Origin of the sequence: Sphingobium indicum B90A (assembly GCF_000264945.2) — a bacterium.
Classification (GTDB): Bacteria; Pseudomonadota; Alphaproteobacteria; order Sphingomonadales; family Sphingomonadaceae; genus Sphingobium; species Sphingobium indicum.
Genome location: NZ_CP013070.1, coordinates 332,631 through 443,765, shown reverse-complemented (window position 1 = coordinate 443,765; position 111,135 = coordinate 332,631). Strand labels below are relative to the sequence as shown.

The following is a 111,135-nucleotide window of genomic DNA, read 5'->3' as shown; positions in this document are numbered from 1 at the left end:
TCCGGGCAGTCCGGAAGGGCTGTATCACCGCGACACGCGGCATTTGTCGCATCTCTACCTCACCATCAACGACACCCGGCCGATCCTGCTGAGTTCTGGCCTTCGCGACGACAATGCGATGCTGACCTGCGACCTCACCAATCCCGACTTCGCGGGCGGGGATGGCCGCGTGGCGGTGGAGCATGACCTCATCCACCTGCGCCGCACCCGCTTCCTGTGGGAGGGCGCGGTCCATGAACGGATCACGATCCGCAATTTCGACACCGAAGTCCGCACCGTGGAGGTGAATATCAGCTTCGCCGCCGACTTCGCCGACCTGTTCGAGATACGCGGCATGACCCGGCTGCGCCGCGGCACCGTGCGGGAGCCTGCGATCGGTCCCCAGTCCGTGCGGCTGGGCTATGACGGGCGCGACGGCAAGCGGCGCGAAACGCTGCTGCGCTTCGATCCCGCGCCGCAGGTCCTGACGGAAAGCCGGGCGCGGTTCGAGGTGACCGTGCCGCCCGGCGACCGGCGCACGCTCTACCTGCTGATCTGCTGCCAGCCGCGCGACGACGAGCCGGCGGGGGACCTGTCCAAGCATTTCCTGAAGACCCTGCGCGAATCCATGCATGCGCTGAAGCAGGCGCGCACGCGGGGGGCGACCGTGCGGTCGTCCAACCAGCTTTTCAACGAAGTCGCCCGGCGGTCCGTGGCAGACATCACCATGTTGTCGACCGACACGGAATATGGCCCCTATCCCTATGCCGGCATTCCCTGGTTCAGCACCGTGTTCGGGCGCGACGCCATCATCACCGCGCTGGAGACGCTGTGGCTGGACCCGGCGATCAGCCGGGGCGTCCTGGGCTATCTGGCCGCGCACCAGGCGACCGAGTTCAACGCCGCCGCCGATGCCGAACCGGGCAAGATCCTGCACGAAGTGCGCCATGGCGAAATGGCGGAACTGGGGGAAGTCCCCTTCCGCCATTATTATGGCAGCATCGATTCGACGCCCCTGTTCGCGATGCTGGCCGGGGCCTATCTGGAACGAACCGGCGACAGCGGCTTCATCGCCTCCATCCTGCCCCATGTCGAAGCCGCGCTGAGCTGGATAGACGAGCATGGCGACCGCGACGGCGACGGCTTCGTCGAATATGGCCGGCTGACCGACCAGGGGCTGGTCAATCAGGGCTGGAAGGACAGCCATGATTCGGTCTTCCACGCCGATGGCGGAATAGCTCGCGGCCCGATCGCGCTGGCGGAGGTGCAGGCCTATGTCTATGGCGCCTGGCGGGCGGCGGAGGCGATCTTCACCACGCTGGGCGATCCGGACAAGGCCCGCGCCTACCGGACGCGGGCGGACGATCTGCGGGAGCGGTTCGACGCCGCCTTCTTCGACGCCGGGATCGGCACCTATGTGCTGGCGCTGGATGGGGAAAAAAGGCCGTGCCGCGTCCGATCCTCCAATGCGGGGCATGTGCTGTTCACCGGCCTCGCGAAAGAGGAGCGCGCGGACATGGTGGTGCACACGCTGATGGCCCCCGCCTCCTTTTCCGGCTGGGGCGTGCGGACCATCGCTTCCACGGAGGCGCGCTACAATCCGATGAGCTATCATAACGGCTCCATCTGGCCGCACGACAATGCGCTGATCGCGGGGGGATTCTCGCGCTACGGCTATCGCGCGCAGGCGGCGCAGATATTCGAGGGGCTGTTCGCGGCGGCGACCTATGTCGACCTGATGCGCCTGCCCGAACTGTTCTGCGGCTTTCCCCGGCGGCGGGCGCAGGGGCCGACCTTCTACCCCGTGGCATGCAGCCCGCAGGCCTGGTCGGCCGCCGCGCCCCTGTCGCTGATCCAGTCGAGCCTGGGCCTGGGCTTCGATGTCGGCGGGGCGGAAATTTCGCTGCGGGAACCCGCGCTGCCCCGTTTCATCGACCAGCTCACCCTCTATGGGCTGCGCGTGGGGGAAGCCTCCGTCGACATCGCCTTCGACCGGATGGGGGACAAGGTGGTGGTGAAGCCGCTCGACCGGAAGGGCCGGGCGCGGGTCGTGACCATTGCCTGAAAACTGGCGCTTGGCATTGCCGCAAATAGGCTTACATCCCGGCCCATTGGGCTGAAAGGATGGAAAGAGCATGGCAGGAACGGCGCTGATCACCGGAGCGACCGCAGGCATCGGCGCCGCATCGGCGCGGCGTTTCACGGCGGCGGGGTGGAAGGTGATCGTCACCGGGCGCCGCGCCGAACGGCTGGACGCGCTGGTGGCGGAACTAGGCGCGGACAAGGCGCATGCGGTCAGCTTCGACATGCGCGACGAGGCCGCCATCGACGCCGCACTGGCGGCCCTGCCCCCGGATTTCGCCGATGTCGACCTGCTGATCAACAATGCCGGGCTGGCGCTAGGCACCGCGCCGGCGCAGCAGGCCGACCTGGATCAATGGCGCCAGATGATCGACACCAACATCACCGGCCTCGTCACCATCACCCGCAAGCTGCTGCCCCGCCTGATCGAGCGCAAGGGGGCGATCATCAACCTGAGTTCGGTCGCGGCGACCTATCCCTATGCGGGCGGCAACGTCTATGGCGGGACCAAGGCGTTCGTCAGCCAGTTCTCGCTGGGCCTGCGGTCGGACCTGCACGGCACCGGCGTGCGCGTGACATCCATCGAGCCGGGCATGGTCGAAACCGAATTCACCCTGGTCCGCACCGGCAGCCAGGCCGCGTCGGACGCCCTGTACGGTTCCGCCAATCCCATGACGGCGGAGGATATTGCGGAAACCCTGTTCTGGGTCGCCAGCCGCCCGCCCCATCTCAACCTCAACCGCATCGAACTGATGCCGGTCAGCCAGTCCTTCGCCGGGTTCCAGGTGGCCCGGGAAAGTTAGGCCGTAAACTCCACCTCCGCCAGCACCAGCCCCTCCGCCGCCCCGGCAAAGACATCGACTTCCCGGACCCTGCCCTCATGGGCACGCGAGGCGCGAAGGGGCCGACCGCCACGCCCAGTCATTGATCCCGCGGCATTGCTCATACATTCTGCGCGGGCCGGCGGCGGCGAAGCCCCAGAGCAGGAGGATGGCGATGCGCGTGATGGTGCTCGTAAAGGCCACCGAAGACAGCGAACGGGGCTTTGACCCCACGCCGCAGACGATGGCGGCGATGGAGGCCATGGGCCGGTTCAACGACCAACTGGCGGAGGCCGGCATCCTGCTCGCCGCCGACGGCTTGACTCCCTCCTTCCAGGGCAAGCGGATCGCGTTCGATGGCCCAAACCGAACGGTGATCGACGGGCCTTTCGCGCAAACCCGCGAACTGGTCGCCGGCTTCTGGCTCTGGGAAGTCAAGGACATGGAAGAGGCCATCGCCTGGGCGAAGCGCTGCCCCAACCCCATGCCCGGCGCCAGCGAGATCGAAATCCGGCCACTCTACGACCTTGGCGATCTTTCCTGAACGAGCCGTCGGAAACCGCCAGGAACGACCAGAGCGGTTTCCAAGCGACGAGTCGGTCGCCGGCCAGGAAATCGCGATAAAACAAGGAAACCGGATGTTGGGACTGTTTAAATCTGACCCGCAAAATGCGAGATTCAACGGGATAATTGGTTTTGACAACCTTAGCTAAACCTCTGAAATTGACCGTCAGCGGGCGCCGCAACCTATTGTTTCCCTTTGGACGTGGCCCCAAGCGGAGAACATTGCGCGACCCCATCACCCGGGAATCATCATTATACCCGACACGTCCCGCGCCACCGCAACGCTCGATCTCCGCGAACTTGTCGCGATGAACGTCCTTGGGGTCAGGACTCGTTGATCAGAGCCAGAAGATGACGGTGGCTGGGAGGGCGATGGCGGAGAAGAACGCCGGGCATCGGCCTTAGCGGTGGCGACGCGACGCCAGTCCTTCAGCCGACCGAACATGATCTCGATGCGGCTACGCGTCTGTAGCGCGCTATTTGACGGGTTAGGGCCTTGGTTCCCGACCTGGAATGCAGGGTTCGATGCCCCTTCCCTGCAAGGCTCCCTGAACCAGCCGGCGCCACGGCCGCGGTCGCCAGCAGCAATGGGCCTTTGGCAGATCGTCCAGGAGAGCCGCAGCGCCGGTATAGTCGCTGAACTTCTCAGCGGTCATGAAGAAGCTCAAGGGGCGTCCGATTGCAACGGTGACAGCGTGAAGTTTTGTGTTGATGCCGCCTTTGGTGCGGCCGATCAGCCGCCCGGGTCCCCTTTTTAACCCGCAGGCTCGATGCCGTGCGGTGCACCCTCAAGTAAGTGCATTAATCATGACAGGCCTGGACTCCGCACTCGCAGAAGCCGGCCCTTCCATCATGCAGACAAACACACGCATCTCACCCCACCCTTTCCAGCGGTTGTACGACGTCTTGTATGGGCCAGAATCCTTCGGAGCATATTTATCGAACAATCGTAGATGAGATCGGTGGATTCTATTTCGAAGTGCGAAATCCTGGGATTTATAAGGGTTTGATCCCCTTTCCAGAAAGGCACGCGATGAACGGCTATCAGCATCTGGGTTTGGACGAGCGGCGGGACATTTATCGATTGGTGGCAACCGGACGGTCAGCGCGGCAAATTGCGGATGCGCTGCGGCGGCATCCGTCGACAATTTATCGCGAGCTCAAGCGCAACCGACACCTGGACGAGCATCCGATGTTTCGCGGCTATTTTCCGACTGTCGCACAGACGATGGCGCGCGGACGCCGCGTGCGTGGCGGGAAGATAGCTCGCCAGCCGGAACTGGCGGTTTATATCGCTGATCGCTTGTCCGCAGCCTGGTCGCCAGAGCAGATTGCGGGTTACCTTCGCCGTCATCGGGGTGTTCGCAAGGCGGTGTGCCACGAGACCATTTATCAGTATGTTTATGGCCCTGATGGACAGCAACAGAAGCTGTGGCGCCATCTATCTGTGGCTCGCCGTTCGCGCCGGCAACGTTATGGCCGGAAGCCGCGCGGTCTTCATATACCCGTGGCCAATACGATCGGCGCACGGCCGCAGGAAATCGCGGATCGCAGCAGTTTTGGGCATTGGGAAGGTGATCTCCTGATCTTCCGGAGAGAATATGGCAAAACCAACCTCACCTCGCTGGTCGAACGCTGCAGCCGGTTCACCTTCCTCGCGCGAAATCCGAGCCGCCATTCCGCCGGTGTCATGGCCGGCATCGATCGGCATTTGCGCGACGTGCCCCCTCCCCTCCGGCGCAGCATCACCTTTGATCGAGGCTCGGAATTTGCCGCCTTTGCGACACTGCGAAACAGGCTCGGCATCACCAGCTATTTCTGTCTTCCCTCAGCGCCCTGGCAGAAAGGCGGCGTGGAAAATTGCAATGGCCGAATACGGCGCTTCCTGCCCTCCAACACCGACATTGCGCTCCTGTCGGACAAAGAGATCCAGGCCGTCGCTGATCGCCTCAACAGCACACCCCGCAAGTGCCTGGGCTATCGCACCCCGCACGAGGTCCTGGGTGAGCAGATCGCCCTCCTCAAGGCCGGATAAATTTTGCCATCCGGGGTGGGGCTCGCCCCCACCCCGGATGAAATGCTACGCATCCCATGGATGTCGCGCTTCAAATCGAAACCGCCATCCGAGGTATACGACGGACGGTGGGCTGTCACGACGGGCCCCGTTCCACCAGTGCAGCGATCATTGCGACCAGCGTGTCCTCGGCCCGTTCCCGGAGCATGGGGTCGGTCGCGTTCAGGTCGTCGCGCACCCATTGCGGGGTGCGCCTGACGAGATCGCGCAAGGCGGCAGCGGTATGCTCAGGTTCAACTGTCGTCATCATCATCATTACCTCCACTCATCCGCGTCCGCATTGGGCTGGATGATCTTCTCGAGCGACAAAATCGCGGCGTCACTTGTTCCGCCCCCTCCCGCCTGAAGCCGACTAAAGAGCCTAGCTTTGATCTACCACATCGCATATATACGGTTGAAGAGCGTAATTTGATGTTTAATATATCATTCGAGGGTCAATGATCACCTCTCAGCAGATGCGGGCCGCGCGAGCATTGCTCGGAATCGACCAGCGCCAGCTCGCCGCTCTGGCGAGCGTGTCCCTGCCGACGATCCAGCGCATGGAAGCGTCCGATGGGCAGGTGCGAAGCGTCGTTGATACATTGGTGAAGGTGATCAGCGCCCTCGAAGCGGCAGGGATCGAGATCATCGGCGAGAATGCCCAGAGCAGCGGCGCAGGACGTGGCGTCCGCCTCAAGGAAACAGTGGCCGGGCGGCAACCCAGGCGCGTACCCTCTGTGCTGTTCGATCAGACGGCCGAAGACGATGGATCGTAACGCGCGACTTCTCGCCTTCACGCCAAAGCTGATTACGGTCCTGCGCGAGGGCTATTCGGCCGATCACACGCGGCGCGATTGCATTGCCGGGCTGACGGTCGCGATTGTCGCCCTTCCCCTTGCCATGGCGCTGGCGATCGCAAGTGGCGCTTCGCCTGACAAGGGACTTGTCACGGCTGTCATAGCCGGCTTCCTGATTTCTGCGCTCGGCGGCTCGCGGGTTCAGGTCGGCGGGCCGACAGGCGCCTTCGTCGTCGTCGTTTTCGGCGTCATTGCACAGCATGGCTATGACGGGCTGCTCCTGGCCACGCTAATGGCTGGGCTGATGCTGATCGTTGCTGGATATTCGGGCCTGGGCGGTCTCGTCCGCTTCATTCCCCAACCCGTAGTCATCGGCTTCACCGCAGGTATCGCCGTCATTATCGCGTCGAGCCAAGTGAAGGATTTTCTCGGCCTGAGGATAGACGGCGGAGTGCCTGCAGATTTCATCCCCAAATGGCAGGCGTATTTCTCTGCGCTGGGCAGCGTTCATATCCTGAGCGTCGCGATTGGCGCCGGGTCGCTGGCACTGATCATCGTACTTCGCAAATGGGCGCCACGGGCGCCAGGCTTCCTGATCGCGGTCATATTGACCGCAGCGATGGCCGCGCTTCTCCGACTGCCGGTGGAAACGATCGGATCGCGCTTTCCGAACCTGCCTACCGGGATTCCTGTCCCCTCGTTGCCAGACCTCTCTCTTGCCAAGCTTCAGGCAGTCGTCCCTTCCGCGTTCACGATTGCCTTTCTGGCGGGAATCGAGGCACTTCTGTCTGCGGTCGTGGCCGATGGAATGATCGGATCAAGGCATCGATCCAATCAGGAGCTTGTCGGCCAGGGCGTCGCTAACATCGCATCCGCATTGTTTGGTGGCTTGCCAGCGACGGGTGCCATCGCCCGCACAGCGACCAACATCAAGGCGGGCGCCATCACCCCCGTGGCCGGCATGATGCATGCGCTGTTCCTGTTGCTGTTCATCCTGTTCGCCTCGGATCTCATGGCATTTGTGCCGCTGGCAGCACTCGCTGCCATCCTGTTCGTGGTGGCGTGGGGCATGAGCGAACATCATCGCTTCATCCAGTTGCTCCGAATGCCCAATGGCGATCGCGGCCTGTTGCTGCTGACCTTCGGCCTCACTGTTCTGGTCGATCTCACCGTTGCGATTGGCGTCGGCGTGACGCTCGCTTCGCTGCTCTTCATGATGCGCATGAGCCGAACCGTGGAGATCGCGAACGACAGCGGCAATGGAACGCCGCCACCCGAAGAAAGGGAGGACATCCATCAGCGCGATGCGCTTCCGCCGGGTGTCGAGGTATTTCGTGTCGATGGACCGGTCTTCTTTGGCGTCGCGAATGAATTGCTCGATACGCTGCGGTGGGTCGGCCCCACGCCGAAGATCATCATTCTTCGGCTGCGGCAGGTGCCCCTGCTTGATGCGAGCGGCGTGACGGCGATCGAGGAAATCGTCCGGCAAGCGGCCTCTGCCGGGACGCAGATCATAGTTTCAGGCGTCCAGGCACAACCAATGGCGATGCTCAAACGGGTCTCGCTGGGACCGGCGGATCGGCGCGTAATCTTCAGCGATGATTTTCCCGATGCCCTCCGCCTCGCAAGGGCGATCATTCTCGCACCAACTTCCGCAGCCCAACGGCTCAACTAACCACCAGAACCATGGATTTGAAATGAGCGATACAAACGACGATTATGTGTATGACGAAGCTTCGGGCGAGTGGATCTCCGCGGCGGAGGCAGCTGCCAAGGACCATGCCTCAAACCGGATTGAAGTGCATGATTCCGCCGGCAACCTTCTGGCGGACGGCGACAGCGTCATCACGATCAAGGATCTGAAGGTAAAGGGCGCCGGACAAACGCTGCGCAAAGGCACTGTGATAAAGTCGATCAGGCTGACCGGCGACGCACAGGAAATCGACTGTCGCTACGAGGGCATCAAAGGCCTGGTTCTTCGAGCCGAGTTTGTACGCAAACACTGAACGGAGCGAGGTAGAGTTCGCATGTGGCACATCAATGGCGGCTTCTGGACCTATGAAGCACACCTCTGAATGGCCGTCATCCTGGCCGCTTGGCGACAGTCTGGTTCGGATTGGGGCTGCTGGGATAGCTGACGCTCGCAATCCGGCAGTTCCCGACCAACATGCGCCCTTCAGCGACAACATCGCGAACCGCCGCTTTGACCAAAACCTGTCCCGCAGACATGGACTTACCGGACAACTAGTCCTACCCGACGAGCGTCGCGGTCAGCCGCTGGAACCGTCGCTTGCAAGTGTTGTAATCCGTGCATTCACGAAGCGCGTTATCCATCCCGCAGAGCGCGGGCTATTCGTCATAAGCGGGTGCTTCTTCTGGCTGACGTTGCCGCCTGCGCGAATGACGTTGCGGTTAGCCTTGACTAAGCCGCAGCGAAGGACTGCCTTGGCTTGGACGGCAGGACGTTTGAACCGGCCTCCGGCGGCCATCAACGAGACCCAGTGAATTTTCTTTGGGCAATAAGGATGCCAGTCATGGGTCTACCACAGAATGAGCTGGAGCAGCGCTGATGATGACGATTGCCCGCGCGTTCACCGCGTGGATGCTCGTTCCCTGAGACAACGCATCGGAAGATTGTATTGCAAGCCAGTTATGAGCGGGGAGCCGCGTTATGATAGTCGATCTTCTTTCGGTAGGACCCCTAGACAATTTGGTCGCTCGAAAAGAAAATGGCCCCGTCGGAGCAAGCTCAACGACGAGGCCGAGGTTCAGGACCGCCCGAGGGGAACAGGCGGCAGATCCAATATTAGGTCGCGATCATGAATGCGCAATGACCCGGACAGCGACTGCGTCAGTAGGTGGACTGCGGTTTATCTGACTTGCGCACCAAGCGGTAGGCTCCAGCAGCGATCGCCGCCAGCAGCCCCAGCTTTGCGGCGGTCTTCAACGCACCAGATGCCACATAGCCAATGATCGCGCCCTTCACGCCGCTGTCACCGTCCCGCCGGTCGATCGCTGCCCCAACTGCTGTTCCGATCAGATTTCTCATGCGTCATCTCTCCAATTTGCCTGCGAGGAGCGCATGAACCATGCCAAGGTTCCTCCGCCCTGCCAGACCGCGCCGCTCTCCATAAGTGCGCCACGCTCGTCAGAATTGCCGCCACGCCCATCAGGAACGCGCCATCGATATTCATCATTGCCGACTCCTTTCTTGTGAGGCATGTTCCACATTTGTTCTCGTGTAGGAAAGGTGATTCTGCGATGGCAGAGCAGACCCCCAATCAGGCGCCACTTCGCAGCGCGGCCAAAGCGATCTACGACACCGTATATCCCTCGTCGGAATGGACGCCGGTGCCCTTCGATGAGGCTGAGCGCCTTCAAACCGTCCACTATCGCAACGCCATCGCCGCTGCCCGCTATTTTCAGCCGGTCGAGCAAGGCGCGCTGTTGTGATTCATGGCCCGCTATCGCGATGGGCTGAAGGTGGCGACTTGCATCTTCGAAGCCGCGGCCTGGCACTATTCGGTGAGGGTTGCCTGCCAATGCGGCAGCGAGGAATTTTTTGACGCTCACGGGCTTTGGTGGAAGTTTCAGCGGAAAGGCTGGAGCGATGACTTCCGGGACGCCAGGCGACGCTTCTACTGCAAGGCCTGTATGGAACGGCACGGCCGGAAGGTGCGTCCAGCTGTCATCGAAACAAGCAGGGAGACGCCGCGCTATTGCTTTCCACTGCCGGATGAGCGGGAATGGAAACGCGCGGTGAACCGCTTCAGAGGATAGGATCATGAGCTACAAAGCTGTCCCAGAAGAACTGTTCGACATTCCCGACAATCTGTCACCCGGGGAATATCGCCATGTCTGTGCGCAGGTGGCCCTTCAGGCGGTAACCTATGCCATGGGTTCGCGCGAAGTGAAGGAAGGCCATGCCTCCATCGCGATGCCGATGCTGGCTGAAGCGCTCGCCATGGGTATCGCCATGCTGATTACGGCTGACGACACCAAGCGAACCCCGCGCGATATTCGCCTGGCGGGTGAACATTTCGGCAAACTGATCGGCGGATTTGCCGCAATCTTGCACGATGGTGAGGACAGGACAGGCAGTCAGCTGCTGGATATGTTGGGCGTGATGCCGACGAAGCTCAATTAGGAGCGACCATGTGCAATCTTTATAAAGCCCGGAGCAGTGCCGAAGAGCTTGCCCGTCTGTTCGGCGCGCTTCCCGATCCGGCCGACCAGATCGCGGTCGAAAAGGATTATGTCGCTCCGGGCAAACCAGGTCACGTCGTGCGGGAACAGGAATCCCAACGCATTTTGTCGGCGATGAGTTGGGGCTTTCCATTCCAGGGACGGCCTGTCACCAACGTGCGTAACTATACCAGCCCGTTCTGGAAGTCTGCCTTGGCAAATCCCTCCCGGCGCTGTCTGGTGCCGGTCGCTGAGTTCCAGGAATGGTCGGTCGAGCCAATGCCTGACACAGGCAAGAAGAAGCCCTTCTGGTTTCGCGTGCCCAGCCAACCGGTTTTCGCCTTCGCTGGAATATGGCGACCCACGGAAAGCCTGCCGGTCTATTCCTTCTTGACCTGTGGCTATGATGGCGACGCTGCCACGCATGTTGTCGGCGCTATCCACCCCAAGGCCTGTCCTGTCATCCTTCACCCGGAAGACTATGACCGCTGGCTGCGCGCGGATCTTGACGATGCGCTATCGCTGGCGTGCGCATATCCTAGCCAGTTGATGGCCGTCGGTGACGTTTGATTTACGTAACGAAGCTAAGGCCCTAATCCCATCCAATGTCTAATGTTGTCAAATTCCGCCGCCGCAAAAAGGCGCCTCGTTCGCCTGTCATGCTGGCAAGCCTTGCCATCCTCGGCTTAGCCGGTGGGCTTGCCTCGCTCTCACTGCCCGATGGAGCGAAGGCCAGGGATGATGTCTCCCGCACCTTTGCCCTCTGCCATACCGGCGGCGGCACCAATTGCGTGGTGGATGGCGATACGATCTGGCTTGATGGGGAGAAGATCAGAGTTGCCGATATTGATGCGCCAGAAACGCACCCGCCACGCTGCCCAACAGAAGCAGAGTTAGGCGAGCGTGCGACGCGGCGGCTTCACCAATTGGTCAATGCCGGGCCATTCACTGTGGCCACGCTTGATCGCGATACCGATCGATATGGGAGAAAATTGCGGGTGTTGACACGGGGCGGTCAGTCACTCGGTGATGTGTTGGTTAGCGAGGGGCTAGCCCGAACATGGAGCGGCAGGCGGGAGCCCTGGTGCTGAACGTCAGCGAATTCAGCCGATGGGCATAATCGCCTGCCAGCTCAACCTTCATCTTTACGCTTAGGCGCTTATGACGACCTCAAGCCTGTGTTCGCCGCCAATCCGAAAGCCATCGTGTTTTCGGTCGGGGCAGCACCAAAATCATTAACGGGATGAACAATGATCGTGACACCGCTCTCACCAGCCGCCGCCGCTTTCCGCAACCGCGTTGAGGACGAAACTGCCTTTCTCACGACGTGCGAAGGGGGCGACCCTGGCTCGCCCGAGAATCGGTCAATCTGGTTGCTGGGAATCGAACCTGGCTGGTCCCTCGCCGACGAAGCCGCCGATACTGAGATGGAAGGTCAGCGAGCAGCAAAGTTGGAGGCCTACGCCGTCGAACTACAACTTGAATGGCCCTTCAATCGCAATGCTTTCAAGCTGCTCTGCGCGTTGGAAGGTGGGGATCCGGAGGATTTCCGCGCATTTGCGCAGCGCGCCCGTCCTTTCGAGCGCGGTTCGACCGGATGGTTCAAAGCAAATCTCTTCCCTGAACCTTGCAACAAGGTCGGGGAGTGGGACGCACATTCGGCTGCAAAGACCGGCTTCACCCGCAAGGATGACTACCGCGCGTGGCTGCGGGAAAATCGCTTCCGGGTGATGAAAAGTTGGATTGAACGCTGCCGACCCCGCTTGGTCATTGGCACTGGCCTGACCCACCTTGCAGATTTCCTTGAGATCACCGGTACAACCGGGACTCCGACAGTCCACACCATCACGGTGAACGGTCACGCGAAGAGATTACATGTTGCCACAAACGGGATGGTTCCCGTCGCCGTAATTCCTCACCTGAGCGGGGGACCCCACAGCCTGAACAGCAATGAAGCGATCAGACTGATTGCAGAGCAAATAAGAAGCGAAATCGGCGTTGAAAGTCCTGCTTAGGCATCACGCGGGTTCGATATGATCCACGGCGAGCAGATCGAACCCATCTCTTGTGCCGACCACTTTGACCCGCGTGCCCAGAAGATGCTTGTGCCGCTTCAGGATGTCCAACCGCCATTCTCCACCGTCCGGCACACGCAGGATGGGATAAAGACCATTCTCCAGCAAGATGCCGGCTAGCTCGTGACGGGTTGGCCGATGCATGAGCTTTGTGCTCCCGATACTCAGGTCAAGAATCGGATCGCAGCGTGATTTCTCGCTCAGAGAACCGCTGGACCGAATGTCGGCCTATTTTCGGAGGCCCACCACATGACCAAACGCCTTAATCTGGGCGTTTCGATCTGCGGAGTATGCCGCCCCCATTGAAAAAAGTCTCCGCTCGACTGTGAAAAGCGAAGCCAGTCTGAGGAAATGCTTGTCGCGTTCGCAAGGAAAGAAAGGGGCGTTCGTCAGAACACCCCTTCCTGTTCATGCGGTTACGCGATCAGTAACGCCAGGAAATACCCAGCGAGAGCTTGTTGTTGTCCACGCGGATGCCATTGGTGTCCAGATCGCGGTTGAGGCCAGCGCTGCCATAGTCCTCGATCAGATATTCAACTCGGATCGACGCCTGCGCGCCGACGCGTGTTTCCAGGCCCGCGCCGTAAACCAGCGCGTCCTGCATCGTCTTCGTGCCGTAGGTGTCAACGCCGTCAAAAACCGTGGTTTTGAATTTGGTCGACTGCCAGCCGCCGCGTGCATAAATAGCGGTGCTGTCGGCGATCATTGCACCGAGGCGAGCGCTCAGGCCGAACGATTCGCGGGCCTTGACCTTGCCGCTGATGCTGTCCGTGCCGTCATCGAGCTCAGCCGAGATGCTTGCGCCCGAGAAGTTGGCATTGGCTTCGACGCCGAAGAAGACGTTGTTCGACAGGGCATAGTCATAGCCGACATACACGCCGCCGCCGATGCCGTTGCCGCTCAGACCGTCGAGGTCGAGCGTGCCGATGCCGATGTCGGTGCCTTCGGCCTTCACTTCATACGCGTCGCGGCTGATCTGCGCGCCGATGAACGGACCGGAAAAGGTTTCTGCATGGGCGGAAGTAGCTCCGGCGACGATCGCCAGAAGCGTCAAAGAAATTTTCTTCATAGTTCCCCTGAATTGGTTCGCGTTGATCTTTCGTTTCGGTTGCGACCCGATGTGGCGGGTAGTCGAGCAAGCAAATTAGGTCAAGCTCACAGCGATAGTTTCGGCAAAACTGTTGTTTGATTACAACAGGTAAGCTTGCACGCGGCGTGCGAGACTCACAGGATGTGCACCCCCGAAATTCTAGATCGAAGGCGGCTCGCTGCTGGACACCGGCTGCGGAAAAGTGACCCGGCCGGATGGCCGGGTCAGGTAAAGGAAACTAATAGAAGTTCCCTTCGGGTCGCGCGGTCTTGCTGGCCGATTCAACCCGACTTGCCTATCCGGGTTTTTCCCGGTGCTGCTCACCGGATCGATCGGCAGCGGGTCGGTGCCGGGCGCAGCAGGTGTATGCGGCCGATGATCGCACCGGCTTGATACGCTCGATGGATAAGCAGGAATTTCCCTGCTTCGCGACCTTTATGAACTCGGCTAGGCTAGGCGTACCTCGTCTGGTGAGCGTCCGGCTTCCCATCTTCTGCGCACATGACGATATTCACTTTCGCTCTGAGTGATCGAGTGTCAGTCCGGCACCTAGTGCGACCAAGTCTCAGCTTTCCGTCAGGAAGACCTTATTATCGCACTGAATTGTGCCGGTAAGCGCCGACCCGGCGCCATCATCGTCACCAAGGGCATTATACCTGACTTCGACGGGGGCGACGCTATAAGTTCCCAAATCGCGCCAAGAGTCAGTTGGGCTCACCGAAAGCCCGACACCGGGCATTCCCGTCCCAACAGACATGCGATAGTAGCGAGGGCCTATCGCGTGGCCTTCTACATGGGTGAAGGCATTCAGCTGATCCGACATCCTAACCCAAGCCATGTCATCAGCCAAACCTACGATGATCTTGCCGCTTTGCTTTATGTGGCACTGGAATTTTCCTGAGAACCCCCGTTCCACTATATCCGCGAGATCATTTTCGCTGAGCGGCGAAAGCTTCAGTTGGGGTGCAGGCTTTGTGTCGCCAGACAAGTTCACATTAGGATGCCAAGGTTCTTGCCCATTGGAAGTGCAGAGCCGATAGCTTTCCTTGCGATTGTCTTCCCATCTCACGGAGAACTCTTTTGGGGATATAAATTCTACCTTGCCTATTTCAGTGCCCTTTGCTCCATCTTCTTTGATCTTCAAAAGATTGCCGCCAAAGGACCACGCGCCCGTTGCGCCTTCAGTCGTATACTTGCCGTCGGAACCGAAGATCAGGGGCGCACCACTCGCGCAAAACTCATCCTTAACAACCCAGCTGCCGACCATACTGGCAGGGTGTAAGCCAGCATTTGAGGTGTCCGCGCGCTGCGTCGCCACTTGACCTTCGCCCCCATCGTTAACAGAAACAGCTTCCTGCTTTGAAGTGCTTGAACCTGTCTCATAGAAAATAATGAGCCCGCCGATAGCGCCCAAACTTAGGATACCGACTGAAAACACGGCCGACTTGCGCAAAACTGTTCTCCCGAGAGTTTGAAATTAACATCAACGAGGATGGCGGAGGGAAGTAAGCTGCATTCTCCTGCTTGGCTCTACGACTACATCGGTATTCTTAGGCCGTTTTATTCGTAACAGGACGGCTTGGCAGTATGACCCGCCAGTAATCGGAGGCTGCGGGCAGCTCGTCGCCTGAAAGACCAGCCGAATAATGACCCGGCCGCGTGGCCGGGTCAGATCTGGAAACCAGACAGCTTCCTAGGGTCGAGGTTCGGGTGTCTTGCGTCCCTCTCTGCCTATCCCGCTATTTCCCGATGCTGCTTACAAAATATTGATGGACTGTGGCTCAGTAGTCTCCGGCGTAGCAGGTGCCTTGACCTTCACGGCAGAGAGCAGCGCAGGCAACTTCGTGGCAATGCCGCTCAGCCCCTTCGCCTGCAGCCCGACCAGTTCACCGGCAAGCTTCAGTTGGCCGACGCGCTTGAGCATAAGGGGATTGCTCCCGATGCTCTTCACCGCTTCGGGCGCCTGCTTGGCCAGCACGATGTTACGTGCCACACCGATCGCGAGGTTGCTCACAGCTAGGGTCAGCATCTTCCGCTCTTCGGCCGATCCTTTTTCGAAGCGGGCGCGGACCTCATCGGCCAGATGCTCATTGTCGGCAATGGCGCTCAGGTTCGAGGCGAAAGTCGTTTTAGTCGCGCCGATCTCCTTGATGTCCTGCATGCCGGTGATCGAGGCAATCTCGGCCTGTGCACCAGCCTTGTCCTTCTTGAGGCCCAGCGCATAGTTGAGAGCCACAGCAGAAATCATGACGTTCTTGGTTGAACGAACGGCGTTACCAAGGAAGGCTTCCGTATCGATGCTCTCGCCGCTGCTGCCACCGCCAAGGCCGAGGCCGAGGCCACTCTTCAGCTTGCCAAGGCCGCCAAACTGCGCCTGTGCAGCAATTGGCATTGCGCATATCAGCAGTGCAGCCGCTAGCTTCATGCTCATCTTGTTCATATCATTTCTCCTCATTCGTGATGAATTGATCTTCAGCCGGCGGCATGAGTGCCGCCGCCGCCTTGACGGCCAGCGGCAGGGCCACGGCGGCGAAATCCTGATCTAGACGGGCAGACGGCATCTCCGCCGGGCTGTCGGGAGCCATTGCAGTCGGCGTCATCTGCACCTGCATCCCGCCGCTGCCGACCTTCGTTGCACCACTGTGCAGCGTGTAGCCGACCACCAGGGGACGCTGACCCACGGCCGTCGCGCTCAGCGACAGAACCGGCGTGAAACAGTAGTCGTTCTTGTGCGGCTGGGCTGCTGCCAGCTTCTCCCATCCCTTGAAGGAAGGGGAGAAGGGTGCCAGTTCCATCGGCAGATCGGCGACAAAGGTCGGGGCAGCGAAGGTGCCGGTAAAAAGCGGCCCCGCACCGATCCGCCACAATGAGGGGCGAGCATCGCCGCGCCAGTCGATGCTCAAAGCCCCTCCGGGACCACGGCACTGCTCCACAGCGCGGCGCGTGCCGAGAACCTGTCCCGCCGTATCGGCCATAACCATGTCGCCTGTCTTGAAGCGAAGTGGCTCGAGGCCGATGTCGCTGGCAGCAAGCACCTGGCCCGCCATCACCCGATCGACGCGCAGTTGCCCGACGGGTATCCGCACATCCGCAGCAGGGCCAATCCGCCCAAGGCGACGGAGCACGACAACCTGCTGGCCAAGGCTGAGCGCACCGCCCGGATCGGTGATGCCAAAGCCCTCGCTGTTGTGATTGACCGGCAGCATTGCGGGTAATGGGCGCCAGGCGGACACGGCCTGGGCCGCCTTGATGAGTGCATTGCGGACCACGGTGTCGCGCCGCTGATCGGCAGAGAAGCGGATCCCGCGCGCAACCTGATCGACAATTTGGTCGGCCGCATGGAAGCTTTTGAGAACGCGGCCCGACGGATCGACGAGCTCCACAAAGGCATGCGCCTCATGCTGCTCGATCATCACGCCAGGAACATTGCTGGGGATGGAAGAAGGCGCGAGCGCCTCAACGCTGATCCGCGTGATATAATCTGGCAGGCTGCGGCTTTCTTCCGAAGTGGCCCCCGCATCGCCCATTGCACGAGTGCGAAGGTCCATCATCGAGGGATTTACCGGGACTGGCGCAAATCGCCCCGCTTTCCCCAAGGCGTCTTCAAAAACTTGGGTTAGATAAATGCGTGGGTAACCCGGCGGGATCGTTGCCACTACCGAGAGCAGGCTCGGCCGCGCCAGCATATCGACCGGTTGCGTAGCGGTGCGTGTCAGTTGCTGCCCGGTCCGGTATTGTGCGAGGACCGGCTTGACCACCGCATAATCAGGTCCAGCGTAGAGGACTTTTCCATCCTCTCCGATAACATCGCCAGTGCGCAGACCAGCAGCCCGCCCTTTGTCGATGATCCATTGATCATCAGCCGCCGCCAGCACGGTCGCGCTGATGGGATAAGGCTTCCAAGCAGCTGCGGCCTGTTCAACCAGCCTGACGAGCACGGCGTCGATATGGCTGGGCAAGTTTGCCGCCGCCTGCGCATCGACCTCCGCATCAGCATAGGTGGCCACCGCATCGTCTGAGATGCTTTGCGTCGCCAGCACTTCGCCCGTCGCTATGTTGCTGATGTCAAGCGTCAGGGTGATCGGCATGTGTGTTTCGACCGTTCCACCCTTAGGCACGCGCCAGATCGTCGCACGGCTGAGCCGGAGCGATGCTACTGCCGTCCCGGCAAGCCGCGCCCGTGCCGTGGCGTCTGCCGGAAGATGGGCACCAAAGCGATCCTCGACCGTCGGCATCCGCAAAGCGATGAGTTGCGTGAAGCGCTCCGCAATGGCAGCCTGGTTTCTCTTGATAGTTTCACACAGGGCCGGCGCGATCATGGCCGTATCGCTCTCCGCCGTCCGGTCCCCTACCCGTCCGCATGCGGATCCCTCCAGCCCGTAAAGCGCCGGAGAAGCCCAGAGATGGAGTGATGGCGACTGGGCAGCGGCCGGCGACAATCCCGCAGCCGCCGGAGCCAGAAGAAGTGCGCAACCAGACCAGCCCCGTGCGCGCGTCGAACGCTTCTGGCTCACTGGCCGCATCCCGACAAGCACAGCAGGACGGATCGTCCATTCACGGTCGACTGCATGCCTGCAAAGGCAGGGTTGAAGCGCAGCTTCTGAAACAGTGCCAGCTGGAGCGGTGTGGAACCGGCATAGCGGACCGTGAAGCGCATCTCATTGCCCTGTTGGGAAACGAAATTCTGTGCTTCCACGCCGTTGGTCGCCTGCAGTGCGTCCAGGATGTCGGCCTGCATTGCCATGTCGAGGCGACTCGCCCGCAGCACCAGCGCGTAGTCCATGCTCTGGCGGCTATCGATCCCTGCTGCTGCCGACGTCTCCGCCTTGTCACGCCAATAACTTTGCACCTGGGGACCGACTGTGTCGGCGACTTTGCGAACCAGCGTCTCGCTCAGCTTGGACTCGCAGTGGTCGAAGCCATCCCCGATTGCAGTGCCAGATGCTTTTCCAGAACCAATTATCTGACTGTCAGCCGTCGAGTAGGCGCTGGCTTCTAGCTCACCGCTACACTTGACTCCCCCGCTTGGGGCCGCGCCCAATTGGTTGACGGTGATGGTGCCCCCCATGAAGAAGGGCGCTTTATCCCGGCTGATTGATTGCAAAAACTGCTCATAATCTGGGCGCTGGCGCAGCGATTCAAAGGATGGAATAGCGCCCCCATAAAAGCGGGTGAGCGCGATATCGGCGCTTGCAACCGCCACGCCATAATTTGTTAGATGGCTGGTAAAGTCGGTTAGCGCCGCGCGCGAGCCGCTGGTTTGGGCCGGCCGCTGATAGACAACATGCGAACGAAACCGCTCATTGTCATGCACTTCGGCTTGCACGTTCGTCTTGTCGATAAAGGCGGCCGAATGACTGCTCGCGGACGCGCTGCTGTTGGAATAGCCGCTGGCGACATTGCTACGCGCGCGACCAGCCGCCGAGCCATAGCCGTTGCTCACTCCAATCGCGCTCGCTGCGGACCCGCGATAGGCTCCGGCACTGCGATCAGTTGACGCTGAGCGATCTTTTTCAGAAGCGGCAACAATGGATTTGTCGCTGAAGGAGCCACCGGTCTGCCGATCATATTCGACAGTCACCTCTGCGGGCTTACTAAAATCCCGGCCTGGCCCGGTCTTCGGATCAATCATCACCATGATCCGCTGCTGATTTCCAGACGCGCGGCGCGAGTTGCTATGGATGCCCTGATCGGCCAGCCGCTTTGCAAACCACGCGCCGTCAATGTCGGCGGTCAATTTCATGATGAAAATATTGCCTTCGCGTCGCGGCTCCCGCGTCACGATCATTTCGCTGCCAATCTGGCCACCGATAGAAGCAATCTGCTCCTGGTCCACTTCTGCAATGCGCTCTCTACCGATCGTTCGTAGCAACATCTCCGTGACAATCGCGCGACGCGCTTCGCTTTCCGCCACCGTGCGCACCGATTCGATGTCCTTGCCGATCGGCGCGCGGCCTTCGCCGCTGGCAATCTCCGCAAGTGCGGCAGGCGTGAAGAAGGCCAACCCGGCGCACGCGCCGAGCAGCAAACGCGAGATGTCGCGCATGGAATAATCCTTTCGAGAACGAGCTATGGTGTCAGGAGGGAATTGTCAGAGGTCGCCTTTGATGACCACGTCTCCAGCGCGGATGTAGTCGTCGGAAATCTCGACCTCGGGCTGTTCACGCTTCTTCACAACGGGTGAAGCCACTGGACGGGCCCGGGTGGTAAGCGTCGAAGGATTGGCGCGCTCTTCGATAGCGGCAAAACGGTCGTCATCGCGGATGGCGTCGAATGCTGGGTCGGCCAGTACCCGGTTGGGTTCAGCAAGCCCCGCGCTTACTGCGCGGTTTAGCGCATCAAGCGCAGCGCCTTCATTGTCGGAAAGCGCTTCGGCTCGCGCCAGCAACAGCCATGCCTCCGCATCGCCAGGCGAGGTTTCCGTTAATTCCTTTGCCCGGCGAGCGGCATCGCCAAAATTTCGGGCTACGATAGCCGAACGGATTGCCGATTTCGGATCAGCGGCTGCGTCAGCTTGGGTCGCGGCATTGTCATCAACTTTGGCGTTTTCGCTACAACCGCCCAGCATCATCACGGCGCCCAGACACAGCGCCGCCGTCTTGTTAAACAGCATCTACGGTTCACCCCCTGTATGACCGTCCCCCTGACGGTCAGCTAGCCTTAAGCCCTCATCATCCTCGATGTGCTATCCGGATTTTTCCCTGATAATTTAGGCGTATGTGGGACCACGAAGTAAATGTTACATTAATGGAATGATCCTCATCGCTTGAAGAACAAGGTCAAGTCCCGCAGCTCCTAGTCAGACCGACTAACTACGCCGCCCTTACACTCGGGGAATTTCCCTGCTTCACGAATTTCAACGAACTCGGCAAGGCAACCGCATGATGATGCCATTAGGCCAGACACAATATATGGGCGGGCGGGTGCCAATGGCACGAAAGCCGGCCGACCTTTTGCTATTGCTGGCTTATGGCTTCGGCTTCTGGTTTACGCTGGGGTTGGCGGCGTACTGGGGTGGAAAGGGCTTTTACTCAGTCTGGTTCCCCGCCGCGGGCCTCCGTCTAGCCTTGCTGTGGCATGCCGGGCCAAGGCTTACGCCAGCCATCGTGGCCGTGGAAATACTGGTCAATTTGGCAATGGACCGGTTCTCCATTACCTCCCCCGACTTGGCGATGACGCTATGGGGCATATTGCGGCCGGTCCTAGCCTATGGCGGCGTGGTAGCCCTCATTCGCTGGCTTTCCAGCGGCAGAAGAGCGGGCGTGATGGCCCCTCCGATGCCCTTCAGTCTTGCTGCCGTTGCGGCACCTGGGATCGCAGCGTTCAGCGCCTTGCCTGAAGCGCTCTTGCGGCCTGACAGGACGGCCGTTGAAAGTATTCAGGATGTCATGATCTCGCTCACGGCTTTTGCTGTCGGCGATCTGCTGGGCGTGCTGATCATCGCGCCGCCGCTCCTCTGGGTGGCAGAGACGATCAACCGTCGGCCAAAGGGCATGTTTGCGGCTCTCCGCGAATGCGTAATTCGCGCGAGCTCAACGCTGGAGGTTGCGCTCCTCCTGGCAGGCGGGATAGCCACGACCTGGCTGCTCAACCGAATTGGACTGGGGTCCCAGCCAATGCCTCTCATCCTGGCGGTGGCGTGGATAGGCTTGCGTTTTGGTCGATTCCCTGTCTGGATCGCATTGACAATCGTCAGCATCCTTATTCTGCCAGAGACAGCAGGCGCGTTCAGCACGACTGATCGGCTGAACCTACACCTTGACCTCGCCACCGTCGTGGTGGTCGGCTACCTTGCCGGCAGCTACTGCGATGCACAGAAGCAGGCACGCACGGACATCGAGCGGCGCGACCGGCTGCTCTTCCAGGCCGAGCGACTGAAGACCCTGCGTGCGATGTCGGTGGCAGTTATCCATGAGATCAGCCAGCCGCTATCGACCTTGGCGATCGAGGCGAAACATCTTCACGAAATCACGGACGGGGCCGATGACGAAATCATGCGGAGCGCTGCACTGGTGGATCGCAAGGCCGCGACATTATCCAACCTTGTGCGCCGCCTGCGACGGTTCGGCGGGGCGGCGGTGGACGAGCCGAGCGCGCTGCCGGTTTCGGCGCTGATCGAAAGCGTGGCCGCAATTGCAACTCCGGAAGCCAGAGATCAGGGTGCGTTGCTCAAGATCGGCCCGATCAATCCCGATCTTGTCGTGTTTGCGCAGGAGGTGGAACTGAGCCAGGCGCTGATGAACCTCCTGCGCAATGCCATCCACGCGGCGAATGACGGACAGGTCGAACTGACCGGCGAGAAGGAAGGAAAAAATGTGCGGATCATGGTCACGAACCGCGTTGGAACCAGCCATCGCGCCAAGGCAGGCATGGGGGTCGGCGCTCTGGTTGCGCAGGCCATAGTGGAAGCGCATGGCGGGCATTTGGAAAAGGCGAAGGTTCATGACGGCGTGGCCCACGCTTCAATCATCCTGCCGCTTGCCGGAGACGATGCATGAACGCAGACGATCCCAAGGTCTACGTGGTGGATGATGACGCCGATCTGGGCGCCACCGTGGCGCGGTTGCTCTGTCGGCATGGCTTTAGCGCGCAGTCTTTCCTGGACCCGGTCCGGCTTCTCGATATTTATGCACCGGCGCCTGCAGCCTGCATCGTCACCGACGTGATGATGGATGATCTCGACGGCTTCGGCTTTGCCGACCGGGTCCGAGTCATAGATCCGGCAGTCGCGATCATTTTCATGACGGCATGGCCGACGACCGCAAATGCCGTCGATTCGGTGCGTCGCCATGGAGGGATTGATTACCTTGAGAAGCCGCTTGATGAAGCGCGGCTGCTTGCCGCGGTCAGTGAAGGTGTGGATTGGTCGGTCCGGAAAAGACAGCAGCTCGCCCGCACCGCCACATTGTCTCCGCGCGAAAGAGAAGTGTTCGACCTGCTCGTGCAGGGTCATAGCAACAAGGTCATCGCTGCCATGCTGGAGCTCAGCCCTAAAACGGTTGAGGATCACCGGGCGTCGATCATGTCCAAGACGGGCGCCAACGGGTTGGCCCAACTGATCGCCCTCGCATCGCTGGACTGAGTTTTCATGGACCCAACCGCACGCTTCGGGTTTCGGCCGCGGACTTGAACGCCATTCTCATTAAAACGCCGCTGCTGGAAGACGAACTCATGCTATCCCTGAACCCAATTCTACAAAGCCGAACGGCAGCGTCATGACGACCGGAATCAAGGAAGACGATATCGCGCGCCTCGTCGGGACCTTTATTAACGGGTCCGACAAAGATCCAGTGCTGGGGCCGATCGTCAATGACCAAAATTGGCGTTCACCTGGCAAGCCTAGATGGCAGGTCCCGCCAGGACCTTCCGGCGGCATCCGACCAACTCACGTCATTCCGCAAACTGGCGGTGAACGCCCACTTTCGCCAAAACCCGCCATTGGCGGAAAAAATCGTCACGCAGTTCGAACTGCAGTCAGTCAGCCACCATTCGTTCCAAGGCTTCTGACAGGCCAGGAAGCTGGTCACTTCCAGTAAAACCCTGAACAGGCAGTGGTGCGATCCCAACGTCAAGGCCGATAAGTTCCGCGATCCCATAGATGGTGCGCAGGCTCCCATACGTCTCGAACAACTTCCACATCGGCGCGCACATTGCTTGCAATCTGGACGTCTCCTCAACATCACCAGCCATGGCCGCCCGCGTCAGGTGAACTGCCGGCTTCGGCAGTACGCCGGCCACGACACTGTGCCAGGCATCAGCGCCCGCCAGAAACGCCGGCGCTGCGCACCAGTCGCCACTGTAGCCGATCCTGAAGTTATCAGGTGCGCGTTCCCGAAGCTGGTCGATCTCCGTTGCATACCCTTCATTGTCCAGCGGCGGCATCTTCACAGCCGCGATCCCCGCAACATGGGAAAGCTCAACAATCAGATCATGGGAGAATTCGAAATTCGTCGTGCCCGGATTGTTGTAGATACAGAGAGGCAGCCCGGTCGATCCGGCAACCGCTTTGAAGTGATCGCTCACCTCTCGATCCGATAGCTTCGCGTAGGACATCGGCGCGAGCAGAAGACCATTGGCTCCGGCGCGCTCCGCCGCCGCCGCGAGTTCCCGCGCCCAGCTGGTGCGTAGGGCGCCGACACCGACGACAACTGGCACGCGTCCTCCAACAGCCTCAATGGCCGCGGCGACGGCTCGGTTCCGTTGGCCCCGGTCCAGATAGGCGTATGTGCCGGTGCTCCCGAGGACGCTGATAGAGTCCACGCCCGAAGTGACGAGGCGATCGACAAGGGCTGCGAGGGCATCCGTATTGACGATGCCATCTTCGTCCGCCGGTGTAGGCGGAAATGCGGACAGGCCTGAGAAGATTGTCATGAATGAAGGTCCATCTGACTAGCGGGAAAGCAACAGGCGCAGACCTGCACCTGCGAAGGTTAGCGCGAGCACTCCTTCAATCCATCGGCGGTTGCGGGCATAGCCATGCGCCATCGGCGCGGTGGAGAATAACACGGCATAGCCGAAGAAGATGAGCGTCCCGAGCAGCACGCAGCCGCCAAACGCAGCAGCAAGATGCGTTGTCGAGGGGTTCGGCCCCACCCCTAGGGACATGAGCGCCAACCACGATAGCACAGCCTTCGGGTTACCGATGTGCATGAGTGCCCCGCGACGGAACTGTGTCGACTTGCTCGTCGCGGCTACGGCTATCGCTGACACGCCCTGCCTGGCAGAAATCGCCGATCGCGCAGCGCGAACGGCAAGCCACAACAGGTACAGCCCACCCATCGCCTTCAGGATTATGAAGGCCTGACCGTACCGCAGGAGCAAGGCAGCGAGCCCGGATACCGCAATCAAGCCCCAGGCAAATGAGACTGTCACTACACCGGCAGCCATGGCCATAGCCGATCCTCGACCTTTCTCCATCGCGGCGGACATGATCGCCAGATTGCTCGGTCCGGGGCTTCCGGCCGCCAGAATATAGGCACCATAGACAAGGAAAAGATCGCTTCCCATCCTATGCCGTCGCGAAGAGCTTCGTGCCGACCACACCAACGATGACGAGCGAGATGAAGGCGATCTGCGCGGGGTTCAATCGTTCGCCGAACAGGACCACTCCCATGATCGCGACGCCGACTGCACCAAGTCCGGTCCAGATCGCATAAGCAGTGCCCGCCGGAAGAGTCCGCATTGCGATCGCGAGCAACCCCATATTGACGAAATTCAGGATGATCGGGACCGAAGCACCAGTCCATGTGCCGTTGGTTGCAGCCCACTTCATGCTCAGCGCCCACGCGATCTCAGTGATGACGGCTATCCCGAGGATGATCCACGCCATGAATTATCCTCGCGCTTCCGAATGAGGAGACGTTGGTCCATGGTCAGCGGCCTTCCAGGGAGCAGCGTAATGATGCTTCACCGAAACTTCGAACACAGCCAAAAGCTTCTTCCAAAAGATCAGGACGTGAGTACGACGCATATGGCCCGAGGTGAGCTGGGTCACAGAATGCTCCTTCCGATGAGAGATGCTGCCAGCGCCAGCATGACAACGCCGACGATGGCATCGAGAACCTTCCAGGCCGCAGATCGCGAGAAGATCGGCGTCAGGATGCGAGCGCCATATCCGAGTGCCGCGAACCAGCTGATGCTGGCACTCGCTGCGCCTGCTACAAAGATCGGGCGCAATTCGGTCGGCTGAGCGGAGCCAGCAGCGCCCATCAGCAGGACGGTGTCTAGATAGACGTGCGGGTTGAGAAATGTGAAAGCTGCCGTCGCGCCCAGCGCGCTGCCAAGGGTGATCCGCCCCTGCGCAGTGACAGACATCGCTTCCGGGGCCATCATTCGCTGAAAGGCCTTAACGCCGTACCAGGTCAGGAAGACGGCGCCGCCAATGGTCAGGGCAAGGGTCAGTTGTGGCATAGCGCCTAGCAGCGCACCAACGCCCCCGACGCCCGCAGCAATCAGTAACGCGTCAGCACACCCGCAGAACAGAACGACGGGGCCGACATGCTCGCGCTTGAGGCCTTGGCGCAGAACGAAAAGGTTCTGCGCTCCAATCGCCATGATCAGAGCCGCCGACATGGCGAAGCCGGTGAAGAAAGTGGGTAGGATGCTGTGCATGGGCGGCGTATGCCAACCTCATACGATTCAGTAAAACTTGTTCTTCTAACTCCGATGAAGCATAGCTAATCCATGCTTGATTATCCTGCTCTTGCTGCTGTTTCGGCCGTCGTGCGCGAAGGAACTTTTGAACGGGCGGCCGAAAGGCTTGGTGTGACGCCGTCCGCAGTGTCCCAACGTATCCGCACGCTTGAGGAACGACTGGGCAGTATCGTTATCGTGCGAGGGCAGCCGTGCCTGCCTACCGATCTTGGCCGGAAACTCTGCGCCCATTTCGATCAGGTGCAGCTTCTGGAAGCGGATCTAGCGCCCGTACTGTCGTTCATGGGGGATCAGTTGGACACTCCCGTCACGCTGAAAGTGGCGGTCAACTCCGACAGCATTGCCACATGGTTCCCCGAGGCGGCTGCGAAGTTCTCCCGTGAAACGGGTTATCTCTTGGAGTTCATCATCGAGGACGAGGCGCACACGGCGGACCGGCTTCGCTCCGGTGAAGTCATTGCCGCTGTCTCGGCAGACCCCGGCACCGTCCAGGGATGTAAAACGATCGAACTGGGCAGCCTGCAATATCTGGCTTGTTGCAGCCCGGAGTTCGCACAGCGCCACTTTCCGAACGGTGTTTCCGCAGAAGCCCTGCGCCGTGCTCCGTGCCTGCGCTTTGAGCGCAGGGACGGCTTGCAGGCGCGTTGGGTGAGAGAAACGCACGGCATCGAACTCGATGCGCCAATGCATTGGGTGCCATCGACCTTTGGCTTCCTGAATTTCGGACTCGCGGGCATGGCTTGGGGCATGCACCCGGCGATGATAGCGAAGCCTCGAATAGCAGACGGCCGGCTCATCGAACTGACACCAGCCACGCCCCTGAACGTAACATTGTACTGGACCGTCACACGATTACACGCATCCGCGCTTCGAACATTCACCGATGCCGTGCGCAGCACTGCGAAGGCGCGGTTGTTTCAGGCCTGATGAGATTGTCGCCCTGATTCAGATCATTGAAATCAAGCGGCGTATCGCTACGCGCAATCACGGGCGCGGCTGAACCCGGCGAGTTGATCCCGCTTTGTTGATCGGGAAACGTGGACGGCAGGATTTGTCGCATGCGGTCGTTCAGAAGTTGCTTCCGTACTGACCGTTTTGTCCCAAGCGCAGAGAGGATAGCCCCTCGCCGAGGCGAGGGGCCAATAGACTCAGATCTCAGTGTTCTCAGCAAGGGCAAGCGCGTCCTCCACGTCAATCCCGAGATAGCGCACCGTGTTCTCGATCTTGCTGTGACCGAGAAGGATCTGGACGGCGCGAAGGTTGCCGGTCGCCCTGTAGATGATCGACGCCTTCGTTCGGCGAAGTGAGTGCGTGCCATACTCGCTGCGCATCAGACCTACCCCAGTCACCCATTCATCCACGAGTCTGGCATACTGGCGGGTGCTCAGATGGTTGCTGTGATCAACTCGGCTAGGAAACACGTAATCGTCCACCGTTCCGCCTCGCCGATCGAGCCACGCCAACAGACTGGCACGAGCATCGGGGAGCAGCTCGAATTGAACGGGCCGACCTGTCTTCTGCTGCATGACGATTGCACGGGTTCGGATCTGCCCGCCACTAACCAGGTCGCCGATCTTCACCTGAACGAGGTCGCAGCCGCGCAGCTTACTGTCGATTGCGAGATCGAACAGCGCTCGATCTCGCAATCGGCGGCGCTGATTGAGGTAGAACCGGATTTCCCAAATTTGCTTTCGCTTCAGGGCACGCTTCGCGCCGACAGTTCTTCCCGCATTCCAGACCGGGCGCTTGACGGCGGTGGGTTCGGTTTCAAGCATTTCCATGATCATTCTCCGATGGCCAGAGTGGCCATCTGAAGAACGTTTCACGGTCAGCGAGAGATGGCGGGAGGCATCTGCGACCAAGAGTCGGTCGCTCAGCGCCGCCCTCGCGAACGTCCGCTCGCGGCGGAAACTGCCGTTCGGAGTGATCAAAGGGATGATCGGCAGAGTGCCGCATGCTGATAATGCTCGGGCTAGCCGCTGACCCCGAGAACCGCCATTATGGGCTGTCTGGTTGTCTCGCATGCCGCGTGCGAAGAGGCGGGACGATGCAGTCATTCTGCGGTAGTGTGTGCCAACTGATGATGGCTGGGGCCGAGGCAACGGGCGTGACCAGCATGACGGCGGAGCGGCTGAAGCCTTGGGGTCAAAACCGTTCGGTTTTGACCACCATCGAGCCAGCGGTTCGGATGATTTCGCCCGTCTCGTCGATACGAAAGGTGCCGTCAGGGAGGCGCATCACCGCCAGGCCGGCCTCCAAAATGAAATCGATTTCCTCGCCCTTCTCCATCTGTACGATGATGTGTTTCCGGCCATTCTCGCTAGCTGCAGGCAGCCGTCTCGTTACACGCCAGTGCATTGCCAAGTTCCTTGGCTTTACCTACTGCTGGAAGAGAAAGGAGCCCCGGCAGCTGGCTCGGGGCTCCCCTGTCCATCCTCGCGAGCTTCCCCGAACGAGGCGGACGATCATGCAACGCAGATGGGCGCCATCGGGTTTCCGGCAAACGCTCGCTACCGGGAAGCGGCGGGCACCTGCGCAAGTCGTCCGCACCGAACATTCGCTCAAGCGGCTTCGCGCTCGGCCTTGTGGCCCGAGCAGGCCGCCATCTGATCCTTCACCGCCAGCTTCAGCTTCTTGAGCCGGCCGATCAGGAAATGGCGCGGCAGAGGTCGCTTCTCTTCCTCTCGGATTTCAGCTTCGAGCCGCGAATGTTCGCGCTCGAGGTAGCGCAGATAATGGTCATTCATCGTCGAGTTCCTCATGTTCGATGATGGAGCCCAGCGGCAGCCGGGCCCTTGGTGTGTCAGTACTCCATTTCGGGCATTGCGGCCTTGGCGCCCTTGTCGTCCTTAGGTGCTTCGGCGACGAGCGCCTCGGTCGTGATCAAGAGCGAGGCTACCGAAGCGGCATCCTGGAGCGCGGTGCGAACCACCTTGGCGGGATCGATCACGCCGGAGCCAACCAGATCTTCATACTGGCCGGTGGCGGCGTTGAAGCCCCAATTGTAGTCCTCGCTCTCCAGGAGCTTGCCGACGATGAAGGCACCATCCTCACCGGCGTTGTCAGCGATCTGCCGTGCCGGCGCGCGAAGTGCGCGGCGGACAATATCGATGCCTGACTGCTGGTCGTCGTTCGCCGCCTTGAGGCCGCCAAGCGCCTTGAGCGCGCGCAGCAGCGGAATACCGCCTCCCGGCAGAATGCCTTCCTCGACCGCGGCGCGAGTGGCGTGGAGTGCGTCATCGACGCGATCCTTCTTCTCCTTCACCTCGACCTCGGTCGCGCCGCCGACGCGGATCACCGCGACACCGCCCGCGAGCTTGGCCACGCGTTCCTGCAGCTTCTCGCGATCGTAGTCGCTCGTCGTGGTCTCGATCTGTGCGCGGATCTGGGCGACGCGGGCATCGATGTCCGAGCGGGCTCCGGCACCATCGACGACGGTCGTATTGTCCTTGTCGATGATGACCTTCTTGGCTCGGCCGAGCATCCCGATCGTGACGTTATCGAGCTTGGTGCCGAGTTCCTCGCTGACGACGTTGCCAGCAGTTAGGATCGCGATGTCTTCCAGCATGGCCTTGCGGCGATCGCCGAAGCCCGGCGCTTTGACCGCTGCAACCTTGAGGCCGCCGCGCAGCTTATTGACGACCAGCGTCGCCAGCGCCTCGCCCTCCACGTCCTCGGCGATGATAAGGAGCGGCCGGCCCGACTGCACTACCTGCTCGAGCAGCGGGATCATTGCCTGCAAGTTCGACAGCTTCTTCTCGTGGATGAGAATGTAGGGATCGTCGAGCTCGACCTTGAGCTTCTCCGCGTTGGTCACGAAGTAAGGCGACAGATAGCCGCGATCGAACTGCATACCCTCGACGGTTTCAAGCTCTGTCGCGAGGCTCTTGGCCTCTTCGACCGTGATGACGCCCTCGTTGCCGACCTTCTCCATCGCCTCGGCGAGAATGCGGCCGACTTCCTCGTCGCCGTTCGCCGAGATGGTCGCGACCTGCGCGATCTCGCTGTTGGCGCTGACCTTCCGCGCATGGGCTTCGAGGTCCTTGACCACGGCGCCGACGGCGAGGTCGATGCCGCGTTTCAGGTCCATCGGGTTCATGCCTGCCGAGACGGCCTTTGTGCCTTCGCGCACGATCGCCTGGGCGAGCACGGTCGCGGTGGTGGTGCCGTCGCCGGCCTTGTCGTTCTGCTTCGACGCGACCTCGCGCAGCATCTGCGCGCCCATGTTCTCGAACTTGTCCTTGAGTTCGATTTCCTTGGCGACGGTGACGCCGTCCTTGGTGATGCGCGGCGCGCCGAACGATTTCTCGATGACCACGTTGCGGCCCTTGGGCCCCAGGGTCACTTTCACTGCGTTGGCCAGCGTATCCACGCCGCGCAGCATGCGATCACGCGCGTCGGACGCAAACTTCACTTCCTTGGCAGCCATTGCCTCGTCTCCTTTCTTCGATTTCCTTCCACGTGTCAGAGGATGCAGGTCGCTGTCAGGCGGCCTGGTTGAGCTGGGCCGCGGCCTCGATTACGCCGAGGATGTCGCTCTCCTTCATGATGAGCAAATCCTCGCCGTCGATTTTGACCTCGGTCCCCGACCATTTGCCGAAAAGCACGCGGTCGCCCGCCTTGACGGCGAGTTCAAAGAGCTTGCCGCTATCGTCGCGCAGGCCCGCGCCGACGGCGACCACTTCACCTTCCTGCGGCTTTTCCTTGGCGGTGTCGGGGATGATGATGCCGCCCGAGGTCTTCTCCTCGGCTTCGATGCGGCGGACGACCACACGGTCGTGCAAAGGGCGGAAATGCATGCATAACCTCCAGATGCAAAACTGAGATGTGATAGACCTGCCAATCCTTCGAACGACAGGTGACGCGGAATTAGGAAAGGTCATTTTTTGCGTCAAGATGGTGCGCGAAAAAATTTGGCACTCGTAAGCGCTGAGTGCCAAACCGCAGCATATCAAGTTGTTCTGAAGCGACTTTCCCTCTTGACGCGACTCGCCTGCGTTCCAAAATTCGCGACGTGGGCGCTGCGCCCACAGATGAGAAAGGAGCGACACCAAGGAAGGAGGCACAGCCATGTCGCAGCCGTTTTCCCGTTATCTTCATCCCTTCGACGTTGCACACAACCCGAGCCTGGAGCCGGAAGTGAAACGCGCCATCCTGGCGTCCTGGGCATCCGACCGTGTCGCGGTCCGTGACCAGCCCGCAATGCGCAAGCCGCCCGGTGCCAAGCGGGCGGTGCCGATCGATGACATCCTTGCCGCCATGCATGCGCTCGACAGGCCCGCGGAAGGTCCCAGCGCTTCGCCATGAGCCGGCGGGACTTCATCGTGCAGCTAGAGGGCCGTCGGCTGACGACGGCAGAGATCCACTACTACCGTCCCGATGCGCCCTCGCTGCTGCAGCTGTTCGTCTGGCAGGAGTACGATCTCGCGCCCGATTTCCCGGTGCTGTTCGAGTTCCTCGATCACTGGCGGCGCGAGATCGAGGCCGCGCTTCATTCTGTGTGCATTTCGCATGAGGGGATGATCCGCCCCACCGAGTGGCGCGCGGTCGATGGCGTGATCGATATCCGGTGACGCGCCATCTGCTCGAGCGGTGGCGCAAGCCGAAGCCGGACGATGTGCCGGTACGCCTGCCGTTTAGTGATATCATGAGTTCGCGATGCGCTTCTGTCGATCTCGCCCCCCGAGCTGCGAGCGCTGGGGTGGACCTTTGCCCAACGCAAATGGCTGCTCGATCACATGCTGGCCTGTGGCCGAGCCGCCGAAGGCATCGAGCCGAACAAACTGGCCACGAAGCAGATCGAGCTTCGCTTGCCCAATAAGGACCTTGTCCGCTTTGCAGCATTTCGCGGTCCGCGAACTGCCCAAGGGGGCGAGCAACGCGGCGGTTATCGACCGCGTGCTCACTGCCCTCGACGAGGCATGGCATCGACACGAGCGTCCCTCGCACGCTGCGAGCTCTGACAAGCAATCCTCGCCTACCTGAAGCGCGCCCCAAGCTATGCAGACCTGCGCTCATCCTCGCCGTTGGCGGCGGTACTGGCGCAAGGGAAATTGCCGCAGCACAGGGCATGCGGGCCTGTGGTCCAGCAGCAAAGCACGGGACCCAGGGCATCGGGGATAGCTGGACGGATTTGGCCTAGCGATGGCGCCGCCCGGCATTCGAAGATAAGACCCTGCCTTTGACAATATCGCTCGGCCGAGGCCCGGTCGGGAAAGCGCAGCTCGATCGTAGCGAGGGGATCGCCTCCGCCGGTCCAACCCATCAGCGGGTCGGCAACCGGGCCCCAGCGCGGCGCGAACCTGACCCGCCATCGATTTCGGCGGCGTCGGCCGCCGTTTGTGGCTAGGGTCAGCGGCTCGATAATCGCCTTGGCGCCGTGCGGGAACGAGGTCGCACCTGCGAGGGCAACCGCCTGGTTGTCGTTGGCCGAAGGCCCGGACTCGAAAGTCCGGGCCCGGCCGTCAGCGGGCGCCGCCATTTACGGGAATCCGGCGGATGTTCTGTGCCGCCGCCTCCGTCCTAGGCAACGTCACCGTGAGGACGCCGTTCTTGAAGGTAGCCGCGACCTTGTCGCGTTCGATGCCTCTGGGCAGGCCGATGCGGCGCTCGAAGCGGCCATAGCTGCGCTCCGAGTAGCCGCGATCCTTGTCCTCGACTTCGGACTTCTTTTCGCCGCGCAGGGTCAAGGCGCCGTCTTCGACGAAAATCTCCACGTCCTTCTCGTCCACACCCGGTAGTTCCGCCGTCACGCGAATTTCCTTGTCGGTCTCGCCGAGCTCAAGGTGGGGCCATCCCGACAAGCGGTCGAAATCGGCAAAGGCGGGCATGCCGAAGTTGCGAAAGACATCGTCGAAGAGACGGTTCACCTCGCGGTGGAGCGACTCCAACGGATGGGCGTCCCTTTCCCGTTCGGCGCTCACCGGAACGGGCAGCCGGTTTTCCTGCCGGCTCCAGGGAATGAGATCACGAATTGCCATGATGACATCTCCTTTTCTGGCTGGATGAAAGGCTGAACCTGCCGGACGCCGCATGCGAGGGGTATCGGCAGGCGGCGCCGGCAGGGTGATGGGCGCGGGGATCAGACCGGCTCGGCCGCCTTTTCCTTCGCTTCGCCCAGCAGCTTGCTGTCGGAAGTGGCGCCGCCGATCTCGATGCGGCGCGGCTTCATCGCTTCAGGCACCACGCGCTTCAACTCGATCGACAGGAGGCCGTGCTCGAAGTTCGCATGGCCTACTTCGATGAAGTCGGCGAGCTGGAAGCGCCGCTCGAAGGCCCGGGCGGCGATGCCGCGATGCAGATATTCGCCCTTGTCGGCGTCGTCAGCGCGCTTGCCGGTCACCGAGAGCAGGTTCTGATGCGCGACGATCTCGATATCCTCCGGCTTGAAGCCGGCGACCGCGACAGTGATGCGGAAATTATCGTCGTCGATCTTCTGGATGTCGAACGGCGGATAGCCATCTTCCTCGCGCGCACCCGCCTCGAGCAGGTTGAACAGCCGGTCGAAGCCGACCGTCGATCGGCGATAAGGGGTAAAGTCGAAGTTCGGTCTCATTTCCAAATCCTCCAAATGAAGCAATTTGGGCATGAGATGCGCCGGTATCGATGAGCCGGCGCCCTCGATGTCCAACCGGACCCGGTTTGGCGTCCGGTATCATTGAGCTAATTTTCGTGCTCCGGCTTTCAAGATGTTTCTGCCAAAAAATGAGCAGGGAGCGGACACTGCGCTGCCGAGGCGTCAGTAAGTGGGTAGGAACCTGATCTCGCTTCACAAATTTACCCGGCGATTAAGCCCGAGAAAGGAGGTTCAAAGCTATGGAATGGAAGTTAGTGCGCGAGGACAACGGCAGTATCGCGGTGAAGAACGGTGACCTCGATAGCGAATTTGCAGCGCTGACCTGGGCGCGGCATTGGCTCGAGAATAACGCCGATCACGACCGCTATCGGCTTCAGCCCGAGGCAGACGATAGGCCGATGTTAATGATCCGCACCGTTACCGGACAATGGTATGGGATGCTTATTGCCGCCGAAGCAGGCGCCACGTAGCTGGCTGCGCCTTGCGGCCACGTCATATCGGATGGTCTGGGAACGATTGGCTGCTGGTGCTTCAGAGCTAGCAGCTTCACGAGAGACAGCTGCAAGGATGATTCGCCCCTCACCCGCGATGAGGGCGCTGCTGACTGTTTGAGCGCCGCGAAGGTCTGCTCCATCGGGAACCCGCCGTTCACAGCCAGGATGACGAATGGCGGCTTCGTACCATGTTGCGGCGTTCTGATTCCGGCAGCGCGCGACCCAAAGCTGGTCGCCCACTCCGTCATCGGTGAACGTCTGGTCCTCGATCACACCGGACCCTCGGGCAACGCGAGAACGACTTCGTCGTTTTGAAACCATCCGGCTACGTTGCGCGCCTCGCGGCGCTCAGCGCATGGCAAGCCGAACACGATCCCCGCCACGAAGGGTTCAGTGCCGCCGTGATCGATGCAGTCGCGCGATTTTCCCGTAACGAGAGCGGGCATGCCTTTGGATTTGGGCCCGCGGATTTCCAGGAATTGATCCTGTTTATCGATGAACTGCCGTGGTGATCCTGACGCACCGCATGTGATGCTCGGTGCGACGGAGATGCTATCTAATCAACTATGAAAGTGAGCGTGGAGCAGATTCGCGAGCGGCATGAGGCTGTAGAGGCCAGGCGCCGCCACTATGAGTGGAAGTCGGAGCAGCCTGCCCGCTTGGCTCTCCATGAGGTCTGGCGTCACGCGTATCTCGCGCGGCCCTACCTACTCGGGGCGCCAGAGGACCGGGTGGCTGAGCGCTTCTGCAACATCTTTATGAACGCCATGGAGGTCAGTCCGCAAGGCCAGATCACGATGGTCGCGATGTCGGAGACTGACGAATACATGCAGGTCTTCACCCATATGCTCGAGGAATACGGGGCGAGACGAAATGGCATGCCGCCTGACGAGGTGATCGGCAGGGCGCGTGCGCCGCTGCTCAAATATTTCGAGAAGGGGACGCCGGTCGGTGTAACGCTCTTTGAAGGCTACTCGACCCCGACAGGGCCTATCCTCGTCAAATATGGCAAGCGCCAGTTCCTCGAACCGATGTTTAAACATGGCGAGATGAGGATCGCTAACGCGGGACTCTATAACGACGCAAACCTCCTCAGCGCTGTCCGCGACGACGAGACCAGCCGGACGTTCTTCATTCCCACTTGGCGGGAGCGGATGGAGAATCGGACGTATTTAGATTTCCAAGGGCACCGCTTGGAGTTCAACGACGACGACATCGTCCTGCCCCTCGTGTTCGATGACTATTTTCTCGTCAGCCTTTGCGAACACATCCACTATCGGATGCCAACGGACTTTGAGGCCGACGCGGCGATCGTGATCCACGATCCCATTCGATTCAAGCAACGGCTGATCTCTACTTTCCTCGCATCGAACCCGGACTACGAGCCGATGGAAGGCAGCGTGATCTATTACGATCCGTACCGAGATTATTCGAAGTTCAGGGTGCCCGAAATGGCGAAGCACTTCGGGTACGCCTACCAAAAGGAGGCACGGATTGTCTTCCGGCCAAAGCGCAGGCCGTCGGCTCCGTTGAAGCCCGTCTTTCTCTCGATTGGGCCAATGTTGGACTATGCCGACATGCTCACGCTTTGACCGTCGCCATGAGTCACCCTCGGTCGCGGCCGGCTAGGCTGATTGGTTGATCCAGAGTTGCTAGAGTTCGTCGAACATTGCGAGCAGATGAGCATGCCGGACCCGCTCAAGGACGGTGTCAAAAGTCTCGAAGGGTTCGCCCGCTGGAATATGGCGCTCGATCTGCAGGAACTGCGCACGAGCAGCGGGCCGTGAATCCGAGTTCAGATGCACCGCGTTCGCGAGTTGCTCAGCGCTTGCGCAGCCCTTGCGGACCACGCCGCTCAAAGTCTGCAAGACAATCGGCATGACAGGCTCTTTTCCAGCCGCCACGGCTCTTGCCGCGAGTATGCGTGCCGGCAGGCCGGCGACGAAGGCCAAGTCCGGAACAAGGCGAACCGCGAAGTGCCGCGCGGTCTCGCAGGTCTTGATAAGATGCTCCTTGGTTCCGATCGCCCGTTCGAGTTCGCAGAGCGGCTTTCCCGCCATCCATGCGGTCAGCAGCGGCCTGATCTGCGGCAAGGCGACCTTCGCCTTGGCGGCATTGCCGGCGATCGCACGATAGTCCTTCCCAAACAGCCCTTCGATGTCGTTGGGCCTGATCAGGTGCATCAACCAGGTCGGGTTGGCCTCGATCCACTCAAACAACCTATTCATGCAGTCCGTGCTGTCACCGTCAAACGCCCCCGCCTCGATCAGCGCGGCCAGGCTGGCGACGACCTCATAGGGTAGCCCCGCGGAGGCAGCCACTCGCTCGAGCCAGTTCAGGTCCTGCTTCGGCGCCAGCTCGTCACGGCGCGCAAGCGCTGCGACGATGCGGCTTTCAATCCACTCGGCCTTGCCTTCCTGGCGCTTGCGGTACGCGGCGAAGGATCGACGGATCATGGCCTTGGCGGGTTCGTCGGGCGCATCCGACTCGCCGACTGGCAGTCGGGCAAGGAAATAGTCCTCATTGCCTTCGTGCGCATGCATGTGGATGCGATCCAGCAGGCCGGTTATCGGGTCATCGATCTGCAAGCACTGGTCCGACTGCGAGAAGATGCTCTGGAGCGACATCCAGTGGCGATGGATCGTATTGTCAACATCATCGATGTTTATGATCTTGCTCGGCACCACCAGCACAAAGCCCTGGCCGCCTTCGCCCGCACGCCCGGCCCGGCCGGCGGCATTGAGCAGTTCGTGCGCGTCCAGCTGCTTGAACTTGTCGTCCGACACGTCCCAGCGGCTGTCGCCGGCGATCAGGACCACGTCACTCGGCAGGTTCATGCCCTGCGCCAGGGTCGAAGTTGCGAACAGGGCGTCGACACCGTCACGCCGCTTGAATAACGACTCGTGCAGCATGCGCTCGGGCTTAAGCAGCTGGCCGTGATGGCTGGTGGCGCTCCCATCAACCTGGCCGGAAGCGTCTAGCTTGAGATAGCAGTGCTGCGGCCCGCCCATCTCTTCCTCGACCAGCTTGCGCCAACCTTGCTCCTCCTCGGTGAGCACGACGCGACGCTTGGGCAGCAGGCTACGAAAATGCCGGACGGTGGATTCGGCGGCGATCGTACTCTGGACGAAGGTCAGGGTCTTGAGGCCGTCCTCGGCTGCTGCCGCGGCGATCGTACCCGCGACGATGTTGCCGTTCGGCGTCATATACCAGTCGCCGGATTTTTCTGACACGCCGGTCGCGAACGGCACCGCCTCGTCAAGCAGCGCCATCAGCGCATAGTCGTCGCGCTTGCGGGTCGCCCAGGTCTGCCGCAGGCAGAAAAAGGCAAAGGGCGCCGCATCGAGGCGGCTTGCGAGAGGCTTGGGCACGCCCTTAGTGGTCGCGGTGAGCTGTTCCGTGGCGAGCAGTTCGTTGAGCTCGGTGATGCGCGCGGCTTCATAGGCCACGCAGCCGCGGGCCTGGCGGGTCGGCTTCCAAGCGAGGTCGAGCGGGAGGCAAGGGCGGCCGGTGAGCTCGGCCACCCAGCCGGCCATCTCTTCGGCGTTCTGCATCATCGCAGATACGAGCAACAGGTCGGCACCGGGCGCATAGCTAGTGAGATTTAGGATACACAGCATTGCGTCGATCGCCCGCCGGCTGCGGTCGGATTCGCGAGGATGAATGAGGTGGCACTCGTCGAACACAACGAGCGCGACCTGCGCGAATGCTTCCGGCTGTATCGACTGCAGCACGAGACAGCGCTCGGGCGTGGTGACGATTATCTCCGGAAGCTCGAGGACGTCGGAGAAGGTGATCTCGTCGTCGAGATCGCCGAGAACGGTATAGTCCTTAAACGCATTGCCAAGCGTGAAGGCGGTCTGGTCGACCAACGCCAGTGTCGGCGCGAGCACAACGACCTGTCCGCCGCCAAGCAGCGCCGCAGCGATCTTAAGTTCTGCCAGCGTCGACTTGCCTCCCCCGGTTGGGAAGCTGACCGCCGCCGAAACGCCTTTCGCGAGATAGCCCTTCTCCAGCGCCTCGCGGTGATTTCGCCAGAGATAGGGGCGCTTGCGCGCGGCCCGGCGAATGACCTGCCACCACGCGCTTGGGTCGATGCCATTCGGCGCAGGAACCCGGCAAAGTGCTGCTTCGGCCAGATCGCCCGACACCGCCAGCAGCAGCTTGGCGATGTGGAGCGGACCGGGAAAGGAACTGAAGACCTCGGGACCATCCTCTTCGAACACACCTTCAATCGGGGTGACGGAAAGGTCGCGCACCTGGGCGAAAATGCGGCGCGATTCCGGGATCGCATCCGCCGCGACGCCCTCGTGTGGTGGAACGAGCAGCTCACGCGCGAGCTGGATGACGCCCGCGTGCAGCCGGCGAAGAAGCGCTTCCACTGCGATACCGCTGGCGGTTGTATCAGATGGAGGATCGTAGAATTCGAAATTGTCTTCGTCGACCTCGCTGGTGATCACTTCGCGCAGACGGCCATTAGCCAAGTCGGCGATCGCGGCGACCAGTCGACCTTCGGCGCTCAGGTCGCCGTCCGGACGCTTGAGCCGCTTGGCCATCTCGGCAGCGTCGCTCTGCGAGTCCGCGATCAAGAACAGCAGCGTCGCGCAGATGTCATGATCGGCATGGATAGCGTTAATGCTGGAAAAACACGGCTCGCCTTCGGCTACGACGGTCTCGGCCATGAGGCACAGCTGGTGTGCGGTGCCGGCCACGAATGCGGCCGAGGCGCGGTCGGCACGCTCCGGCGCAGTTGCGACGAGCAGCTCCTGCGCCGCCGCCAGACGGCGCATCTCCGAAAGCAGCTCAATAAAGGCTTCGCCGCGCTGCTCGACCGTTGTGGCACCTCGCAGCCGGACTCGCGCTGCGACGATTTCGGCGAAGGCATTGGTGAAGCGTTGGGGCAGCTCGGAAAAGTCGAGGTCGCCAAGTGGCGGTGCGCCTCTGATAAGGTCGATCGTGACAGGATCAAACATCGTCCCGCCATGCCTCGATTTGCTTGATCGCCTTAGCCGAAAAAGCCTTCATCCAGTCGCGCAGCTTCGGGATCGCAATGGTTTCCGCTTGGCGGCGACTCGCGAGCCCAGGCGCAACCTCGTCAAACCCCTTAAACAGTGCAGCTCGCGCGTCGTCATTGTCATGAGCTATGTCGGCTGTGACCGCGACACGAAAATGCCGGGCTTCCTCCCAGGCTATCCGTTCCACCGCACCGTCAATATCGAGTTCGGGAAATCGTTGCTGGTGGGCTTCGAGTAGGCCGCCAGCCTCCGGGATCAGTTCGTTCATGCGCAGTCCGCTTTCCAGATCTCGGATGCCTTTCCACACATCTCCAGCGATCGTGCTGCGCGGGTTCTCCGTCGCCTTGTCCTCGAAAATCACCACCGCTGAGACGGTCTGGCCGGACTCATCGAGTTTCAACTGGAAGCCATCAAAGCCCTTGTGCGCATGAATCATATGCGGCGCGCGGATCACCGCTCCGGCATCGGCACGGTGCGCCGCGATCCATGAGATCGCCTGGAAAACCCAGCCATCGCGATGATACGGGGGCTTATCCTTCGGCACGGTCAGCAGTTTGATCGCACCGGCCGCCGTGTCCGCGCGGGTGACAGGCGGCCGTTTGTCGATACCGGTCAGGATCGCTGCTACATGTCGCGTCTGCCCAAGCGCCAAGCGCGCGACCTTGCTGGCAAGATCGTCCTCGTCGGAAACGGTCCACCGCGAGCCATGACAAAGAGTTCCATGCGATATCGGTATCAGCGTGAGAGGCATCGCGCCTCTGAAGACCCTAACCCGTCCATGGCCCCCTCCAAAGTGATGCCGAACACGGCCTTCGGAGAGATATACAGATCGGCGGCTCCAATGAGAACATATCTAAGCTCAAGCCGATCAAGTTGGATGCAATTGATCGCTAGAAGTGCGGGTTACACTCGGGGGCAGGTCGGTGCGGATGTCTGGTTTTGGCGAATGACCTGTCGTTGGCCTTGTGGCGGCGGAATGACTGGTAAGTCCCAGCCCCGGTCATAAGCGGACTGACCGCCCACGGGCGCGCTAAATTCCCAGTTGAACGGCCTAGATTTGGCGCGGTGCAGTCAGGCTGCTGATCGGCTCCAGCTGGCCGGAAGCGGATTGTCAGCTTCCGGGTAGCAGTTAGGCTTCGCGGACGAGGCTCGCGCGCCCTTGTATCGGGCTCGTGCTGTCACGGGCAAGCGCCATCACCACGCTTCGCCAAGTGAAGCAGAAGCATCCTAGCGGCCGCGCTCATAGTCTGTGAGGCGCCGACCAATAGCCTCCAGGAACATCACACGGGGGTTGCTTCCCTGCTCACAGGCTTCGACGAGCGCGGCGATGTCATCCGTCAGGTCGGTGCCGCCCCTGTCGTCTATCGCCAGCGGTGCACCATCGCGCTGAAATTCGCCATCCGCCAGACGGATCAGTGCCACATCATCGATGGGATCGACCTCGCGGCGCAAGATGCGGAGCTTCTCGCCAACAGATATCTCGATAGCGACATCGACATAGGCTGGCGGCAAGCCGAGCAGGACGGACACATCCTCCAGCGTGAAGCCGATCCGGACGGGATCATCGTCAGCATCTACGAGCGGCTTCGCTATGACGAGCGCGTGTACGGCGAGCCGCTGTTCTGGTTGCAGCAGACAAGCGCCCGCTCCGCGCAGTGGACGCCGCGATCGCGAGCGCGGAGGGCGCTCGGAGGCGGTCGCGTCAGCTAACCCGCTCTAGTGACGACCACTTTTCGGTGCTAGTGGCGGATTCGCGCGGCGCTTCCACCGGCGTTCAGGCGTTTGTTAGGTGACAAATGGCGGCGTTGCCGCCGGGAACGACTCCACCCGCGAGCGACGCCTTATGTTCTTGATCTGTTCCATTGTCTCGATTATGATTGAGTCGTGCGGCGAAATTCGGCATTGTGCCGAAACGCCGCGGAATGCCGCGGACCGCTGCGGAGACGTTGAATGGGCAAGGATGGCCGCGACGCCGAGAGGGTCACGACGACTTTGAGCCGTCGCCAGAAGGCCGAGCTGGAGAGACTGGCGGAGGCCGACGGCGTGAAGGTCGCTTGGCTGGTGCGCAAGGCCATTGAGAGATTTCTGGAGCATCGTGCCGGCGGGCCGATGCTTCCGTTGGATTAGGAGAAGGCGAAGATGCGGAGCGCTGAACTCTTCGCCGGATGCGGCGGATTGGCGATGGGAATGTCCCTCCTGGGCTTTCGACATGAGCTGATGGCCGAGTTCGACTTCGACGCGGTGGAGACGGTGCGCCACAACCGCGCGGCCGGCGTCGCGCATGTCGCGCACTGGCCAATGGATCAGCTCGATGTCCGTGACATTGACTGGTCGGCCCATCGTGGACTCGACCTCATCTCCGGCGGCCCGCCCTGTCAGCCGTTCGGGATTGGCGGCAAGAAGATGGGTCAGGCCGACACGCGCGACATGTGGCCTGAGGCGGTCCGCGCCGTGCGCGAGGGCCGACCCCGCGCGTTCCTTTTCGAGAATGTCCGCAATCTCGCTGGTCCCCGCTTTCGCGAGTATCTGGATTGGATCGTGGCGCATCTTGAGCGGCCATCGATCACGCGCCGGCCGGGCGAGGCGTTGGCGGATCACACCGCGCGACTGCGCGGCAGCGACGCCGATCGCGAGTATCGCGCCTGCTGGCAGGTGGTCAACGCTGCCGATCTCGGCGCGGCGCAGATTCGTCACCGTGTGATCATTATCGGGCTGAGGGCGGATCAGGGTGTCGAGCCGACGCCGATGCCGGCGACCCACTCGCGCGACCGCTTGCTCTGGGACCAGTATGTCACCGGGACCTATTGGGATCGGCATGGCCTGAAGCGCCGCGCCGCGCCGTCGCGGCGTGACGATCAGCGGCGTGTCGCCGCCATTCGCGCGGCGAGTGTCGAGCCCCAGGGCGAACCCTGGCGGACCGTCCGTGATGTGCTCGTTGATCTCGGCGAACCCAATGGCGAGAATGGTCACGTCGCGCAGCATGGCGCGCGTGTCTACGCGGGTCACACCGGTAGTCCGCTCGACCTGCCGGCGAAGGCGCTCAAGGCGGGCGATCACGGGGTCCCGGGCGGTGAGAACATGATGGTGCGCGACGATGGCTCGGTGCGCTATTTCACCAAGCGCGAGGCCGCGCGCCTCGTCGGCTTGCCGGATGCGTTCAGCTTTCCGCGCTCGTGGAGCGAGAGCATGCGCCAAATGGGCAACGCCGTTCCGGTGCCTCTCGCCGAGGCGGCGGCGCGCCGCGTCGTTGATCTCCTGGGCGGCGTCCGAGCGCTGGCGTCACGGCGCCGCGCCGCCTAGCTAGGTCGCGCGGGATTGACGATATCTGATTCGCTGGCGCCCGCCCGGCGAGGGGGTGGGAATGGCACTGTCACCGGATCGCGCAGCGATCAATGCCTTGCAGGACGCGCTCGACGCGGTGCTCGCCGCCGCTGGCGAGAACCCACCACAGGCCGTGGTTCGGCGAATCCGCGAGGGTCTGTCGGCGCATGCGGTGGCCGTGGAGACGGCGCGAGCTGTCACTGACACCGTGCGCATGCCAAGCGCGACCTTCGATCCCTCCGATCCCAAGATCGTGGGTCGCATGGTGTCCTTGGCGCTGCTCGCCCAGCCGTTGGTTCGATTGACCGATATCAGGTCGTCTTATGGCTCGGGTGTCTACGCGATCTATTATTCTGGTGATCATCCGCTCTACGCCGGGATCTCCCGGTCCGAGACCCCAATCTATGTCGGCAAGGCCGACCCGGCGAACGATGATGCCAGCACCACCCGCGAGCAAGGCGCGCGCTTGACGGCGCGCCTTCTGGAGCATGCGGGCACGATCGCGACCGCCGCCGGATATGCTGATCAACTGCCCAATGGCCTGTCACCCATCCGACTTGAGGACTTCCTCTCCCGCCGCCTAGTCTGCGCCACAAATGCTCAGCTTGTGGCCGAGAAGCATCTCATCCGCACGTTTTGGCCCGTGTGGAATGCCGAAACAAAGGCGTGTTGGGGCATGAGCAAGCATGGCGATGCCGCCTCGACCCGGGCCAACAAGCGCTCGCCGTGGGACGTAGTGCATCCCGGCCGGCAGTGGGCGCTTGACGAGCGGCTCCAGAACTCGCTTTCGCCCGACGAGATCGCCGCCCGGATCGCGGCCACGCTGGAGCGCGTGCCGCCCCGCCGCGATCACGCCGCGCTTCTCGAGGAAATGCTCAAGGGGTTCAGGCAGAATGGCGGGGGCGCCAACGAGCGAGAGGTCGGTCCCAATGAGGACGCGGCCGGCCCCTCCGAGGAGGAGGTTGGTGGCGCGGACGACTGACGAAATCGACCCGGAGCGCAGCGCGCGCATGCGTCTCATCCGGGGACGCGACACCAAGCCTGAGTTGCGGGTGCGACGCGCGCTACACGCGGCTGGCCTGCGCTACCGCCTCCAGGCCAAGGACCTGCCCGGCAGACCGGACATCGTGTTCCGCAAGCGCAAGGTCGCGATATTCGTGCACGGGTGCTTTTGGCATCAGCATCCAGATCCGGCGTGCAAGCTGGCGCGCATGCCGAAGTCGAGGCAGGAGTTCTGGGAACCAAAGTTGCGGGGAAATAGGTCGCGCGACGAGGCGGTTAAGGCTAAGCTTGAGGCGGGGGGATGGCGAGTGTTCGAGATTTGGGAATGCCAACTCGGCGCTGAGCCTCTCGACATGATCATCACGGAAATCCAGGCCGCGCTGCGGCGGCCAGGAAAAACTGGGTAGCCCGCGGCGGAGATTGGATGTCACAGGATCAGGAACTCGACCTCACGCCCGCGCCGCGCGTCCTTCAGATGCTTGGCGAGATCAATCTCGAGGTGTGGCGTTGTCTCGCCGAATTGATCGACAATTCCATCGATGGCTTCATCGACGCGGCGCGCGCCGACCAGCCAATCGACCGGCCGCAGGTCAGCGTCGCCATTCCCACGACCAACAGCGAGAGCTCCCGGATCCAGGTCACCGACAATGGTCCCGGCATGTCGATCGACACGCTCGAGAACGCGCTGAGGGCGGGCTGGTCGGGCAATGACGCGCTGTCGAAGCTCGGCCTTTTCGGCATGGGCTTCAACATCGCAACCGCTCGCATGGGCATGGTGACCGAGGTCTGGACCACGCGCGCCGGGGACCCCGAATGGGTCGGAGTTCGGATCGATCTCAATGAGTTGCGCTCGACTGGCAACTACCGCGTCCCGCGACAGACCAGACCAAAGACGGACCCAGCTCGTCACGGCACCGACATCACGATCACGCGGCTCAAGCCCGAGCAGCGCGCCTATCTCGCGAAGGCGAATAATCGCTCGACGATCCGCAAGCACCTCGCGCGCGCCTATTCCTCGCTATTGAGCACATCCGAGGTCGGGACCATCCGCCTCGAGGTCTCGAATTCCCGGATCAACCCGCTCAGGCCATGCGTGTGGAGCGCGGAGCGCTCGGTGGAATTGACCGACGGCACGATCGTCAACGCGGTCGAGAGCTTCGACGTGCCGCTCGCGCCACGCCGATTCTGCAACCACTGCATGCGAACCCTCGCCAGCGACGAGGAGAGCTGCCCGACCGGCGGTGACAGCTGCGCGGTGGTGGAGACGCCGCGACGGCTTCGCGGCTGGGTGGGCTTGCAACGCTATCTCGATAAGAGCGAGTTCGGTCTCGACCTCATCCGCAATGGCCGCAAGATCGAGATTGGCAACAAGGATCTATTCAACTGGTCTGACGGCGACAGCGTTGAGGTGGAATATCCCATCGACGATCCGCGAAGCCGTGGTCGCTTCATCGGGGAGATCCACCTCGACCATTGCCAGGTGAGCTACACCAAGAACCGCTTCGAGCGCGATGATCCGGCATGGGCCGAGATGGTCCGGGTCGTTCGCGGGGATGGGCCGCTCCGCCCGAACGCCGCGCGGCAGCTGGGCCACACCGACAATCACAGTCCGCTCTACAAGCTGTTTCAGGCGTTCCGCCGCAGCAGCCCGCAGGGCAAGAACGGCCTGTGGTCCCGCGTCCTCGTCGTGCAGGATAATGACCGGGCGCAGCAGATGGCCGCCGAGTTCGCCAAGGACGAGGTCGAATTTCTGTCCGACGAGCGCTGGTGGCAGCTGATCGAGGAACAGGATCGCCGCATTCTGGGCGATGGTCCCAACGCGCCGCCCCCGCCAGTGCCGGACGGGTTCCTCGGCGACGCCTCGCCGCCAGATCCGCCAACTGACGAAAATCCGCGCGAGGAGGCAGCACCCTCGCCCGCGCCCCCGCCGCCCGCGCGTCGCCCCGTCCACGAGTTGTCGCGCCGCTATGTCCATCCTACCTTCCGTGTCGAATATGACATTCAAGCGTTCGCGGTGGAGCCGGGAGATCCTGACCTCCCACCGGGTCAGCCTTGGATCGTGCGGCTGGAGGATGTGTCGACACGGACCTACGCCTATCTGTTCGACGCTACCCACGAGATATTCCGCTCGACCACGATGACCCCGCTCGACGCGATGCTCGTGGAGCTCACGCATCGAACGATCGAGTTCCTCCGCGGGCAGAGCATGGAGGCGACGACGGGCGCCGTGCTGGCGGACTTCCGCTCGGTCTACAGCGTGGACACGCGGCTGGACGCACAGGAGATCATCGGCCTCGCCACCAACGCCATCGCCGACCTGTGCCGCGCGGTGAGCGCGCTCATTCCATCGGCCGACGCTGTCCCCATCCATGACGAATTGGTCGAGCGCGACCGGGCGGCGATGGCGCGCAGGATGGCCGGTCGCGGCGTTCCCGACCCTCGCGCTCTGATCGAGGACGGGCGCTCCTGGGACTACGCCGATGGCGCCACGGTGCGAGGCCTCTTTAATCGCCGCCCCGAGCTGTTTCTCGACGGACGCTATTGGGACGAGCCGCATCAGGCGATCGACTTTGGCGATCCCGAGATCACCGCCGAGGCTCGGCAGGCGACGGTCGCGCGCTACGATGCCTATCTCGGCGATGTGATCTGGCTGTCCGAGCAGACCCCGGCCGAGATAGAACGCGCCTCCCGGGACGCGATTATCAGGGCGACCTGCTCCCTGCGCCTTCTGCGTCCCGACGTCGCGGTCTGATGAGCGAGCCCTTCCTCGACGCGCGGCGCTTGTTGCTTGGCCCGTGGCGCGCGTTCGAGCGTGACGTGGCCCGCCTGTTGATCTGCAACGGCTTCGACGATGTGCGCATCGTGGGCGGCGCGGGGGATAAGGGCGCCGATGTGCTGGGCGTGAAGGCCGGCCAACTCTGGGTCATCCAGTGCAAGTTCACAACCAATGGATATCCCTCTCCCTCCGCCGTCGATGAGGTCGGCGACGCAGCGCGCTATTACGGCGCGGAGCGGATCTATGTCGCGACCAGTCGTCGCGCTGGCCCCGCGATGCAGACGGCGACGCGCCGCTGGGCAGCGCTTGGGTTGGAGATCGGCATCCTCGAGCCGGCCACCTTGTTGGAGATGGCGCGCCGCAGCCCAGAATATCCGCCGCGACGCCGGGACCTGCGCGATTATCAGGACGAGGCGGTTGAGCAGTTCGTCGGCGCGCTGCGGGAGACCGGGCGAGCGCAGGCCGTGCTGGCGACTGGTCTTGGCAAGACTGTGGTGCTCGCCGAGAGCGTGGCCCAGATGTTCAGGGATGAAGCGATACCCCATGGGCGCGCGCTGGTCCTCGCCGGCACCCGAGAGCTTGTGGATCAGCTCCAACGCGCGTTCTGGGATCAGCTTCCCACTTGGGTCGGGACGCATCGCCTGATGGGAGGCGAGCAGCCCAGCGACTGGGACGGGATCACCTTCGCGACGGTTCAAAGCGCGGTTTCGCGCCTAGACGATCTGCCTGATTTCGGGCTTTTGCTGATCGACGAGGCGCATCATGTCGGCTCGGAAAGCTTCGCGCGGGTGACTGACCGATTGGCGGACGCGATGATTGGCGGGGTCACCGCGACGCCATGGCGTGGCGATGGCTATGATATCGATCATCTGCTGGGCCCCGCTGTGATTCGGATCGGAATCGCGGAGGGTTTGAAGCGTGGCTTCCTATGTGAGGCGGACTATCGGCTGCTCGCAGATAACATTGACTGGGAGTTCGTGCGCAACAGCTCACGCAACAGCTACTCGCTCAACCAGCTCAACAAGTTGCTCTTGCTGCCGACGCGGGACGAGGAGGCCGCGCGATCGATACGCGCCACATTCGACACGGAGCGCCGGAGGAGCGCGATCGTCTTCTGCTCATCCGTCACGCACGCTCACAGCTTCGCCGGCACGCTACGCCTGTTCGGCTTCAAGGCGGAGGCCATCACCGGTGAAATGTCGGGCCGTGAGCGGGACCGCCTGATGACCGCGTTCCGCAAGGGCTCGATTGATGTCATCACCACGCGCGACCTGTTCAACGAGGGCGTCGATGTGCCGGATGTTGATATGATCGTGTTCATGCGGGTTACCCACAGCCGGCGCATTTTCGTCCAACAACTCGGGCGTGGGCTGCGCATCAGCCCGAACAAGGACAAGGTGGTGGTGATCGACTTCGTCAGCGACCTCCGGCGGCTCGCAGAGGTGGTCGAGCTGGAGAAGGCAGTGCGTGGTGATGTCGAGCGCCTTCGGATGCCTGGAGTGATCCAGTTCCGTGACGAGAGCGCGGGTAGTTTCATGCTGGACTGGATGAAGGATCAGGCGGATCTGTTCACGCGCGAGGGAGATCCGACCCTTGAGCTGCCCGCCTTCGACTTTCCGCCAGTGCCGCCAAGCGGGGCGGTCCAATGAGCAAGCTGCCGCTACAAATCCGCGACGCGATACAGGCCAAGCTCTGGGCCGAGTGCGACGAGCGGGGCTGGATGTCGCTGCCCTATGCCGAGCGCGCGCCATTCTATGAGCGCTGGACGAGGGATCCTTCGATCGGTGGGCAGCTGGCGCACCTGATGGATGCTCGCGCCGTGCGGGTCTACATCAAGGACACGCTGGTCAAACCCTATGTTCGCGAGCGTCTGCTCGGCAGCGAGGATGTCGTGCTCGCCACGCTTGGAATTGAGGCGGTCGGTGACGCACCGGAGCGCTTCATCAAGCCACACGGGCTCAGGTTGGAGGATGGTCGCGTCCTGTGCTGGGGACGCAGCCGGGAATGGAAGTCGATCCTGCTCGCCGTCTTCGAACGCGGCGCCTCGCGCAATGCGTCTCCCTTCGGTGTCGTCCTTGTGGAAAGCGGCCAGACGGAGGATCCCAAGCGGCGCGAGTTGGTGAAGGAAGCAGCGCGGCGGCTTGGCATCGCGCGGATGGAATGGCTGGACGACGAATGAGGGATCGCTTCAAGGGATGGTATCCGAAGGACGCCAGCGCGCTCGCCACCCTATGGGACCACGCGCTGTTCGTTCCTGACGCGAATGTCCTCTTGCATTGCATCCGGCATCCCGCGCCGGTGCGTGACGAACTCTTGCGGGTGTTCGAAACCTTGCGCGAGTCGCTGTGGATTCCGCACCAGGTGGGTCTCGAGTTTCATCGCAATCGGCTGGATGTCGAGATTGGCGCGGAGGATGCTTATGAAAAGCTGATCGCCGACTATGACAGCGCATTGAATCAAGCGCGCGAGAGATTGCGACAGATGCGCGCGCACCCGGTCATCGATGGTGCCGCTGAACTGGCGGCGATCGACACCTTCCTGACCGGGTTCCGTGCGCGAATGAACAATGCGCGCGGCGACCACCCCAAGATGGAGATCGCGGCCGCGATCACAAAGCTGACGGAATTGCTTGAGGGCCGTGTCGGCGAACGCTGGCCGCCGGAGCGACTGGCCTCCCTCAAGAAGGAGGGCGAGGACCGCTACGCCAGAAAAGTCCCGCCAGGGTACAAGGACGCCAAGAAGGACGGCGATGGCGACAAATTTGGCGACCTGATCATCTGGCGTGACATGATCGACAAGGCAAAGGCAGAGGGGCGGCCCGTCATCTTCATATCCGATGACGTGAAGGAGGATTGGTGGTGGCTTCATCGCGGCCGCAAGCTCGGTCCGCGACCTGAACTGGTCGAGGAGTTCAGCGCTGGCTCGGGGCAGGATTTCCACATCTATGAGTTCATGAACTTCCTGCGCGTTGCTGGTGATCGACATCCGGAGATCAAGAAAACGGTCGAGGTTGTCGCGCAAAGCCTTCGAGACGACGAGCGCGCGCGTCGCCGCCAGCGCAACGCCGACGAGGCGGCGGCTCTGCGCGACAGGATCTCTGATCTCGAGGATGAGCGCGAGCGTGTCGTACAGGCGCTTTCTGGAACGCCGGGTACCGAGTTCGATCGGAAGACCATGGATCGAAACTCGCTTCGGGCTAGGCTGGAGCAGCTGAACGCAGAACTTCGCCGCTTGAATGACGCCCCTGGCGTTCATGACGACACGGATGACGACGAGGGCGAAAAATGAGCCTCGCGTGGCCAGACACTGCGGAAAGAACCCGCCCGCACATCTAGCGCCCAAGAGGACCGGAATACAGCCCAGACCAATGTCCGCTTTCGGGATCGAACGTCGACCGGCTGAACGACCGAAGTAGGGCGCAGGGTTGTCCGGCCGCTAATCAACTCGACTGGCCGATTGCGGTCCTTCCGGTTACCGAAAGGTACGTGTGAAAAGCTGCCCCTCCCAGTGGGTCACCTAATCAAACAATGATTTAATCGCGCTACCGACAGCCGCAAGAATTGCGGCAGCGAGAATGATTGCTTCGATACGAAGCGGCCAGGGACTACGGCGGCTCAGAAAGTCCTCCTGCCGGTCCTTCCATCGATAACGCGGGCGCATCAGCACCAGGGCTCCCGTCGGCCGGTCCAAGTCCGCGCGAGCCCCTCGCTCACGAGTACGTCACCAAGCGACCGGCCATTCCTCACTAGCACACGTAGCTTGCGTTGATATTTGTCGCTGTCTCGCCCGATCGGCTCAAGCGTGAATGGACCAGCATTGACGAGAGATTGCATGCCCCGACATGTCAGCGGGCGTTGATCTCCAGCGATTTGTCCACCATTGACGTCGTGGTGGGCTTCGCCGCGGGCGCGGCTGGCGGGACGGGTGATGCTGCAGGCTGAGCAGGTGCTGGAGCCGAGGTTGTCATGCTGGCGCGCAGGAAAACAGCTTGATTGATCTTTTCGAAGGCGTCCTTGTAGGTCGCGGCGTCCAGGATTGGCTCTTCATCTTGCGGCTGAGAGCCATAAAGCGTGCTCTTGACCTTACCCATGACGAAATTGATCCGCACGCGCGTGATTGCGGGACTGGTCTGCTCGATGAAGGCCGAGACTATCGGAGTTTTCTTGGATTTACCGAAGCCCGTCCACAGATTGTAGGTCATCTTACCGGTCGACGATCCCAAACCCGTGATCAAGCCGGTGTCCTTGTCGGCCGCCTGAATGCGGTAGCCAGCATCCTGAAGCACGGACATGACGGCACCGAACACGAGTTCCTTCGATCCTTCGATATCTCGCGCCTGCATCTGCTGAAGTTCAAGGCCGCTTATCTGCGGTGCTTTTTTAGCGTGCGCCACAGGCGCAACGAAACAGCACACCAGTGCGGCGCCGGCAAAAAATGTTTTCAAGAAAACCCCCTATCACCCGTTTAGAAAGAACTGCTACGGCTGCGGAAGTCAGAGACCACTTTCCGCGCATCAAATTTAAGCACCAAAGTCATTGTTCGGCTCGACTGAGTGGACTTGGACTTGGACTTTCCGAAGCCTAGTCCCGCTCCACCACCAACGCCACCACCACCCGCGCCAAGAAGCATACCGATGGAAAAGCCAGACGAACTGTCAGCAGTCACCGTGGCGTGCCGATCATAGACCCACATTTCTTGGCCACTGCCATCAATCGTCGTGATGTTCGGCGCTCCGAACGTTTCCAGCACCTCTGCCTGGGTCGTTTGGCCTACGCGGACAGTCATCTGAACCATGCCATGCGTGAGCGTGTTTGCGTTATCTGCTGCGAACGCCTCCGGCGATACCGCAGCGAGCAGCAGCGGCAATGCGTAACGAATCATGAACCCCCCTATTTCCCGCGATCGCGGCACGGACAGTAAGCATAAGAGTGCCTAAATTGCGATGAACAAAAGCAAATTGACGGCTGGATCAACCGGAGGCTTCGGGTTTGATCTGCCCCCGGCTGAGTGGACCAGAGACTTTGATAGTCTGGACCACGAAGGGACGACGAATGCCGAGCAAGAAGCACAAGCCGGAACGCTACTGGCCACGGCCGCCCTTCCTGCCGCCGAACCTGGAAGCTGTGTGAAGTTGAGATTGTGCTGGCGCAGCGGGGCACGACTGCCGAGGCGTGCCGCCGGATCATGGAGGGGGCTGATGCCGAGATGGCCACTCTGAGTCAAATTCTCCTTGGCGCACTCACGCTGTGACGTGCAGCACCTCTTCTTCGCGCGCGAACCGGCAACCGCCCGTGGACGAAGTGTCTCCTCAGGAAACCACGGATATGCTGCCAATAGATGAGAATGGCGCCGGAATCATCCAGCCGCTTGATCTTGCTGCCTACCACGTGTCAGCGTTCACGCGATCATTTTGCAGATTTAACCCGCAAACGGCCGATTGGCGAAAATGCGGGTTAAATCCTTCGTTTGGAACCTCCTACCTGATCGTTCGCGCCCTAAGGCCGCTGGTTCGGGTTGTTTGCTGACTGGCAGGTTTTCGCGGCGCCGTTGTCGAAGGTCAGGTCATTGCGACCATAAATATCTACGAACAGGTATGATCGAGCCGCAATTCAAGGTACTCCATTGACCGAGTAAACTGGACCCGTTCGCAGAATGATTGTCGGCCTGGCTGACGTGTGAGACCTCAGACGAGCAGCGTCTTATTGTAAGAGTTCATCTGAATCTTCATGGGCCAGACCGGCGTCAGGAAGCGAGGATGCCTGCTTCGCGACCAAGGCTTCTTTGCGTGCGATCGCGGCTTGCGCTTCGCAGGCGATCGCCTTGGATCCTTCGGGGTGACATTTGCCGACAACGCGCTTGCGCTGGGCGAGCGGTCGATAGGCGAGGATCGTCTTGCCGGGAAACGAAATTTGCTCGTACTTCGCAGGAGGTGCCGCGATTGTCCCGACGGGAAGGATTGCCACAAAAAGGGCGCCAGATAGGCGAGCAGTCCCCAGACCGCTGATTCGACCAACGGCGCAGACGGATTGCTTGCCCGAATCGCAGGCAGTTGAAAGCGACGATGCGCACCGATAGGCATAGTCGAAAATTGCACGCAATTTACATAAGAGATATTCTTCGCAATATATTAATAAATTCATTTTTCCACTAATATTCACATGAAAAGCCATTGCATTTATCCAGTCAACAAAAAGATTTTTATGTAAACCCGCGTATGTCTTTTTACATTTAATGACCATATGCAATTCATGCGGTCTAACCATAGTGTTGACAATTGAATTTTATTTTGGGCAGATAGCATAGATTTTTCTGCTATGTCGAAGGCATGCATGCCTTATCCCAGCCAATCTCTCGTCAGCCGGAGCTTCCCGTCCAGAACCCGACCTCAAGGCATGTGCGGGCGAAGCTGATATCCAGGCGCCAATAACTTTCTGCTCAATTCTTGTTCAAATCTCAAGTTGTGCGGGGAAGTACTCTAGCGAGGGGATGGGAACCAATTGACGAAGAGGAAGTCTGTCAAAGTTCAACTTTCTCCCTGTTCCCAGCCTCCGCCTAGGGCGAGGAACAGGGACACCTGATCGTCGGCGATCCGAGCCTTTGACGCCGCCAGCACGACTTCGGCTTCGGCAGCTGCTCGCTGGGCATCAAGCAGGTCCAGCAGCGGAGTGCGGCCGGCGCTATAGAGAATCTGCGCATCGTCCCGCGCCTTGACGGCCATGTTTCGCGCCAATTCTAGGCGGGCGTGGCGGTCAAGGTCGCGCCCATAGGTTGTCAGGCTGGTTTCGACCTCACGAAGAGCGTTGAGCACTATCCCGTCAAAGTGCGCCAGGGAGGCGTCCGCTCTGGCGTTCGCTTGGTGGATCCGCGATCTGACAGCTGGGGTGGGCAAGGTCCAGGAAATGAGGGGACCCAGGCTCCAATGGTTGGCAGGGCTTGTGCCGAGGTCGGATAGAATGCCGGTTGAGCCCAAGCCTGCACCCAGGCTGATGCGCGGATAGAGCTCGCCGATCGCTACGCCGATCCGCGCCGTGGCAGCGGCCAGATCGCGCTCCGCCTCGCGCACGTCGGGACGCCGCTGCAACAGGCTGGCTCCGTCTCCGACGGGCACAGGGCGCGTCAGGTGAGGAGGTTCAGCGCAAGTGGCGACTTCGGTTGGGAATTCCGCCGGCGGGCGGCCGGTAAGCACGGCGAGGTGATACAGGGCGGTCTTTCGTCGTGCTTCGAACACCGGCAGAGCGGCGCGATCGTCTTCCGTCCGGGCATCAGCGCGGAAGGCGTCGGTTCGCGCGATCCGTCCCGCACGTCCAAGGCGACGTTGGACGCCGGCGATTTTGTCCTGGATGTTGACGACCGAACGGGTAACGGCCAGTTCCTCTCCGGCGGTGCAGGCTTCCACATACGCGCGCACCACGTTGGCGACGACGGTCACGCGCACAGCGTCGCGAACGGCGCGGCTGGCTTCCGCATCGGCCTCGGCAGCCTCGACCAGTCGCTTCAACTGGCCGAACAGGTCAAGCTGATAGGCGACACGGCCTCCGACGCTGCCGACAGTCAACGGGGGGATCGGTGTCTCGCGCAGATAGGACTGGGTGGAGAACTGCCTTCGTTCTGCGGCTACTTCAGTCTCTACCTCCGGGCCATATGCGTCCTTTGCCTCGTGGATTGCGACTTCGGTGCGCTCGAGGTTGGCAGCGGCGACCCGAAGGTCGGTGTTGGCGGCCAAGGCCTCGCCGACAAGCCGGTCGAGAAGCGGGTCGTCATACAGTCTCCACCAATTCTGAGGAAGCGCGTCGGTATCGACGGGAAGGCCGGCAGCGCCGACGAATTTGCCCTGGGCGGCAGGGGATTTGAGCACCGCACTGTTGGGACCCTTATAATCCGGTCCAACCCTGGTGCAGCCCACCAGCAGCACCGCGCCGAGGGCGGAGAGCGTCAGGCGCCTCATCGCTTGTCTTACCATGGCAGACTCCTGCGGATCTTGCGTGCGTCGGCGCGTGGATGGATCACGACCGTTGCCGTTTGTCCCGGGATCAGTCGCACATTCGCCGGCTTGTTTTCGATCTCGATCCGGACCGGGATGCGCTGGGGCAGCCGGACCCAGTCGAAGTTCGGTTTCACATCGGCGTACTGGCCGTCGGCCCCGCCACGCTCGCGGTCTTCGATGCCGCCGGCGATGCTGTGGACGCGACCATGGATTTCGTCCGCGACGCCCATGATGTAGATGCTCGCCTGATCGCCGACCTGGATGGCCGGCAGCTTGGTCTCCTCGAAATACCCCTCAACTCTGAGGGTCTTTCCATATACAAGGGCCAGAACAGGCTTGCCGACAACGACATAGACGCCGGGCTGCAAAGTCGTATTGGTGACGACCCCGTCAACCGGCGCGCGGACCAGGGTGCGCTCGAGGTTGAAGCGGGCGAGGTTTCGGGCGGCAACCGCCTGCGCCACCTCTGCCCTGAGTTCGTCGGTCCGAGTAAGTCCCTGTTCAACCGTCTCTGCGGCAATCACCTCGCGGATCACGCTGTTACGGCGATCCTCGCGAATCGACTGCGCGAGCGAAGCGCGCTTGTTCATCAGGGTTGCTTCCGCCTGTTCGAGGGCGAGTTGGTAGCGCGGCCGATCGACGACGAACAGCACGTCGCCCTTACGTACGGATTGGTTATCTATGACCCGCATTTCGGTGACGAGTCCGCCGACATCGGCAGACACGGGCACCATGTCGGCACGGACTTTGCCGTCACGCGTCACTGGATCCACCTGATAGCGCTGCCACAGCGCGTAGATCCCGCCAAGAATGGCGAGGATGACAAAAAACGTCGCGATCGAACGCGCAAGATGGTGTCGGGAAAGCATGGTCAAGACATGAACCAGAAGTGAGGGGTGAGGTCTGCTCCCGCGCTCAATCCCCACCACAGGAGGACAAAGACGGCGAGGTCAAACAGGGCGGGTTGCCAAAGGAGCCGATAGAATGTGAGGCGCTGCATCGGCGTGCGCAGGACATATACCAGCAGGGCCGACAAGACCGCAGTGGCGAGGGCGGCGGGCACATAGATGCCACCGAAGTGAATTTCCTCGATCACACGCGGCCTCCTTGCACCATATGCAGAGTGGTGGTTTTGCCGGTGGTCAGGACCGGAGCAGCGGCTTCGGGGAACAGGTTGCAACGCATCGCCACGAGCGCGCGCAGCGCCTGCCTGCGGTATTCGTCGAGCGGGTGGGCAAGCAGACCGTCGATCGACCGGTCGATCGGCACCAATAGCCCCACGTCGGCCGGTACGATCTTGGAAAGTCGAGTGCGCGCGCGATAGTGATCAGCGATGCCCGCCAGCACCAGACCAAGGTCGTGTCGAAGATCGTGTGGGACATGGGACAGGGCCTTACGCACCGGAATGACGTTCCGCCCAATCCGCAGATCAGCAAGACTGTCCGCAGCATGGAGGTCATCGCCCGGAGGAGCCGCGACGACGCGCTGCGCGATCTGGCCAAGACGGTCAACGGAGCGTGCCGTCCAGTCTCCGGGACGGAACGGCCGCCGGATGTCCGCCAACACCGCAAGTTCAGTCCAGTTGGCGCGCATCACGCGGCGCAGGGTCCAGCGCGCACTCGCAGTGCGGAACAGACGCGTCACGGCCAGCGTGGTGACGATGCCGCCCAACTGAGCAAGGCCGGTGTTCACGAAGACATAAAAATCAGCCTGAAACCGGGCAAGGAAACCCATGGCCACGATGAAGCAGGAGAACATCGGCAACGCTTCGGGCGAACGGCGCGGATCGGCCTGGATATAGCCCATCCACAGCAGCGCCGGGGCGAGCGTGATCATCAGCATTTCGTAGCCGTCCACTCGAGGGAGGACGACGAATAGGTAAAAGGCGGCCAGAGGGAAGGTCTTCAACGTCGCCTTAAGATATCGGCCGATCATCGGCGAGGGATCATCATGCGCCGCGAAGGAACATGTGATGAGCGCCGCAAAGGCGGCCGTGGCGGAGCCACTGGGCCAGGCCAACAGGATCCACACCGCACAATAGAGCATGATCGCCACCGCCGTGGCCGCTCCCGCCAGCACGGCCACACCGTGATCGCGCGCGAGCCGGAACGACTGCTCATCCTCATCCCTGATTTTCAGACGACCCGGCGACCCGATGCGGTTGGCAAGCCGCTGTGCGGTAGCGAAGGCATTCAGGAACTGCGCAAGGCGAACCGAGGCACTGGCGGCTAGCAGCGAAGGCCAGTCGCGGCGATCCTCTGCCTGCCTGGCCAGCCGCTCGCACTCGTCAATCAGCGGCCTAACGTGTGCAGTCTGACTGTTTGCCGATCCCAACCAATCCATCGTGCGGACAAGCAGTCCGCTGAGTTCGGGCTGGAGGCCATGCTCGCGCTCGATCAGGTCGAGCCGGTTGGCGGCAGCCGACGCGAGCGGGATAGTGTTGGCGAGCTGCTGCTGGAGCGCAATGACGCGGCGCTGCGTGATGGGCGCGGCGCGATGATCGAACGGCAGGTGGATCGCGATCATCCCCAACTCGGTGACGTCGGATGCCAGCGCACGGCGGTGCTCGTTTTCCTGCTCGCGATTGTCGCCGCTCAGCACGTCACCCGCCCAGCGGCGCGCATGCCGCAAGAAGGACTTGGCCCGATCGCGGATCACAGGCGTTGCGCTCCACGGTTGCAGCATCGCGTGAACCATCGAGACGCTCAGGATCGCGACCGTCATTTCCGCGACGCGCCCTGCAGTGGTGTTGAATATATCGGCCGGATTTTCAACGGAAGGAAAGCTGATTACCGCCGAGCTAAAGGCTGCCATCTGAAACAGGAAAGCGCGCGGCGTCCGATCGAGCACCGCAAGGTAGATGCAAAAGCCCGTCCAGGACGCCATGCACAACACCAGCAGTTCCGGTGCGTTCTGGAGGTTGGGAACCACTGCGATCGTAACGATGGCACCGGTTGCGATTCCGGCAAGGCGATATAGCATCTTGGGCCGGAATGCGCCCGCCATGGGCTGTGCCGTCACATAGACCGTCAGCAAGGCCCACCAAGGCCGTGGCAAGCTGGCTGAGAACACGATCGCCAGCGTGACCGCCGCCGCAAGGAAGCTGCTAAGCGAGAACAGCAGCTTGCGCGCATCGATGGTCAGACTGGCCGACGACCAGGAGGGCGATGACTGTGCAGACGACATTTGCGAGGCAACCGTGACTTGACCGAAGCCGCCGGCGGATCATGTTCCGCTGCGTGCCTCATTTGATTCGGTTCGCCTCATAAGCGCATCCCATCGCCTACCCGTAGATCAAAACATTTATGGTTTAGCGCAATAATTTTGACTGTAGATTCAGATCACTCTTCCATGCCGCTGCGTGAGCGCGTGCACCTTGAACAGTTCGCACTGGCAACCGCGGAGAGGATGATCTTTGAGCAATGCCACCGGATCGCAATATCGGGCTCTCTATGTCCGGCCCGTCATTGCGCATTGTCGCATCCTCTCGCATGCCTCGAATAAGAGATCTTTTTTTTGTTTGATACTGGGTGGACCAAGCGCACGGCCGGGTCAAACGAATGATTTTGGGGGATGAGGGCAACAATTTCGATGAGCTATCGTAGGCTGACAGAGCGGTCAGGCCGGCCTTATCTCGTTGCCGCGATCATGCCTTGCGGGCTCGGCAATGGCGAGCATGTTGTTCGCCGCCTCTATCATCAGCCGATGGGGCGTATGACATGGGCGCGGGGAGATGTACTCTGCCGTTTGGCGAACCAGATCGAAGCGATGATTATGCGCGACGGCTGCGTGTAGAACGATGTCAGCTTGATCCCTTCCTTGCCGACGCGGTCGATCTCGGGCATTTCGATCCTTCATATTGGACTTGTAACGGTTTTGTGCCGGTCACCTATCTCATTAAGCCACCTTGGCTTCGAAGGCGAGCGGGCTGATGCCGCCCAGATATGAATGGCGGCGACGGGTGTTGTAGAAACCATTGATGTACTGGAAGATGGCGGCTTCCGCCTGACGCCGCGTTTGCCAGCGCTGCCGCCAGATGAGTTCCGCTTTCAGGGATTTGAAGAACGTCTCGACGGAGGCATTGTCGTAACAATTACCCTTGCCGCTCATCGATGGACGCAGGCCATAGGCCTGCAATTTCTTCTGATAGTCGTAAGAACAATATTGGCTACCGCGATCCGAATGGAAAAGGCAGCCTTCTGACGTCCAGATATAGGTGATGTCGCCAGCCCATTTACGGTTGGGGGCATCAGCGGCAAAATCACCGTCCAGCCAGTTTGCCGCGACGCCGAGACGATGGTGGCTGTCCGTCGTAACCTTATGCTTGCGTGTGCGAACCGGCTTTATTCCGTTGATCTTCATCAGGCGTCCAACCCGGCGCTCACCAACATCGAGCCCCACCTCTTTCAACTCCATCGTCATCCTTGGACGACCATAGCTGCCCAGGCTGAGGCTGTACTGTTCCCGGATATGGGCCAGCACTTTCATGTCCGTCCGCTCCCGTCGACTGATCGGTCGCGAGCGCCAGGAACGATAACCACGCTCGCTGACCTGCAAAACGCGACACATCAACTCCACCGGCCAACGGTGCCGCCAGCTGTGCACAAAGGCGAACCTCACGACCTTTGGCTCGCGAAGAACTGAGTCGCCTTTTTTAGCACTTCCCTCTCCTCCCGGAGCACGCGGTTCTCAAGGCGAAGCCGTTCATTCTCGCGGGCCAGATCTGCCTGCGGCGCTGAAACCAGATCACTGGGCCGATACTGTGACACCCACTTGTTCAGCGTCGACTTGCCGACCCCCAAATCTGACGCGACACGCTCCCGCGGCAACCCGCTGGTCAACGCAATGCGCACCGCCTCCTGCTTGAACTCCTCACTATGCTTGATCATCTCGTCGGTCTCCTTGAACGAGCCTTAAACTCTCAAGTGACCGGCACAAAACCGTTACAAGTCCACTTCTTGCGGCCCTGCGCATGCGCCGGGATTTCGAACGTTATACGGAAGCGACCATCTCAACGGCCGCAGCAATTAATCGTTCGTGATCGCCCTGTTGAGCGAGCTTCTCCCGCCCGTCAACGACGCTCCCTGATGATGCCATTCATCTAATCATAAGGCGCGAGAGGAGCAGAACCCTCTGCCCTGCCCTGATCGGCTGACAGGATCGTAATGGGCCACAACATCACGCCAAGCCGACGCTCGCCAGGGAGACAGTTTGGGTGAGCGTCCCATCCTCAACGCTCCGTCTGCTGGCACGTAGCAAGGCCATCTTCGCCCGAGCGCGACAGGAGAATATATGGATAGCAGCCACTCAGCCGCCGGGAACGTCTTCCTGAAACATGAGCCGCAAACTCCTTTCTGCTATGGCCGTACAGGGTCCGTCCGACAAATTCAACCGACACCACGCCCTCGGCGGCCCACTGTGCGCGCTCCAGCAGCCGACCCGTTGAGCCGGAATGACGGCGTCATGATCCTCGCCTCGTCGACGACCGGCCCCACGTCACAGGCCGGTTGCCGGTGCTCTCGCTCGTCTGCTCCGGGCAAATTCGCGCGTGGTGGACGAGCGGACCCCCGCGCGCGAAATCGGCGGCATTGCTTCTTTCACGCTCGTAATTAGCTCACGTCACGGGACCTGACTGGTTTAACGCGCGATCCTGAGTAGAACTCATCGTTCGGCAGGCGAAGAGCCCGCTTTGAACGCACGGAGTTTGTAATCTTGCTTCTCACCCGTTTCAGCGCCTTTGGCATCGCGCTGATCACCACCATTGTCGCTGGCTACTATCTGCCAGGCGTCTGGGCGGTTCCGCTGTTCGGAATCGGCGCGATCCTGTCGATTACCGGCATATACGACCTTTTCCAACCGCTCCATTCCGTAAGGCGCAACTATCCCATCATCGGACGCCTGAGGTGGTTCTTCGAGGATATCCGTCCCGAAATTCGCCAATATCTCATCGAAGGCGAATATGATGAGACACCATTTTCACGAAGCCAGCGATCGCTAGTCTATGCCCGCTCGAAGAATGAGAGCAGCGAGCGCGCCTTCGGCACGCAGCTCGACGTTTATGGGAACGGGTACGAGTTCATCGGACACTCCACGCGGCCAGCTCCGCCGGCTGATCCCGATACATTCCGCATCCTCATTGGCGGTAGCGATTGCACCCAGCCCTATTCTGCCTCCATCTTCAACATTTCCGCTATGAGCTTCGGCTCGCTGAGCGCCAATGCCATTCGCGCGCTGAACCTGGGCGCCAAGATGGGCAATTTTGCCCATGACACGGGCGAGGGCAGCATCAGCCCTTATCACCGCGAGCATGGAGGCGATCTGATATGGGAGCTGGGAAGCGGCTATTTCGGCTGCAGGTCGGCTGACGGTAATTTCGATCCCGATGCCTTCGCCACCAAAGCCGCCGATCCGCAGGTGAAGATGATTGAGATCAAGCTTAGTCAAGGCGCAAAGCCCGGCCATGGCGGCATCCTGCCCGGCAGCAAGGTGACGGAAGAAATCTCGCTCACGCGCGGCGTCCCCGTCGCGGAGGACTGCATCTCCCCTCCCCGTCATCGCGCCTTTTCAACACCGATCGAGATGATGCAGTTCATCGCCCTGCTCCGGAAGCTTTCGGGTGGGAAACCGGTCGGCTTCAAGCTCTGCATCGGCCAGCCTTGGGAGTTCATGGGCATGGTGAAGGCCATGCGCGAGACGAGCATCTTCCCCGATTTCATCGTCATCGACGGCGCCGAGGGCGGGACCGGCGCTGCCCCGCTCGAGTTCATCGATCATCTGGGCACGCCCATGCGCGAGGGCCTGCTCTTTGTCCACAACACGCTTGTCGGCGCGGGTGTGCGAGACAAGATCAAGATCGGAGCGGCTGGAAAGATCGTCAGCGCCTTCGATATCGCGGCCGCACACGCGCTTGGGGCTGACTGGGTCAATGCTGGCCGAGGTTTCATGTTCGCGATCGGTTGCATCCAGTCGCTGACCTGCAATACCAATCGCTGCCCTGTGGGTGTCGCAACGCAGGATCCCATGCGCCAGAGGGCGTTGGTGGTACCTGAGAAGGCGGATCGCGTCTTCCATTTCCACCGCAACACGCTGCGCGCTCTTTCGGAGATGATAGCCGCAGCCGGCCTCCAACATCCGAGCGACATCGGTCCTCATCACCTCGTCCGGCGCGTCAGCCCAACAGAGATCCGCCTGTTCGCGCAACTCCACACTTTCCTAGTGCCAGGAGACCTGATTTCAGGTGGAGAAGGGAACGAGTTCTACCGGTCTAGCTGGGGCCTTGCCCGTGCAGATAGCTTCGATCTTGCTCCGCCGGCTTAATGGCGGGTTCGCGTTTAGCGGGCCCCGCGTCCGTCCGAGGTGCGCGGCCCGGAGCAAGACGAACCGGCTATGCTCTGCTGCTATCAGGTCGTGAAGCCGGGTGATCATGGCCGCCAGTCAGTGCCAGTCGGGCTGGCTGCGGAATAGCTTACAGCGCAGACGGTGTGACGAAAATCCTCCGTTCGCTGGGCCCAGCTCCGTGACGAGCCGAGAACCGTTCGGTTCACCAGCGCATGCTCATGCTCATGCTCATGCTCATGCTCAGGGCGTGGGCGGTTGTCAGTCATTGTCCAGATTGGAGGCTGGGCGAAGCCGCGCCCAAAGCCGGTCCGGTAATCAAGCCTCCTGAATGGCCGATAAACGCCACGCGTTTCGGTTATCTCGGGTAAAGGTCCACAATTCGGTTGTGACCGTTGGACGATCCGGATCGCCGCTCACCAACGCACCGCTCTGGCGATCACGCATTACGTCGATGCTTTGGTACCGCATTGCGATGGTCGCATAATCAGTCCCATCTTCAGACCAGGCTTCGGCCACTTCGGCGTCCAGAAGTTCCGTCGCGGAAACCTCGTTACGTTGACCTTTGGTGGCGTTCTGGCTCAACTCCTCGGCCAGATAGGACATGACTTCCGGCGTAGTGCACTCGCGCAGGCGCGCATAATCTTCCCGGCTGAAGGCGTCCTGGACTTCGGTAAGCAGATGTTCAAAGCGTTGCTGATCGCTGGTGGTGATGGGCACCTCCCGCGAAATCGCGGGAGCAGCGTAGGCAGGTTGCGCCGGTGCACTGGACCCACCCTGAAAACCACCCATGAAGGGACTTGCCGACAGGGGCGGGATAGAGGGGCCACCAGCGGTAGCTAGCGCCGGAGGCCGACGGAACAGGCGCAGGGCAAACCAGACCAAACCGCCAATCAGGGCGATTTGCAGCAAGGCCATCAAGATACCGCTGCCACTCAACGCGCCGAAGCCATTCCCCAGCAGCATGCCGATCAAGCCGCCCGCGACCAAGCCACCGATCAGCCCCTTGGCGAGGCCTCCGAACTTGTTTGGAGAACTGGCAGCAGGGCGCGCATTCGCAGCCGCTTGCGGAGCGGGAGTGGGCTTGTCCGTCATCGAGCGCTGGACCGGCGCGGTTTCTTGAGGCGCCGTCTTAGTTGGCGGAGGCGCGACGGCCGTTCGCGAGCCCCGGCTACCAAAACTGCCGCCGCGCCGCGCCTCTGCCGGAGTAGCGAGCATGGCGGCGACAGCCAGGCTCACGGCGAGCGCGCCGATATAGCGAAACTTCGTTCCAATCATCAGAAATCCTTCATTGCCGTCAGCAAGCGGTCAAATTCACATGGGTAATCCCGCGAGACGCGGGATGTTGAAACCCAGCCGCCACAAGGGGCGACAGTCTGAAGATAGATCGGCTCAATCACAGCTTACCCTCGTTCGCAGTCGGTTGGACGAGTGGCATGACTTAGCGGGCAAGATCGAAGGCCAGCATCGAGCGCACTCGATGCGGTCCGACATCACGTCATCAAAGATGAACGCCAGAGGGGCCCGGCCCGCATAAGCATGAAATACGCAACGTTCTTCAAATGCAACCGACATATTTAACGCAATCTGCGCTTGATGGCGATACCGACTTACTTGACGCAGAGTCCCGCTGAGAGCGCGCTCCGCCGAGCATGAGCGAAGCCCATCTCCCGGCGGATTGCCGTCTTCAGACCCTCCGTTCCTGAAGCCTATGTCCGTGCAGACGGTCCTTGACCTGAAGCCGCACCTTCTTGAGCCTGAGTAATCGCAGGCTGTCGGGAAAGCGCCGTTTAAGCTCGCGCCGAATTTCTTCCTCGAGCTTCCAATGCAAGCGGGTCATTTTGTACAGAAACGAGTTCAATGCCTCTCTCCAATCGAAATGGATCGATCAAATCAGCCCGATGAAGGAGGAAAAGCCACCTGAACCTGCATCGAGCCAACCCGATGCGGTCCGACATCACGACTGTCTTACCGACAATCGCCAGAGGGGCCCGGCCCGCACGGTCGATATGGGGCAACGGCGACGCGTTTCAAGACATTCGGCCGTTTCGCGGTTGCCCCAGCATCGACCCTCCATACACGACTGCTCCAGCCAATAGACGAACACACGCGCGCAACGATTGAAATCATGTACTTATCAGCTTGAGGCACGCACTAGACGTTTGAGGGCCTGACAGCGTTGATGAGCGAACCTGCCTGGGTGGCGCTCGCCACCTTGGTAACAATGAAGGTCGTGCTCGGGATCGACAATCTGATCTTCATTTCGATCCTCTCAAACAAGCTGCCTGAGGAGCATCGCGCCCGCACGCGCCCAAGGGCTATGTCTATGCGGCCATGGCCTTTTCGGCAGCGGTCGAAACGCTCAACATTCTGGCCAGGCGTCGCCAAGCGAAAAGGGTGGCGGCCTCACTATCCTGAAAATCGGAGGGCGCCTGCACGATAGATGCTGGTTCACGGCGTCCCTTTTGAACTAATCGCGTCGGTGTTTGACTCGGACCACCTGGCCTGCCAAGGTGAGACAATGAACTCTCGGGTCAACTCTCTGCACTTTCGCCATCACGGAGGACAGCTTCTCGCGGGCATATAGCCCCGGGCCCGGCGCACATGTCCCGGACTCGGGGCAGATCGACGAAATGATGCTCGCCTTCAAGAATAGGCGATTCCTCACGCTCGAAAGCCAGCGCCATGACTATCCGCATACAGACGAAGCGCCCTCCCGTGCGACTGATCGACATCGAAGCCGAAAGACTTACCGGAATCGCCCTGAATGCGTCAGGCTCTGCGATGCAGGCGGGAGAGCTGCTGATCGACGAAATCGGCCGCGCCTCGACATTCAAGGCCGACCGCATCCCCAGCGACGTGATCACGATGAACTCGATCATCGAATTCAAGGACGCGGCGAGCCGCACAAGCCGTACGGTGCAGCTCGTTTATCCCGGAGATGCCGACATATCGGCGGGTCGTATCTCGATCCTCACGCCGGTGGGCGCCGGTCTGATCGGCTTGAGTGCAGGTGATGTGATCCTTTGGCCTGATCGCGACGGACGTGAGCGACCGCTCACCATTCTGAAGGTCACGCAGCCGGCGCAGATTTAGGGCCTCGTCACCCGGAGAGAGATCACCTGCGCTGCCTGCGTGCATTTTCACCTGAATATCATGATCGAACAGGAGTCCTCCTTGCCACGGATCGACGAAAAGCTGCTTCCCATTTACGAGGATGTTCTGCGACGGAATGCGGGAGAGACTGAATTCCACCAGGCTGTTGAGGAGGTTCTGGAGAGCCTTGGCGCCGTCATCGCGAAACACCCCGAATATATCGACAATGCGTTGATCGAGAGGATCTGCGAGCCGGAAAGACAGATCATCTTTCGCGTTCCATGGGTCGACGACAAAGGGCGGATCCAGATCAATCGCGGCTTTCGCGTTCAGTTCAACTCGGCACTTGGACCGTATAAGGGGGGCTTACGATTTCATCCGTCCGTCAATGTCGGGATCATCAAGTTCCTGGGATTCGAACAGACCTTCAAGAATGGGTTGACCGGCATGCCGATCGGCGGCGGCAAGGGCGGCTCCGATTTCAATCCACGCGACCGGTCCGACGGCGAGGTGATGCGCTTCTGCCAGTCCTTCATGACTGAACTGTATCGGCATATCGGCGAATATACCGACGTTCCGGCGGGCGATATCGGCGTCGGCGCGAGGGAGATTGGTTATCTGTTCGGCCAGTATAAGCGCCTCACCAACCGTTATGAAGCCGGTGTCCTGACCGGCAAGGGGCTGATCTACGGTGGATCGCGCGCCCGCACAGAAGCGACGGGCTATGGAACAGTCTATTTCATCGACCAGATGCTGAAGACCAAGGGGGAGAGTCTCGATGGCAAACGCGCGGTCGTATCAGGTTCGGGCAATGTTGCGATCTATGCGATCGAAAAGATTAAGGAGTTCGGCGGGAAGGTTGTCGCCTGTTCGGACTCATCGGGCTTCATCGTCGACGGGGATGGAATTGATCTGGAGCTTTTGAAGGAAATCAAACTCGTTCGGCGTGAACGGATTTCGGACTATGTGCGCCTGAAGGGCAACGGCAGCTATTTTTCCGACCAGGGGTCGGTCTGGGAGGTTCCATGCGAGGTGGCAGTGCCATCGGCGACGCAGAATGAACTGAACGGGAATGACGCCTCGGCGCTGATCCGCAATGGCGTTATCGCAGTCGGTGAAGGCGCGAACATGCCCTGTACCCCTGAGGCGGTGCGCCTCTTCCAGTGCGCTGGCATTCTCTTTGGCCCCGCAAAAGCCGCCAACGCGGGCGGCGTTGCGACATCGGCGTTGGAAATGCAACAGAACGCCTCGCGCGACAGCTGGACCTTCGAGGACACTGAGGCACGCTTGGCAGCAATCATGCGCCGCATCCACGACAGTTGTGCGGAAACAGCCGAAGCCTATGGCTCGCCTGGCAATTATGTTCTCGGGGCGAATATCACCGGCTTCGTACGGGTGGCAGAAGCCATGCAGGCCATGGGGGTCACTTAACGGACCCCCTAACCCTCAGATAGTCAATCACCTCTGTATCCGCCGCGCGACCGACATTCAGCCCTTGAGCATTCGGTGCAAACCCTGGGCTACGCAGAGCGCGGGGTCGTCGGCCACGATGACGGGCAACCTCGTATCGCGCTCGATCATCTCCCGAAGGCGCGGCGTCACGGCACCACCGCCAGTAAGAATGATCCCGTTCAAATGCAGATCATGGCTGAGTTCCGGCGGCGTCTCGTTGAGGACGTCACGTATGACCCTGATGATCGACGTTGCGTGCTTTTCAACGACGCGGTCCAACTCGGCGAAGGAGATATGCAGCGAATGAGGCGCCATCGAGATAAGACTGCGCCCTTTCACTTCGATCACCCCATCACTGCCCCGCAGATCGCGATGCTCCCCCACATAATCCTTCTTGATCCGCTCGGCGCTCTGACGCCCGATCAAAATCTTATGCCGGAAATGCAGATGATCGGCGATTGCCTGGTCGAGCGCTGCGCCACCCGCGCGCAGCGAACGCGTGATGCAAATCCCGCCAAGAGAAAGGACAGCTACTTCGGTAGTACCCGCCCCGCATTCTACAATGATCGCGCCGCGGGGCTCCTCCAGCCGAACGCCAGCCCCAAGGGCTGCGGCAAGCGGCTCAGGCACAAGTTCAGCTGCGCTCAGTCCCGCATCGGCGGCAGCCGTCAGTAGCGCCCGTCTTTCAGCTTGCGTCGCGTCGGCGGGAACGCCGATAAGTGTTCGTGCCCTGCGCCAAGGTTTCCGGCCGAGCGCTTTCGGCACGGCATAGCGAAGCAGCTCGGTCGCGGTATGAATATCCTGCAGCACACCCCGCCGCAGCGGACGCCTCACCGCCAGCTTCCGAGGGGTTCTATCCACCATGGGCTGCGCCGCCGCGCCAGCTGCCACCAGGCGCGGAGCAGTCGCGAGATCTGTAAAGCAGCACAGCGACGGTTCGTCAAAGACGACGCCAGCATCGCGGCGGATGACGCGCAGATTAGCGGTCCCGAAATCAATCGCAAGTTCCGGCCGCATGCAGGATGAAAAGGAAACCATGGGGTTGATATAGGATACCCATCCTGCTTTGTCCCGTGCCTTTCGCCGCAACTCGGAAGAGAATAAATTTTCGGGAAGCTAGGGACTGATGGCCTACGCGCACCCAGGAAATGCACCTATTTCTGGAAGGATATACTCGGGTCACCGATCCTCTCTGCGAAAGGTGTCCTTTAGTAGAAAACTTGACAATCCATACTTGACCTTTCGTTCTGAATGCCCATGTGAAGTTCATGCACAACTCCGTTCTTCTTGCGCATATTGAGGGCGAGCGTCTGCTGATCGGCGATTAGCCGGACGCTGCCGCATGTGGCGAGCGTCCGGCATCGCCCAACAGACGAAGGCGTTCGTCGGACGCCAACCGTCACATTCGGCTTCAATCAAACATCGGCAGACCGAACGCCAGTCCTTGGGCGCGGCAGGTCGCCGTTGTTCTCGGAAGGACAATCTCAAATGTCGACCGTGTATAACCGGCTCCGGCCGGCTTCTCAGTCGTTCATGCGGCTGCAAACCCTGCTTGATCGCTATCCCGATATCCACGAGCAGGAACTTCGGGAGCTTGGCGAGCTCGCCTCGAAACTGACCTTGATGGAAGAGGCAATTCTGTCAGGGTCAGAGCATCTTTCAAAAACGCTGCACCAGTTCCGCCGCGGCCACACCAAGAGTCAGAGGGTGCCAGTAGCTGAGCTAATCGCCTTTCTTTCCTTGCCCACACTGCTTGCAGCGATCCTGCTCTGGTGGTTCTTCGCATGATGTCGGCTTTGTCTATGCACGCGCAGGCTGCGCCTGTATGCTCGGCGCCCAGACATCCCGTTCTCGAGCAGGAGGTCAAGCTGTGAAGCACATTCTTGTCGCCACTGATTTTTCAGCGAGATCCGATCGAGCCTCGCGGAGAGCCGTCTTGACAGCACGGACGATCGAGGCGGAGCTGACGCTCGTTCACGTGGTCGATGACGACCAACCCAATTATCTCATGGAGCGGCAAAGAAGCGCAGCGACCGAGCTTCTCGGGCAGATGACTACGACCTTGGCGGAGGTGGATAAAGTGGCCAGCCGCATGATAGTGACCACTGGAGATGCGTTTGACGGAATCCTGCGGACCGCTGCCGAAATCAATCCGGACCTGATCATCGTGGGTCCGCATCGCCGGCAATTTCTGGACACCTTTGTCGGCACGACCGCAGAGCGAACGATCCAGCGCAGTCGGCACCCGATCCTGATGGCCAATGCGGTTCCGTCTGGATCGTACAACAGGATTCTGCTGGCAACTGATCTCACCGATGCATCCCGATCCGCCGTGACATCGGCCGATCGGCTCGGCATTCTCACGGGTGTGGACATCGTCGCGCTGCACCTCTTCGATGCCCCAGCCATAGGGATGATGAAAAGAGCGATGGAGGTGCCGGACGCGATAAATCATTATGTTAGCGTCGAAGAAAAACGCGCAAGATCCGAATTCATGTCCTTCCTCGCGGGATGCGGATTGCAGGGTGCCCGGCTCAAGCTCAGTCCGATGCAGGGCTCGGTAGCGGCCGCGATTCGCGCCTGCGCCGATGAGCAGGAGGTCGATCTGATCGTGCTCGGAACCAGTCAGCGAACCGGTATCGAGCGGTTTCTGCTCGGAAGCATCGCGCAAGCGGTGCTGCTGGACGCGGCACAAGACGTGCTTGTCGTTCCGCCACGCCAACCGGATGAAACTTCGCTTTAACCCACAACCCGACTGAGGCTAACAAGCATAAGCGCAATCAGGGTCGGAGAGCGATATCATATCCTCGAATATCAGTTTGTTGTGGTTGATCCTGCTGCTTCCATTCCTGGGCAGTCTTGCTGCGGCTTTGCTCCCATCGCATGCGCGCGGCAGGGCCGGGATCCTAGCCGGCGCGGTGGCGCTTGGTGGGACGCTACTTCTGAGTTTGCTCTATCGGGCCATCGCGGATGGAGCCGTCCTGCGCAGCGAAATCAAATGGCTCCCTTCGCTTGGCCTCAATCTCGTGCTGCGCCTTGATGGCCTTTCGTGGATCTTTGCCCTGCTCGTACTGGCGATCGGCCTCCTCGTTGTTGTGTATGCCCGCTACTATATGTCGCCCGACGATCCGGTTCCCCGCTTCTTCTCCTTCCTGCTCGCGTTCATGGGTTCGATGCTCGCTCTGGTCCTGTCGGGCAATCTGGTGCAGCTCGCCTTTTTCTGGGAGTTGACAAGCCTCTCCTCCTTTCTCCTGATCGGCTATTGGCATCATAATGAGGCAGCGCGGAGCGCCGCGCGAATGGCCTTGATCGTCACGGCGGCGGGCGGGCTATGCCTGCTCATTGGCTTGCTGCTGATCGGCAAGATCGTCGGCAGCTACGACCTGGACGCCGTGCTCTCCTCCGCCGACGTTATCCGGTCGAGCGATCTTTATCAGCCTGCATTGATCCTGATCCTGATCGGAGCCTTCACCAAGAGCGCGCAGTTCCCCTTTCATTTCTGGCTACCCCACGCGATGGCCGCGCCGACGCCCGTATCGGCCTATCTCCATTCCGCAACGATGGTGAAGGCCGGCGTTTTCATCCTGATCCGACTGTGGCCCGTGCTCGCGGGAAGTGACAGTTGGTACTATATCGTCACAAGCACGGGCCTGCTGACGCTGCTGGTGGGCGCCTGGGCCGCAATCTTCCAGCAGGACCTCAAGGGCCTACTTGCCTACTCGACCATCAGCCATCTGGGCATCATCACGCTTTTGCTGGGAATCGGCAGCCCGCTCGCCGCAGTCGCCGCGATCTTCCACACGGTCAATCATGCAACGTTCAAGGCCTCCCTATTCATGGCGGCCGGCATCATCGACCATGAGGCGGGCACGCGCGATCTGCGGCGATTGAGCGGGCTGTACCGCTTCATGCCGATCACCGCGACGCTGGCGATGGTGGCGGCGGCCGCCATGGCGGGCGTGCCGCTGCTCAACGGATTCCTGTCGAAAGAAATGCTGCTGGCCGAAGTGCTGGAGGATTATAACGATAGCTGGCTCGATCAGGCGCTGCCTTATCTCGCCACGATCGGGCTAGCCTTCAGCGTCCTTTATTCGCTGCGCTTCATTCACCAGAGCTTCTTCGGCCCGCTTCCCCGTGGCCTACCGCAACAGCCCCATGAAGCGCCGCGTTGGATGCGGGCACCCATCGAAGTGCTGGTTGTGACCTGTCTTGTCGTCGGCGTGTTTCCAACTGCGACGATCGGCCCCTTTCTCGAGACGGCGGCGCGTTCCGCGCTGGGCGCGCAGGAAATGCCATCCTACAGCCTTGCCATCTGGCATGGCTTCACACGCCCATTCGCGTTCAGCCTTGTGGCGCTGGGCTTGGGAACGGCGGGGTATGTTCTGTCCGCGCGCCGGCTGAACGCCGTCAGTTCCGCGCCGGTCCTCGGTCGTCTCAAGGGCCGGCGAATGTTCGAAACAGTCCTGTCAGTCTTGATCAGCGGCGCTCGACGACTCTTGACTCTGTTGGGAACGGAACGGTTGCAAGCCCAATTGCGGGTTCTCGTCGTCATCGGCGGCTTGGCCGGACTCCTCCCCTTCCTGCGACATGGCTACATAATCGGTCCGGACGGCGCGACTCCGCTTGATCCTGGCTTCGGCGCGATCTGGCTGGTGGGATGCGCCTGCGCGGTCGCGGCTGCCTGGCAGGCGAAATATCACCGGCTTGCGGCGGTGGTGCTGGTTTCAGGCGCTGGCCTCGTCAGCTGCGTCAGCTTCGTGTGGCTTTCCGCGCCCGATCTTGCGCTGACGCAGCTTCTGGTCGAAACGGTGACCACCATCCTGCTGCTGCTGAGCCTTAGATGGTTACCCCAGCGCCGCCCTGATGTCTGGCCGGAGGACCGCACCCCCGCCAGGGTCCGGCTGCGCCGCGGCGCGGATCTTGCGATCGCAATAGCGGCGGGATTTGGAATGGCGATGCTTTCCTTCGCCGTCATGACGCGGCCGCTGCCGGACACCATCTCGCGCTTCTTTATCGAGCGCTCCTACCCGGAGGGCGGCGGAAAAAATGTCGTCAACGTCATCCTCGTCGACTTCCGCGCTTTCGACACTCTGGGCGAGATCACTGTGCTGGCCATCGTGGCCCTGACCGTCTTCTCGCTGCTGCGCCGTTTCCGGCCGGCGGGCGAAAGCGTCCGCAGCCCCCTTCAGCAGCGACAGCAGGATGCGTCCGATGAGCGAAGGGATGGCCGTTCGCCAGGGGATACCCTGACCGACTATCTGCTCGTGCCTCGCGTCATCATGGAATGGTTGTTTCCTTTCATCACGGTGCTGGCACTCTACCTGCTGATTAGGGGGCATGACCTTCCGGGCGGGGGATTTGCCGCGGGCGTTACCATGTCCATTGCGCTCATCCTTCAATATATGGCCTCTGGAACGCGAAGCATCGAGGCAAGGTTGCGCATCAAGCCGCTCAATTGGATGGGTGTCGGATTGCTCCTCTCCGTCACCACGGGGATGGGGGCACTCTTCTTCGGCTATCCCTTTCTGACGTCCTTCTTCCGCTATCTGGACGTGCCATTGATCGGGCAGGTGCCAATCGCTAGCGCCCTGCTGTTCGATCTGGGGGTGTTCCTGCTGGTCGTCGGGACGACGGCGCTGATCCTGATCGCGATCGCGCATCAGTCGATCCGAACGGCCGCACGTCGGCAACCCGATGGCTTGCCTGGCGCGGCGGGGGAGCAGGCTTGATGGAACTGGTTCTCGCACTTGGCATCGGCGTTCTCGTCGCATCGGGTGTCTGGTTGATCCTGCGGCCGCGTACCTTCCAGGTCATCCTGGGGCTGTCGCTCCTGTCCTATGCAGTCAATCTCTTCATTTACGCCATGGGCCGAATGCATGTGGATGCTCCGCCGCTGGTCGGATCGACAGCGCCCGATCCAGCGCTCTACGACGATCCTCTGCCGCAGGCGCTGGTTCTCACCGCCATCGTCATATCCTTTGCCATGACCGCGCTGCTGCTCGTGGTCCTGCTCGCCTCGCGCGGCCTGACCGGCACCGACCATGTCGACGGGGAAGACGGCGAATGACCGTGCATGGGATGCATCACCTGATCGTAGCGCCCATCCTGCTGCCGCTCATCGCGGCCTCCGCCATGCTGCTCCTGAACGAGCGACGGATGCTGGCGAAGCGGATCATCGCCCTGGCCTCCACAGGGACGCTGCTGGCGATATCGATCATCCTGCTGCGATCGGTAGCGGCAGCCGGGTTCAGCGGTGAGCGGGCCACGACCGCTTATCTCGTGGGCAACTGGGCCGCTCCCTTCGGCATCGTGCTGGTGCTCGACTGGCTATCGGCGCTGATGCTGGTGTTGACGTCCGTTCTCGGGCTGACCTCGCTCATTTATGCGCTGGCGCGGTGGGATCGGGCGGGTCCGCGCTTCCATACCTTGTTCCTGCTCCAGTTGATGGGCCTCAACGGCGCCTTTCTGACGGGCGACCTGTTCAACCTGTTCGTGTTCTTCGAGGTGCTGCTCGCCGCCTCCTTCGGGCTGCTGCTGCACGGCTCGGGCCAGCCCCGCGTGAAGGCGGCGCTGCACTATGTCTCGTTGAATGTCGCCACTTCGCTCCTCTTCCTGATCGGCGCTTCGCTGATCTACGGCGTGACGGGCACGCTCAACATGGCGGACCTGGTGCTGCGCATCCCTGCGGTTTCCGGCACCGACGCCGCACTGATGCAGAGCGGCATGGCGATCTTGGGCATCGCTTTCCTGGTAAAGGCCGGCATGTGGCCGCTCGGCTTCTGGCTGCCGCGGACCTATGCGGCGGCAGCGCCTCCCGTTGCGGCGCTCTTCGCCATCCTCAGCAAGGTTGGCGTCTATGCGGTGCTGCGCGTCTATCTGCTGCTGTTCGGCCGCGATCTCGGCTGGACCGGCAATTATGGCGAGGAATGGCTGCTGATCGGGGGCATGGCGACCATGACCTTCGGCTCTGTCGGCGTGCTGGCCGTGCGCACATTGTCGCGTGTCGCCGGCTATTCGCTGATCATCTCCGCCGGCACGCTGGTCGCGGCCATCGGCGCGGGCGCAGGAGATGTGCTTGCCGGGGCGCTCTTCTACCTTGTGAGCTCAACACTGGCGGTCAGTGCATTCTACCTGCTCATCGAACTGGTCGAACGGCGGGACGCCCCCCCATCCAGCGTCGGGGAGCCCGTTTTCGACGACGAATATACTGGCGCGCCGGTCGAGGAGCCCGACGACGAGGTAGGCGTTACCATTCCTGCCACCATCGCCCTTTTGGGCGGGGGCTTCGCCTTCTGCGTCCTGCTCATCGCAGGCTTGCCGCCGCTGTCGGGCTTTATCGCGAAATTCGCTATGATCGACGGGCTGCTTGGGCTGCAGGACAGGATCGCCTCGCCGGTCTGGGGCCTCATCGCCCTTCTCATCGGATCCGGGTTGGCGATACTGATCTCCACGACCCGCGCGGGAATCGACCTGATCTGGGCGCCCTCGGACAAGCCGCAACCGGTGTTGCGCGTCGCCGAAGCCCTCCCCGTCGGCATGCTGCTGGCGATCTGCCTTGCGCTCACCATCTTCGCCGGGCCGGCGATGCGCTACATGGAGCGGACAGGACAGTCCCTCAGCGACCGACAGGGCTATATCGTGGCTGTCCTTGGGCAGAAACGGGGGGTGGTGGCAGAATGAGGCGCTGGCTGCCCCATCCCTTGCTTGCTCTGGCGCTCTTCGCGGTCTGGCTACTCCTGACCCAATCCGCCTCCCCGGGGCAGATCGTCCTCGGCCTTGTAGTCGCGCTGATCGCCACCCACGCAATGGCGGCGCTGCGCCCTGGCCCAGTGACGATCGGGCGGCCGACCGCCATCCTCAAGCTGACCGGGATCGTCATCGCCGACATCATCCGCTCGAACTTCGCCGTCGCATCGATTATCCTGTTCCGCCGCCGCGAACGTATATCTGGGTTCGTCGACCTCCCCCTTGAGCTGACCAATCCGCATGGCCTCGCCATCCTGGGCGTGATCATCACCGCCACCCCGGGCAGCTTGTGGGTCGAGTTCGACCGCAATCGCAGCAGCGTGCTCATCCATGTTCTCGACCTTGTCGATGAGGATCAGTGGGTGCGTCTCATCAAACATCGCTACGAGACGTTGTTGCTGGAGATATTTGGCCGATGACAACGTTGCTGCTCGCCTTGTCGATCACTCTGGCGCAGGTGATGCTGGGCCTCGCGCTCGCATGCGCCGCCTACCGCATGATCAGGGGTCCCCGCGCACAGGACCGCGTGCTTGGGCTCGACACATTCTACACCAACTCCATGCTGCTTCTGCTCACCTTCGGCATCCAGACCGGCAGGGCGCTCTATTTCGAGGCGGCCCTCATCATCGCGCTGATCGGCTTCGTCGGCACCGTAGGCTTCGCCAAATTTCTGATGCGCGGGGAGGTGATCGAATGATCCAGGCACCAGACCTGCCGGGCTGGGCAGCCTTCCTTGTCGGCCTGCTGGTGCTGTCCGGCGCGGTGATGACGCTGATCGGATCGCTCGGGCTGCTCCGACTGCAAAGCTTCTACGAGCGCGTTCATCCGCCGACGCTGGGAAGCACGCTGGGCATGGGGCTGATCGTCGCCTCGTCCATCACCTGCTTTTCTGTGCTCCGTTCCCGCATATCGGTGCATGAGATTTTGATCGCCCTGTTCCTGACCTCCACCACCCCGGTAGCCTTCATGCTGCTCGCACGCGCGGCGCTTCACCGTGAACGCGAAGAGCAGCGCGCGCGGACGCCACAAGACGAGCCCGACAAGCGCGCCTGATCACGCGTCCGCGATCCCTCAATGCAGAGGATCGCTGCCCGACCGGCTGTCCCACACGGCGAGCACCGCTCCTGTAGCGCCATTTTCCAAGCGGATTTCATCGAAGGTCGCGGCCCACACGCATTTGGGTCGTTCATCGGGGCCAGCCGTTTGCGTGCAATGGAGCGGATCGTCGCCCCCGCCGAGACGGCCGGTCAGCTGAAGGCGAAATCCACGGCTGCCGTCCAGTTCATCGCCATCAATACGCCGTACTATTTCAAATCCGCTTGTCTTCCGAACGGGTCGCTCCTGCTCTTCCTTCGATCGGAACCGCGCAATGGCAACCGACAGGTCCGGTTCATGGCCGGTCGCGGCTAATGACGCTGTCACCTTTGAGGGCGGGCAACTCTCGCTGGATGACCACGGTCGCTCAATCCAGAAGCCAGCAATCTCGCTCACCTTTCTCTCGTCAGGGAGTCGCCAATCCTCTGCCGTCCACAGCGTTGGCATCGCCTGAGCGCGTAGGACGCCCTCCTTCTCTTCAAATCGCCACCGCATCGGATCGGCGCTGTCCTCCGGCGCGGGTCCAGAGCAGCCGAATGGCAGGGACAGGATGAACCGCTTGCCGGACGCCTCGGCGACCTCGCTCGGCCATGGCTGGGCGGAGGCGTAGGCATCCGCGCCTCGTGCGGCCAGTTGGAGCAAGTCGGCTCTGCCCAGAATACGGACATTCTCATAGACCGGCGGCGGAGAAATGACCTTCACGACCTTCGGCCGAGCTTCCGAAGGCTGCGATCTCGGTGCTGTAGCCCGCCCGAGCAGGAAACCTCCTCCACCCACAAGGATGATTAAGGCCAGCCCCGCCGCAATGGCAAGCCGGCTCGACCTGACGCTTGGTTCCCGCATCAGAACCTGATAGCAAAAATGCTCTTCCACTCCACTCCCAATAGAGCTTCGCCGAGCGAGCAGCGTTGACAGTCCAGCGCCGGCAGACGAGGCAAAGCCATGAACTTCGACCAAATCCTGACGTTACTCGTCCTGGCCGGCGTGGTCTCCGCGTTGATCTGGGACCGAGTGCGCGCTGACATAATAGCGCTCAGCGGCGCTGCCGTGCTGCTCATGAGTGGCGTGGTGCGACCCGTGGATGTTCAGGGAGCCTTTGCCAGCCCGGCGATCATCACGCTCGCTTCCCTGTTCGTGATCGCCTACGCGCTCGAACTGTCGGGACTTCTAGACCGCGCGATCGCGATGGCTGTGTCCATGTGTCGGCGCATGGGCACAGCCGGCGTGTGGCTGCTGCTCTCGATGATCGGCGCCGTGTCCTGCTTTCTTAATTCGACGCCGATCGTAGTGCTCGGCGCCCCGGTAGTGCGCGATGTCGCGACGGCCCTCAATCTATCGCCAAAGCGCTTTCTGATACCGCTATCCTACATCACCATCCTGACCGGCTGTTGCACCCTGATCGGCACCTCGACCAACTTGCTGGTCGATGACATGGCGCGGGTGGCGGGCCAGCCGCGATTTGGCATTTTCGAGATCACGCCAGTTGGCATTCCCATGGCACTCGCCGGCGGCATCTATCTCTTCTTCTTCAGCGGAAAGCTGCTGGGCGGGCGGCACGAAACGGAACAGTCCGATGCGCCCGCTGACCTCAATGAGCAGGCACGGATCAACAGCGCGCAGGTCGGCGACCCCTCGCTGTTCGCCGAGCCCAGGTCGCTTCAACCGGGCAAGGCTATCATTGCTCTTGCCGTGTTCGTGGCCGCCGTGGCGCTGGCGACCCTCAATGTCGCGCCGATCGCGGCAACGGCCTTTTCCGGCGCCGTACTCCTCATCCTGCTTCGGATCATCAGCGCGGACGAGGCCTATAGCGGTCTGCGGCCGCAGATACTGATCCTGATAGCCGGTATGGTGGTGATAGGCATCGCCATGGAGCAGAGCGGACTCGCTGCTGAAGCCTCCGCAATGCTGATCCGGAGCGTGAACGGGCTGAGCCCTCTCGCCGCGCTGATTGTCCTCTACCTGCTGACGATGATCCTAACAGAACTTCTGTCCAACGCCACCGTCGCGGTCCTCGTCACGCCGGTAGCGGTGGCACTGGCGGCTAGCCTCGGAGTAAGCCCCCGTCCCTTTCTTGTTGCGGTGATGATGGCCGCGAGCGCGGCATTCGCAACGCCCTTCGGTTATCAGACCAACGTTATCGTCTATCAAATGGGCGGCTATCGCTATATGGACTTCGTGCGCATCGGGCTACCGCTGAACTTCATCACCTTCGCCGTCGCGATCACGGCGACCACCGCGGTTTTTCCCTTCTGATGACTGGGCGGTGGTGACGGCGCCGTTAATCCCCTAGTGAACCCGGCGATCTGGTCGTTGGCTTCATACCTTGGCAGCCGTCGGCATCATGTTGGTGTTGAAACGATACATGACCCAGATAGACATTCCGGTCGTGATCGCCACGCCCGCGACTGCATCAACCAGGGTGATGATCCCGAAGAGAGTGGCAGTAGATGTATTCCCTCCATACGCGTGAAATCGGCTGATGGCTGTTGGATCGCCGCATGCGGTGCAGCAAAAACAGCGGCTCGATCACGAACAGCATCGCAGTGAAGAGGAGCCAACACCCGTCATGGCATGCATCCACCACTAGGATAGGCCATCCAAGCCGCTGCCTCCGGCGAGCGAGACCCAGATCGCGCCTGCATGGCGCTCCTCCAGCCGGTGCGAGGCACTGAGCCGTTCCTCCAATGGATTGCTACCATCGATGGACGGCATCACCAAGAGCGTGACGAATGCGACGCCCAAAACAAGACCGCGAGGACGTGAACAGCCCGCGCTATGGTGATGTCGTCCATCGTCGTCCGATCAGGCCGCCAGCAGTTCGTCAGCGGGACCGAAGAATTCATAGTGGATTCTTGCTGATGCCACACCGGCCAGCGAAAGCGTCGAGACGGCATGACGCAGGAACGGACGTGGTCCGCAGATGTAATAATCAGCGTCAGCTACCGGCGTGTTGGCGACCAGCCATTCGTCGGTGATGATACCAGCCGCATCATAGTCGCGGCCTTCGATCTCGTCCGCGAGCGGTGTCTGGTGGAAGTCCGTCACCTTGACTGCCTTGCCTCGTGCGGCGACAGCACGGACATGATCGCGCATCGCGTGCGTGTCCCGGTCGTGGGTGCCATGTATATAATGAACGGCAATGTCCGTCCCGCTCGCGACCAGCGCCTCGAGCATGGCAACCATCGGTGTCAGACCGACGCCGCCCGACAGCAGCACCACTGGCCGTTCGACGTGGTCGGCCAGGAAGAATTCGCCGGCAGGTGCAGCGACCTTAAGAATAGTTCCGGCTTCCGCTTCGTCGTGGAGCCAGCCGGAGGCGAGGCCCAGTGGCTCGCGCTTGACCGAAATCCGATAGGTCCGGCCATTGGGAGCCGCCGAGATGGAATAGTTGCGCTTGACAGGCGGGTGGCCGGGTATCTCAAGCCAGAAGGTGAGATATTGCCCCGGTATGTGCGCCATCACCGGCTTGCCATCAACGGGACGCAGCACGAACGATTTGATCACACTGCTCTCGGGCACAACCTCCACCACGCGGAAATCGCGCCAGCCATTCCAGCCACCGATCGTCTCCTTCTGCTCAGTGTAGACGCGTCCTTCGCGGGCGATCAGGATATTGGCAAGAAACCAATATGCCTCTCCCCAAGCGCCAAGAATATCGTCCGTCGCCGCGTCGCCGAGCACCGCCTTTATTGCACCCAACAATGCTTCAGCCACATGGGGATAATGTTCCGGCAGGATCTGCAAGCCCACGTGCTTCTGCGCGATCCGCTCGACGGCAGGCGCGAGCGCGCCGAGGTTGTCGATGTTGCTGGCATAGGCCAGAATGGCTCCCGTCAGCGCCCGGGGCTGAGAACCGGCATCGCCATGATGCGACTGATTGAACAGGTCGCGAATCTGCGGGTTCTCGAACATGCGCGAATACATCTCGTGCACGATGTCGAGACCGTGGGCTTCCAAGGCGGGTACCGTGGCTTTGACAAGGGCAATGGTCTGCTCGCTGAGAGGCTGCGACATCGATATCTCCTTTGCTGCGGTTTACTTTAAGGGGGGAAATAGTCAGGAAAACGGAGCCTGATCATAGAAATCGATCTGCATTCTCATGGCGCCGAGAGGCGTCACGAAATGTGGCTGCTGGGGCATTACTATGCCCGGGTTGTCCGACGTCAGGACAGATTCCGATAACGGATTCAGACAGGTAAGCTGAAGGCGTCCCTCCAGAACCCGGATCACCCCCCATACACCTGCCTTTGTGTCATGTCGCGCGCGCAGAGCAGCAGGCAGTGTGTCCTGATCGAAGATAGGCGTGGACCGATAAGGTTGGATATCAGCCATCGCGCGTTGTCCTTTCTGCCGCCATTCCTCCCCCAGGATTGCGCGGTAGCCGGAAGAATATGGCAAGTTGCAAACTCTCAGCGATCTGTGCCGCCTTGGCTTGAAGGGCCGCGGCAGCGTCCGCGTCCATCATCTCATTCGTTGTCTGCCGCCAAATTGAAAGCCACCGATCGAAAAGTTCCGGAGAAATCCGTGCCTTGTGACTTAGATGGGCGGCAACGGGCTGACCTTTGTAGCGTCCACTCGCGAGCATCACCGACGACCAAAAGGCGGTCAATTTCTCCAGATGTTCCGGCCAGTCATTCACGGCATCGTTGAAAACCGGGCCAAGTTGGGTGTCAGTCCGGACACGAGCATAGAAAGCTTCAACTAGGCCTGCCAAATCGGCTTCATCGATAGGTGAGACGTCATTCACGACTCATGCTCCAATCATGCATTCCAAATATATCTATAAGCCGCATTTGAAAGATGCAACAAGAATACCTATTATCTCGGCATGACTGGGAACGGGCCGAATCGGTTATGAAGCTGACGCTGTTCACCGACTATTCCATGCGCGTGTTGCTCTATCTCGCTGCACGACCCGACCGCCTGTCGTCGATCGCGGAGGTGGCCCAAGCCTATAACATATCGCAGAACCACCTGATGAAGGTCGTGAACGATTTAGCGCGAACGGGCTATATCGAAACCCTCAGGGGACGCGGAGGAGGGATCCGGCTCGGGAGAAATCCAGCCGACATCAATCTTGGCGAATTAGTGCGACACACCGAAGGAGGATTCGATCTTGTGGACTGCGGGAGTTGTATCGTCGCGCCAGCCTGTCGGTTGACCGGAGTCCTGAAGGAAGCCTTGGGAGCTTTCCTTTCTGTCCTCGATCGCTATTCGCTCGCGGAACTCGCGACCGATCCTAGCCAGATCGAAGGGCTTTTTTACGCACTTGGTAACGATAACATGCCCACATGACTGCGTGCGTGCCTGATAACGATGATAATTCGGCTCGATGACTTCACATATTCGGTAGGGTTCTGAAACGTAACATTATAAGACGCTATCTACAGGGAATTAGGCGTTGTGGGGTTCGAATTTACCGAGACCGCATTTGTAGGTCGGACTAGTTCCGGCCATGCAACACGCCAGGAAGTAAATAGGCGTGCCAATGGTCGGTGAAGAACTCTGATGACTTGTGATCTGAACGGACGGGCAGCCTTGCTCATGGCGCTCTCCACGTAGCGAACGCCAACTTCGGCGCAGGACCGAGCGCTCCCGTGTGGGTGCACCGAGTGACGGCGCCAACAGGCGCACTGGCAGGCGCCATCGAATATGATATGCGAAGGCAGGCGACATGGTCGCCCGCCTTCGCCTCGTGTCAGGTGGGCAGACTCCCGGAGATGCGAGTCATGCGATCCTTCAGCGAAAGTTTGATCTTCTTCAACTTGCTTAACCGAGCCTCATCAGGCTGCAGAACTCTGCTCTCGGACTCGATCTGTTTGCTGATCCTGTCATGAGCCGCCTTCAATCGCCCGAGAAAACGAGCAGACATATGCTCCTCCTTTCTTGGAATGGAACGAATGGAATGAGGCTATTAATTTGCCGTCTTTGCTGACGCCTTTTCTCCATTCAAAACATTGCTGACAGTGCTTGCGGACGCTTCCTGAAGCTTCTCTTTTTTCGGCTTGCGGGGCTCGCGGTTCCCAGACATTTTCTTCTTACCCATGACTATGCTCCTTACCATGATCACTTCACGGTGATTGTCCCATTTACGCACCTGATCGAACACAGCCGTTCGATCAGGGCTGAGAAACTGGTTCGGGGGGAATCCTGAAATACGGGACGAACGTCATAAGAGAGGCCTGCTCGGCTATCGCCCCGGCAACCGGCGCAACGCGCACATCACGTTAACCGACGAGAGAGATAGCAAGAATGTTGAAAAACGACCTGCACTTCGTATTGAAGCCAATTTACTTGTACCGAATTTAAATCTTGGATCGGCAGTAAATCATGCGATGCCCTAATCGGCGCGACCGCCGAATAGGGCTCAAAAGCCGAAGATGGGTTTCTTTTTTGGCAAAACTGCTCGCATGGTACGGTGATTTTTCATGATGGTTAAATGATGCCATATATTCTGCGTAAGTCAAGCGCGGCGCTAACACGGGTTCGCCGACCACAATGACGAGAGAGTTAAGCGCGCGTTCAGGCACGTAGCTAGTTGAACGCCCTCCGATGTGGGTTCTGGGAATTTCGCACGCCTTTCAGTTTTTGTTCGAGCTATCATTCTTTCGAAAGCTTGGGCCGCGCTAGACTGTCGAATGATTGAAGATCTTTGAATTTCGTCCCTAACATCAGCCGACCGCACCTTAATTTCCCGATTCACCTATGCGTGTGGACGGCGGCAGCGAAGTTGAAATCCTTCACTATGTCGGGGCGAACCCGGTGGGTCGCCCCAAAGGCTGGCCATCCGGGGCATGGATGTCTCAGGCGGCCGCAATCGAAGCCCTTGAGGAGCAGTCATCAACCCTCATGCCGACACCATGGCTTCGCACTATGGCAAGCGACCGGGAGCGGGTGACGAGTCTTCTGAGTTAAGGGTCTTTCCCATACGGCTCGTAAAGCAATTGCAAGCTGACCGGAGCGATCCGAACGGCGATTGCGATGGTTCAACGCAGCAGGCGATAACTCGGACCGGCGAGGAAGAACTCGAGGACTTGATCGTCAACCTGCAGGGAATCATCTAGCATGGTCGACCTGCGGACGATTCACCGCCTTGTCTATCGAAACGCGCAACGCTATGGTGTGAGCATGGCTCAGGATGTTCACAGCTTCCGTCAAACCTTCCATCGCGGCAGCAGCGCGCTAGCGCGCTAATTCGCCCTGACGGCGTACCGTCAGGGCCAGCATCGTCTCTTTTCTCCGTCTTTTCGAGGATGCCACCGCCGATGCTTTTCGGCGCGGTGCCCGTGAGGAGCCTATCGTGAAACAATTTAATGAAGCTACCATCGCGACAATCATCGACTCCGCACACCTCGTGACTTATGCCGCCCATGAAATCGCACTCGGTATTTACAACCAACTAAAGCAAAGATCTGCTGAGGCGAACGCAACCCATGACGAAGACGCGGCTTTGAAATCCCACTGTGTTGCAAACATCGCAACATTTGTTCGCGACATCGCGTGCAATATCGGTGCCCCGGATGCCAAGGAACGACTTTCCGATCAGCTCGGCAGCTTCAACATGCATCGTTCAGGCTATGCGATTGCCGGAGACGTTCTAAAGCCAGTTTTCCAGGATGTGCTAGGAGCCGATGCAACTGACCATCTCTGTGCAGCTTGGGGGGACGTCTACTGGGATCTTGCCGCGCCGCTCAGCCAGGCTGCCTAACCGGCTGCTGCCGTCGGTGCATATTTCGTGCGGGACGCCCCCCCCCCCCCACGATTGTCTCGCGCTATTCGTTGTCGGGAGCCGAACATGTCGTCGCAGTTTCTCTGGGTTACCCGGTCCTCGCCCTATGCTTTCCTAACGGGTCATCATTTGCGCTCTGCCGGGCACAAACCGCTGATCGCGCCGGTTCTCAACATTCGGCCAGTGTCCTATGCCCCCCTCTCCAAGATGCCGGACGCCCTAGTCTTTACTAGCACGCACGGCGTCACTAATTATCACTTTGATCCGGAAATGGCTGAGGTGCGGGTTTTTGCCGTGGGCCAACGAACCGCGCGGACGGCACGAGATGCAGGCTATCGCAACGTCACCTCAGCCGATGGCAACGTCAGCGATCTACAGGATCTCCTCGCATCCCGTGTGGCACGAGGATCGTCCGTCGTTCATCTTGGCGCTGCCGAACCTGCCGGCGACCTTACTTGCAAACTTGTCAGCCAAGGATTTGCCGCGCGGCATATCCCCGTTTACGAAAGTCTGGACGTGCCAAGCGACACGCTCCGTCCAGTTGGTGCCGCGCTCCCCTGGCTCGATGGCGTTCTGGTGCATTCCCCAAAAGCTGGACGCCGTTTGGCCCGATTCCTTCTGGAATACGAAAATCTTTGGCACGGCACCATCTTTTGCATATCCCGCGCGGCGGCCCAGCCGATCAGCGCGGTAGCGGGGGGACAGGTGCTGGTGGCGCAATATCCGACGGAAAACGCCTTGATTGCACTGGTCGGCGGCGATGGCGGGTACCCCCTGCCGAGTGGCAAAGCACACGCTTGATGGCAGAGCGTGCTGCCTTCAGGATAACCGATCAGCGAAGAGCGGTGGTTGCCGGGTCTCGATTTTCAATGGCCGCAGCCATTTTCGCTTGTCGTCGGAGAGCCATATTGTCTCCTTCATGCGTGCGCCCGATCCGATCAGCCTTTGCAGTGGCGGGTTCTGACGCGGCCCATCTTGGCAAGTCCGGTGGTTTAGGCCCGCGCGCAAGCCGAACATGCGGTAGGCTGGCGGTCACCCGACGTCCGTGGCGGCGTTTGCCCTTCGGGATGGATGGGCGGCCACATTCGATCTGGACTGTGACATGGAAGCCCGTCGGTGAGCCGGAGCCGAATGCACAAGCACGCAGCTCCGACGAAGCCGTGACCAAAGAGGTGCAGTCAATGGAGAAGGCGCCTATTTGAACCGCTCGCTTCTAACAGCGTCCGGGCAAACTCCCCCACGCTGTGCGCTAGGCTTTTTGCGCGACGGTATGTCCGCTTCTCGAGTGGCCGGAACTCCGGCTCTGAGGCATGAAACTTATAGCCACCACGACATCGGATCGCGATGCCTACAACGCGGCGATTGGCTTCAACAACAAAAGAGTCCGACATTCTTACCTCCGGTCTGTGCCGTCGGCGGCAGGTCGGTTGAGAGGAACGAGCAGCGGGCGGCTTTACATCAAGGGACAGAGTGGGCCCCGGTCATACCAGCGAAGGCCAGCACAGGCCGGGGCTCAGGAGCCTGCGACGATGCTGCCGGCGTGAAGCTCACGAGAGCGTCGGGAAAGAAAGCTGCTCATGGCAAGGACATTGGTATCCCAGCAGTGTTTATCAAGATCAGGCCAGCCGGCGGATTGACATTCACGTCATTTGGTCCATCCTGAGCGGTGCTATGTCTAATGTCGTATTCATCGAGCGCTTGACGCACCACGCGGGCCGCCAGCTCCGAGGCTAGCTTCCCCGAGTCCATTGAGGGGCTCGGGGCCACAACTCTCCCACAGGTAAATGGAGGCGGTGCTCGCCGCCAGGAGCATTACATGAATAGCGATCGACAAAACGTGGATTCCGCGAAAGCCGAGATGCGCAACGAGAAGACGCAGACCTCGGATGACAGGGTTGTCGTGCCCTTCGCGTCCCGACGCAGACCCTCCCCACCTATCCAGGATGAAGCGAACCCTGATCCGCCATCAGCGGCGTGAATCTTCAGTTTGAGCCCATCCGGGAGAAGAAATTGTCAAGTAATACCGCGTGCCAGGCTGGCCTCCTGCTCGGCCTGATCGATCAGGCTGCGCGGCGCGCACATGATGTGTTGCGCCTGCCCTCGGGTATCCTGATCGCAAAGCGCTTAGAGGACGATGGCTTGAGCAGGATTGAAAGGCTGGAATTGTCGCCGCTGGCTGATGACCAGTTGCTCGCGCTGGCCTTCAGGCGAGCGGGCCAGCTTGAAGGAACGGACCTGAGGGAGGACATGATTCAATTGTTCAAAACGGGTCTTCCGAGCTTTGCGATTGAAGCCCAGCGCCGTGTCGTCATGGCAGATTTACCGCGTTCGGGATTGCCCGTGATGGCCGCTGCGAATGCCGTCGATGCATTAATCGAAGGCGAAGACCTGTCCCTCAAACGTGACAAATTGGCCTTTCTCCGCACCTATGCGGACCTTTATGCAGACCTGTGGTGCGATCCTAGGCTAGGCGCTCCGGTCCCGGTACGCCGCATCATGGCAACCATGGTCACGCGGCTTCACGACCTGGCAGCAGCAGAGCACCGATGAAGGGCACATGACCCATGCTCAATCCGGGCCGCACGGCTTTTACCTGCTGGACCTTCACCTTGATGAGATCTTAGGATGGCTGGTCATCTTGGCTGTCGTCATGCTCTATTCCGTGATGTTCGCGCTCACTGAGCCTGCCAATCGACGCTGGTGGACGACCGCCGCAGTCGCTCTCATGCTTATGACGGGATTGATCTGGATCTGCCATCGTGGGTAGCCGGCGTGCCCCCTTCCGCTTTCGCTTGTCCTGAATGCGAGAAAGTTGGATCAGGAAGATGCGTAACTGATCGACGCGGTGATCACCTGATGGATCGTCGCGCGATCTGCGACATCTCGACAAGGGATTTGTCCTGCTCCCGCGCGAAGTCCATGCAGGCCGTCTCCAGACGGATGCGAACGTTACAAAGGAGCCGCAGATCACAATCGGTGATGTTCGCGCTCGTTGTGGGCGGCCCGATTTTGGGGGACAATGCGTTCTAGAACCAAGCCGCAGGTGATGAGGAGCACGCATACAGCCGAACTGGTAATCATACCACCCGCTCCCGTTCACTGTTTATCGGGTTCCGATCCCAAGATGGCGCGGGCCATGCGCAGCATGTTTCGATAAAGCCGCGTGTCGCTCTGCCGACGTGCTTCGCGCTCCGGAAATGCTTCGCGCAAAATGCGCTTTGCGACCGATTTGACCTCGCGGACACTGGGGCGCCTGCCTTCGCCCATGCACCTAATGAGTACGGGATATCTCAGGCGAAGCGGATTGAGCGACATGATCTTCTCCTCTCTGGCCGAGTTTGAAAATTCTTCCCACCCGCGAATCGATCGGGCGCAGACTTCCTTGGTGTCGGCGTGTCACTCCCACCAAGCGAAGTGCAACCGTCGCGACGCTGGCGAATGTGATGGCGGTTCACACCAACTCGCTGTTCCTGGAAACTATTCGGGAAGAACAGGAGCAGCATCATCACGGCGGCGAGCGTCCCATTGGGGATGCCGAACCAAGCGGAACGACATATAACCGGTCCAACAAATCGCCAACGGTTGCTACAATACTTCCGGCAAACAAACCAAGAGACTTGAGAACGGCGGTCAACATGAGCATCGCCCTGCAACCGTCTCGAGACGCGGATCTCGGTTTGCCATTTCCTCCTCCTTTCGGGCAGAACGACACCTACTCACATATTTAATTCGAACTACGATATATGCTCGACTTGATCCCGACACCATTCGACGGTGGACATAGAGCGCAGCCCCATCCATCGATGCCGAAAAATAGCAGCTTCTGGCTATTAGCAGATGTGTGAGTGCAGGTGATGCCCCCCCTCAGTGCGACAGAAATAATGGCGGGCGACGCTTGCTTTCCAGCAGATACTGCGTCGTGCCGCCGAAGATGAATCGGTGGAGTCGTGGGTGCCCAAAGGCACCAGCGACTAGGATATTCGCATCCATCTTCGTGACTGCATCGACAATTGCCGAGCTGGCATCGCCCGGCGTATACACGACTTGCGTATCGGCGCGAATACCCTGATCTTTAAGATATCGGATTGCGCGCACACCATCGCACGATCGCCCCATCCCATGAGGCACTATCACCAGGATCACACGATCGGCCTGTTTGAGCAGCGGAACCGAACGCCGCAGGGCGCGCGAGGCTTCCCGTCCGCCGTCCCATGCGACCGCGATCGTCCCACCCATGACGGGTGGTTTGTCAGCGAGGAAGGCGGGCCGGCGTTCGTCAAGCAGAATCTGCTGGAATGCGCCAGCAAAGAAGCCATCGCCCCCCGCAGCCGATCGATCCCAGATCACGACGTCAGCCAAACGGGTGGCGGACCTCAGCCCTAGCCAGTCGTCCGTGGTCACCTGCTCAAACATGGTCTGGGGATAATCCAAGTCCGCCAGAAGATCGCGGCAGCGAATGCGCGCGCGAGCCGTCTCCTCCTCGATCGCCGTTATGGCAACGTCCGTCACACTAACCCCGCCCTCCATAACCCAGTTGAACAAACTGCTCGGTGATGGTGCAGCAAACACTACGGAGAGGGTGGCATCGAACGGCGCAGCGAGCGCCTTTGCCACGGAGAGCGATTGAGCGTCTTCGGAGGTACCTAACACCGGTACGAGAATATTGGTCCAAGCCATCACAGCTCCTCCGAACATCCGCGCCAACATCCACTTACAAGGTCAATCTGACTGCGCGTGTCATGCAACGGTGCCGCATTCATAATGGACCAAATTTGAAGGCAGACAAGCGAATGCTATTGTACATTAGCAGCAACTTATTTGCTCTATCCTGATCTAAAAAGATGAGCGTCAAACCCGCTCCCTCCACGAGACCATTCACGCCAGATGCAGCAATATATTTGCGCTGAATTACCAATAATCATCATTTGCCTTATCTGTGGTGACAGACCACAGTGAGTTCCTGAGCGAAAGACGCTTCCCAGCGAACGCGCACAGGATGATCCGATGGATCAAATGGACGCCAAAACAGGAAGTTGCGCCGAGGAACCAAATGAATGTCTGCATCTGAGCTTTCAGGGAATCCCCTGCCCCTGGAACAATGGCGACAGGTCGAAGGACTGACGTGGTCACTCGACGCAATGCAGATACGTTGGCTCAGCGGCTATTTCGCCGGACTCGACGCCGGATTGCGATTGCCCCCTTCGCAGCCGGCGTCGTTTACCGCGGCGCGCACGCTCACCATTCTCTATGGCACCGAAACCGGTAACGCCGCCGAACTCGCCCGAATGCTCGACGCCACCATTAAGCAAAGAGGGCTGAACTGCAATCTCCAAGACATGGCCGACTATAAAATTCGGCAGCTCGCCCAGGAGCAGGATTTACTGATCATCGTCAGCACTTATGGCGAAGGCGAACCGCCTCAACCTGCAACTGGCTTTTTCGAATTTGCCGAGGGTCGCAAGGCGCCGAAACTCGAAGGCGTGCGCTTCGCCGTGCTGGCACTTGGCGATTCAACCTATGAATATTTTTGTCATGCTGGAAAGCGCCTCGATCAGCGTTTCGAGGAACTCGGTGCTCAGCGCCTTGCCGCCCGCGTTGATTGCGATGTGGACTATGAGGAACCTGCTCAAGACTGGATCGCGTCGATTGCAGATGCACTCGCGACCGACGTAGTAATGAATCACCCGCCGAGCGCGGCCCCACTTAGCTCTTCCGCTAGCGCTCCAGCGCCTGTCCATGACAAGCGCAATCCTTTTCCGGCCACGATCATCGAGAACGTCGCTATTGTTGGCCGCGGCTCCACTAAGGAAACCCGGCATGTCGAATTCTCGCTTGCAGGGTCGGGCCTCACCTATGAACCAGGCGACGCACTCGGCATCGCCACCCCAAACGATCCCGCTGTCGTAGCCGAACTGCTGGACGCCCTCGGACTTGCGCCGGAGATCGATCTCGAGATCAAAGGCAACCAATGCTCCCTCGGCGAGGCCCTTACCTATCGCTTCGAAGTAACGGCTGCAACGCCGCGTTTCCTCGACTATTGGACGCTCGTCAGTGATGTCGCGCTACTCAAGCAACTGCAGGAGGAGGACCGCGCCGGCGAGCGTTCGGTGTTCCTGCGCACGCATCACCTAATTGACATCGTCCGCCGCTTTCCCGTGCGGCACATCAAGCCACAAAGCTTCGTTTCGGCTTTGAGGCCACTCCAGCCACGGCTTTATTCGCTAGCGTCGAGCCTGAGCGCAGCACCCGACGAAGCGCATCTCACGGTCGCGCCGCTGCGATACACCCTTCACGGCACACCCCGCAGCGGGGTTGCCTCCGGCCTCCTTGCAGACCGCGCGGATATCGACACCGTTCTGCCGGTTTACATCCAGAGCAACCAGCATTTCAGGCTCCCGGCAACCGATGCGCCGATCCTGATGATCGGAGCCGGTACCGGGGTCGCGCCCTACCGGGCTTTCCTGCAGGATCGCGAGGCGAAGGCCGCTTCTGGTAAGAGTTGGCTGTTCTTCGGCGAGCGGAACTTTCGCACCGATTTTCTCTATCAAAGCGAATGGCAGGACTGGCTCAAGGACGGCATGCTGACGCGCATGGACGTCGCCTTCTCGCGCGACCGCGCCGACAAAGTCTATGTGCAGCACCGGATGAGGGCGCAGAGCCGCGACATCTTCGCCTGGCTGGAAGAGGGTGCGCATGTTTATGTCTGCGGCGATGCCGCCAATCTCGCACCGGACGTCCACGAAGCCCTGATCGATATCGTGGCACATGAAGCGCATACCGGACGCGAGGCAGCGGAGGACTATGTCCGCTCTCTCCAGGCCGACCGTCGCTACCAGCGAGATGTTTATTGAAGGGGCTTGAAATGACCGACGCGACTGTCATCGACCGAACGCGCGACCTGTCGCAGCCACTCGAACGGCTTGGTCCGGACGAGAGCATGAAGGACCGCAGCGACTACCTGCGCGGCACCATTGCCGGTGGCCTGCTCGACCAGATCACCGGTGCGGTTCCCTCTGCCGATGATGTAAAGCTGATGAAGTTTCACGGGATCTACCAGCAGGACGATCGGGACCTGCGCGACGAACGCCGACGTCAGAAACTCGAGCCGGCCTATCAGTTCATGATCCGGGTCCGACTACCGGGCGGAGTCTGCACGCCCGCGCAATGGCTCAAGCTCGACGAGCTCGCACGGGCGCACGGTGGCGAAACGCTACGCATCACCACCCGCCAGACCTTTCAGTTCCATTGGGTCCTGAAGGACAGTCTGCGCCCCATCATTCAAGGATTGCACGACACGTTGCTCGACACGATCGCAGCGTGCGGCGACGACAGCCGAGGTGTGATGTGCACGGTCGATCCGCAAAGCTCACGCTTCCATGCGGAGGTCGCCACCCTAGCGAAGAGCGTCAGTGATCATGTCATTCCCAAGACCCGAGCCTATCACGAGATCTGGTACGGCACCGAGCGGGTCGCCACTTCAGAGCCTGAAGAACCCTTCTACGGCCGAACCTATCTCCCGCGAAAATTCAAGATCGGCTTCGCATTGCCGCCCTCTAATGACATCGATGTCTATGCCCAGGATCTCGGGTTCATCGCGATTGCCGACAAAGAGGGACTGGCCGGGTTCAACGTGGCGATCGGCGGCGGGATGGGCCGCACCGATCAGGCTCCAGAGACCTATCCGCGGCTCGCCAGCATAATTGGATTCGTGTCCGCCGACCGCGTCATTGCCTGTGCCGATGCGGTCATGGCCGTCCAGCGCGACTATGGTGACCGCAAGGATCGCCAGCGCGCGCGCTTCAAATATACGATCGACGACAAGGGTCTCGACTGGATCAAGGCCGAGATCGAGCAGCGCATGGACGTCCCGTTCGAAAGCGCGCGCGCCTTCGAGTTCACATCGAACGGCGACAGCTATGGCTGGAACATAACCCCTGACGGTCGCCACCATCGCACACTCATCATCGAGAACGGACGCCTCAATCTCAAGCTGCTCGACGCGCTTCGGGATATCGCCCGCGTCCATCGCGGGACTTTCCGACTGACAGCCAACCAGAACCTCATCGTCGCCGGCGTACAGGCGGAGGATCGCGCGGCGATCGATGCCATCCTGGCCGAGCACTTTCCGGACATCGATCACTTCTCGATCCTGCGGCGCAATGCGATCGCCTGCGTCGCCCTACCGACCTGCGGCCTCGCGATGGCGGAAAGCGAGCGCTATTTGCCATCGCTGCTCGACAAGATCGAGGAAATCCTCGCCGAAAGCGGCCTTTCCGACGAACCGATCACGGTGCGCATGAGCGGTTGCCCGAACGGCTGCTCGCGGCCCTATATCGCCGAGATCGGGCTGACAGGACGGGCGCCCGGCAAGTATAATCTCTATCTTGGCGGTGGTTTCCATGGCGAGCGCCTGAACCGCATGGTCCGGGAGAATGTCGGAGAAGCGACGATCCTGGAGGTGCTGGCTGAAGCCCTCGCCCGCTATGCCCGCGAGCGACAGCCCGGCGAGCATTTTGGAGATTTCACTATTCGCGCCGGCATCGTCCGCGAGGTAACCGCAGGGCGCTTTTTCAATGACTGAACCCACAGACGGCCTTCCGCGGCCGCAGACCATCACCGCCGCCTATGGTGTGGCCAGCGATACCGCATTCGGCGCCGTGGCGCCGCCGCTCTACCTCTCGAGCACCTACGAGTTCGCCGGGTATGACGAACCGCGCATCTATGACTATGGTCGCGCCGGAAATCCGAACCGCGAACTGCTTGGCGATGCCCTCGCCAAGCTTGAAGGGGGGGGCGGAGCCGTCATCACGTCTAGCGGAATGTCCGCGCTCGATCTCCTCGTCGGCAGGCACCGGGCAGGCGATCTGATCCTCGCCCCGCATGACTGCTATGGCGGCACCATGCGGCTTCTCAAGGCGCGTGCAGATCTTGGTCACTGCAGCGTGCGATTCGTCGATCAAACTAACATGGGCGCATTCGAAGCCGCACTGGAGGAAGCGCCAGCGCTGGTTCTGATCGAATCCCCAAGCAACCCGTTAATGCGAGTCGTCGATATTGCTGCACTCTCGCGCAAAGCACACACGGCCGGCGCCGCGGTTGCTGTCGACAATACCTTCCTGTCGCCCGCCAACCAGCGTCCGATCGAACTCGGTGCGGATTATGTAATTCACTCCACGACCAAGTATCTCAATGGTCATTCAGACGTGATCGGCGGGGCGGTAGTCGCAGCCGATCCAGTGCAGGTTGAGCAACTGCGGTATTGGGCGAATGTTGTCGGAAGTGCTGGCGCTCCATTCGATGCGTGGCTGACATTGCGCGGCCTGCGCACGCTCTTCCCGCGCATGGAGCAGCAGGAGATCAACGCCATGGCGGTTGCCCGTTTCCTCGAGAAACATCCTGCTGTGGTAAAGGTTCACTACCCAGGCCTGCCGTTGCATCCCAGCCATGCGATTGCCTCGCGGCAGCAGCACGGCTTCGGCGCGATGCTGAGCTTCGAGTTGCACGCCGGCGTTGCCTCCGTTCGCAAGTTCATCAGCGCCGTGCGGTTCTTTACGCTCGCGGAGTCGCTCGGCGGCGTTGAAAGCCTTGTGGCCCATCCGGCTACGATGACGCACGCTGACATGGGCGAGGAAGCGCGCGCCGTCGCAGGCATTAGTGACAGCCTGTTACGGCTTTCCGTTGGTTTAGAGGCCGAACGGGATCTGATCGCCGGCCTCGAGGAAGGCCTTTCGGCCTGCAGCGAATGATGGATCCGACAGCCCGACAGTGAAGGAACAGGAACGATGCCCGGATATGTATTCTTAGTCGATATTTTCGCCGTCATCCTAGCGATCACAGGCTTTTCAATGGCTTTTCGCCAGTCGTTCGTCAGGCGCCTCATAGGTCGACCACCGCCACCGACATCCCCGCTCGTCGCAGCGAACAGGGATGAGGAGCCGATAACCTACGTCCTGCGTATCGCCGGTGTCATGCTGATGATCTTCGGTATCGCTATCGGTGGAATGGTGACCTTGTTCAATCTGGCCCAACTATAGCCCCCGACCATGGAAGGACATCTCGATGGAAAACGCAGCCGCCTCGCTCGCCCCGGACTGGCACGTGGCGCAGTGGTTCAATAGCTCGAGCCCGCTTGCCATCGAGAACCTGCGCGGCAAGGTCGTCGCTCTTCACGCCTTCCAGATGCTGTGTCCCGGCTGCGTAACGACCAGCATCCCACAAGTTCAGCGGATCGCACGCGCCTTCAACCCCGCCCAGCTCGCCGTCATTGGCATACATACGGTGTTCGAGCATCATGATGTCATGACGCCTCAGGCTCTCGCCGTGTTCATTCGCGAGTTCCAGCTGACCTTTCCCATCGGTGTCGATCTCCCTGGACCTGCGGGTCCGATCCCGCAGACTATGTCCGCTTATGCTATGCAGGGGACGCCGACGCTGATCCTGATCGACCGCCGCGGCCGCCTGCGCAAACATGCGTTCGGGACAGAGGACGACATGCGCGTCGGGGCCGATATCGCCATTCTCCTAGCAGAACGGGAGCTGTCCAATGACCCATCACTGTGATCATTCGATCGATCCCGGCGAACTGGCCGATGCCGTCCGCTACATTGCGCAACGCCACCGCGCTGAGGATCGTCCGCTCGAAGTGCTGGCAGAAGAGGTCGTCCATGAGCGCTTCCGCACTCGCCTGATGCCGGACGAAAACGATCGCACAAGTCCCGCTAATACGGATCGCGTCATCGAGATCTGCCGCCAGGTCCGACTCCTGCTCGCAAGCGGGACCGTCATCGACGCCATTGACGAAGCATCGATCGAGTCCTTTCCCGCCAGTGACCCGCCCGCATGGATCGGGCACAGACCGCCTGGAGACACCTGATGGGTACGCTGCGTATCAAGCGCATCTATGAGCCCCCGCTGCCGAGTGACGGCTTTCGTGTTCTGGTCGACCGGCTTTGGCCCAGAGGTGTGTCCAAGGCAGAGGCGGCCCTCGATCTCTGGCTCAAGGAGATTGCACCGTCAGCGGAACTGCGGGAATGGTTCGGCCACGACCCCGCCCGGTTCGACGAGTTTGCGACGCGGTACCGCTCGGAGCTGAAGACCAATGTCGAGGCGGTCGACCAGCTTCGTGACATCGCCAAAGCCCACGACACCACCCTGCTTTATGGCGCGCACGATAGGCGTGCGAACCAGGCGGTCGTCCTCGCGGAATTTCTTGCCGGGCAAGGGCCGCATTTCGAGCAGGATGCCTGACCAGGCTTTCGACCGTATGGGCTTTTCATGGACGTGCGGCGCGCAGCGCAAGGGTCGTTGCGCGAATTGCCGCTGCCCAACCTCTCGGTGGCGTCTATATTGCCGGGCATGAGTTCCGCTTCCATGCCCATACCGTTCCAGCCTCCCACTGGAACGGACGTCATCTGACGGGTTTGCTGCTCGGCAACGTCATGCTGGCGCTCGGCCCCTGGTTCGTGTCGCTGATACATTCAGCGGCGAGGAAGCAGACGCGATGGGTCTCGTCTCGATGTCGGTGCCGGACGAGGCAGTGGAGGGCAAAGCCGTGGCAGTGGCGGCCCAGCTTGCCGATCGTCCGCCCGCCGCGCTGCGCTGGACAAAACACACGCTGAATCATTGGCTGCGCCAAGCCACCCCGATCTTCGATGCCTCGCTGGCGCTCGGTGATCGGCTTCGCGGGACCGGAGGGACCCGAAGGCATCGATGCCTTTTTTTCAAAAGCGCAAGCCTGTCTTCGATCCGGCACTCCCCGCCTGATCGTATCACCCGATCTGCCGGTTCAATCGAGTTTGTCGAATATCTCGAGAAGCAACGGCCGCAGCCGCCGGATTTCCTCGCGATGCATGGTCGAAAGCGAGGCGAGAATGTCATAAGCCTTGGCGGTCAACCGCAGGAGCGAACGACGACGATCGTCCGGTGACACCTCCCGGACGATCAGACCCAATGCATCGAGGCGGTCGACCAGGCCCGTCGCGCTATGCGCCTTCAGGACCAGCCGCTCGGCGATATAGCCGACAGTCGCCTGGTTAGCATTGGCAGCGCGAATAGCAAGCAAGGCCTGATGCTGTTGCGGGGTCAGCCCGAGCATGCCCGCATGCGCCTCGCTAAACGCCTGGAAGCGCCGGATCTCATGCCGAAACGCCGCCAAAGCACGATAATCTTCATCGGCCAATAATGCGTCCTTTGCGCGCACAACCATTCTCCGCATTGAATCATATCGCATTACGATATAATGCGACCCCTCCAACAGCAAGAGGTTATGCCCGCTTATGTCCCTAACGCCGACGCGAGTCGTTGAGACCCATCAACTGGCAGACCATTCCGTCGATCTGCGGATGCCGCTGCTGGCGCTCATGGCTTTGGTTGTGGGAACCGGCGGCGCGGTAGGCGCGTGGGTGCTCGTGAAGCTGATCGCGATTGCAACCAACCTGTTCTGGTTCGGACGGCTCTCGGCGGCCCATTCGGTCATCATGGACAGCAATGTCGGCCTGCTGGTAGTGGTTATCCCGGTGATCGGCAGCCTACTCGTCGGATTGATGGCGCGATTTGGGTCCGACAAGATCCGAGGGCATGGCATTCCCGAAGCGATCGAGACGATCCTGTTCGGCGAGAGCCGGCTCTCGCTTAAGGTCGCCCTGCTCAAACCGCTCTCTTCGGCGATTTCCATCGGCAGCGGTGGGCCTTTTGGCGCCGAAGGACCGATCATTATGACCGGCGGCGCCATAGGGTCGCTCTTTGCCCAATGTTTCCATCTGAGCGCCGCCGAACGAAAGACGCTGCTCGTCGCGGGCGCCGCCGCAGGCATGACCGCGATCTTCGGCACCCCGCTCGCGGCCATTCTCCTGGCGGTCGAGGTGCTCCTGTTCGAATTGAAACCGCGCAGCTTCGTACCCGTTGTCGTCGCGACGATCGTTTCTTTGGCATGGCGGCCCCTTTTCCTTGGCTCGGGATCGATGTTTCCGATGACCGCGACCGTGCCCGATTCAGGCTGGAGCCTGCTCGCCGCCGCCGGCATCGGCCTTCTGGTCGGCTTCGAGGCGATGCTGCTGTCGACGTCGCTGTACCGGATCGAAGATCTGTTTCACAAATTGCCGGTCCATTGGATGTGGTGGCCGGCGATTGGCGCGATCGTCGTTGGTCTGGGCGGCCTGATCGACGCCCATGTCCTGGGTGCGGGCTATGCGAGCATCGAAGCGCTGCTGACGGGTTCGCTGGCTCTCAAGGTCGTCGTCGCGCTCCTCGCCGTGAAGGCGGTGGTCTGGCTCGTCGCGCTGGGCTCGGGAACGTCAGGCGGCGTTCTTGCGCCGCTCCTCATCCTCGGCGGCGCGGCCGGCTTTCTCATCGGTCAGTTCCTCCCCGGCGACGCAAGCTTCTGGGCGATGATCGGCATGGCCGGTATCATGAGCGGCGCGATGCGCGCGCCGATGACCGGCGCGCTGTTCGCCGTCGAACTCACCGGGCATTTCGAAGCGATCCCCTACACCATCACCGCCGCCGGAGCCGCCTACGCAATCAGCGTCTTGCTGATGCGCCGGTCGATCCTCACCGAAAAGATCGCGCGGCGCGGACGCCATATCCTTCAAGAATATACTGTCGATCCGCTCGATCTCCTGCAGGCAGCCCAGCTTATGACCCCACATCCGCAGACGCTCTCCGGCGGCCTGACGATCGAGCAGACGCTCACCTTTTTCACGACCCAGGCCGAACATCGAAGCTATCCGGTCGTGGATGCCGGGGGGCGGCTGATCGGTCTCGTGTCCCGAACCGATGCGCTGCGCTGGCAGATCGACCACAGCCTCGCGAAGACCCTGCTCTCCGATGCCATTTCCGATTCAACACAACCCGTCGCCTATCCCGACACGCCCAGCGGCGTCGTGGCCGATCTGATCATCGAAACAGGAATCGGCCGGATTCCCATCGTCGATCGCGAAACCCGCAAGGTGCTCGGGATCTTGTCGCGTCAGGATCTCCTCAAGGCGCGCAGTACAAATCGGCTTGCCGAAACCGGCCGTAACCGATTTGTCTTCCGAACCAATCCCGCGTCCTGAGGATAGCAGCCCAGCGGGCTCACATGTACCGCAATCCGTTCATCCGCGCCTGCTCAACCCCAAGCGCCTCGCTGGGCAATCTTGGCGATCAAACAGCGATCTTGGCGGCGACGCGAAGCCCTTCGCGAATACGGTTCATTACGCCCGGATCGGCCTTGGTGGAGTGCACAGCATAAGCGGAATAAGAGAACTCTGGGCTGCTGGGGACCAGGGCAAGCCGGTTCTCCTCGAGATAGGACCGGATGAAGCCTTTTCGGAAATAGCCGCTCCCGCCCGTCGCCAGAATGTATTCCAACGCCAAAGGACCATAGCTGATTGAAACGACGGCATTGGGATGCTCGGGGAATGCGGCTTGGAAACTCGCCGCAAACTCATCACCCCAATCAATCTGGACATGGTCTTGCGACGACAGAGGAACAGTGGTGGGTGTGGTTCTCACCATCACTAGCTTTTCCTCAAACAGCAACTCGGCCACCACACCGGGCCGATGCGGCGCGGCATAGAGAATCGCGACATCGAGCGATCCATCTTGGACCTGCTCCATCAGGTTCTCGGCTGTATCGATTTGTGTGCGAACGGCAATTTCGGAACATTCGCGCCGCATCCAAAGGAGCCAGTGGCGCAGGAGCGGATTCCAGAGGCTGAGCTCCGCTCCCACGGTAACCACCGTCTCGCGTCCTGGTGGCAGAGCGACCGCGCGTCTGGCACGGGCCCAGACTTGCACAAGCGTCGTCGCGAACCGGAGGAATTGCTCCCCGGCAGGCGTCAGTTTGGCTCCGGCCTTGTTGCGGATGAATACCGGACAGTCGAGCTGTTCCTCCAAAACCCGGATGCGGGCGCTGACCGCGGTTTGAGTGAGATTGAGATTGGCGGCGGCACCCACAAAGCTGCCTGTCTTCACAACCTCGAGAAAGGTTCGCGCGATCGCGATGTCCATGCTACAATTTCCCTGTCCTTAACTTGCATTTATATTCGCAAAATTTGATGGCCACTAACGCAGGATAAGCGCTCACTCAAGGCCACAATGCAGTGATCGGGATACCTAAGTTCTGGCTCACCGAGCATTAGACCCGCTGCGAAAATCCTGCCTTTTCACGGCACTGGGGAGCATCGCGCAGGCGAAATCAGCGTGTCATTCGGGACTCAACGCGTGACCGAGTCAGCGTCAAGGAGGTCGGCCGCTTTCTGGATATTGCTCCTATGGCTTTCCAACATCTCTTTAAGAGCGCCGTGCAGATGCTCATCTCGGACCCGCGGTAACATCTCTTCCAGCCTTCGAACGACCCAGGCTTGGCCACGATTGAGGAAATTCAGGCGATCATATGGATCAACTATCGCAAGCGCCTTTTCCCGAAACGCTCCCGTCTTGCGCGACGGTGTCGCCTTAAGGCGCCCAATCTGCTCGGCAAGCATCGCGCACCAGCGCGCTTCATCGGCGCGAACTCTGAGCATGAGCGCGGAATACGCAGGCGTGGCGGGAATCCTGCTGCTGGCTAGCGCTACCTTTGCTCCCGCTCGCTCGGCCTCGAGCAACTCGTTAAGGTTCTTGAGAAGTTCGTCACGGCCAGCATAGCCCATATAGACGTCGTCGGCCTCGGAAATGAAGCAAACCGGAGAAGAAGGCTCGTCTGATATCATGGATCACCTCTCACACCGAAAGCGCCGCAGCCTCACGAAGGCCCGCCCGTATGCGGTTCATCACCTCTTGGTCGGCCTTAGTCGAATGAACCACATAGGCGGAGTAAGAGAATTCCGGGCTGTTCGGGACGACCGCGAGACGCCCCTCGTCAAGATAAGACCGGATGAAACCCTGGCGGAAATAGCCACTTCCGCCTGTGGCAAAGATATAGTCAAGAGCCAAGGGGCCATAGCTGATCGACACCACGGCGTTGGTTTCGTCGGGAAAGGCTGACTGGTGGCTTGCCGCGAATTCCTCGCCCCAATCCACTTGCACATGGTCCTCGCGCGCGCGAGGCCGGTTCGTCGGTGTCGTGCGAACCAGGATCAGCTTCTCTTCAAATAGGAGTTCCGCGATGATCCCGGGCCGCCTCGGCGCCGCGTAGAGCACCGCGACGTCCAGCGAACCTGATTGCACCTGCTCCATAAGTCGCTCCGAGCCATCAATTCGCGTACTTACGGCTATTTCTGGGCATTCACGCCGCATCCAAAGCAGCCAGTGTCGCAAAAGAGGGCTCCATAGACTAAGTTCGACCCCCACGGTCACGATCGTTTCCCGACCGGGCGGCAATGCGACCGCGCGTTGCGCCCGCGCCCAAACCTGAACCAAGGTGGTTGCAAATCGCAGGAACTGCTCTCCAGCATCTGTGAGTTTGGCACCTGCCTTGTTGCGGACGAACAGCGGTCGATCGAGCTGCTCCTCCAGCACCCGGATCCGGGCACTGATAGCCGTTTGAGTCAAATGGAGATTGGCCGCCGCGCTAACAAAGCTGCCTGTCTTGACAACTTCCAGGAAGGTCCGGGCCGCGCTGATGTCCATACAGCAAATTCCTTACACCCAACGTGCAATAATATTCATTTGCTTTATAGATGCTAATGGATCGATGATGCGAGCGCAAGGCGAGACATTCGTCCATGCAACAACACTAAAAGAGCAGCGACGCTTGGGTACAACGCACAGTGAGACACCCTGAACCATTCAAACCCGGGCGCCCCGCGAGAAAATTCGAGCTGTACATGGCCCTTGGCACGCTTTCTTTCCTGCTGGGTGTAGGGTTCGCCATCCTCTATTTTCATGATCGGGGGTTTCTTGGCATAGAGCTCTCTATCGCTGCGATGACGTTCACCGCTGCCGTTTGCATCGGCATTGTCGTCGGATTGACCATTGAATGGTCAACACAGCGAAGGACGGGCGCCAGAACGCGTGAGATTCCCCCACCCTTTGACATATATTCCGTTTGGCCGCCCGCTTCCGACTCATTTAAGTCTGCGGTCAGGAAGGACCAACTGAGGCCGAACGAAAAGCAGGGAAGCAGGTTGAGACGATGACAAAAGATCGGGAGGGACGCATTTGTGCTTGTAACAGCAGGCTTGCGCTCCATCCCGGCTGCACTGGAGAGGCGCCATTCGTAGACTACAGGATATCAATTCGTCGATATTGCAGCTGATACCCGGGCGCCGTCAACTGTTTCGGTCGACTGAAGAGGAAGCAAGATGCTAATAGATGTTTTCGATGGTCGCGACCATAAGAATGCCACACCCGCCGGATGCTTCCATTTTGCGCGCTCTCCTACTCCAGGAGAGCAGGTAGAAATCGATGGCAAGATCAGAGTCGTCACGCGTGCATGGCATCAGCCGAGCAATTGCTATGCTGGTGCTAAATTCGCCATTCTGATTAGCGATCAGATTGCGACGCCTAAGCACGGGGAACCCCCATTTCCAGTTCATGACCGGGTTCAAGAAGCGATCTAGCCCACGCCTGTGCTCAAACTGAAAATTCAGCGACTTTTCGAAGCTCCTCAAATCGAGAAGTACAGGAACCAGCTCTCCAACGCTCCAAACAACAGCCGAAGCAATGCGGAAGTGCCCTCTACATCAACGCAAGACGTCTGAATTGAACAGCGTCATTAAAGGATGAATCTGCCGGGCCAGTTTCTCACAGGCCGAGAAAGTGGCGCAGTTTGGCGGAGTTTCCATTAAAGCGGGGTCGATTTTCGTGAGCGCTAGCAATACCGATCTTCAAGTCTTTATGGGCATCGTCAAAGCGCTTCCAAGTGGAAACGGCACTCAACGGCTACCCCCGAACATGCGCACTAGCTTTTCCGAGCGTGTCGATGGCGATCTACTTATAAGGTGCAGATATATCGGAAGCAAAAATTCCATAACATTCAACATGCCTGTGAAGACGAATTTAACAAACATTTATAAAAGATAACGTGATAAACTTCTTTTATTTTCGATAACAATTTACACGAGAATTTACACCATATATCAGGATAAAGTTGTCAGTGATGAATTTATTTCGGATTTTTGGTAAATCATCATTGACTTCCAAGAGTACGGTTCCGCCACGAGCGAGAAATGAGATCGATGATGCATGGGAGCCGATGGATCTATTGCATCGTCACATGATCTTCGCACCGGTAAAACTGAATGATCGGAATATACCTGCTCTCGTCGACAGTGGCACCTCTCGATCCATTATCCATCACGGCCTGGCGAGGGAGTTGGGCCTTGTACCGCTGGGCGAGGCGTCCGTGACATCCTTTACCCGCAGAGTTGCGGGTCTCAGCTATCGCACCGAACGAATGGAACTGGCAGGCACATTTCTGAACAATTTCGTTATAGATAGCTATGGAATGGCGGAAATAGAGGCGCTTTCGCGGCAACATATCCCCCTGATCGTGGGGCGGGATGTGCTTCAGAAGGTCGATGTGGACTTCGATTTCGTCGGGAATCGCATTCGTTGGATTTCGAAGGGAGCAAGGCGAGATTTTCAGGCGGATCTTTCAGTCGCCCTGCACGGTGAACGCGCGGCCTTTCCATCGATCGATCTGGCACTGGAAGGAAGGGCGCGAGAAAGAGCCCTGCTTGACTCAGGTAGCAACACACCCATCACAATGGCGGCGGATTATGCCCGGGAACATGGCTTTCTCGACAACCGGCGCCAGTCTTCAGCGGTTTCCATCAGTCTGGAAGGCGCCCTCACCAATGTTGTTTTTTCACTTCGGAGCGTGAACATTGGCGCATTCGAGTTGTATAATGTTCCGGTTCAGGCAGTTGAGAACTGGAAGCTAGCAGAACCCATATCTTTAGGATGGCCCCTGTTCCAGGCGTTTCGCATGGTTCTGAGTTTGGGTGGGAAGTCATTGGACGCGAAGGTGGACCCACACATCCTGACGTCCGAAATCCCGAGAGACAGGCTGGGGATTTCGGGCCGCCGAGAAGAACAGCAACTTATTATCTCTCACGTCGCACCATGGAGTCCTGCTTGGCACGCCGGCTTGCGCCTCAACGACGTGGTTGTGACTGTCGATGGCCGCGCAATCAGCGCTGGTTACCCGGTTCCTGGCGAACGCATTGGTTTTCGCGCTGCAGGTAGCAAGGTTCGCCTTGGTCTTGCTAGTGGACGCAACATCGATCTAACGCTGACGAATTATTTCTGACGATCACTTATTCGGACGGGCCACCGCGAAAGACCGATTGGAACGCTAAATTTCGTATCGTAATGCCAAGACACGCTGAGCTGACGCAGGTCGGTCAATGCAGCGAAAGAGGGATTGCGGCCGCGCTTTTCTACCATCTTTCAAAGCAAATGACTGATGGTCTTGCGCTCCTCCCGCGGGATTGCATCATAAGGAAAGAACAGATCAAAAGTGCTGCCTACGCCGAGTGCTGTGTCGATTCTCATGAAACCGCCAGCCTGTCTCACGAAATTGTCCACCTGCGGGAGGCCTAATCCAGTGCCGGTTCCAGCCTTCGTGGTGAAGAAGGGGTCCAAGATCCTGCGCCTGACGTCTGCAGTCATGCCCATACCGTCATCTCTCACGCGAACTCGGACATAAGACCTCGATGTTGGGCCTTGCGAGGCTGCCTGAAAGACTAGACCGGTGCTGATGTGAATGCTCCCTCCATCCGGCATCGCGTCTCGAGCGTTGACAACGAGATTCATAATCGCTGCATTGAATTGAGGAAGATCGAAATCAAAATTCGGAACATCCTGATCGAACTGCAGCACAATGCGTATATCGGGACCCACAGCATATCGCAGCAGCGTTTGCAATTGCCGCAAGGCGTCATTTACGTTTGCCGCTTGGACCTCACAGTCGTGCCCACTCGCAAAATCAAGCAACCGCGCCGTCATCCTCAACCCGCGGTCCACTCCCTCTTGGGCTCCCGCAAGAAACCTGCTTGACAAGGCGACATCGGACTCATGCCGTTTTGCCAAGTTCAGTCCTGCTGAGATCACGGCGAGGATGTTCCTAAAATCGTGCACAAAGCTTCGGCTCATCTGTCCCAAGGCGAACATTCGCTGAATGGCAGGCGAGCTCAACTCTTGAGGATTAAGCTCGCTATTGTTCGCCATCGAAAGCGCGCACGAACGGTCTGGAGGATCGCATTCGCGCGAAGGGCTCACAGGAGATTCAAGCGGCATACCAGGATCCCTCCCCGGCCTGGATGCCCAGCGTCAATTGGGCAGCCAATCTATCACGCGGAGGATGCGCCTCGGTTGAACAGAAGTCGAGGGAATATTATTGTCATTTGATAGCAACTTTGTTCATCATATGAGGCAATCCTTCGCCAACTGGTCGCCCAAGTCCCATCAGTTCTCATTCCCCAAATGCCGCCCTGCGCCATCCGATCGCGCCGACCATGCCTCGCCCCGGAATATGGCCCGCCGACCGGCGATAACCGGTCCGTTCTACCAGTTATTTCACCAAGGTCGCGACGCCCCAGCCGCACTTTGCGGCGGGCTTCAATAATCCTCCACCGCGACGGGAACCTTTCGCAACTAAAGTCATCAAATGCACGAAATGGAGACGGCAATCATGGGTCGACCGAAAGTTGATCTGGACACGTTAACCGATGTGGCCTTGGCTGCCCGGATCGTCATCGGCGATGTCTACGCAGCTACGATCGTCGTTCAGCGAAACAACCAGCGCCTCTTTAGGGCAGCGCTGAGCATTCTATCCAATCGCAGCGAGGCCGAAGATGCCCTGCAAAGCGCCTATGTTCGCGCTTTCGCCGGGATGGCCGAGTTCGGCGGACGATCATCCCTTTCCACATGGCTAACCCGCATCGTGATCAACGAAGCGCTCGGTCGGTTGCGGGCAGCCCGGCGGCGAAAGGCTTGTTTTGACGGCAACTCCGTACTGGTCCTCGATGAGTATAGGGACAAGCTCATGCGCGGCTCCACGGCCGGAGGATCACCCGAATACGTTCTGGCACACCAGCAGCTGCGCCAGATACTGGAATCGGCGATCGCCGCCCTCCCCCTCGATTTTCGCCTGGTCTTTGTCCTGAGGGATATCGAAGGCCTGAGCATCGAAGAGGCCGCAGCCGCGCTCGAGGTTCCGCAGGCAACGGTGAAGACCCGGCATCTACGCGCACGGCGGCGGCTCCAAAAATTGCTCGACCCGGAAATCCGCACCGCGTTGCAGGGAACCTTCCCTTTTGCCGGCGAAGATTGCCAGGCGCTCACCGCGCGCTTGATGCAGCAGTTCCGAACGAACCCCCAACTGATCGCAATGGAGAGACAGGAAGATGACCGAGTTGCCAAGTAACAGCCGCCGCTCAATCCTGACCGGTGGCATCACCACGCTATCCGCGGCCGGGCTGGTCGCCTTGTTGGGCGGCAGCATCCCAGCGGAGGCCAAGCAGTCCGACCGGCCCGGACAGGACGTGCAGCTGCTCAATGCCGCCCTGGCCCTAGAACATGAAGGCATAGCAGCCTACCAGGTTGCCGCGGAGAGCGGGCTGCTTTCACCGGATGTCCTCAAGGTGGGCATCACCTTTCAGAGCCACCACAAGATGCATCGCGACGATCTGGCAGCGGCGATCCGGCGCCTGGGCGGCCAAGCCGCCGTCAGCAAGCCCACGGCTGAATACGCTGCTGCGCTTGGCGCTGCCGCTTTGAAAAACCAGACTGACGTCCTCAAGTTGGCGCTGCAGCTCGAGCGCGGCGCCACAAATGCCTATCTGGGCCTCATACCGTCGCTCGCGGCGACCGAGTTCCATCTGCTATCTGCCCGGATCGCCGGCGACGAGGCATTCCACGCAGCGATACTCGGGAATGTCTTGAACGAGCCGATACCGCAAAAGGCACCGATTTTCGGATAAGGCGCATGGGTCCCTTCGCTCTCCGAACGGTAGGACGCGCACTCGCTGTCGGGATAACAATGACCTTCGGCGGTGCGCTGCTCGCAAGTCCCGGGTCGTCCCGTGGGGACCCGGCTCGTGGGGCCGAGGTGTATCAGACCAAATGTGGAGGCTGCCACTCGCTTGACAGCAACCGTGTCGGGCCTCTGCATCGCGGTGTCGTCGGGCGGCGGGCCGGAAGCGCTCCCGGCTTTCACTATTCAAAGGCGCTGAGCGCGTCGCGGATCGTCTGGACGCCGACCAATCTCGATCGTTGGCTAACCGCACCGACGCTCATGGTGCCGGGAACCTTGATGGGATTTCGCCTTGGGTCGCCACAAGATCGAGCTGATGTCATCACATACCTCGCGAAAAACCCAACTCGACCAGCTCAAGCAAGCCGCCCGTGAGCTAACAGCGATGAGGATGAAGCGCGGGAGGGTAAAAACTGAGGAATGTTGCAAGGCTCGAGGCAGAGCCGCCGAAGCGCGACTAAACTAACTGGGACTCGCCAGTTTCATCATAACTAGCCACGGATATCCGACTGAACGGCAATAATCGGGAATCCAATCGGGTGCTATCAATAGTAGAAAGGTGTGCAATCAAAACCGCTGCATGATTGGGGCAATCGGGCGAGCGCGCCAACAACGCGAGGAGCATCGCATGACCAATGAAACGTCAGCACTATCCGGGCCGGACCTTAGCCTTGGCATTCCACTCTCGTCTCTGCCGGAAGGAGCGATGCTGCAAGGCCATGCGGGCGGTGAAGCCATTCTGCTGGTTCGACGTGCCGATCGGCTGTTTGCAGTCGGCGCGTTTTGCACACATTATGGCGCCCCCCTTTCCGGAGGGCTCCTTGTAAATGAGACAATCAGATGTCCCTGGCATCATGCCTGTTTCGACTTGCGCACGGGCAACGTGATCCGCGCCCCAGCGCGAGATCCGCTGGCACGGTGGCGCGTGGAGGAGGCGCGCGGGATCGTTTATATTCGCGAAAAGCTGGATGAGCCGATTACTCCTGTACTCGCCGACCGCAATTCGGTGCCGGCAACGGTTGTCATTGTCGGCGGCGGCGCGGCAGGCAACGCCGCAGCAGAAACGCTTCGCAGGGAAGGCTATGCTGGTCGCATCACACTGCTGAGTGCCGACGATGCCCTGCCGTGCGACCGGCCAAATCTTTCCAAGAACTATCTGGCCGGCACGGCCCCAGAGGATTGGATCCCCCTCCGCTCGATTGAATTCTACCAAGAGCATGAAATCGATGTGCGCCTGAACGCGCCGGTGATCGCGCTCGATCTGGTAGCACAACAGGTCATTTTGGCAGACAGCAGCCGCCTTTCCTATGACGCCCTGCTTCTTGCTACCGGGGCCCAGCCCGTGCACCTCGATATACCCGGCGCCTCGCTCCCGCATGTACATTACCTGCGCACGTTTACCGACAGCCGCAATCTCGTCGAGACTGCAAAGGCAGCGAAGCGCGCTGTCGTTATCGGTGCAAGCTTTATTGGTCTCGAGGTCGCCTCCTCGCTCCGCGCCCGAGAGATCGACGTGCATGTGATCGGGCGGGAGACCACTTTGATGGAAACCGTCCTAGGGCCCCAGATTGGAAGGTTTCTCCAAACCTTGCACGAAGGCCACGGCGTCACGTTCCATCTGGGGACGACAGCTGCCGAGATAGATAGTGTCCAGGTGACGCTGGCGAACGGGGTAACGATCGAGGCCGACATGGTCGTCATAGGCGTCGGCGTGCGCGCCGAGACGACGCTCGCCGAGAAAGCTGGACTTACGATGGATCGTGGCGTGTCGGTGAACGAATACCTAGAAACGAGCGCGCCCAATGTGTTCGCCGCAGGCGACATTGCACGCTGGCCCGATCCCTTCACCGGCGAGCGGATCCGCGTCGAGCATTTCGTCGTTGCCGAGCGCCAAGGCGAAACCGCCGCTCGCAACATCCTCGGCCGCCATGAACGATTTGCGACCATCCCATTCTTCTGGACCGAGCAATATGATCTCGGGATCGCCTATGTGGGACATGGAGCAGACTGGGATGAGATCCTGGTGGAAGGTGATCTCGAGGCGCGGAACTGCTCGGTCATTTATCGGCGCGGCGGCACGAAGATGGCGGTTGCTTTGCTCCACCGCGATCTCGACGGTCTGCGAGCCGAGCTCGAATTTGAAAGATCGGCTGTTCGGCAAAAAAAGGAGAACGTCGTCGGTGCTCGGACCCTGCTGTCGTCGAAGGATTGAAAGAACGGCAGACATGACGCCCAATCTCTTTCTGGCCACTGTGCCGACACCCACGGTTATGGAGGAACTTCATGGCGATCGATCACTCCGCCGACTTTTCGCGAGAAGCGGTCGGCATTTTTCATAGTTCGCAAGGGCTGGAGGGCGCCGTTCACGAACTCCTCAGTTCGGGATTCCATCGGTCCGATCTCAGCCTGCTAGCAAGCGAACGCGCGGTCGAGGAGAAGCTGGGCCATCGCTTTTCCCGAGTAGACGTTCTCGCCGACGACCCGGAAGTGCCCCGCGCCGCCTTTGTATCGACCGAAGCGATTGGCGACGCGGAAGGGGGAATCATTGGAGCACTCGTTTATGTGGGGGCGCTTGCGACGGTGGGCGCCATCGTCGCTTCGGGGGGAACGCTGCTTGCAATGATCACGGGTGCGGCACTCGCGGGAGGTGCCAGCGGGCTCGTCGGGTCTATGCTCGCCCAACGGCTAGGAGATCATCATGCGCATTACCTTCAGGAGCAGATTGTACGCGGCGGCCTGTTGTTATGGGTGCGAACGCGGGAGCCCGCCGCCGAAGAACGTGCCATCGGAATTCTCAGGAAACATTCGGCGGACAAAGTCCATGTTCACGGCATGTCTCTCACGGCGCTAGACGCATGAGCGATCTGGACCAGTTGTTGGCAGAGGTCCGGGTCTGCCGCGCATGCGGCAACGTACTGCCGCTCGGACCGAGGCCGGTCTTACAGATGTCCGCGACCGCGCGCATCCTGGTCGCAAGCCAGGCCCCCGGTATCAGGGTTCACGCAAGCGGCGTTCCCTTTTCTGACCTGTCGGGCGATCGATTGCGCGAATGGATGGGAGTTTCCCAGGATCAGTTCTATGACGCGACGAATATCGCCATCGTTCCTATGGGTCTTTGCTACCCGGGGCGTGCCGCAAATGGCGATGCACCGCCGCGCCCGGAATGCGCGCGGCTGTGGAGGGACCGGCTGCTCGCAGCCATGCCCCGGCTATGCTTGACCCTATTGGTGGGAAGCCATGCGCAAAATCACGTTCTGGGCCCCGGCTCGGTTACCGAACGGGTCCGCGATTTCGCGTCCTATCTGCCGACATGCTTTCCCCTTCCGCACCCGTCGTGGCGCGTGACAATCTGGGCGCGAAAACACCCCTGGTTCGATGAGGAGGTCCTTCCGGAACTGCGCAGAGTGATCCGGCAGTCCTGGCCTGAACTGGGAGAATTGGAGCAGCATCGCGCCGGCGCGGTGACTGCCGGCCGCTGATTATTCGATGTCCGCAACGAATCCCATCTACACCGTCGGGCATTCGACGAGATCGATAGCGGGCTTCACCGAACTGCTGGGGGTCGGCACAGTGCAGTTCGTGGTGGATATTCGCAGCATCTCCCGCTCCCGAGCCAATCCCGAATATAATCGCGATACGCTGCCCGCTGCACTGGCGTCCTACCAAATCGGGTACGAGCATATCCTGGAGTTAGGCGGCCTGCGCAAGAAGTCTAAGACCATTCCGTGCGAGGTCAACGGCTTTTGGATCAACCAGAGCTTCCATAATTATGCCGACTACGCATTGTCGGCCGAGTTTCGCGCGGGGCTGGATCGCCTGCTCGAACTTGCCGCCGGCCGCCGCTGCGCGATCATGTGTGCAGAGGCGGTCTGGTGGCGATGCCATCGTCGGATCGTGGCTGACTATCTACTTCACATGAAGCAGGACGTCTTCCATCTCTTGGGGACCTCACGCATCGAACCGGCGGTCATGAGCGATGCTGCACGGGTTGGCGCGGGCGGTCTCGTCTACCCCGCTATTGCCGCGGATTGAGCCCGCCTCGCAGTTGGTTCGAGTGCTGGCGCTCCCGCCCTGGCCGAACAGTTCTTCGACGATCTTCTGATCATCGCGCTGGATCGCGCGCAGATGTCCGGCGCCACAGTGTGCTTTGTCGGCGGTGACGCCGCGCAACAGATCCAATTGCTGTGCCGCCGGCGCGTCGATCCGCGCGTGCCAGCACTGGCCGAACTCGTGGGTCACCTCCTCATAGATCTGGTCAGGATCGTATCCCATTGGCGCTTTGATTTGACCGCCAGCAAACACAGATCAAAGCGGTCGCGCATGCCAATCAGGCGGGACATGGCATGTGGTGAGGAGCAATCCATCCGGATCTTTCCCTCCCAATTGGCGGTCATGAAGCGGAATGTGGGGTCGATGGTGTCTCGACGACATGACCATTGATCCCGTACCGGTCGACGATTTCTGTCCAGTAACGGACGCTAGCTCCGCCGAGCGGGCGATGCCGAGGAAGAGCGGGCCGTGGACGCCGCACCGCTCGCGATGGCGACAGATCCCTTGGGCGACGGCGAGGATATGCGACTCATTGAACGACTTGCGCAACGCGGAGCCACGGTGACCGGAGGTGCCGAAATGGAAGCGCTGCTACGCTTGCGATGGTTCCGGAACACCCGTAAAATAAGCTTCGACCAGATCCGCGGGATTGATCAGCTGAGCGTCGTCGAGCAATTTACCCCGCAGCCGGATCGATGCGAGCGCCGCCGGTCACGACACGATCGCACGCAGGGTTCCGCCGTGTTCGATAATATCAAGCATTTTCATCTTAATTGGCAATAATATTCATTTGCTCGATTTGAATAGCAGGCAGATGATGGGAACTGCAAGAAAGGTTTTTGGCTTCACCGGAGTAGACGCCTCGCTGAAAATCGAGCGATCGGAACAATGTTGAAAGTGCGATGGCCAGTTTCCAAACTGTTCGACGCCTTGGAATACATCCAGGCAGCAGCACGGCACGCCTCCGTGCTCTGGGTCGCGGCGTCGGTAAAGCGACAGAACGGTCCAGAGCTCTAGTCGCCGCCGCGTCAGATCGCCCGATCTGACGCGACAATTTGCTCTTCAATGAAGGTTGCGCGCCCGGTTCTGTGCCTGGTGCGGCCGATCGGGAAGCGCGCCAATCCCCCATGGGAGGCGCGCTTTAATGGAGGCAGTCGTGATCGATTGTTTTGCCCTTGAGCCTCATCATAGGATCATTCGTTCGACGACATGTCGCCCCAGCGGCTACCTCCATTCTTGTTGTATTTGCGCTTTCCAAAGTCGGAAGGGCCAACTCCTTCCCCATGCACTGACAACCGCTTGGTCCACCGTGCCGCTCGGAGGCTTTGCATGACTACAGGAATCGAACCTTGCCATCAAAACCGCTCTGACCTTACGTTGGCCGCACGGGTCGCGCGGCGTGATCCTGAGGCGCTGCGCCTCGTCATGAGACATAATGATCAGCGCCTCCTTCGGACCGCATGGCGGATTTTGCGAAATCGCGAAGACGCCGAAGATGCGGTGCAAAGCGCCTATCTCAACGCATTTGCAGGAATCAGCGGCTTCGCGGGAAGATCGACGCTCTCGACCTGGCTGACCCGCATCGTCACCAACGCGGCGCATGCGCATTCCCGCGGTGTCCGCCGGCAGCGAGCATGGCTCGAAGAGAATCCAACCTCCAAGCAGGAAGACTACAGCGAACACCTGATGCGCGGATCGATGCCGGGCTCTCCCGAGTGCGCGCTAGCGCGTCGCCAAATCAAGCAGATGATCGATGACGCGATCGATCAGCTGCCAACCCAGTTCCGCACGGTCTTTGTCTTACGACAGATTGAGGAGCTCGATGTTGGCGAGGTCGCCGAAACGCTCGGCATCAATGCGGCAACCGTTAAGACCCGGCATTTGCGCGCGAAGCGGAGACTTCAGCGCACACTAGCCCCTAAGCTCGGCAATATGCTGGCAGACATCTTCCCGTTCGCCAGCGAAGCGCGTGAGCGATCAGCCACTCGCGCTGCGATACACGGCAATTGGTTCGAGGCCTGGGCGCGGTCAGCGTAAGCCAGAACCGCAGTGGCGTCATTGCAACACGCGACCTGCGGCGGGGGCGTTCAACTTGGGTCACTTCTCTGGAATACGCCCGCCTGCCCTTCCCAAGATCTTAGTGGTCCGCTGCACTTTCAGTCATCCTATCGCGGTGCTGGCCGCTACGATAGAATGAGCAACCGGGCCGATTGATTCCTGAAAGAAAGGCGCCGCGATCATGAATGACAGAATTCGACTCACCGGCCGTTTGCTCGCGGCAGCCCGTGCTCTGGTAGGCGTCAGCCAGTCGGACTTCGCGGCAGCGGCAGGGATATCTGTCGAAGTGCTGCAGCTGATCGAGCGAGGAGGCAGCGCTTGGATCCAGTCGAATCCGGATGCCGAGGCGGTGCACCGCGGCCTGGAACACTTCGGTGTGGTAATTATTGAAGAAGCGGACGGCATGGGGGCCGGAGTCAGGCTGAAGTTCACACGCCAGGACGTGCGGCAGATTGCGCGCTTGGAAAGCGAAGGCGGGATCATCGGCTCTGATGACGCGCCTTGAGCTTGCAAGCCTGCGCCTCCAGTGGGCGCAGACGAAGGCGGCTGCTGACTGTGGCGCGCATCATGCGAACCTTTTGCTCGATCCGCTGCCCCACTTCGGCGTCGATCCTCTTCGACTAGTCAAGGGCGCAGCCGAGCACGGGCTCGCGCACCGCGCCAAAGGAGCCGAGATCTGCTACCCTCGCGAAGCCTCCAGATC

At 60.5% G+C, this 111,135-nt stretch carries 116 protein-coding genes and 5 pseudogenes (1 of these 121 cut by a window edge); 68 read left to right on the top strand and 53 right to left on the bottom strand.

Features of this window, described 5'->3' with window-relative positions:
* A protein-coding gene (locus SIDU_RS02305) for an amylo-alpha-1,6-glucosidase (RefSeq protein ID WP_007683915.1) crosses the window boundary here: on the top strand, positions 1-2,044 show its 3' portion. It extends 206 nt beyond the left edge of the window; 2,044 of the gene's 2,250 nt are visible here — the last part of the coding sequence; the start codon falls outside the window, past its left edge; it ends in the stop codon at positions 2,042-2,044.
* A 70-nt stretch (positions 2,045-2,114) separates the two neighbouring features.
* A complete protein-coding gene (locus SIDU_RS02300) occupies positions 2,115-2,864 on the top strand; it encodes an SDR family NAD(P)-dependent oxidoreductase (protein ID WP_007683914.1) in 750 nt (249 codons plus the stop codon).
* Here the strand turns inward: SIDU_RS02300 and SIDU_RS20185 are convergent.
* On the bottom strand, positions 2,861-2,986 hold the full coding sequence (locus tag SIDU_RS20185) for a hypothetical protein (protein WP_007683912.1): 126 nt from the start codon (positions 2,984-2,986) through the stop codon (positions 2,861-2,863). The genes SIDU_RS02300 and SIDU_RS20185 overlap by 4 nt on opposite strands.
* A gap of 71 nt (positions 2,987-3,057) precedes the next feature.
* Here SIDU_RS20185 and SIDU_RS02295 point away from each other — a divergent pair, with 71 nt between their 5' ends.
* Complete coding sequence (locus tag SIDU_RS02295) at positions 3,058-3,426, top strand: YciI family protein (RefSeq protein WP_025772591.1); 369 nt, start codon at positions 3,058-3,060, stop codon at positions 3,424-3,426.
* 358 nt (positions 3,427-3,784) lie between these two features.
* Here SIDU_RS02295 and SIDU_RS19940 read toward each other — a convergent pair.
* A pseudogene (locus SIDU_RS19940) lies at positions 3,785-4,414 on the bottom strand (IS5 family transposase); the annotation flags it as partial.
* Positions 4,415-4,479: 65 nt separating this feature from the next.
* Here SIDU_RS19940 and SIDU_RS02285 point away from each other — a divergent pair.
* The gene (locus SIDU_RS02285; protein ID WP_007683908.1) at positions 4,480-5,481 is read left to right on the top strand and encodes an IS30 family transposase; all 1,002 of its coding nucleotides are present in this window, start codon (positions 4,480-4,482) and stop codon (positions 5,479-5,481) included.
* Positions 5,482-5,596: 115 nt separating this feature from the next.
* On the opposite strand, the gene SIDU_RS02280 is transcribed toward SIDU_RS02285, so the two are convergent.
* A complete protein-coding gene (locus SIDU_RS02280; protein ID WP_039979697.1) occupies positions 5,597-5,776 on the bottom strand; it encodes a hypothetical protein in 180 nt (59 codons plus the stop codon).
* Between the two features lie 181 nt (positions 5,777-5,957).
* Here SIDU_RS02280 and SIDU_RS02275 point away from each other — a divergent pair, with 181 nt between their 5' ends.
* From SIDU_RS02275 to SIDU_RS02265, 3 genes are read left to right on the top strand one after another with little or no spacing between them, the layout of a single operon-like run.
* Positions 5,958-6,275 (top strand): helix-turn-helix domain-containing protein, encoded by a 318-nt coding sequence (locus SIDU_RS02275; RefSeq protein ID WP_007683905.1) that lies wholly within the window; start codon positions 5,958-5,960, stop codon positions 6,273-6,275.
* Positions 6,265-7,971 (top strand): SulP family inorganic anion transporter, encoded by a 1,707-nt coding sequence (locus SIDU_RS02270; RefSeq protein ID WP_007683903.1) that lies wholly within the window; start codon positions 6,265-6,267, stop codon positions 7,969-7,971. Before SIDU_RS02275 ends, SIDU_RS02270 begins: the two co-directional genes overlap by 11 nt.
* Positions 7,972-7,993: 22 nt before the next feature.
* A complete protein-coding gene (locus SIDU_RS02265; RefSeq protein ID WP_007683901.1) occupies positions 7,994-8,302 on the top strand; it encodes an alkylphosphonate utilization protein in 309 nt (102 codons plus the stop codon).
* A gap of 845 nt (positions 8,303-9,147) precedes the next feature.
* Here the strand turns inward: SIDU_RS02265 and SIDU_RS02260 are convergent.
* Positions 9,148-9,345, bottom strand: coding sequence for a hypothetical protein (locus SIDU_RS02260; protein ID WP_007683899.1), 198 nt, complete (start codon positions 9,343-9,345; stop codon positions 9,148-9,150).
* A 212-nt stretch (positions 9,346-9,557) separates the two neighbouring features.
* Between SIDU_RS02260 and SIDU_RS02255 the strand changes: the two genes are divergently transcribed.
* The 6 genes from SIDU_RS02255 to SIDU_RS02230 all read left to right on the top strand — a co-directional run bounded on the left by SIDU_RS02255 (position 9,558) and on the right by SIDU_RS02230 (position 12,496).
* Entirely contained in the window at positions 9,558-9,749 is a 192-nt protein-coding gene (locus SIDU_RS02255; protein ID WP_007683897.1) for a hypothetical protein, read from the top strand.
* Positions 9,750-9,752: 3 nt separating this feature from the next.
* Positions 9,753-10,076, top strand: coding sequence for a hypothetical protein (locus SIDU_RS02250; protein ID WP_007683896.1), 324 nt, complete (start codon positions 9,753-9,755; stop codon positions 10,074-10,076).
* 4 nt (positions 10,077-10,080) lie between these two features.
* Positions 10,081-10,443: a hypothetical protein gene (locus SIDU_RS02245; RefSeq protein WP_007683894.1), complete on the top strand. Its 363-nt coding sequence runs from the start codon at positions 10,081-10,083 to the stop codon at positions 10,441-10,443.
* Positions 10,444-10,451: 8 nt separating this feature from the next.
* Positions 10,452-11,051, top strand: coding sequence for an SOS response-associated peptidase (locus SIDU_RS02240; protein ID WP_007683893.1), 600 nt, complete (start codon positions 10,452-10,454; stop codon positions 11,049-11,051).
* A gap of 35 nt (positions 11,052-11,086) precedes the next feature.
* The gene (locus SIDU_RS02235) at positions 11,087-11,572 is read left to right on the top strand and encodes a thermonuclease family protein (RefSeq protein WP_115288585.1); all 486 of its coding nucleotides are present in this window, start codon (positions 11,087-11,089) and stop codon (positions 11,570-11,572) included.
* Between the two features lie 159 nt (positions 11,573-11,731).
* The gene (locus SIDU_RS02230) at positions 11,732-12,496 is read left to right on the top strand and encodes a hypothetical protein (RefSeq protein ID WP_007683888.1); all 765 of its coding nucleotides are present in this window, start codon (positions 11,732-11,734) and stop codon (positions 12,494-12,496) included.
* Positions 12,497-12,499: 3 nt separating this feature from the next.
* Here the strand turns inward: SIDU_RS02230 and SIDU_RS02225 are convergent, their stop codons facing one another.
* The 7 genes from SIDU_RS02225 to SIDU_RS02195 all read right to left on the bottom strand — a co-directional run bounded on the left by SIDU_RS02225 (position 12,500) and on the right by SIDU_RS02195 (position 20,259).
* Positions 12,500-12,700 carry a DUF5818 domain-containing protein gene (locus tag SIDU_RS02225; RefSeq protein ID WP_007683886.1) on the bottom strand — a complete coding sequence of 67 codons (201 nt, stop codon included), beginning with the start codon at positions 12,698-12,700 and terminating at the stop codon, positions 12,500-12,502.
* A 280-nt stretch (positions 12,701-12,980) separates the two neighbouring features.
* On the bottom strand, positions 12,981-13,625 hold the full coding sequence (locus SIDU_RS02220; protein ID WP_039979694.1) for an outer membrane protein: 645 nt from the start codon (positions 13,623-13,625) through the stop codon (positions 12,981-12,983).
* A 586-nt stretch (positions 13,626-14,211) separates the two neighbouring features.
* Positions 14,212-15,099, bottom strand: a complete 888-nt coding sequence (locus SIDU_RS02215) for a hypothetical protein (protein ID WP_039979692.1) — start codon at positions 15,097-15,099, stop codon at positions 14,212-14,214.
* 303 nt (positions 15,100-15,402) lie between these two features.
* A complete protein-coding gene (locus SIDU_RS02210; protein WP_007683881.1) occupies positions 15,403-16,086 on the bottom strand; it encodes a hypothetical protein in 684 nt (227 codons plus the stop codon).
* Between the two features lies 1 nt (position 16,087).
* Positions 16,088-17,965 carry a hypothetical protein gene (locus tag SIDU_RS02205; protein ID WP_007683880.1) on the bottom strand — a complete coding sequence of 626 codons (1,878 nt, stop codon included), beginning with the start codon at positions 17,963-17,965 and terminating at the stop codon, positions 16,088-16,090.
* 191 nt (positions 17,966-18,156) lie between these two features.
* Entirely contained in the window at positions 18,157-19,692 is a 1,536-nt protein-coding gene (locus tag SIDU_RS02200) for a hypothetical protein (RefSeq protein ID WP_007683879.1), read from the bottom strand.
* 45 nt (positions 19,693-19,737) lie between these two features.
* On the bottom strand, positions 19,738-20,259 hold the full coding sequence (locus tag SIDU_RS02195; protein ID WP_007683878.1) for a TPR end-of-group domain-containing protein: 522 nt from the start codon (positions 20,257-20,259) through the stop codon (positions 19,738-19,740).
* 268 nt (positions 20,260-20,527) lie between these two features.
* On the opposite strand from SIDU_RS02195, the gene SIDU_RS02190 reads away from it, so the two are divergent.
* Both SIDU_RS02190 and SIDU_RS02185 read left to right on the top strand, forming a co-directional pair.
* Positions 20,528-22,144, top strand: a complete 1,617-nt coding sequence (locus SIDU_RS02190; RefSeq protein WP_007683877.1) for an MASE1 domain-containing protein — start codon at positions 20,528-20,530, stop codon at positions 22,142-22,144.
* Entirely contained in the window at positions 22,141-22,728 is a 588-nt protein-coding gene (locus SIDU_RS02185; RefSeq protein ID WP_007683876.1) for a response regulator transcription factor, read from the top strand. The genes SIDU_RS02190 and SIDU_RS02185 overlap by 4 nt, the downstream gene beginning before the upstream one ends.
* Positions 22,729-23,120: 392 nt before the next feature.
* Here the strand turns inward: SIDU_RS02185 and SIDU_RS02180 are convergent, their stop codons facing one another.
* The 4 genes from SIDU_RS02180 to SIDU_RS02165 all read right to left on the bottom strand — a co-directional run bounded on the left by SIDU_RS02180 (position 23,121) and on the right by SIDU_RS02165 (position 25,757).
* On the bottom strand, positions 23,121-24,017 hold the full coding sequence (locus tag SIDU_RS02180) for a dihydrodipicolinate synthase family protein (protein WP_007683875.1): 897 nt from the start codon (positions 24,015-24,017) through the stop codon (positions 23,121-23,123).
* An 18-nt stretch (positions 24,018-24,035) separates the two neighbouring features.
* Positions 24,036-24,653, bottom strand: coding sequence for a LysE family translocator (locus tag SIDU_RS02175; RefSeq protein WP_039979689.1), 618 nt, complete (start codon positions 24,651-24,653; stop codon positions 24,036-24,038).
* A gap of 1 nt (position 24,654) precedes the next feature.
* Positions 24,655-24,975 (bottom strand): DMT family transporter, encoded by a 321-nt coding sequence (locus tag SIDU_RS02170; RefSeq protein WP_007683873.1) that lies wholly within the window; start codon positions 24,973-24,975, stop codon positions 24,655-24,657.
* Positions 24,976-25,136: 161 nt separating this feature from the next.
* Entirely contained in the window at positions 25,137-25,757 is a 621-nt protein-coding gene (locus tag SIDU_RS02165; RefSeq protein ID WP_007683871.1) for a LysE/ArgO family amino acid transporter, read from the bottom strand.
* Between the two features lie 72 nt (positions 25,758-25,829).
* On the opposite strand from SIDU_RS02165, the gene SIDU_RS02160 reads away from it, so the two are divergent.
* Positions 25,830-26,726: a LysR family transcriptional regulator ArgP gene (locus tag SIDU_RS02160; RefSeq protein ID WP_007683869.1), complete on the top strand. Its 897-nt coding sequence runs from the start codon at positions 25,830-25,832 to the stop codon at positions 26,724-26,726.
* A 221-nt stretch (positions 26,727-26,947) separates the two neighbouring features.
* Here SIDU_RS02160 and SIDU_RS02155 read toward each other — a convergent pair whose 3' ends face one another.
* The 5 genes from SIDU_RS02155 to groES form a co-directional block, all read right to left on the bottom strand.
* The gene (locus tag SIDU_RS02155; RefSeq protein ID WP_039979716.1) at positions 26,948-27,580 is read right to left on the bottom strand and encodes a tyrosine-type recombinase/integrase; all 633 of its coding nucleotides are present in this window, start codon (positions 27,578-27,580) and stop codon (positions 26,948-26,950) included.
* Between the two features lie 364 nt (positions 27,581-27,944).
* Positions 27,945-28,157 carry a hypothetical protein gene (locus tag SIDU_RS02150; protein WP_007683864.1) on the bottom strand — a complete coding sequence of 71 codons (213 nt, stop codon included), beginning with the start codon at positions 28,155-28,157 and terminating at the stop codon, positions 27,945-27,947.
* Positions 28,158-28,360: 203 nt separating this feature from the next.
* Positions 28,361-28,546 carry a YdcH family protein gene (locus SIDU_RS02145; protein WP_007683863.1) on the bottom strand — a complete coding sequence of 62 codons (186 nt, stop codon included), beginning with the start codon at positions 28,544-28,546 and terminating at the stop codon, positions 28,361-28,363.
* A 56-nt stretch (positions 28,547-28,602) separates the two neighbouring features.
* The gene (gene groL / locus SIDU_RS02140; RefSeq protein WP_007683861.1) at positions 28,603-30,228 is read right to left on the bottom strand and encodes a chaperonin GroEL; all 1,626 of its coding nucleotides are present in this window, start codon (positions 30,226-30,228) and stop codon (positions 28,603-28,605) included.
* A 55-nt stretch (positions 30,229-30,283) separates the two neighbouring features.
* On the bottom strand, positions 30,284-30,598 hold the full coding sequence (groES, locus tag SIDU_RS02135) for a co-chaperone GroES (protein WP_007683858.1): 315 nt from the start codon (positions 30,596-30,598) through the stop codon (positions 30,284-30,286).
* 271 nt (positions 30,599-30,869) lie between these two features.
* Here groES and SIDU_RS02130 point away from each other — a divergent pair, with 271 nt between their 5' ends.
* On the top strand, positions 30,870-31,106 hold the full coding sequence (locus SIDU_RS02130; protein WP_007683857.1) for a hypothetical protein: 237 nt from the start codon (positions 30,870-30,872) through the stop codon (positions 31,104-31,106).
* Complete coding sequence (locus SIDU_RS02125) at positions 31,103-31,372, top strand: usg protein (protein WP_007683856.1); 270 nt, start codon at positions 31,103-31,105, stop codon at positions 31,370-31,372. Before SIDU_RS02130 ends, SIDU_RS02125 begins: the two co-directional genes overlap by 4 nt.
* Positions 31,373-31,797: 425 nt before the next feature.
* Here SIDU_RS02125 and SIDU_RS02115 read toward each other — a convergent pair whose 3' ends face one another.
* From SIDU_RS02115 to SIDU_RS02105, 3 genes are all read right to left on the bottom strand, one after another.
* Positions 31,798-32,280, bottom strand: coding sequence for an NADH dehydrogenase ubiquinone Fe-S protein 4 (locus SIDU_RS02115; protein WP_007683855.1), 483 nt, complete (start codon positions 32,278-32,280; stop codon positions 31,798-31,800).
* Complete coding sequence (locus SIDU_RS02110; protein WP_007683854.1) at positions 32,264-32,779, bottom strand: Hsp20/alpha crystallin family protein; 516 nt, start codon at positions 32,777-32,779, stop codon at positions 32,264-32,266. The genes SIDU_RS02115 and SIDU_RS02110 overlap by 17 nt, the downstream gene beginning before the upstream one ends.
* A gap of 101 nt (positions 32,780-32,880) precedes the next feature.
* Entirely contained in the window at positions 32,881-33,354 is a 474-nt protein-coding gene (locus SIDU_RS02105) for an Hsp20 family protein (protein ID WP_039979714.1), read from the bottom strand.
* A gap of 260 nt (positions 33,355-33,614) precedes the next feature.
* Between SIDU_RS02105 and SIDU_RS02100 the strand changes: the two genes are divergently transcribed.
* The 3 genes from SIDU_RS02100 to SIDU_RS02090 all read left to right on the top strand — a co-directional run bounded on the left by SIDU_RS02100 (position 33,615) and on the right by SIDU_RS02090 (position 35,461).
* Positions 33,615-33,845, top strand: a complete 231-nt coding sequence (locus tag SIDU_RS02100; protein WP_007683852.1) for a hypothetical protein — start codon at positions 33,615-33,617, stop codon at positions 33,843-33,845.
* Positions 33,846-34,180: 335 nt separating this feature from the next.
* Positions 34,181-34,381 carry a hypothetical protein gene (locus SIDU_RS19605; protein ID WP_007683851.1) on the top strand — a complete coding sequence of 67 codons (201 nt, stop codon included), beginning with the start codon at positions 34,181-34,183 and terminating at the stop codon, positions 34,379-34,381.
* A gap of 66 nt (positions 34,382-34,447) precedes the next feature.
* Entirely contained in the window at positions 34,448-35,461 is a 1,014-nt protein-coding gene (locus SIDU_RS02090) for a hypothetical protein (protein WP_148663240.1), read from the top strand.
* Between the two features lie 60 nt (positions 35,462-35,521).
* Here SIDU_RS02090 and SIDU_RS02085 read toward each other — a convergent pair whose 3' ends face one another.
* The 3 genes from SIDU_RS02085 to SIDU_RS02075 form a co-directional block, all read right to left on the bottom strand.
* Entirely contained in the window at positions 35,522-38,842 is a 3,321-nt protein-coding gene (locus SIDU_RS02085; RefSeq protein ID WP_007683849.1) for a DEAD/DEAH box helicase, read from the bottom strand.
* Positions 38,835-39,635 carry a hypothetical protein gene (locus SIDU_RS02080; RefSeq protein ID WP_007683848.1) on the bottom strand — a complete coding sequence of 267 codons (801 nt, stop codon included), beginning with the start codon at positions 39,633-39,635 and terminating at the stop codon, positions 38,835-38,837. Before SIDU_RS02080 ends, SIDU_RS02085 begins: the two co-directional genes overlap by 8 nt.
* A gap of 476 nt (positions 39,636-40,111) precedes the next feature.
* Positions 40,112-40,414, bottom strand: a complete 303-nt coding sequence (locus SIDU_RS02075; protein WP_007683847.1) for a hypothetical protein — start codon at positions 40,412-40,414, stop codon at positions 40,112-40,114.
* Positions 40,415-40,834: 420 nt separating this feature from the next.
* Between SIDU_RS02075 and SIDU_RS02070 the strand changes: the two genes are divergently transcribed.
* The 8 genes from SIDU_RS02070 (at position 40,835) to SIDU_RS02035 (ending at position 49,271) form a co-directional block, all read left to right on the top strand.
* Positions 40,835-41,011, top strand: coding sequence for a ribbon-helix-helix domain-containing protein (locus SIDU_RS02070; RefSeq protein WP_007683846.1), 177 nt, complete (start codon positions 40,835-40,837; stop codon positions 41,009-41,011).
* Positions 41,012-41,023: 12 nt separating this feature from the next.
* The gene (locus tag SIDU_RS02065) at positions 41,024-42,184 is read left to right on the top strand and encodes a DNA cytosine methyltransferase (RefSeq protein WP_007683845.1); all 1,161 of its coding nucleotides are present in this window, start codon (positions 41,024-41,026) and stop codon (positions 42,182-42,184) included.
* A 61-nt stretch (positions 42,185-42,245) separates the two neighbouring features.
* A complete protein-coding gene (locus tag SIDU_RS02060; RefSeq protein WP_007683844.1) occupies positions 42,246-43,187 on the top strand; it encodes an Eco29kI family restriction endonuclease in 942 nt (313 codons plus the stop codon).
* Positions 43,171-43,614 carry a very short patch repair endonuclease gene (locus SIDU_RS02055; RefSeq protein ID WP_007683843.1) on the top strand — a complete coding sequence of 148 codons (444 nt, stop codon included), beginning with the start codon at positions 43,171-43,173 and terminating at the stop codon, positions 43,612-43,614. The genes SIDU_RS02060 and SIDU_RS02055 overlap by 17 nt, the downstream gene beginning before the upstream one ends.
* A 17-nt stretch (positions 43,615-43,631) precedes the next feature.
* Entirely contained in the window at positions 43,632-45,959 is a 2,328-nt protein-coding gene (locus SIDU_RS02050) for an ATP-binding protein (protein WP_007683842.1), read from the top strand.
* Complete coding sequence (locus SIDU_RS02045) at positions 45,959-47,632, top strand: DEAD/DEAH box helicase family protein (protein ID WP_007683841.1); 1,674 nt, start codon at positions 45,959-45,961, stop codon at positions 47,630-47,632. Before SIDU_RS02050 ends, SIDU_RS02045 begins: the two co-directional genes overlap by 1 nt.
* A complete protein-coding gene (locus tag SIDU_RS02040) occupies positions 47,629-48,162 on the top strand; it encodes a hypothetical protein (RefSeq protein ID WP_007683840.1) in 534 nt (177 codons plus the stop codon). The genes SIDU_RS02045 and SIDU_RS02040 overlap by 4 nt, the downstream gene beginning before the upstream one ends.
* Positions 48,159-49,271, top strand: coding sequence for a PIN-like domain-containing protein (locus SIDU_RS02035; RefSeq protein ID WP_007683839.1), 1,113 nt, complete (start codon positions 48,159-48,161; stop codon positions 49,269-49,271). Before SIDU_RS02040 ends, SIDU_RS02035 begins: the two co-directional genes overlap by 4 nt.
* Positions 49,272-49,642: 371 nt before the next feature.
* On the opposite strand, the pseudogene SIDU_RS19935 reads toward SIDU_RS02035, so the two are convergent.
* The 10 genes and pseudogenes from SIDU_RS19935 to SIDU_RS01995 all read right to left on the bottom strand — a co-directional run.
* Positions 49,643-49,807: pseudogene (locus SIDU_RS19935) on the bottom strand (thermonuclease family protein); the annotation flags it as partial.
* 20 nt (positions 49,808-49,827) lie between these two features.
* Entirely contained in the window at positions 49,828-50,427 is a 600-nt protein-coding gene (locus SIDU_RS02025; RefSeq protein ID WP_148663239.1) for a hypothetical protein, read from the bottom strand.
* Positions 50,428-50,447: 20 nt separating this feature from the next.
* Positions 50,448-50,864 (bottom strand): hypothetical protein, encoded by a 417-nt coding sequence (locus tag SIDU_RS02020; RefSeq protein ID WP_007683837.1) that lies wholly within the window; start codon positions 50,862-50,864, stop codon positions 50,448-50,450.
* Between the two features lie 818 nt (positions 50,865-51,682).
* Positions 51,683-52,153, bottom strand: coding sequence for a hypothetical protein (locus SIDU_RS19175; protein WP_158514621.1), 471 nt, complete (start codon positions 52,151-52,153; stop codon positions 51,683-51,685).
* A 353-nt stretch (positions 52,154-52,506) separates the two neighbouring features.
* Entirely contained in the window at positions 52,507-53,943 is a 1,437-nt protein-coding gene (locus SIDU_RS02015) for an efflux transporter outer membrane subunit (RefSeq protein WP_233431862.1), read from the bottom strand.
* Positions 53,937-54,836 carry an efflux RND transporter periplasmic adaptor subunit gene (locus SIDU_RS02010; protein WP_007683835.1) on the bottom strand — a complete coding sequence of 300 codons (900 nt, stop codon included), beginning with the start codon at positions 54,834-54,836 and terminating at the stop codon, positions 53,937-53,939. The genes SIDU_RS02015 and SIDU_RS02010 overlap by 7 nt, the downstream gene beginning before the upstream one ends.
* 2 nt (positions 54,837-54,838) lie before the next feature.
* Positions 54,839-55,063 (bottom strand): DUF1656 domain-containing protein, encoded by a 225-nt coding sequence (locus tag SIDU_RS02005; protein WP_007683834.1) that lies wholly within the window; start codon positions 55,061-55,063, stop codon positions 54,839-54,841.
* On the bottom strand, positions 55,060-57,153 hold the full coding sequence (locus SIDU_RS02000) for an FUSC family protein (protein WP_007683833.1): 2,094 nt from the start codon (positions 57,151-57,153) through the stop codon (positions 55,060-55,062). The genes SIDU_RS02005 and SIDU_RS02000 overlap by 4 nt, the downstream gene beginning before the upstream one ends.
* 512 nt (positions 57,154-57,665) lie before the next feature.
* Positions 57,666-57,812, bottom strand: a complete 147-nt coding sequence (locus SIDU_RS19600; RefSeq protein ID WP_020818192.1) for a hypothetical protein — start codon at positions 57,810-57,812, stop codon at positions 57,666-57,668.
* 52 nt (positions 57,813-57,864) lie between these two features.
* A pseudogene (locus SIDU_RS01995) lies at positions 57,865-58,856 on the bottom strand (IS3 family transposase).
* 823 nt (positions 58,857-59,679) lie between these two features.
* Here SIDU_RS01995 and SIDU_RS01985 point away from each other — a divergent pair.
* On the top strand, positions 59,680-61,284 hold the full coding sequence (locus tag SIDU_RS01985) for an FMN-binding glutamate synthase family protein (RefSeq protein WP_007683830.1): 1,605 nt from the start codon (positions 59,680-59,682) through the stop codon (positions 61,282-61,284).
* Between the two features lie 336 nt (positions 61,285-61,620).
* On the opposite strand, the gene SIDU_RS01980 is transcribed toward SIDU_RS01985, so the two are convergent.
* Both SIDU_RS01980 and SIDU_RS01975 read right to left on the bottom strand, forming a co-directional pair.
* The gene (locus SIDU_RS01980) at positions 61,621-62,580 is read right to left on the bottom strand and encodes a Tim44 domain-containing protein (protein ID WP_007683829.1); all 960 of its coding nucleotides are present in this window, start codon (positions 62,578-62,580) and stop codon (positions 61,621-61,623) included.
* Positions 62,581-62,989: 409 nt separating this feature from the next.
* The gene (locus SIDU_RS01975; RefSeq protein ID WP_233431890.1) at positions 62,990-63,142 is read right to left on the bottom strand and encodes a DUF465 domain-containing protein; all 153 of its coding nucleotides are present in this window, start codon (positions 63,140-63,142) and stop codon (positions 62,990-62,992) included.
* A 342-nt stretch (positions 63,143-63,484) separates the two neighbouring features.
* On the opposite strand from SIDU_RS01975, the pseudogene SIDU_RS19930 reads away from it, so the two are divergent.
* From SIDU_RS19930 to gdhA, 3 genes and pseudogenes are all read left to right on the top strand, one after another.
* Positions 63,485-63,613: pseudogene (locus SIDU_RS19930) on the top strand (TerC family protein); the annotation flags it as partial.
* Positions 63,614-63,987: 374 nt separating this feature from the next.
* Entirely contained in the window at positions 63,988-64,398 is a 411-nt protein-coding gene (rnk, locus tag SIDU_RS01965) for a nucleoside diphosphate kinase regulator (RefSeq protein ID WP_025772540.1), read from the top strand.
* An 81-nt stretch (positions 64,399-64,479) separates the two neighbouring features.
* Positions 64,480-65,829: an NADP-specific glutamate dehydrogenase gene (gene gdhA, locus SIDU_RS01960; protein WP_007683824.1), complete on the top strand. Its 1,350-nt coding sequence runs from the start codon at positions 64,480-64,482 to the stop codon at positions 65,827-65,829.
* A gap of 57 nt (positions 65,830-65,886) precedes the next feature.
* On the opposite strand, the gene mreB is transcribed toward gdhA, so the two are convergent.
* Positions 65,887-66,888 (bottom strand): rod shape-determining protein, encoded by a 1,002-nt coding sequence (gene mreB / locus SIDU_RS01955; protein WP_007683823.1) that lies wholly within the window; start codon positions 66,886-66,888, stop codon positions 65,887-65,889.
* Positions 66,889-67,338: 450 nt separating this feature from the next.
* On the opposite strand from mreB, the gene SIDU_RS01950 reads away from it, so the two are divergent.
* The 8 genes from SIDU_RS01950 (at position 67,339) to mnhG (ending at position 74,649) form a co-directional block, all read left to right on the top strand.
* Positions 67,339-67,638, top strand: a complete 300-nt coding sequence (locus SIDU_RS01950) for a hypothetical protein (protein ID WP_007683821.1) — start codon at positions 67,339-67,341, stop codon at positions 67,636-67,638.
* A 37-nt stretch (positions 67,639-67,675) separates the two neighbouring features.
* Entirely contained in the window at positions 67,676-68,593 is a 918-nt protein-coding gene (locus SIDU_RS01945; RefSeq protein WP_073507113.1) for a universal stress protein, read from the top strand.
* 85 nt (positions 68,594-68,678) lie between these two features.
* Entirely contained in the window at positions 68,679-71,579 is a 2,901-nt protein-coding gene (locus tag SIDU_RS01940) for a monovalent cation/H+ antiporter subunit A (RefSeq protein ID WP_233431861.1), read from the top strand.
* Positions 71,579-71,917: a Na+/H+ antiporter subunit C gene (locus SIDU_RS01935; RefSeq protein WP_007683816.1), complete on the top strand. Its 339-nt coding sequence runs from the start codon at positions 71,579-71,581 to the stop codon at positions 71,915-71,917. The genes SIDU_RS01940 and SIDU_RS01935 overlap by 1 nt, the downstream gene beginning before the upstream one ends.
* Complete coding sequence (locus SIDU_RS01930; protein WP_007683815.1) at positions 71,914-73,530, top strand: monovalent cation/H+ antiporter subunit D; 1,617 nt, start codon at positions 71,914-71,916, stop codon at positions 73,528-73,530. Before SIDU_RS01935 ends, SIDU_RS01930 begins: the two co-directional genes overlap by 4 nt.
* Entirely contained in the window at positions 73,527-74,015 is a 489-nt protein-coding gene (locus tag SIDU_RS01925; RefSeq protein WP_007683814.1) for a Na+/H+ antiporter subunit E, read from the top strand. Before SIDU_RS01930 ends, SIDU_RS01925 begins: the two co-directional genes overlap by 4 nt.
* Positions 74,012-74,293 (top strand): K+/H+ antiporter subunit F, encoded by a 282-nt coding sequence (locus SIDU_RS01920; protein WP_007683813.1) that lies wholly within the window; start codon positions 74,012-74,014, stop codon positions 74,291-74,293. The genes SIDU_RS01925 and SIDU_RS01920 overlap by 4 nt, the downstream gene beginning before the upstream one ends.
* Positions 74,290-74,649 (top strand): monovalent cation/H(+) antiporter subunit G, encoded by a 360-nt coding sequence (gene mnhG / locus SIDU_RS01915; RefSeq protein ID WP_007683812.1) that lies wholly within the window; start codon positions 74,290-74,292, stop codon positions 74,647-74,649. Before SIDU_RS01920 ends, mnhG begins: the two co-directional genes overlap by 4 nt.
* 18 nt (positions 74,650-74,667) lie before the next feature.
* On the opposite strand, the gene SIDU_RS19165 is transcribed toward mnhG, so the two are convergent.
* A complete protein-coding gene (locus SIDU_RS19165) occupies positions 74,668-75,564 on the bottom strand; it encodes a hypothetical protein (RefSeq protein WP_148663237.1) in 897 nt (298 codons plus the stop codon).
* Between the two features lie 69 nt (positions 75,565-75,633).
* Here SIDU_RS19165 and SIDU_RS01905 point away from each other — a divergent pair, with 69 nt between their 5' ends.
* On the top strand, positions 75,634-76,944 hold the full coding sequence (locus tag SIDU_RS01905; protein ID WP_007683810.1) for an SLC13 family permease: 1,311 nt from the start codon (positions 75,634-75,636) through the stop codon (positions 76,942-76,944).
* Positions 76,945-77,493: 549 nt separating this feature from the next.
* Here the strand turns inward: SIDU_RS01905 and hmpA are convergent.
* Genes hmpA through SIDU_RS01890 form a run of 3 tightly spaced genes read right to left on the bottom strand, consistent with a single transcriptional unit; the run spans position 77,494 to position 79,438 of the window.
* On the bottom strand, positions 77,494-78,705 hold the full coding sequence (gene hmpA, locus SIDU_RS01900) for an NO-inducible flavohemoprotein (protein WP_007683809.1): 1,212 nt from the start codon (positions 78,703-78,705) through the stop codon (positions 77,494-77,496).
* Positions 78,706-78,747: 42 nt separating this feature from the next.
* Positions 78,748-79,023 (bottom strand): DUF1971 domain-containing protein, encoded by a 276-nt coding sequence (locus tag SIDU_RS01895; protein ID WP_007683808.1) that lies wholly within the window; start codon positions 79,021-79,023, stop codon positions 78,748-78,750.
* Positions 79,016-79,438 (bottom strand): group III truncated hemoglobin, encoded by a 423-nt coding sequence (locus SIDU_RS01890; protein WP_007683807.1) that lies wholly within the window; start codon positions 79,436-79,438, stop codon positions 79,016-79,018. Before SIDU_RS01890 ends, SIDU_RS01895 begins: the two co-directional genes overlap by 8 nt.
* 107 nt (positions 79,439-79,545) lie before the next feature.
* Here SIDU_RS01890 and SIDU_RS01885 point away from each other — a divergent pair, with 107 nt between their 5' ends.
* Entirely contained in the window at positions 79,546-79,986 is a 441-nt protein-coding gene (locus tag SIDU_RS01885; RefSeq protein ID WP_007683806.1) for an Rrf2 family transcriptional regulator, read from the top strand.
* A 403-nt stretch (positions 79,987-80,389) separates the two neighbouring features.
* On the opposite strand, the gene SIDU_RS01880 is transcribed toward SIDU_RS01885, so the two are convergent.
* Entirely contained in the window at positions 80,390-80,563 is a 174-nt protein-coding gene (locus tag SIDU_RS01880) for a DUF465 domain-containing protein (RefSeq protein WP_020818173.1), read from the bottom strand.
* Positions 80,564-80,605: 42 nt separating this feature from the next.
* On the bottom strand, positions 80,606-80,737 hold the full coding sequence (locus tag SIDU_RS20180; protein ID WP_257787145.1) for a hypothetical protein: 132 nt from the start codon (positions 80,735-80,737) through the stop codon (positions 80,606-80,608).
* A 1,254-nt stretch (positions 80,738-81,991) separates the two neighbouring features.
* Here SIDU_RS20180 and SIDU_RS01870 point away from each other — a divergent pair.
* From SIDU_RS01870 to SIDU_RS01855, 4 genes are all read left to right on the top strand, one after another.
* Positions 81,992-82,399 carry a globin family protein gene (locus SIDU_RS01870; RefSeq protein WP_007683804.1) on the top strand — a complete coding sequence of 136 codons (408 nt, stop codon included), beginning with the start codon at positions 81,992-81,994 and terminating at the stop codon, positions 82,397-82,399.
* An 87-nt stretch (positions 82,400-82,486) separates the two neighbouring features.
* Positions 82,487-83,221, top strand: a complete 735-nt coding sequence (locus SIDU_RS01865; protein ID WP_007683801.1) for a uroporphyrinogen-III synthase — start codon at positions 82,487-82,489, stop codon at positions 83,219-83,221.
* Between the two features lie 1,209 nt (positions 83,222-84,430).
* Positions 84,431-84,970 carry a hypothetical protein gene (locus tag SIDU_RS01860; RefSeq protein ID WP_233431860.1) on the top strand — a complete coding sequence of 180 codons (540 nt, stop codon included), beginning with the start codon at positions 84,431-84,433 and terminating at the stop codon, positions 84,968-84,970.
* A 7-nt stretch (positions 84,971-84,977) separates the two neighbouring features.
* Positions 84,978-85,187: a hypothetical protein gene (locus SIDU_RS01855; RefSeq protein ID WP_007683798.1), complete on the top strand. Its 210-nt coding sequence runs from the start codon at positions 84,978-84,980 to the stop codon at positions 85,185-85,187.
* Positions 85,188-85,516: 329 nt separating this feature from the next.
* On the opposite strand, the gene SIDU_RS19160 is transcribed toward SIDU_RS01855, so the two are convergent.
* Complete coding sequence (locus SIDU_RS19160) at positions 85,517-85,735, bottom strand: hypothetical protein (RefSeq protein WP_148663236.1); 219 nt, start codon at positions 85,733-85,735, stop codon at positions 85,517-85,519.
* Positions 85,736-85,863: 128 nt separating this feature from the next.
* Here SIDU_RS19160 and SIDU_RS19155 point away from each other — a divergent pair, with 128 nt between their 5' ends.
* A complete protein-coding gene (locus tag SIDU_RS19155) occupies positions 85,864-86,148 on the top strand; it encodes a hypothetical protein (protein ID WP_148663235.1) in 285 nt (94 codons plus the stop codon).
* A 136-nt stretch (positions 86,149-86,284) separates the two neighbouring features.
* Here the strand turns inward: SIDU_RS19155 and SIDU_RS01850 are convergent, their stop codons facing one another.
* Positions 86,285-87,097 carry a universal stress protein gene (locus SIDU_RS01850; RefSeq protein WP_007683796.1) on the bottom strand — a complete coding sequence of 271 codons (813 nt, stop codon included), beginning with the start codon at positions 87,095-87,097 and terminating at the stop codon, positions 86,285-86,287.
* A 377-nt stretch (positions 87,098-87,474) separates the two neighbouring features.
* On the opposite strand from SIDU_RS01850, the gene SIDU_RS01845 reads away from it, so the two are divergent.
* The 8 genes and pseudogenes from SIDU_RS01845 to SIDU_RS20320 all read left to right on the top strand — a co-directional run.
* Positions 87,475-89,271, top strand: coding sequence for an assimilatory sulfite reductase (NADPH) flavoprotein subunit (locus tag SIDU_RS01845; RefSeq protein WP_050983534.1), 1,797 nt, complete (start codon positions 87,475-87,477; stop codon positions 89,269-89,271).
* An 11-nt stretch (positions 89,272-89,282) separates the two neighbouring features.
* Positions 89,283-91,001 carry an NADPH-dependent assimilatory sulfite reductase hemoprotein subunit gene (locus SIDU_RS01840; protein ID WP_007683792.1) on the top strand — a complete coding sequence of 573 codons (1,719 nt, stop codon included), beginning with the start codon at positions 89,283-89,285 and terminating at the stop codon, positions 90,999-91,001.
* Complete coding sequence (gene metB, locus SIDU_RS01835) at positions 90,994-92,166, top strand: cystathionine gamma-synthase (protein WP_007683790.1); 1,173 nt, start codon at positions 90,994-90,996, stop codon at positions 92,164-92,166. The genes SIDU_RS01840 and metB overlap by 8 nt, the downstream gene beginning before the upstream one ends.
* 36 nt (positions 92,167-92,202) lie before the next feature.
* Entirely contained in the window at positions 92,203-92,454 is a 252-nt protein-coding gene (locus SIDU_RS01830; protein WP_007683788.1) for a hypothetical protein, read from the top strand.
* A gap of 25 nt (positions 92,455-92,479) precedes the next feature.
* Complete coding sequence (locus SIDU_RS01825; protein ID WP_007683785.1) at positions 92,480-92,980, top strand: redoxin domain-containing protein; 501 nt, start codon at positions 92,480-92,482, stop codon at positions 92,978-92,980.
* Positions 92,964-93,293, top strand: a complete 330-nt coding sequence (locus SIDU_RS01820) for a hypothetical protein (RefSeq protein WP_007683783.1) — start codon at positions 92,964-92,966, stop codon at positions 93,291-93,293. Before SIDU_RS01825 ends, SIDU_RS01820 begins: the two co-directional genes overlap by 17 nt.
* The gene (locus tag SIDU_RS01815; RefSeq protein WP_007683781.1) at positions 93,293-93,667 is read left to right on the top strand and encodes a DUF488 domain-containing protein; all 375 of its coding nucleotides are present in this window, start codon (positions 93,293-93,295) and stop codon (positions 93,665-93,667) included. Before SIDU_RS01820 ends, SIDU_RS01815 begins: the two co-directional genes overlap by 1 nt.
* A 148-nt stretch (positions 93,668-93,815) precedes the next feature.
* Positions 93,816-94,046: pseudogene (locus tag SIDU_RS20320) on the top strand (enoyl-CoA hydratase-related protein); the annotation flags it as partial.
* 159 nt (positions 94,047-94,205) lie between these two features.
* On the opposite strand, the gene SIDU_RS01805 reads toward SIDU_RS20320, so the two are convergent.
* Positions 94,206-94,625 (bottom strand): MarR family winged helix-turn-helix transcriptional regulator, encoded by a 420-nt coding sequence (locus tag SIDU_RS01805; RefSeq protein ID WP_039979675.1) that lies wholly within the window; start codon positions 94,623-94,625, stop codon positions 94,206-94,208.
* Positions 94,626-94,695: 70 nt separating this feature from the next.
* On the opposite strand from SIDU_RS01805, the gene SIDU_RS01800 reads away from it, so the two are divergent.
* Entirely contained in the window at positions 94,696-96,474 is a 1,779-nt protein-coding gene (locus tag SIDU_RS01800) for a chloride channel protein (protein WP_007683776.1), read from the top strand.
* Between the two features lie 88 nt (positions 96,475-96,562).
* Here SIDU_RS01800 and SIDU_RS01795 read toward each other — a convergent pair whose 3' ends face one another.
* The 3 genes from SIDU_RS01795 to SIDU_RS01785 form a co-directional block, all read right to left on the bottom strand.
* On the bottom strand, positions 96,563-97,411 hold the full coding sequence (locus SIDU_RS01795; RefSeq protein WP_007683774.1) for a LysR family transcriptional regulator: 849 nt from the start codon (positions 97,409-97,411) through the stop codon (positions 96,563-96,565).
* A 206-nt stretch (positions 97,412-97,617) separates the two neighbouring features.
* The gene (locus SIDU_RS01790) at positions 97,618-98,112 is read right to left on the bottom strand and encodes a DUF6306 domain-containing protein (protein WP_007683772.1); all 495 of its coding nucleotides are present in this window, start codon (positions 98,110-98,112) and stop codon (positions 97,618-97,620) included.
* Positions 98,113-98,122: 10 nt separating this feature from the next.
* A complete protein-coding gene (locus tag SIDU_RS01785) occupies positions 98,123-98,971 on the bottom strand; it encodes a LysR family transcriptional regulator (RefSeq protein ID WP_007683770.1) in 849 nt (282 codons plus the stop codon).
* A gap of 1,471 nt (positions 98,972-100,442) precedes the next feature.
* Here SIDU_RS01785 and SIDU_RS01770 point away from each other — a divergent pair.
* Positions 100,443-101,597 (top strand): aspartyl protease family protein, encoded by a 1,155-nt coding sequence (locus SIDU_RS01770; RefSeq protein WP_233431888.1) that lies wholly within the window; start codon positions 100,443-100,445, stop codon positions 101,595-101,597.
* A 140-nt stretch (positions 101,598-101,737) separates the two neighbouring features.
* Here SIDU_RS01770 and SIDU_RS01765 read toward each other — a convergent pair whose 3' ends face one another.
* Positions 101,738-102,586, bottom strand: coding sequence for a two-component system sensor histidine kinase NtrB (locus tag SIDU_RS01765; protein WP_233431859.1), 849 nt, complete (start codon positions 102,584-102,586; stop codon positions 101,738-101,740).
* A 370-nt stretch (positions 102,587-102,956) separates the two neighbouring features.
* Between SIDU_RS01765 and SIDU_RS01760 the strand changes: the two genes are divergently transcribed.
* The 7 genes from SIDU_RS01760 (at position 102,957) to SIDU_RS01730 (ending at position 108,356) form a co-directional block, all read left to right on the top strand.
* On the top strand, positions 102,957-103,715 hold the full coding sequence (locus tag SIDU_RS01760) for an RNA polymerase sigma factor (RefSeq protein ID WP_007683766.1): 759 nt from the start codon (positions 102,957-102,959) through the stop codon (positions 103,713-103,715).
* Positions 103,696-104,271: a ferritin-like domain-containing protein gene (locus SIDU_RS01755; protein ID WP_007683765.1), complete on the top strand. Its 576-nt coding sequence runs from the start codon at positions 103,696-103,698 to the stop codon at positions 104,269-104,271. Before SIDU_RS01760 ends, SIDU_RS01755 begins: the two co-directional genes overlap by 20 nt.
* Positions 104,272-104,276: 5 nt before the next feature.
* On the top strand, positions 104,277-104,699 hold the full coding sequence (locus tag SIDU_RS01750) for a c-type cytochrome (RefSeq protein WP_007683764.1): 423 nt from the start codon (positions 104,277-104,279) through the stop codon (positions 104,697-104,699).
* A 253-nt stretch (positions 104,700-104,952) separates the two neighbouring features.
* Positions 104,953-106,536 (top strand): FAD-dependent oxidoreductase, encoded by a 1,584-nt coding sequence (locus SIDU_RS01745; RefSeq protein WP_050983533.1) that lies wholly within the window; start codon positions 104,953-104,955, stop codon positions 106,534-106,536.
* A 71-nt stretch (positions 106,537-106,607) separates the two neighbouring features.
* Positions 106,608-107,183, top strand: a complete 576-nt coding sequence (locus tag SIDU_RS01740; RefSeq protein WP_007683762.1) for a hypothetical protein — start codon at positions 106,608-106,610, stop codon at positions 107,181-107,183.
* Complete coding sequence (locus SIDU_RS01735; RefSeq protein ID WP_007683760.1) at positions 107,180-107,803, top strand: uracil-DNA glycosylase family protein; 624 nt, start codon at positions 107,180-107,182, stop codon at positions 107,801-107,803. The genes SIDU_RS01740 and SIDU_RS01735 overlap by 4 nt, the downstream gene beginning before the upstream one ends.
* Positions 107,804-107,810: 7 nt before the next feature.
* Positions 107,811-108,356, top strand: a complete 546-nt coding sequence (locus SIDU_RS01730) for a DUF488 domain-containing protein (RefSeq protein WP_007683758.1) — start codon at positions 107,811-107,813, stop codon at positions 108,354-108,356.
* Here the strand turns inward: SIDU_RS01730 and SIDU_RS19150 are convergent.
* Complete coding sequence (locus SIDU_RS19150) at positions 108,273-108,596, bottom strand: hypothetical protein (RefSeq protein WP_037507849.1); 324 nt, start codon at positions 108,594-108,596, stop codon at positions 108,273-108,275. The genes SIDU_RS01730 and SIDU_RS19150 overlap by 84 nt on opposite strands.
* A 246-nt stretch (positions 108,597-108,842) precedes the next feature.
* Between SIDU_RS19150 and SIDU_RS19595 the strand changes: the two genes are divergently transcribed.
* The 3 genes from SIDU_RS19595 (at position 108,843) to SIDU_RS01710 (ending at position 110,937) form a co-directional block, all read left to right on the top strand.
* On the top strand, positions 108,843-109,157 hold the full coding sequence (locus SIDU_RS19595) for a hypothetical protein (protein ID WP_007683754.1): 315 nt from the start codon (positions 108,843-108,845) through the stop codon (positions 109,155-109,157).
* A gap of 546 nt (positions 109,158-109,703) precedes the next feature.
* Positions 109,704-110,411, top strand: a complete 708-nt coding sequence (locus tag SIDU_RS01715; RefSeq protein WP_073507110.1) for an RNA polymerase sigma factor — start codon at positions 109,704-109,706, stop codon at positions 110,409-110,411.
* A 202-nt stretch (positions 110,412-110,613) separates the two neighbouring features.
* Positions 110,614-110,937, top strand: coding sequence for a helix-turn-helix domain-containing protein (locus SIDU_RS01710; protein ID WP_007683749.1), 324 nt, complete (start codon positions 110,614-110,616; stop codon positions 110,935-110,937).
* Positions 110,938-111,135: the final 198 nt, after the last annotated feature.

Bases quoted from the DNA above. Each gene is read 5' to 3' on its own strand.
- SIDU_RS01975 (WP_233431890.1), bottom strand. From the start codon at position 63,142: ATGACCCGCTTGCATTGGAAGCTCGAGGAAGAAATTCGGCGCGAGCTT.
- SIDU_RS19160 (WP_148663236.1), bottom strand. From the start codon at position 85,735: ATGTCGCTCAATCCGCTTCGCCTGAGATATCCCGTACTCATTAGGTGC.
- SIDU_RS01770 (WP_233431888.1), top strand. From the start codon at position 100,443: ATGAATTTATTTCGGATTTTTGGTAAATCATCATTGACTTCCAAGAGT.
- SIDU_RS02190 (WP_007683877.1), top strand. From the start codon at position 20,528: ATGATGATGCCATTAGGCCAGACACAATATATGGGCGGGCGGGTGCCA.
- SIDU_RS02040 (WP_007683840.1), top strand. From the start codon at position 47,629: ATGAGCAAGCTGCCGCTACAAATCCGCGACGCGATACAGGCCAAGCTC.
- SIDU_RS02265 (WP_007683901.1), top strand. From the start codon at position 7,994: ATGAGCGATACAAACGACGATTATGTGTATGACGAAGCTTCGGGCGAG.
- SIDU_RS02180 (WP_007683875.1), bottom strand. From the start codon at position 24,017: ATGACAATCTTCTCAGGCCTGTCCGCATTTCCGCCTACACCGGCGGAC.
- SIDU_RS19175 (WP_158514621.1), bottom strand. From the start codon at position 52,153: ATGGCTTTTCATGTGAATATTAGTGGAAAAATGAATTTATTAATATAT.
- SIDU_RS01740 (WP_007683762.1), top strand. From the start codon at position 106,608: ATGGCGATCGATCACTCCGCCGACTTTTCGCGAGAAGCGGTCGGCATT.
- SIDU_RS01760 (WP_007683766.1), top strand. From the start codon at position 102,957: ATGCACGAAATGGAGACGGCAATCATGGGTCGACCGAAAGTTGATCTG.
- SIDU_RS20185 (WP_007683912.1), bottom strand. From the start codon at position 2,986: ATGACTGGGCGTGGCGGTCGGCCCCTTCGCGCCTCGCGTGCCCATGAG.
- SIDU_RS02165 (WP_007683871.1), bottom strand. From the start codon at position 25,757: ATGCACAGCATCCTACCCACTTTCTTCACCGGCTTCGCCATGTCGGCG.
- SIDU_RS20180 (WP_257787145.1), bottom strand. From the start codon at position 80,737: ATGGGTAAGAAGAAAATGTCTGGGAACCGCGAGCCCCGCAAGCCGAAA.
- SIDU_RS01845 (WP_050983534.1), top strand. From the start codon at position 87,475: ATGTCTGCATCTGAGCTTTCAGGGAATCCCCTGCCCCTGGAACAATGG.
- rnk (WP_025772540.1), top strand. From the start codon at position 63,988: ATGACTATCCGCATACAGACGAAGCGCCCTCCCGTGCGACTGATCGAC.
- SIDU_RS01715 (WP_073507110.1), top strand. From the start codon at position 109,704: ATGACTACAGGAATCGAACCTTGCCATCAAAACCGCTCTGACCTTACG.
- SIDU_RS02080 (WP_007683848.1), bottom strand. From the start codon at position 39,635: ATGCCTCTCACGCTGATACCGATATCGCATGGAACTCTTTGTCATGGC.
- SIDU_RS02235 (WP_115288585.1), top strand. From the start codon at position 11,087: ATGTCTAATGTTGTCAAATTCCGCCGCCGCAAAAAGGCGCCTCGTTCG.
- SIDU_RS01950 (WP_007683821.1), top strand. From the start codon at position 67,339: ATGTCGACCGTGTATAACCGGCTCCGGCCGGCTTCTCAGTCGTTCATG.
- SIDU_RS02295 (WP_025772591.1), top strand. From the start codon at position 3,058: ATGCGCGTGATGGTGCTCGTAAAGGCCACCGAAGACAGCGAACGGGGC.
- SIDU_RS02270 (WP_007683903.1), top strand. From the start codon at position 6,265: ATGGATCGTAACGCGCGACTTCTCGCCTTCACGCCAAAGCTGATTACG.
- SIDU_RS02125 (WP_007683856.1), top strand. From the start codon at position 31,103: ATGAGCCGGCGGGACTTCATCGTGCAGCTAGAGGGCCGTCGGCTGACG.
- SIDU_RS02020 (WP_007683837.1), bottom strand. From the start codon at position 50,864: ATGATTCGTTACGCATTGCCGCTGCTGCTCGCTGCGGTATCGCCGGAG.
- groES (WP_007683858.1), bottom strand. From the start codon at position 30,598: ATGCATTTCCGCCCTTTGCACGACCGTGTGGTCGTCCGCCGCATCGAA.
- SIDU_RS02175 (WP_039979689.1), bottom strand. From the start codon at position 24,653: ATGGGAAGCGATCTTTTCCTTGTCTATGGTGCCTATATTCTGGCGGCC.
- SIDU_RS02150 (WP_007683864.1), bottom strand. From the start codon at position 28,157: ATGCACTGGCGTGTAACGAGACGGCTGCCTGCAGCTAGCGAGAATGGC.
- SIDU_RS02220 (WP_039979694.1), bottom strand. From the start codon at position 13,625: ATGAAGAAAATTTCTTTGACGCTTCTGGCGATCGTCGCCGGAGCTACT.
- SIDU_RS02250 (WP_007683896.1), top strand. From the start codon at position 9,753: ATGGCCCGCTATCGCGATGGGCTGAAGGTGGCGACTTGCATCTTCGAA.
- SIDU_RS02260 (WP_007683899.1), bottom strand. From the start codon at position 9,345: ATGAGAAATCTGATCGGAACAGCAGTTGGGGCAGCGATCGACCGGCGG.
- SIDU_RS01885 (WP_007683806.1), top strand. From the start codon at position 79,546: ATGAAGCTGACGCTGTTCACCGACTATTCCATGCGCGTGTTGCTCTAT.
- SIDU_RS02200 (WP_007683879.1), bottom strand. From the start codon at position 19,692: ATGCGCGACATCTCGCGTTTGCTGCTCGGCGCGTGCGCCGGGTTGGCC.
- SIDU_RS02085 (WP_007683849.1), bottom strand. From the start codon at position 38,842: ATGTTTGATCCTGTCACGATCGACCTTATCAGAGGCGCACCGCCACTT.
- SIDU_RS02170 (WP_007683873.1), bottom strand. From the start codon at position 24,975: ATGGCGTGGATCATCCTCGGGATAGCCGTCATCACTGAGATCGCGTGG.
- SIDU_RS02280 (WP_039979697.1), bottom strand. From the start codon at position 5,776: ATGATGATGATGACGACAGTTGAACCTGAGCATACCGCTGCCGCCTTG.
- SIDU_RS02105 (WP_039979714.1), bottom strand. From the start codon at position 33,354: ATGAGACCGAACTTCGACTTTACCCCTTATCGCCGATCGACGGTCGGC.
- SIDU_RS02230 (WP_007683888.1), top strand. From the start codon at position 11,732: ATGATCGTGACACCGCTCTCACCAGCCGCCGCCGCTTTCCGCAACCGC.
- SIDU_RS02070 (WP_007683846.1), top strand. From the start codon at position 40,835: ATGGGCAAGGATGGCCGCGACGCCGAGAGGGTCACGACGACTTTGAGC.
- SIDU_RS02225 (WP_007683886.1), bottom strand. From the start codon at position 12,700: ATGCATCGGCCAACCCGTCACGAGCTAGCCGGCATCTTGCTGGAGAAT.
- SIDU_RS19155 (WP_148663235.1), top strand. From the start codon at position 85,864: ATGGCGGTTCACACCAACTCGCTGTTCCTGGAAACTATTCGGGAAGAA.
- SIDU_RS02045 (WP_007683841.1), top strand. From the start codon at position 45,959: ATGAGCGAGCCCTTCCTCGACGCGCGGCGCTTGTTGCTTGGCCCGTGG.
- SIDU_RS01855 (WP_007683798.1), top strand. From the start codon at position 84,978: ATGACCCATGCTCAATCCGGGCCGCACGGCTTTTACCTGCTGGACCTT.
- SIDU_RS02145 (WP_007683863.1), bottom strand. From the start codon at position 28,546: ATGAATGACCATTATCTGCGCTACCTCGAGCGCGAACATTCGCGGCTC.
- SIDU_RS01895 (WP_007683808.1), bottom strand. From the start codon at position 79,023: ATGGCTGATATCCAACCTTATCGGTCCACGCCTATCTTCGATCAGGAC.
- SIDU_RS01925 (WP_007683814.1), top strand. From the start codon at position 73,527: ATGAGGCGCTGGCTGCCCCATCCCTTGCTTGCTCTGGCGCTCTTCGCG.
- SIDU_RS02065 (WP_007683845.1), top strand. From the start codon at position 41,024: ATGCGGAGCGCTGAACTCTTCGCCGGATGCGGCGGATTGGCGATGGGA.
- SIDU_RS02240 (WP_007683893.1), top strand. From the start codon at position 10,452: ATGTGCAATCTTTATAAAGCCCGGAGCAGTGCCGAAGAGCTTGCCCGT.
- mreB (WP_007683823.1), bottom strand. From the start codon at position 66,888: ATGGTTTCCTTTTCATCCTGCATGCGGCCGGAACTTGCGATTGATTTC.
- hmpA (WP_007683809.1), bottom strand. From the start codon at position 78,705: ATGTCGCAGCCTCTCAGCGAGCAGACCATTGCCCTTGTCAAAGCCACG.
- mnhG (WP_007683812.1), top strand. From the start codon at position 74,290: ATGATCCAGGCACCAGACCTGCCGGGCTGGGCAGCCTTCCTTGTCGGC.
- SIDU_RS02160 (WP_007683869.1), top strand. From the start codon at position 25,830: ATGCTTGATTATCCTGCTCTTGCTGCTGTTTCGGCCGTCGTGCGCGAA.
- SIDU_RS01920 (WP_007683813.1), top strand. From the start codon at position 74,012: ATGACAACGTTGCTGCTCGCCTTGTCGATCACTCTGGCGCAGGTGATG.
- SIDU_RS01980 (WP_007683829.1), bottom strand. From the start codon at position 62,580: ATGATTGGAACGAAGTTTCGCTATATCGGCGCGCTCGCCGTGAGCCTG.
- SIDU_RS19600 (WP_020818192.1), bottom strand. From the start codon at position 57,812: ATGCCCGAGATCGACCGCGTCGGCAAGGAAGGGATCAAGCTGACATCG.
- SIDU_RS02115 (WP_007683855.1), bottom strand. From the start codon at position 32,280: ATGGCGGCGCCCGCTGACGGCCGGGCCCGGACTTTCGAGTCCGGGCCT.
- SIDU_RS01945 (WP_073507113.1), top strand. From the start codon at position 67,676: ATGCTCGGCGCCCAGACATCCCGTTCTCGAGCAGGAGGTCAAGCTGTG.
- SIDU_RS02205 (WP_007683880.1), bottom strand. From the start codon at position 17,965: ATGATCGCGCCGGCCCTGTGTGAAACTATCAAGAGAAACCAGGCTGCC.
- SIDU_RS02155 (WP_039979716.1), bottom strand. From the start codon at position 27,580: ATGGAAATGCTTGAAACCGAACCCACCGCCGTCAAGCGCCCGGTCTGG.
- SIDU_RS01800 (WP_007683776.1), top strand. From the start codon at position 94,696: ATGTCCCTAACGCCGACGCGAGTCGTTGAGACCCATCAACTGGCAGAC.
- SIDU_RS01840 (WP_007683792.1), top strand. From the start codon at position 89,283: ATGACCGACGCGACTGTCATCGACCGAACGCGCGACCTGTCGCAGCCA.
- SIDU_RS01785 (WP_007683770.1), bottom strand. From the start codon at position 98,971: ATGGACATCAGCGCGGCCCGGACCTTCCTGGAAGTTGTCAAGACAGGC.
- SIDU_RS02110 (WP_007683854.1), bottom strand. From the start codon at position 32,779: ATGGCAATTCGTGATCTCATTCCCTGGAGCCGGCAGGAAAACCGGCTG.
- SIDU_RS01745 (WP_050983533.1), top strand. From the start codon at position 104,953: ATGACCAATGAAACGTCAGCACTATCCGGGCCGGACCTTAGCCTTGGC.
- SIDU_RS02185 (WP_007683876.1), top strand. From the start codon at position 22,141: ATGAACGCAGACGATCCCAAGGTCTACGTGGTGGATGATGACGCCGAT.
- SIDU_RS01825 (WP_007683785.1), top strand. From the start codon at position 92,480: ATGGAAAACGCAGCCGCCTCGCTCGCCCCGGACTGGCACGTGGCGCAG.
- SIDU_RS02195 (WP_007683878.1), bottom strand. From the start codon at position 20,259: ATGCTGTTTAACAAGACGGCGGCGCTGTGTCTGGGCGCCGTGATGATG.
- SIDU_RS19150 (WP_037507849.1), bottom strand. From the start codon at position 108,596: ATGGGATACGATCCTGACCAGATCTATGAGGAGGTGACCCACGAGTTC.
- SIDU_RS02035 (WP_007683839.1), top strand. From the start codon at position 48,159: ATGAGGGATCGCTTCAAGGGATGGTATCCGAAGGACGCCAGCGCGCTC.
- SIDU_RS01805 (WP_039979675.1), bottom strand. From the start codon at position 94,625: ATGGTTGTGCGCGCAAAGGACGCATTATTGGCCGATGAAGATTATCGT.
- SIDU_RS02000 (WP_007683833.1), bottom strand. From the start codon at position 57,153: ATGTCGTCTGCACAGTCATCGCCCTCCTGGTCGTCGGCCAGTCTGACC.
- SIDU_RS01755 (WP_007683765.1), top strand. From the start codon at position 103,696: ATGACCGAGTTGCCAAGTAACAGCCGCCGCTCAATCCTGACCGGTGGC.
- SIDU_RS01930 (WP_007683815.1), top strand. From the start codon at position 71,914: ATGACCGTGCATGGGATGCATCACCTGATCGTAGCGCCCATCCTGCTG.
- SIDU_RS02050 (WP_007683842.1), top strand. From the start codon at position 43,632: ATGTCACAGGATCAGGAACTCGACCTCACGCCCGCGCCGCGCGTCCTT.
- SIDU_RS01735 (WP_007683760.1), top strand. From the start codon at position 107,180: ATGAGCGATCTGGACCAGTTGTTGGCAGAGGTCCGGGTCTGCCGCGCA.
- SIDU_RS01880 (WP_020818173.1), bottom strand. From the start codon at position 80,563: ATGTCTGCTCGTTTTCTCGGGCGATTGAAGGCGGCTCATGACAGGATC.
- SIDU_RS01850 (WP_007683796.1), bottom strand. From the start codon at position 87,097: ATGGCTTGGACCAATATTCTCGTACCGGTGTTAGGTACCTCCGAAGAC.
- SIDU_RS02210 (WP_007683881.1), bottom strand. From the start codon at position 16,086: ATGAACAAGATGAGCATGAAGCTAGCGGCTGCACTGCTGATATGCGCA.
- SIDU_RS01710 (WP_007683749.1), top strand. From the start codon at position 110,614: ATGAATGACAGAATTCGACTCACCGGCCGTTTGCTCGCGGCAGCCCGT.
- SIDU_RS01935 (WP_007683816.1), top strand. From the start codon at position 71,579: ATGGAACTGGTTCTCGCACTTGGCATCGGCGTTCTCGTCGCATCGGGT.
- SIDU_RS01790 (WP_007683772.1), bottom strand. From the start codon at position 98,112: ATGATATCAGACGAGCCTTCTTCTCCGGTTTGCTTCATTTCCGAGGCC.
- metB (WP_007683790.1), top strand. From the start codon at position 90,994: ATGACTGAACCCACAGACGGCCTTCCGCGGCCGCAGACCATCACCGCC.
- SIDU_RS02060 (WP_007683844.1), top strand. From the start codon at position 42,246: ATGGCACTGTCACCGGATCGCGCAGCGATCAATGCCTTGCAGGACGCG.
- SIDU_RS02285 (WP_007683908.1), top strand. From the start codon at position 4,480: ATGAACGGCTATCAGCATCTGGGTTTGGACGAGCGGCGGGACATTTAT.
- SIDU_RS02015 (WP_233431862.1), bottom strand. From the start codon at position 53,943: ATGGTAAGACAAGCGATGAGGCGCCTGACGCTCTCCGCCCTCGGCGCG.
- SIDU_RS02245 (WP_007683894.1), top strand. From the start codon at position 10,081: ATGAGCTACAAAGCTGTCCCAGAAGAACTGTTCGACATTCCCGACAAT.
- SIDU_RS01830 (WP_007683788.1), top strand. From the start codon at position 92,203: ATGCCCGGATATGTATTCTTAGTCGATATTTTCGCCGTCATCCTAGCG.
- SIDU_RS01765 (WP_233431859.1), bottom strand. From the start codon at position 102,586: ATGCCGCTTGAATCTCCTGTGAGCCCTTCGCGCGAATGCGATCCTCCA.
- SIDU_RS02130 (WP_007683857.1), top strand. From the start codon at position 30,870: ATGTCGCAGCCGTTTTCCCGTTATCTTCATCCCTTCGACGTTGCACAC.
- SIDU_RS01730 (WP_007683758.1), top strand. From the start codon at position 107,811: ATGTCCGCAACGAATCCCATCTACACCGTCGGGCATTCGACGAGATCG.
- SIDU_RS01820 (WP_007683783.1), top strand. From the start codon at position 92,964: ATGACCCATCACTGTGATCATTCGATCGATCCCGGCGAACTGGCCGAT.
- groL (WP_007683861.1), bottom strand. From the start codon at position 30,228: ATGGCTGCCAAGGAAGTGAAGTTTGCGTCCGACGCGCGTGATCGCATG.
- SIDU_RS01795 (WP_007683774.1), bottom strand. From the start codon at position 97,411: ATGGACATCGCGATCGCGCGAACCTTTCTCGAGGTTGTGAAGACAGGC.
- SIDU_RS02100 (WP_007683852.1), top strand. From the start codon at position 33,615: ATGGAATGGAAGTTAGTGCGCGAGGACAACGGCAGTATCGCGGTGAAG.
- SIDU_RS01750 (WP_007683764.1), top strand. From the start codon at position 104,277: ATGGGTCCCTTCGCTCTCCGAACGGTAGGACGCGCACTCGCTGTCGGG.
- SIDU_RS02255 (WP_007683897.1), top strand. From the start codon at position 9,558: ATGGCAGAGCAGACCCCCAATCAGGCGCCACTTCGCAGCGCGGCCAAA.
- SIDU_RS01815 (WP_007683781.1), top strand. From the start codon at position 93,293: ATGGGTACGCTGCGTATCAAGCGCATCTATGAGCCCCCGCTGCCGAGT.
- SIDU_RS02300 (WP_007683914.1), top strand. From the start codon at position 2,115: ATGGCAGGAACGGCGCTGATCACCGGAGCGACCGCAGGCATCGGCGCC.
- SIDU_RS02275 (WP_007683905.1), top strand. From the start codon at position 5,958: ATGATCACCTCTCAGCAGATGCGGGCCGCGCGAGCATTGCTCGGAATC.
- SIDU_RS01865 (WP_007683801.1), top strand. From the start codon at position 82,487: ATGTCGTCGCAGTTTCTCTGGGTTACCCGGTCCTCGCCCTATGCTTTC.
- SIDU_RS02010 (WP_007683835.1), bottom strand. From the start codon at position 54,836: ATGCTTTCCCGACACCATCTTGCGCGTTCGATCGCGACGTTTTTTGTC.
- SIDU_RS01905 (WP_007683810.1), top strand. From the start codon at position 75,634: ATGAACTTCGACCAAATCCTGACGTTACTCGTCCTGGCCGGCGTGGTC.